Raw genomic sequence first — 115,343 nt, 5'->3', positions numbered from 1 at the left:
GTTATTTATGGATTTTGGTTTACAGGACAGTCAGATTCCACGTAACTATACCATTGCCTTGGGCACCCCACAGGTTCTTCCAATTCAGATGGCCACCGGTTATGCCACCTTTGCTAATGGCGGTTACCGAATTCAGCCGCACTTTATTACCCGTATTGAAGATGCCTATGGCAACACCATCTTTGAAGCCAAGCCTGAATATGCGTGCATTTCATGTATTAATGAAAAAGAAGAACCCGTTCAAGTCACTGACCCCATTACCGCCGATGATGAAGCAATTGCAATCAACAATACGACCTTGGGCCAGAAACCAGAGACTCCGAAAATTTCAGATGAAGACAGCAATTATCGTCAAGCAGAACGTATTTTAAAATCCAGCTCTGCCTATGACATGGCCAATATTTTGCGTGATGTCATTCAGCATGGTACCGGTCGTGCCGCATTAAGAATTGGTCGTAGTGATATTGGAGGTAAAACCGGTACCACCAATGATGCTAAAGATGCCTGGTTTGCCGGCTTCAATGGCAAGCTGGTAACGGTTACCTGGGTCGGTTTTGACCAGCCGACGACTTTAGGTCGCCGTGAATATGGTGGTGTAGCAGCTTTACCGATCTGGACCGATTTTATGGGCAAGGCATTAAAAGGCCAACCGGAAGCCTGGGTACGTTTAGACCGTAATGCCAAGGCACCTGTAAATCGCAACAAGGTGGTTCAAGGTGAGGAGCCGCAAAATCATCCGGCTTCTCCACCTCTGGCGACAGCACTTTACCGCCCTGCTCCAGTTGTCGTGCCAAAACGTCAGCAAAATGATTTTGAGGATTTACCGGATCAGCCAACGCGCTTACCAGATAATGAATCTGTACCGCCAGAACAGCCGCTACAGCCGAACCGGGTAGACTCCCTGGAAAACCTAATCGAAGAAGTCCAGTAATCTCCTGTTATATAAAAATAAAAGCCCTCAGTTGAGGGCTTTTATATATCCAATTTTTATTTCTTCTGGAACAGGAAAATCTGGAACTGGGCCATCAGTTCAAACCGGTCATGTTGCTCCAGAGCCAGACGCCGTTCCGGTTTGGCTTTATAGGCATAAGGGGTCATGGCAATCAGGTTTTTTAAATCAGCTTGGGGCAAAATCATTGGTGCGTCAATTACCTGCTCACGAACCAGATCAAATTCATCTTGCAGTTGCTCAACAAACTTTTGTGGCTCATGTGGTTTGACTTCTTCAAACAGTGCTTCACGCATAGCATATAAATGTTGTGGTGCCGGGGTCACCACCATCAGATAAGATTTTGGCTTTAATACCCGCAGGATTTCCTGTTTTGGAATCGGACTGAATAAACTGGTACAGAGATCAATCGACTCATCCAACACAGGTAAAGTCGCCCCGGTTCCCACCACCCAAGTAATGTCTTTATTCAGTCTGGCAGCCACCTGAACTGCATTCTTGGCAATATCGACTCCCACACATTGCAGCACTTCAGCCTGCATGGCATTGGTGTAATAGCCTTCGCCACAGCCGATATCCAGCAGGTTTTCAATCCGTAAGTCTCGGATTTTCTCGACCACAGCCTGCTGTAGGGGCGCATAATGACCTGCACTCAGGAATGCACGGCGTGCCTGAACCGATTCAGGTGTATCACCCGGATTTTTACTATGCTTATGCTGAACTACATGCAGATTCACATAACCTTGTTTGGCCACATCGTAGCTATGATGATTCTCACATCGCCATGTTCTTTCATTTAAGCTCAACTGCTGGCGACAGACTGGGCACATGAGTAAATTCATCATTTTCTCCAAAACAAAAAAGCCGGCATGCGCCGACTTTTTCTCATGCATTTCTTAACGCAATTTTAAGGTCATTAGGCCCAAAACTACCAGCATAATCGTAATAATCCAGAAACGGATCACCACCTGGGTTTCACGCCAGCCTTTCTTTTCATAATGATGATGTAGTGGCGCCATCAGAAATACGCGTTTATTACGCATTCTTAATGAACCGATTTGCAGGAATACTGAAATCGCCTCAACCAGAAATACACCCGCCATAATCGCAAACACGATTTCCTGACGAACCATGACAGCAATGGTACCCAGCATCGCACCGAGGGATAAGGCTCCAACATCTCCCATAAATACCTGGGCCGGATGGGCGTTATACCAGAGAAATGCCAGACCGGCACCGATCATCGCTGCACAGATCACCACCAGTTCAGACGAATATTTCACATAAGGAATATGCAGGTAATTGGCAAAACGCACATCACCCGCGAGGTAAGCGAATACGCCCAAACCTGCAGCCACCAGTACAATCGGCATGATCGCCAGACCATCCAGACCGTCGGTCAGGTTCACTGCATTGGATGCCCCATTAATCACGAAGTACGTGAAAATAATGAAGCCAATACCCAATGGAATGACCGACAAAGGAATGGTTAGATCCTTAAAGAATGGAATTAGCAAATCCAGCATATTCGCGGTATGTACCGGATTGGTTTGTTGCTGTGCAATCACATACAAGGCAATACCAGCACCCAACGAACCCACTGAAGTCCAGAAGAATTTTTTCTTCGCAGGCAAACCGGCATTGTCTTTATAACGGATCTTGATCCAGTCATCAGCCCAGCCCACGGCACCAAAAATTACCATCACCGCCAGCACAATCCAGACATAAGGATTAGACAGATCTGCCCAGAGCAAAGTCGAAATCCCGATGGATAATAGGATCAGCACCCCACCCATGGTCGGTGTGCCCATTTTCTTGGCATGATTTTCAGGAGCAAACGAACTGACCGCCTGACCATATTTCAGCGCCTGCAGTTTGCGGATCATGATCGGACCCAAGACCAAACCAATGGTCATTGCCGTCAAGACACTCAGCAGAGCACGTAAAGTTAAATAACGAACTACCTGAAACGTGCTATCAAAGCCCGCCAGATGGTCAAATAGCCATAACAGCATTTAGAGTTTCTCCATCAATGCAGCCATCAATGTTTCCATATGGGTATAACGCGACCCTTTGAACAGCAAAGATATCGGCTGGGGATGATGTGTTTCAATCAAATCAATTAAAAACGGTAAGGCCTGCTCCTGATTCAGGAAAGCCTGCATTTTCTTACCATATTGCGTACTACGGGCACCTTCTTGTGCGGCAGGAGCGAATTCACCCACAGCCACCACAAAATTAATACCTTTTACCGAGACCAGATCCCGACCGAGCTTGTAATGCTCGATTGCGGCAGATGAACCGAGTTCACCAATATCGCCGGTCACCATCACCCGGATGCCTTGCTGCTGTGCTAACACTTCAGCCGCCGCTCGCATTGAGCCCGGATTGGCATTGTAGGTGTCATCAATAAATAAAAATTCTTTGTGCGGAATAAAGTTCAGACGGCCTTTAGCACCGACTGCCTGTTCCAGGCCAGCCACGATATCATCAAGATTAATACCAATCGCCAAGGCAAATGCAGCGGCAGCTGTGGCATTCTCGACATTATGCTCGCCGGCAAATGGTAACTGAACTGTTTTCGAGCCTTGTGGCGTATTCAGTGTGAAGCTTGAAGATTGAGCTTCAAGCACCATATCGCTGGCATAGACTTCACCACCCGTACCAAAACTTAAGCTTTTTTCAGTTCTTACTGCGGCACGAATGGCTTCAGCAAAATCATCGGCAGCAGGAATAATCGAAGTCTCAGAGATATGCGCATAAATTTCGGATTTTGCACGGCAAATTCCGTCACGGCCGCCAAATTCACCCAAGTGTGCCGTGCCAATATTAATAATTCCGGCTACATGCGGCTGCACCATGTTTGAAGTGTAATCAATTTCACCCTGATGACTTGCACCGAGTTCCATCACCGCATATTGATGTTCAGAACGCAGCTCCAGCAACATTACTGGCACGCCAAGGTCATTATTCAAATTACCACGCGTCACCAAGGTCGGCGCAAGACGCGACAGGATGCTCCCCAGCATTTCTTTAGTCGTGGTTTTACCACTGCTGCCGGTCAAGGCAATCACTTTGAGCTGAGGATTCTGCTGACGGCGATAAGCCCCCAACAATCCCAATGCCAGACGGGTATCTTCTACCACCAGCTGGCAAATCTCAGCATCCACCGGCCGGCTGACAATGGCAATGTCACAACCTTGAGCCGCCACTTGCGCAATAAAGTCATGCGCGTCAAAACGCTCGCCTTTCAGCGCCAGAAAAGCATCACCTGCTTCTGCATCACGTGAATCAGTCAAAATCCGCTTGATCTGGCCTGCAGGCTTTTTATCATTCAGCCAGTAGCCTTGGGTGGCCTGCTGTAATTGTTCTATGCTCCACGGCTCCAGCGCCGCAGTACTTGTTGTTGAGGTATGCATATCTGAATCCTAATGCGCTGAATAGGCGGTATCTGTGTTGCAATGCTGGGCATCAATCGCAGCCTGCACTTCGACCACGTCATCAAACCAGTGACGTACGCCATCAATTTCCTGATAATTTTCGTGCCCCTTCCCTGCAATTACCACAATATCACCCGCCTGTGCCTGTTTAACGGCGAACTTGATCGCTTCACGACGGTCATGAATTTCATGATAGGTTTTGCCGGAAAAATCGATGCCATTTTTCATATCCGCAAAGATTTGTGCCGGATCTTCGGTCCGCGGATTATCAGAAGTGAGAACTGCGATATTGGAACCCTCTAATGCAGCCTGAGTCATCAGTGGACGTTTACCGCGATCACGGTCGCCACCACAGCCGAAAACTGCCCAGAGATTTTGCGAGACATGCCGTTTCAAGGTCACCAGAACCTGTGTCAGGGCATCCGGGGTATGGGCATAATCCACCACAAACAGGCGCTCGCCATCACGCAGTACCTGCATGCGACCGGGCGCACCTTTGAGCTGTGGCACAGTTGCAATCAAACTTTCCAAGTCAAATCCGGCCTGCTCCACCATGATCAGACTGGCCACCAGATTTTCAATATTGAAATGTCCCAGCAATGGACTATTAACACTATATTCAGCAGAAGCAGTTTCTAGTTTAAAGGTCGCACCTGAAATGCTGTACTGAATATCCTGAACCTGATAATCCGCTTTTTGCTTGGTGGAATAAGTCAAAATTTTAGGCTGTGCCGGATTATTTTTCGCAGCATCCAGCATGATCTGTGCATGTTCATCATCGATATTGATAACAGCCACTTTTAAAGATTCAAACCGGAATAAACCTGCCTTTGCTGCTGCATAAGCTTGCAGCGTTCCGTGATAATCCAGATGGTCACGACTCAAATTACTGTAGCCTGCAATCTCGATATCACAACCATTCAAGCGGCCTTGTTCCAGACCATGCGAACTGGCTTCAATCGAGGCAAACTCCGCACCGGCCTGCGCATAGTCATGCAAGGCATTTTGCAGTTGCATGGCATCCAGGGTGGTATGCGAAGATGCTTCCAGATTTGGTAAAATCCCGTTACCTGTGGTACCCATCACTGCACAGGCTTTACCTTGCAGCATGATTAACTCAGCCACCAAGCGAGAAATCGTGGTTTTACCATTGGTGCCGGTAACTGCCAGAATTCGAGCAGCTTGAACAGGTTGAGTCGCTTGCAAATACTGCTTTTGCCACTGCCCCATCAGATGACGTACATCTGCCACTACCAGATTTGGAGATACCTCCAGCTCATTTTCTGAAATCACGGCCAATGCACCCTGCTCTAAGGCTTTCTGGGCAAATTGAGCAGTTTTTTCCGGTTGAGACAGACTGGTCAGGGCAATAAAAATCTGTCCCGGTTTGACTTTACGACTATCCAGCTCGAAGCCCTGAAAGGATTGCTTCATCCAGTCAGTGACCTCATGAGAGGTGTAGATATCTTGAAATGTAATAGACATTGATCACCTATTTACTGGACTTTGGGAGTTTCTAAAGGTTTGTCCAAAGGGACATTCAGAAGACGCAGAGATTCCTGCATCACCCGGGCAAAGACTGGTGCAGATACGGTACCCCCATAGTAGGTACCCTGTGGGTTTTCTACCACTACCACCATGGCGATCCGTGGATCACTGACGGGTGCTACACCGGCAAATAAAGCCCGGTATTCATTGGTCGAATAACCTTTACGGTCAGCACGCAGCTTATGTGCAGTACCGGTTTTACCTGCCACGCGATAGCCTGGAATGGTCGCGCGAGTCGCCGTACCACCTGGCAAGGTTGCGGTTTCCATCATCATCAGCACCTGATCGGCAATATTGGCATCGATCATCTGTTCACCCTGCGGCTGTTCTTCCAGCTTATACAGACTTAGCGGCATTTTTACGCCTTTATTGGCCAGCATGGCATAGGCATCAGCCAGCTGAAGTACCGTTGCATTCAGACCATAACCATAGGACATGGTCGCCACTTCTGACACATTCCATTTGCTAGGAGGCAGAATCAGACCGGCACTTTCACCCGGGAATTTCACTGCTGACCGCTGACCAAAACCCAAACGTTTATAGAAGGTCGGCAAGGTTTCATACGGCAGCGACAAGGCCAGTTTGGCCACACCAACGTTAGATGATTTCTGGATAATACCACCCAGAGTCAACTGACCGTAATTATGGGTATCACGAATGGTATGATTACCTACCCGCATACTGCCCGGTGTGGTATTCACCACTGAATTCGCTGTATATTTGCCACTTTCCAGCGCCATTGCCACGGTTAACGGCTTCATGGTCGAACCCGGTTCGAAGGAATCGACCGCCCCGCGGTTACGCATGGCATCCTTGTTAAGCAGGCTGTTTTTGTCATTCGGGTTATACGATGGCCATGAAGACAGCGCCAGAATTTCACCGGTTTTGACATCTACAGCAATCGCAGTCGCCGAACGGGCATTGTTGGCAACTCCGGCCGCAGTCAGCTCACGGTACATGATATATTGCAGACGCGAGTCGATACTTAAGGTAATATTTTCGCCCGGTTCAACTTCTTTAATCACTTCCGGTTCTTTAATCCGGTTGCCTTTCTTATCGCGAATGATCTGCTGCTCGCCATCCTTGCCGGAAAGACGGGCATTCAGCTGCATTTCCAGACCTTCAATCCCTATGCCCTCACTATTGGTCAGGCCAATAATCTGAGAGTTTGGCTGCGGCTGCGGATAATAGCGCTTATAGTTTTTCTCGGTATATACGCCCTGAAAATTACGCTTCATGATCAGTTCGGCCTGTTGTGGCGGAACTTCTTTTTTCAGGATCAGATAACGTGAACGCGGACGTTCTTGCATTTTTTTGCGCAGTTCTGCCCGATCCATACCGACTGCATCAGCCAGCTCATCCAGATTCAGGTTTTTATCCGGCAACTGGCGTTTGAGTTTACGGCTATTCGGTTCTTTTTCCAGCGCCAGCATGGTTTCATCATAGAGCTTTTTATTGTCAAAATAATCACGTGGATCAATCACAATTTTCATGATCGGAGTACTGATCGCCAATGGAATCCCATTACGGTCATAAATCACGCCACGCATCGCCTTGATGGTATTGGTTCTTAAAATATTGGCATTGGCTTTATTCTGCAAAAAATCTTTATTAATAATCTGCACATAGAAGGCACGGCAAATCAGTGTCACGAAACACAGCAACACCACCGCCCACATGATGTAAAAACGATTGATATAAACATTTGAGGCATTTTTGTCGGTGACCGATTGTTTTTTACGTACCGGTTGCTTCTTTCTCTTGTCTACCATGTCCGAACGCTAGCCTTATTTTTTCTCATCTGAAGTTTGTGGTAAGGAAATCACCACACTCTGTGAAACCGGAGGGGAATACATACGCAACTGTGTCACTGCACGCGTACCGATCTGTGCCGTCGCGCCAAAAGTTTGCTGTTCAATCAGCAAACGGCCCCACTCCGCATTGAGATCATCGCGCTCACGCAGATAAGTACTTAGCTTTCTGTTGTCCTGACGGTATTCAAACACCTGAAATACCACAAATACCGCACTGACAAAGACCATCAGTATCAGCATGAGATAAATTGCAACTTTTTTCAGCCACAATTTTTCTGTTTTTTTATCAACCACTTCCGTTCTCATGATCTGCCTATTAAGCTAAACGTTCTGCTACCCGGAGCCATGCGCTACGTGAACGGGGATTGGCTTTAACCTCCTCCTCACTGGCTTTAACACGAGCAACTTTCTTCAAACGTCGCGTATCTTTCTGTTGTTGTGGCATTCCCCAGCCTGAATCCTCTTCAAGCGTTGACTCTTTTTGAATAAATTGTTTAATCAAGCGGTCTTCCAGTGAATGGAAACTAATCACCGCCAAACGCCCTTGCGGCTTCAAGATTTCTACCGCCTGAGGCAAGAAGATTTCAATATCTTCTAATTCCTTATTAATAGCAATACGAATCGCCTGGAAAGTACGGGTCGCAGCATGCTTGTTTTTTTCCCATTTCGGGTGCGCTACTTTTACAATCTCGGCCAGCTTGGCTGTGGTATCAATATATCCGGCAGCCTTAATGGCCTTGGCAATACGGCGACTATAACGCTCTTCACCATATTTAAAAATGATATTCGCCAGTGCTTCTTCTTCAATCTGGGTCAGCCATTCTGCTGCCGTTGGACCTTGCGAGTTGTCCATACGCATATCCAGCGGGCCATCTTTCATAAAACTGAAGCCACGTTCAGCCTGATCCAGCTGCGGTGAAGAAACACCCAGATCCGCCATTACCCCATCAACTTGTTCAATGCCCAACTCAGCCAATGCCTCTTTCAGATCAGCAAAGCTGGCATGGATAATTTTAAAACGTGAATCTTCTTGTTCGAGTTCGGCCGCCACCGCCAGTGCCTGTGGGTCTTTATCAAAGGCATAAACACGTGCATGTTCATCTAATTTAGACAATAATAAACGCGTATGTCCACCACGGCCAAAGGTTCCATCCACATAAGTTCCCGTATTGCGATCCGCCAACAAGGCATCAATCGTTTCGTGAAGTAATACAGAAATATGTGACATAAAAACTCAATCAGTAGGGGGAAAAATTTAACTGCACATTATCACCCTGTTTGAGCAAAGCTCCAAACGACTTTTTGTAGATAAATATTACTTTCCATAGAGAAAACCGTTTTAGCATTTTCTGCCACAAAAAAAGCCTCCAGTTCAGGAGGCTTTTTTTATCAGCAAGATGACTTCGCAGATCAATTAACGCTTGCTGTTATAAATCTGGTCGAAAATTGCACCATTGGCAAAATGGGTTTTCTGTGCATTGGCCCAACCACCAAAGACCTCATCAATCGTGAAGGTTTTGATTTTCGGGAACTGTGCCGAGTATTTCGCTAATACTTTTTCATTACGTGGACGATAGAAATGCTTAGCTGCCATTTCCTGACCCAATGGTGAATACAGGTAATTGATATAACCCGTTGCTAACCATTTATTGCCATTTTTGTCTACGGTACGATCTACAATGGCTACTGAGGGTTCAGTCAAAATGGTAATCGATGGATAAACGATATCAAACTTGTCTTTACCCAAGGTTTTCTGCGTGACCAAGGCTTCATTTTCCCAGGTCAGTAATACATCGCCAATACCACGCTCGGCAAAGGTGGTCATTGAAGCACGTGCAGCAGAATCCATTACTTTGACGTTCTTATAAAGCTTGCCGACAAAGTCCTGCGCCTTGGCTTTGTTACCACCCGGCTGTTTCTCGGCATAACCCCATGCAGACAGATACACCCAACGCGGCAAACCACCCGTTTTCGGGTTCGGGGTAATAATTTGCACCCCTGGCTTGGTCAAATCTTTCCAGTCCTTGATGCCTTTCGGGTTGCCCTTGCGGACCATGAATACAATCGTCGAGGTATAAGGTGCCGAGTTATGAGGAAATTCCTTTTGCCAGCCTGGCTGAATCTGACCAGATTTCACAATTTCTTCAATGTCATTGGCCAGCGCCAAAGTCACCACATCACCTTTCAAACCATCGACCACAGAACGTGCCTGTTTGCCCGAACCGCCATGTGACTGCTTGAAATTCACATCCAGACCAGTCCGGTTTTTCCAGTAAGCGCCGAATGATTTGTTAAATTCGTCGTAGAACTCGCGTGTGGCATCATAAGACACATTCAGAAATTGACGGTCTGCGGCTTGAGCGGCAGTTGCAGTCATGCCTAAACCGACCACCAATAAGGCAGCACTAAACAACGATTTGAATTGAGTTTTCATAGTAACAGGGAGTTTATCTTCATTGGTTATAACTATATGAAATAAAATCATTTATCGCAATTCACCCGCTACTGGTGCAACACGATAGAATGAAAGGTTTTTCTTGATTAGTATTTTGTTTTTAAAAGAAAAAGTTAATTATTATTCTACTTATCTCTAATATATAGAATTTTATGCATTAGATATAAAGAAAATGGATAATAACTTGACCATTTTCTTTATCTCATTCTAAACCGCTGTTTAGCTATCTTTTTTCATTATAAATCTGATCATAAATCGCCCCATTGATAAAATGCGTTTTTTGCGCTTTGGCCCAGCCGCCAAAGACTTTATCAATGGTGAAGGTCTGGATGTTCGGGAATTGGGCTGAATATTTAACAGCGACTTTGGCGTCCCGCGGACGGAAGAAATATTTCGCAGCCAGCTCCTGTCCTTTCGGTGAATATAAATAGTTTAAATAGCCTTTTGCCAGATGGGCCGTGCCATTTTTATTCACGTTTTTATCGACAATTGCCACCGATGGCTCGGCCAGAATTGAAATCGATGGATAGACGATGTCGTACTTGTCTTTACCCAAGCCTTGTGTTGCCAGCAAGGCTTCATTTTCCCAGGATAAAAGCACATCCCCGATACCGCGCTCGGCAAAAGTGGTCAGCGAACCACGCGCACCGGAGTCGAGTACTTTGACATTGCTATAGAGCTTTTTCACCAGCTCTTTGGCCTTAGCATCATTACCGCCAGGTTGTTTCAGTGCATAACCCCAAGCAGACAGGTAGATCCAGCGCGGTGCACCCCCGGTTTTGGGATTTGGGGTAATAATTTCTACGCCCGGTTTGGTTAGATCATTCCAGTCTTGAATTTGCTTTGGATTACTTTTACGTACTAGAAATACGATCGTAGAAGTATAAGGTGCCGAATTGCTCGGAAACTCTTTTTGCCAGCCTTTCTCGATTAAACCTGCTTTGACAATTTCTTCGATATCATTGGCCAATGCCAAGGTCACCACATCGGCCTGCAAACCGTCGACCACTGAACGTGCCTGCTTGCCTGAACCGCCATGTGATTGCTTAAAATTAACCGTCTGTCCGGTTTTCTGCTTCCAGAACTTGCCAAATTCTTCGTTATACTCCTGATAAAATTCCCGGGTCGGGTCATAAGACACATTCAGGAAATCTTTGGCGATGGAATTCTGTACTGCTGTTCCTGCTATAATTGTCAAGATTGCTGATGCTATTATTCTTTTCATCATATGTAACTCATTGTTTATATGATCTGCACTATACAAATCAAAAATAAACCTAACAATCATATGCTTATAATAATATTTATAATCTATTTCTGATTTTGAGATATCTCCTAACAATTAAATCCGGATACATATTTCGCCATAAAATTAATCTTCTGCTACAATATAAGACAGTTCTTCACGTTGTCTTCACAGTTTTCTGTTAAAAATAGGCCACTAAAACAGGAAATTACGTTTTTTTAGTAATTTTCCACAGAGTTATATAATTTCTTTTGTAAAAAATGTGACTTGGTTCTACTTCTTTATGAACAACTGTGATTAAATTGTAGACAGAGTATTAAAAAAACATTTTTAACAAAATAAAACCAACCAGAAGTAAGGAGGAAGTTTGGATATGAAATTTAAATTGTTCACAACCAGCATCCTAAGCCTGATTATGTTGTTTTCGATTCAGCTCGGTCATGCCGTGGTTGTGAAGTCAGACTTGCCTAAACCTAAAACAGTAGTAAGCACCGCTGAAAACAAGACATCGCCGATTGAAAAAGCGATTCAGCAACAAAAAAGCGAAAAAACACTTCATACAGAAGATAATTTAAAAGTCTTAACTGCTCTTAAAATTGCACCCTCGCAAAATTTCTTGGCAGCACAGAATTATCGTTTTACCCGCTTCGTACAAAGTATTTTTTCGAGCGATCACTCTTAATCAGTACCAAAAGAGCTGAATACGTACAGATTTAAAAGCCACATTACTCAATGTTGAATAAAGCATTAAGTGATGTGGCTTTTTCGCTATAATAGTTACAATTTTATATTCAAGATTAGATCCGGCTATGACTGTTCGTACTCGTATTGCACCTTCTCCTACTGGTTTTCCGCATGTAGGGACTGCCTATATCGCCCTGTTTAACTTATGTTTTGCTAAACAGCACAGTGGTGAATTCATTCTTCGTATCGAAGATACCGACCAACTCCGCTCAACGCCTGAATCTGAGAAAATGATCCTGGATTCATTGCGCTGGTTGGGCTTAAACTGGTCAGAAGGTCCTGATGTAGGTGGTCCACATGCGCCTTACCGTCAGTCCGAACGTATGGATATCTATAAGCAATATGCACTTGAACTGGTAGAAAAAGGACATGCTTTCTACTGTTTCGCAACTGCAGAAGAACTCGATCAGATGCGTTCAGAACAGCAGGCACGTGGTGAAACGCCTCGTTATGACGGTCGCGGTCTACAACTTTCACAAGAAGAAGTTGAGCGCCGTTTGGCCGCTGGCGAACCACATGTGATTCGCATGAAAGTCCCAACTGAAGGCGTATGTAAATTTAATGACATGCTGCGTGGCGAAGTGGAAATTCCATGGGCGCAAGTAGACATGCAGATTCTGCTGAAAACCGATGGCCTCCCAACCTACCACTTAGCAAATGTGGTGGATGACCATTTAATGCAAATCACCCACGTGATTCGTGGTGAAGAATGGATTCCATCTGCACCGAAACATCAGCTTCTTTACCAATATTTCGGCTGGGAAATGCCTGTGCTGTGCCACATGCCACTTTTACGTAACCCGGATAAATCTAAATTATCTAAACGTAAGAACCCAACATCAATCAACTACTACAAAGATATCGGCGTACTGCCTGAAGCCCTGTTGAACTACTTGGGTCGTATGGGTTGGTCAATGCCAGATGAACGTGAAAAATTCACTTTGGCAGAAATGATTGAGCATTTTGATATTAAACGTGTCTCTTTGGGCGGCCCAATCTTTGATGTAGAGAAATTGAACTGGTTAAATGGTCAATGGATCAAGGCACTCAGCCCGGCTGAATTACTTGACACCTTATTGGCCTGGAAAGCAGACCGCGCAAAACTGGAAGAAATTGCAGCTGCGATTCAACCGCGTATTAACCTGCTGTCTGAAGCGGTGAACTGGTCGGCACATTACTTCAACCACTTCCCGACCCTGAGCAAAGAACAGTTTGTAAGCAAAAAACTGTCTGAAGAGCAAGTGCGTCAGAGCCTGCAATTTGCGATCTGGCGTCTGGAAAGTCTGTTCACCTGGAACAATGACACAGTGAGCCAGACCATGATGGACTTGGCTGCACAAATGGAAATCAAGTTACGTGACTTCATGCCTGCGTTCTTTATTGCCATTGCCGGTTCGACAGCCTCTACCCCAGTCATGCAGACGATGGTCACCATTGGTCCGGATTTAACCTTTGCACGTTTACGTCATGCACTGGAAATTGTCGGCGGCCCGAGCAAAAAAGAGCTAAAAGTCTGGGAAAAGCTCAATGAAAGCTTAAAATTGCCGAAAAATGAAGCAGTTGATCAAGCTTAATTAATTTTTTTATTGACGTGTGAGTATGATATCCCTAATATAGCGCTCACACAGGCTGGGGTCATAGCTCAGTTGGTAGAGCGCTACAATGGCATTGTAGAGGTCAGGAGTTCGATCCTCCTTGACTCCACCAAATCAAGTCTTGCTTTAGCTGTGTAATTTGCCTCAATTGTCCCTATCGTCTAGAGGCCTAGGACATCGCCCTTTCACGGCGGTAACCGGGGTTCGAATCCCCGTAGGGACGCCATATTCAAGATGACCATAATATATTATGGTGATCTTATAAAAAACCCAAGCATTGCGACTTGGGTTTTTTATTGCCTGTATATTTTATGTTGGGCAATATTTCGGTTTCTTCGCATCTTCCGATAAAATAATCAGTAATTTAGAATTTTGGAGTTGTAATGCAATATCGTTGCCCTAAGTGTCAAAGCCCGAAAATCATGCCGGTGGCCCAGCCAGGTCAAGCAGCTCCACGCCCCGTGGTTCCTAAAAGCCTAATGTTTCTGGTACCCGCCCTGTTCCTTTTGTTATTGCTGGTGATTATTAGCATTGCGATGTGGATTTTTGGCGATGGTGCAGGTACGACTTTACAGACTGCAACTGTGATCGTCTTTATTCTTTCTTTGATCGCAGGCTTTATGTTCTATAAGGACTTACCTGATTTTAAAATTTCAATGCAGGCATTTATGCAAACACAAAAGAAATGGAAATGCCGTGAATGCAATCATGAGTGGGAAGTCTAATTTACCCTTCAGCATGCAATAAGTATAAAAAAAACCAGCCCTGAGGCTGGTTTTTTATTTACAAAATTTAGGGTTATTAAGCACCGATTTTGCGATATTTTTGACGCTTCGTTACTAAGTCATCACCATCACGTTTACGGCGATATGCTTCGAATTCAGCATAGTTACCGGTGAAGAATTCAGGTGTTTCACCTTCGAATGACAAGATATGTGTTGCAATACGGTCCAGGAACCAACGGTCATGCGAGATCACCATGACTGTACCCGGGAATACAAGAATTGCATCCTCAAGTGCACGTAAAGTTTCGATATCCAAGTCGTTTGATGGTTCATCCAGCAAGATCACGTTAGCGCCCATTTGCAGGATTTTCGCAAGTTGTAAACGGTTACGCTCACCACCAGACAATTGACCTACGCGTTTTTGCTGATCCTGACCTTTAAAGTTAAAACGACCGATATATGCACGTGATGCGATTTCGTATTCGCCAATCTTCAAGATATCCAAACCACCAGAAACTTCTTCCCAGACGGTTTTGTTGTTATCTAAGGTGTCACGGATCTGACCGACATACGCTACTTTCACTGATTCACCCAGTGTTACCGTACCGGTATCAGGTTGCAGTTCGCCCGTCATCATACGGAACAGTGTGGTTTTACCTGCACCGTTTTCACCCACGATACCCACAATTGCGGCAGGTGGTACCGTGAATGTTAAATCTTTGTACAGTAAACGATCACCAAACGATTTGCTGATGCCTTCAACTTCTACAACCTTGTTGCCCAGACGTGGACCAGGTGGAATGTAGATTTCAGAAGTTTCGTTACGCTGCTGGAATTCGCGTGAGTTAAGCTCTTCAAAACGCTCCATACGCGCTTTGTTTTTCTTTTGCTGGCCTTTGGCATTCGAACGAACCCATTCAAGTTCTTTTTTCAACGCCTTAGCAAAAGATTCTTCTTGCTTGTTCTCTTGCTCTAAACGGGCATTTTTCTGCTCAAGCCAAGAAGAATAGTTACCTTGATATGGAATACCCATACCACGGTCAAGCTCAAGAATCCATTCAGCCACGTTATCCAGGAAGTAACGGTCATGCGTAATGGCTACGATGGTACCCGGGAAGTCTTTCAGGAAACGTTCCAACCAAGCCACAGATGAAGCATCCAAATGGTTCGTCGGTTCGTCTAGAAGTAACATGTCCGGCTTAGACAGAAGTAAACGGCACAGTGCCACACGACGGCGTTCACCACCTGAAAGCTTAGATACATCTGCATCCCAAGCTGGCAGGTTCAATGCCGCAGCAGCCTGATCCATCTGGTTCGCAAGGTTATGCGCATCCCAGGTCTGGATAATTGCTTCAAGCTTTTCTTGTTCTTTCGCAAGTGCATCGAAATCCGCATCTTCTGCTGCATATTCAGCAAAGACTTCATCCAGACGCGCTAAAGCATCAAGCGGTTCACGTAAACCATCTTCGACATTTCCACGAACGTCTTTGGTTTCATCTAAAGGTGGTTCTTGCTCAAGATAACCGATTTTAATACCCGGCTGTGCACGCGCTTCACCAGAGAAATCTTTATCTACGCCCGCCATAATACGAAGCAAGGTAGATTTACCTGCACCGTTTAAACCAAGCACACCAATTTTAGCGCCTGGGAAAAATGATAAGGAGATGTCTTTCAGGATTTCGCGCTTAGGCGGAACCATCTTCGACACTCGGTTCATCGTGTAAATATATTGGGCCACGTAGGACTCCTCAACTGAAAAACCAAATAGGGTTAGAACAACGACCCCAGCTCAAAAATGAGCGAAAAAATAATCGGCTATTATACGCAGAAAGCAGCAAAAACATAAGCCATTGCCATGAACTTGCATGCATTGTTACAAGTTTATTGCTGATGTTTTTTTAAACAACCGTTTTCAGTAAAATAACCGGATTAAATCCAGACTGGTATATGAATATTTCATATATTCATTTCAATAAAATTGCACTTTTACTTATATGTAAAAATGCTACACTCAAGCCATAAGCTTAAACAAGAAGATCAAACAGAATGAGTTATAAAGCAGAAACTTTAGCGATTCACGCAGGCTATACCCCCGAAGCAACCACTAAAGCAGTGGCTGTACCAATTTATCAAACCACATCTTATGCCTTTGACAATACACAACATGGGGCCGATTTGTTTGATTTAAAGGTACAGGGAAATATCTATACCCGGATTATGAACCCGACCACTGCAGTACTTGAACAACGTGTAGCAGCGCTCGAGGGTGGAATTGGTGCACTAGCTTTGGCCTCTGGCATGGCTGCGATTACCTATGCAATTCAGACCATTGCTGAAGCTGGGGACAATATTGCTTCGGTATCGACGCTTTACGGAGGTACCTATAATCTTTTTGCCCACACCCTGCCCAAACAAGGTATTGAAGTCCGTTTCTTTGATTATGAAAAACCGGAAAGTCTGCATGACCTGATTGATGAAAAAACCAAACTGGTTTTTGTGGAATCGATTGGTAACCCGCTGGGTAATATTATTGATCTGGAAGAAATCTCTAAAATTGCGCACGAATATGGCGTGCCGGTCATTGTCGACAATACTGTTGCCACCCCAGTACTTCAAAAATCTTTCGATTTCGGTGCAGATATTATCGTGCATTCCCTGACCAAATATATCGGTGGTCATGGCAATTCCATTGGCGGCATCATTGTGGATAGCGGCAAATTCCCGTGGGGTAAATATCCTGAACGCTTCCCTGCCCTCAATACACCAGATCCAAGTTACCACGGCGTGAACTATGTTGAAGTTTTGGGGGAAGCAGCATATATCGCACGTGCGCGTGTAGTGCCGCTGCGTAATACCGGCGCTGCGATTAGTCCACAAAATGTGTTTCTGATTCTGCAAGGTCTGGAAACCTTAAGCCTGCGAATGGAACGTCATACCGAAAACGCACTGAAAGTCGCTGAATATCTGCAAAAACATCCTAAAGTGAAATGGGTCAATTACGCTGGCCTGAAAGATCATCCACAGCATGCCTTGGCACAGAAATATGTGAAAGGTAAACCGTCTGCCATTCTGACTTTCGGAGTGCAGCATGGCCTTGAAGGGGGCACACGTTTTATTGATGCCCTGCAACTGTTCACCCGTCTGGTCAATATCGGTGATGCCAAAAGTCTGGCCTGTCATCCTGCCACCACCACCCATCGTCAGCTGAATGCTGAAGAACTGAAATCTGCCGGTGTCAGTGAAGATATGGTACGACTTTCCATTGGAATTGAGCATATTGACGACCTGATTGCCGATCTGGAACAGGCATTGGCCGCCGTTTAAAGCAGTGCTTAGAACTGACCCGAAACCTCATCATTTCTGATGAGGTTTTTTATTTATTTTCTAAAACAGCCACTTGCTTTGCTTTTTATTTTCATGATAAAAGTTAAATGAAATAGCGAACACAAATAGAGCAATTACTCTAATTTTTATTTTAATTTCAATAATTTAATGTATAGATTTTCCTGAAGAATTAGTTATCATATCCATACTCACCTTCGCTCTCGTCTTCTGTTAGAGCGCCATAGACCTTTAATAAAAATAATTTGAACGCAGACTTCAAATTAGGGATAACAAACGTGAAAACTAGACTACTCAAACAACTGGAAAAGTGTGTTGCAGGTAAAACCGTGCTGATTACTGGTGCATCCAGCGGTATTGGCCTAACCACAGCACATCAATTGGCCGATGCAGGTGCCCATGTTTTACTGGTAGCCCGTACTCAAGAAACCCTAGAACAAGTAAAATCAGAAATTGAAGCAAAAGGCGGTAAAGCCTCGATATTTCCATGTGATTTAAACAATATGGAAGCGATTGACGAAGTCTCCAAGCAGATCATTGCTTCAGTCGACCATATTGATATCCTGATTAATAATGCGGGTCGTTCGATTCGCCGTGCCGTACATGAATCGGTAGATCGTTTCCATGATTTCGAACGTACCATGCAGCTGAATTATTTTGGTGCGGTGCGTCTGGTCATGAATATCCTGCCACAAATGATGATTCGCCGCGCGGGTCATATCATCAATATCAGTTCAATTGGCGTGTTGGCCAATGCGACCCGCTTTTCAGCCTATGTAGCATCAAAAGCTGCGCTGGATGCCTTTAGCCGCTGCCTGTCTGCTGAAGTACATGCGCATAAAATTGCAATCACCTCGGTTTATATGCCTTTAGTGCGTACCCCGATGATTGCACCGACCAAAATCTATAAATATGTTCCAACGCTTTCTCCAGAACAGGCAGCCGACCTGATTGCCTATGCAATCATGAAGCGCCCGAAGAAAGTCGCGACCGGTTTGGGCCGTCTGGCATCCATTACCTATTCCATTGCGCCAGATATCAACAATGTCTTGATGTCCATTGGTTTCAACCTGTTCCCAAGTTCAAGTGCATCTGTGGGCCAACCACAAAAATTGAACTTGGTGCAGAAAGCATATGCGCGTCTGTTCCCGGGCGAACACTGGTAATTTTTCATACGGATAATTGAATCGCAATACGAGCCGCCAACTAGGCGGCTTTTCTCTGTCTCATTTTTGCAAGATCTGAAATAAAGTGGACGGATTTAAAAAACCACGACACAGCCTGTCCTGATCAACACAGATTTTTGCCGCAAATGCTGCGAGATCACGTACACTATCAGCGGATATTTCCTATCCGTATTTTTATATTTTGATTGAAATGATGGAAACCCTTATGAACAATGTGCAATGGCTCGATGAAGTAAAATTTAACGAACAAGGATTAGTCCCTGCCATTGCCCAGCATCATCAAACTGGACGTGTGTTGATGGTGGCCTGGATGAACCGTGAAGCATTGGCTTTAACTGCCGAAAAAAATCAGGCAGTGTATTTCTCCCGTTCACGCAACAAATTATGGCATAAGGGTGAAGAATCAGGACATTTTCAAACTGTACATGAAATCCGTCTGGACTGTGATGCCGACGTGATTGTGCTGCAAATTGAACAGCATGGTGGCATTGCCTGCCATACTGGCCGTGAATCATGCTTCTATCGCAAGCTCACGCCAAATGGCTGGGAAACTGTCGATGCACAGCTGAAAGACCCGTCTGCAATTTATGGCGAAAAATCTACGAATCCGCATACGCTGGCGATGGAAGCATCAACCGCCCAATCTGAACAGGTCGAAGTCTTGTCTTATCTGGGACAAATGATGGCAGAACGCAAACAGGCCAATCCAGATTCCTCTTATGTAGCCAAGCTCTACCATAAAGGCCTGAACAAGATTCTGGAAAAAGTGGGTGAAGAAAGCTTTGAAACTGTGCTGGCAGCCAAAGACTTTGATCAGGATGCTTCGGCAGACCATAAAAATGATCTGATCTATGAAGTGGCAGATCTTTGGTTCCATACCATCGTCATGCTCGGTTATTTCGACCTAGATGTGCAATTGGTATTAAATGAACTGGCACGTCGCCAAGGCTTGTCTGGTCTGGTTGAAAAAGCCAACCGTCAGCATTAAGCCTTGAATTCATCTGTGTCTGATTTAAAAAAACCGACCGCGACCTATGAGCAGGCGACTGCTATTGATAACGCACGTCTGGGCAAATCCTTTAAGGTGATTGCCTATGCAGGTACAGGTAAAACGACTACCCTGCAAATGATCAGTGATGCCATGCCGCAAAGACGTGGCATGTATCTGGCCTTTAACAAAGCCATTGCCAGTGAAGCGCAGGCCAAGTTCCACCGGGGTGTGGATTGCCGGACTTTTCACTCGCTGGCATTTCGCAGTGTTCCACGTGGAGTGACCGACAAGCTGCGTCTGCCACGCTTGAGTCCGAGTTTTATTGCCAAAGAGTACCGGCTTGAACCGATGACCATGCGCCGCATGATGGGCGGACGCTATGAGAAATATGTCTTGATGCCATCAAGACTGGCAAGCTTGGTCGCCAATGCGGTCGGCTATTTCTGTTCGACCAGTTCGCAGTATCCTGCCCCGCGGCATATTCAGGCGCCAAGCTGGCTACATCCGGATGATATCGAGACCTTGCAGCAGAAGCTTTATCCGGCAGTCGAACGGCGCTGGCTAGAGTCGATTGATCCAAATCATCAGGCCGGCATTGGTCATGACATTTACCTGAAACTCTGGGCACTGTCTGAGCCGAATATTCCGGCCGATTATGTGCTATTCGATGAAGCTCAGGATGCCGATCCCTTAATGCTGGGAATTCTACTGAAACAGCGCAGCACCCAAGTGATTTATGTCGGAGATGCGCATCAGCAGATCTATGCCTGGCGCGGTGCAGTCAATGCCATGCAGCAACTGCCTCTGCCTGAATCACGTCTGACCACCTCATTTCGTTTTGGTCCTGAAATTGCCCTGAATGCCAATGCCATTTTAGGTGCCCTCAATGAGACTGTGCCTTTGCTGGGCAATCCGTTGTTAGATTCTAAAGTCGTGAATAAACCGCATACCAAAATGCGTGATGCAATTTTATGTCGGACCAATGCCCGGGCCATGGAATTGCTACTGGCCGGACTGGTACGCGGTGACAAAGTCAGCCTGCAGGCCGATCATGTCAAACTGAATCGCTTTGTCGATGCGGCTGCTATACTAAAACAGGGCAAGCGTGTGGTTGATGTGCCGGAACTGGCCTGGTTTAACTCCTGGCATGATGTCCATGAATACTGTGAAACCAATGAAGGCAGTGACATCAAGCCACTGGTCAAACTGGTGGACGAGCATGGCACCGATCCGCTGAAAAAAGCCCTGGCTAAAATTACCCCGATTGCCCAGGCTGACTATATTATTTCCACGGCGCACAAAGCCAAAGGTCTGGAGTGGGATCGGGTTCATATTGAAGATGACTATCAATTCAAGCTGAATGAAAAAGACCATAAAATTAGTGATGAAGAATTAAGATTACTTTATGTGGCCTGTACCCGTGCCAAAGTGAGTTTAAATATTCATCACATTTATGACCTGATTCAGCAACTGAAAATCAAAATGCCGCAGTCGCTCCGCCAGGCAGCCGGTTAAGATGTAAATATAGATGTGAACAACATGGGACTAAAGTAACGTCCATCGAAGTACTTTATTCATGATAATTACTCTGTTTAGCAAAAATAGCCTGGCCATTTTCCAGTCTGCTTAAGCTCATGAAACAGATTTAGGTAGGTATCTGGTAGCCATTAGAAAATGTTTATATAGATAAAACTCCCCGAAAACTCAAAAATAACCAAGTACATTTTGGGGACCTGATATAGAGAGGCTTGAAAAGAAAAATATCAAGTCAGGCAGTTTCCCCAGCATAAGAAACCCTGTTTTTATTTATATTTACAATCAATGGCTGAGATCTAATCTTAATTTTCGGTCACTTCTGGATGATCTGTTTAAGCATCCCTCTGCGGTTAAAACCAAGCTCACGTATAATTTATAAGTTCCACATAAAAACGTTGATGTTGTTGTTATCCTGTAATATGATCGGATTTATTTGCGAATTTCATTGTAAAATCGGAATTTGCTATCGTTCATAAGTTGCGCAATACAACTGTTTTATATTCTTTTTGAATATTCTTTTGGCTTTCAAGATTGAGAAGTTTGGATCGCTCCTTGTGATCCTGTAGTCCTTGGAAGATAAAGATTCACCCTAGGTTGGTCACAGCCTAAATCACGACAATGGATACGAGTGTGCTGCCGATTATTATATTGTTACCGTTAGTATTAGGCACAACCCTTGTCTCGTGGCTGAAGCAATTTTCGCGCGAGGTAACGGCTTTAGGGGCAATTGGTGTCAGCCTCAGCAGTTTCTTATTATTATTGAGTCAGGCGCCTGCCATATTTGATGGCGCAGTGATTACCCAGACCTGGTCCTGGCTGCCGCAGCTGGGTATTGATTTCAGTTTTCGTCTGGATTCCCTGGGACTGCTGTTTGCCCTGCTGATCAGCGGGATTGGTACGCTGATTTATATTTATGCCTATTATTATCTGAATCCCAAAAATTCGCTGAGCAAGCTGTATCTTCTGCTGATGCTGTTTATGGCAGCTATGCTCGGGATTTCATTGTCAAATAACCTGATTCTTTTATTGGTTTTCTGGGAATTGACCAGTATTTCATCTTTCCTGCTAGTGGGTTACTGGAGCAATTACGAAGCTGCGCAACGTGGCTCACGTATGGCTCTGACCATTACTGGACTGGGTGGTCTGGCCATGCTGGGTGGTTTTATCCTGCTTGGTCAAATCACTGGTACCTACCAGATTGATCAAATCCTTACGATGACCGAACAGATTCAGTCACATGCTTTATTTGTACCGGCTCTCTTGCTGATTTTACTCGGTGCTTTTACCAAAAGTGCGCAGTTTCCCTTCCATTTCTGGTTACCGAATGCCATGGCTGCGCCGACACCTGTCTCGGCCTATTTACACTCGGCCACTATGGTCAAAGCCGGTTTATTTCTGGTCGCACGCTTGCTACCGATCTTCGTCGGTGCTGCACTGTTTCATAATATTGTAACCTTTGTCGGTCTGTTTACCCTATGTATGGCCGCTTTTTTTGCCATTTTCAAGGAAGACCTGAAGGGCTTACTCGCCTATTCAACCATCAGCCATTTAGGCCTGATCATGTGTCTGCTTGGGATCGGTTCTCCTCTGGCGGTTGCAGCTGCAATTTTTCATATTATTAACCATGCCACCTTTAAAGCGGCCCTGTTTATGATTGCCGGAATTATCGACCATGAATCGGGCACACGTGACTTGCGCAAACTGTCAGGCTTATGGCAACTGCTACCCTATACCGCTACCCTGACCATGATTACGGCGGCGGCTATGGCAGGTGTGCCACTGACCAATGGCTTCCTGTCCAAGGAAATGTTCTTTACCGAACTGGTCGCGAACTTGAGTGGTCCGGTCATGGTCGTTTCAGCCATTGTCGCAACACTGGCCGGGATTTTTGCAGTCGCCTATTCTACTCGACTGGTGCATGGGGTATTTTTCGATGGTCCGCTAGGCAAGCAGGTTCCGAATAAAGATGCACATGAACCTCCGTTTGGCATGCGTGCACCCGCAACCTTATTGGCAATCTTGTGTATTTTGGTGGGTATATTCCCGGCACTTCTGGTTGAAAAAATTGTAAACAGCTCCACCCGGGCATCGACTCAGGATTTTGCTTTTGAAGGCACTCATCTGGCACTATGGCATGGCTTCAACCTGCCGCTGCTGATGAGCGTGATAGCCCTCGTTGGCGGAGTCATCTTCTATTTTTCTCTTGCCAAAGGTGGTACCTTACGCGAAATCGACCTGGATCCAAAACTGGGCCGCTTGCAGGGCCGGGTATTGTTCGAACTGTTTTTGAAAAATCTGCTGCTGAATTCACGCCGTTTCCGCCGTGCCACTGAAAATGGCAAATTACAAAGCTATTTATTGTGGATCGTGATTTTTACTGTCGCACTGGTCAGTTTCCCACTGGTGAACAATGCGGTGGGCACGGGTACACGTGAACTGACCCACGCCCCTGCTCTGGCGATTATCTTGTGGTTACTCCTGTTTTCTGCCTGCTGGATGCTGCTGTGGTTCCATCATGAGCGGATTAAAGCTGTACTGATTAGCGGTGCAGTCGGTCTGGTCGTCACCATGGTTTTTATCGGTTTCTCGGCACCCGATCTGGCATTGACCCAGATTACGGTCGATGTGGTCACCACGGTTCTGCTACTGATGAGTTTATCTTTACTGCCTCAGTTAACACCGTATGAATCGAGTCCGACCCGTCGCTGGCGTGATGCCATTATTGCAATAGGTGGCGGTCTTGGAATAGCAGCTATTGCCTGGCTGATCATGACCCGTGATCATAATTCCATTTCATGGTTCTTCCTGCAACAGTCGATTCCACTGGGCGGCGGCACCAATGTGGTGAATGTGATTCTGGTCGACTTCCGTGGTTTCGATACCTTTGGCGAAATTACCGTACTTGGAATTGCCGCGATTGGTGTACTTAGCCTGATGGATGGAATGCGTGCCCATGGCGCCACCATCACCCAGGGTCTGACCTATCGTTTTAATCCTTCACCCCTGATGTTACGTATTACTGCATCATGGATCTTGCCTGTAGCACTGGTGGTCAGCCTGTACATCTTTATGCGTGGCCATAATTTGCCAGGCGGTGGATTTATTGCAGGCTTGGTCACCTCACTGGCACTTATTATTCAATATATCGCAGTGGGGCAGGATAAAACCGAACAGTTGCTGGGGGCCAAATCTGGCCGTCTCTATGAAATCTGGATTGGAGTCGGCTTAACCATTGCCGGTTTGACCGGTGTCGCGGCCTGGTTCTGGTCACGTCCATTCCTGACCAGTGCACATATCTATGTCTCTCCGCCAATGATTGGAGAAATGCATTTGGCTTCGGCTGCGCTGTTTGATGTTGGCGTTTATGTCACTGTTGTGGGTGCAACGATGCTGATGATTTCAGTCTTAGGCGATTCACGTCACTCAAGCATGACTGGCCCTGTACCAAGAGGATAATAGAATGATCAGTTTAGAATTTTTATTAGCCTCTGCGATTGGCCTGCTGACGGCCACAGGCATTTATCTGATCCTGCGTGCCCGTACCTTCCCGGTAGTGTTGGGTCTCGCCATGATTGGTTATGCAGTCAACCTGTTTTTATTTGCCATGGGCCGAATTCAGATGAATTCGCCTGCAGTATTGACTGAAGCCTCGAAAGTGACCGATCCCCTTCCTCAGGCACTGGTGCTGACAGCCATCGTGATTGGCTTTGCCACCACTGCCTTTATTGTCCAACTGGCATTGCGTAGCCGCTACGAATCAGGAACAGACCACGTTGACTCCAAAGAAGAAATACCAAATCTTGACCCGCGCGAGGATGAGCCTTAATGACTGATCTTCTCAATTTCTGGAATCAACATACCCCTATTTTCAGTATTCTTTTACCGGCCTTTACCGCTTTTGTCCTGGTTCTTTTAGGCAACCCGGGTTCAGGCTCTCTGGTGACGGACTGGCGTCAGCCTTGGCGTCGGGGTATCAGCTATGTCTCGAGTATCTTGGGCCTGATCATTGCTGTCAGCTATTTAGTAGACAGTAGTCAGGGTCAGATCAATGTTTATACGCTGGGCGAATGGGTCGCACCTTTTGGTATTGTACTGGTTCTCGATCAGCTCTCTGCGATGATGCTGGTTTTGACCTATGCCCTTGCAGTGCCGGTGCTCTGGTATGCCAGTAAAGAATGGGATATGCGTGGGCGTTATTTCCATGCCATGGTGCATTTCCTGCTCATGGGTTTGACCGGTGCCTTCCTGACCGGTGACCTGTTTAACCTGTTCGTGTTTTTTGAAATCTTGTTGATGGCATCCTATGTACTACTGCTACATGGACAAGGCAAGGCCCGTTTCCAGCTGGGAATCCACTACGTCACCATTAATCTGTTTGCTTCTGCCCTATTCCTGATTGGACTCGGGATGATTTATGGCAGTGTCGGCAGTCTGAATATGGCAGATGTGGCCCGCTTGATGCCTACCCTCGCTGAAGATCAGCACAAGCTGGCGGTTGCTGGTGGATTAATGCTGTTTGTCGTGTTCGGAATTAAAGCGGCGATGCTACCGCTTGGCTTCTGGTTACCCAAAACCTATGCCGTAGCCACCACACCTGTGGCAGCACTCTTTACCATCATGACCAAAGTCGGGGTGTATGCAATTTTACGGATTAATGGAACTGTTTTTGATGATGAATACAGCCACCAGATCCTGATGAATTGCCTGCTGGTGATTGGTCTGATTACGTCGGTTTATGGCGTGATTTGCGCAATCGGCACAGAACGTCTGCGCCGTTTTATCGGCTTTATGGTGCTGTCTTCAGTCGGAACAATTCTGGTAGCAATCGGCATGAATACAACTGCAGCCTGGGCCGGTGCATTGTATTATATGGTGCACAGTACCCTGATTGGCGCAGCCTTTTATATCCTGTCAGGCTGGATTACCTCACAGCGCGGCGAATTTAAGGATCACTTTAAAATCGCGCCACTGATGAAACAGAACAAGCTGGTTTCGATTGTCTATTTCATCATTGCCTTGATGATGGCCGGCCTGCCACCGTTTAGTGGTTTCTTCGGTAAAGTCTTTATTTTGCAGGCTTCTGCCAATTCAGACTATCAGATGATTATTATCCTGACCATTTTATTGGTAAGCTTCCTCAGTATTCTGGCCTTTACCCGGGTTGGTTTCGTGCTGTTCTGGCGTTCGACCAGACCTGAGGATGACCTTAATTCTGAAGATTTTCACAAATACGAAGCCCTACCAAGTAAGGCACCCGCACGTAATGATCGTGTAATCTATCTATTGCTTGCTGGCCTGACTGCCTATGTGGTGTTTGCCGGACCGATCTATCAATATAATTATCAGACTGCGGAACAGATTAAAAATAATCCGGTTTATGAAGCTGCCTTGTTAAAACGCGATGCAGAAGGCCAGTTTATTAGTGTGCAACCTTTTGATCCAAGCTATTTACCTGAAACCAAGTACGGTGGTGAGACAGTCGATCCGAATGCACATCTGGTTCCTTATACAATTTCGGAAGCCACGCTGGAAGGTGAAAATATTTCTGAATTCAAGCAACGCCAGATTGATCAGCAGTATGTTGAACAAAACAGATATGATGATAATCAACTTAAACCGGTGGAGGGACCTTAATGGCTGTATCATTCCTGCAACGTTGGTTCCCGCATCCGCTGGTTTCTGTAATCGTTGGGCTAAGCTGGATTCTGCTGGCACATAATCTGGAAGCTGGAACATTGCTTTTCGCGCTGGTTCTGGCGATTGTCATTCCAAAAATGGTTGCACCTTTTATTGACTATACCCCGAATATCCAGTGGGCTCCTGCCCTGCGCCTGTTCTTTGTCGTGGTTTGGGATATTGTAGTAGCCAATATTAAAGTCGCAAAACTGGTACTTGGTCCAACCAAGAACCTGCATCCGAAATGGTTTCGCGTACCTTTGGAAACCGAGCATGAGGAAGTCAATGCCTTGCTGGCAATGATCATTACCACAACGCCCGGTACAGTATCTGCAGGCATTGATCAGGATCGTGGTGATATTCTGGTTCATGCCTTAAGCACAGAGGATGAAGCAGCAGAAATCGAAACGATCAAACAGCGCTACGAACAGCCTCTGATTGAAATTTTCAGCGCACAGACAGGAGAAAAAGCATGACTATTCTGCCTTATGCATTAATGATTTGCCTGGGTGCTATCACTGTCTCGATGTTACTCTGCCTGATCCGGCTCATCACTGGCCCTTCTATCGTTGACCGGCTCTTGGCACTCGACACCCTGTTCCTGAATGCCACCTGTCTGATTGTCATTTTAGGGATTTACTGGAGTAGCAGCTTCCTGTTTGAAGGGGCCTTACTGGTTGCGATGCTTGGCTTTGTTTCGACTGCAGCCTTGGCACGTTATTTCACCACTGGCCATGTGATCGACTAGGAGTTTTTAAATGTCCTTAATTTTAGAAATACTGGTGTCGATTTTTTTATTGATTGGTGCTTTCTTTATGTTGGTCGGCGGGATCGGTATGGTCCGTCTGCCCGATCTGTTTATGCGTCTGCACGCCCCGACCAAATCCAGTACTTTGGGCCTGGGCAGCTTTTTGATGGCCTCAATTCTGTTCTCGGCCATATATGGCCGTTTCGGTTTTGCTGAAGTGCTCATTACCCTGTTCGCCTTCATTACCGCACCGGTATCTGCCAATCTGATGGCACAGGCTGCATTGCATTTGCGTTTACGCTCTTTGAGTGGCGAGGTTCCGGAAACGCTGGAACGCCCTCTGCCTTGGCAGCGCTCACGTCGCCGTGCTTTTTATGAGAAAAAAATGAACCATAAAGATGATGATCTCACTTAATCCAGACTATTTTTAGATTGGTCTATCAGTAGCTCAATTTTTGATACAACCAGATATAAAAAAGCCACCCAAAGGTGGCTTTTTTATTGTCTTAAGACTTATTCATCGTCTTTTTTTGCTTCTGCTTCAGGCAAGTCCTTCACAGCTTCAGCGATCAAACCAAACATATAGTTACCATATGCATTGGTCTTATCATAATGGAAACGTAGACGAGGCGTAATACGGGTTTTAATACGACGACTCAGCTCATGGCGCAGGAAACCGGATGCTTTGTTTAATACATCCAAAGTTTCTTTATTTGCCGCTTCGCTCTGTTCGTCGCCAAGTTCACGTCCCATTACAGTGACATAAACTTCCGCATATCCCAGGTCTGGGCTCACCTTCACCGCAGAGATGGTCACCAAACCACCTAAGCGTGGATCTTTCAGCTCCTGACGGATCAGTTCTGACAACTCGCGTTGTACTGTATCCGCCATACGCTTCAGACGTTGACTACCCGCCATTAAAGACTCCGTTTAATCAGTTGAACATCATACACTTCGATCTTGTCGAGAGGTTTGATGTCTTTATAGCCTTTCACCGCAAGACCACATTCCATACCGGCACGAACTTCTTCAACCACTTCTTTGTAGCGACGAAGAGATTCAAGCTCACCCTGGAACACAACCACGTCATCACGTAATACGCGAATCGGTTTGTTACGATGTAATACGCCTTCAAGCACCATACAGCCTGCAGCCGCACCGAATTTACTTGAGTGGAATACTTCACGTACCTGTGCAACACCCAGAATCGTTTCACGATGTTCAGGTGCAAGCTTACCGCTCATTGCTGCTTTCACGTCATCGATCAATTGATAGATGATTGAGTAGTAACGAATGTCGATATTATCCGCATCGGCTTTTTGGCGTGCTGCATTATCCGCACGTACGTTAAAGCCAAGCAGAACTGCTTCTGAAGATTCAGCCAGTGTTACGTCAGACTCGGTGATTGCACCAACGCCTGAACCGATAATACGTACTTTCACTTCATCTGTTGCAAGTTCAGCAAGTGCTACATGCAAGGCTTCCAGCGTACCACGTACATCAGTTTTCAGTACCACATTGACGATAGGCACATCTTTCTTGCCCATAGACGCCATGATATTTTCAAGACGCATTGCAGATTGACGCTCAAGACGTTTTTGACGTTCACGGTCCATACGCGCATCAGCAACTTCACGTGCTTTCTTCTCATCGCTGACCACAAGAACTTCATCACCCGCCATTGGTGCTTCTGGAAGACCCAGAATTTCAACCGGAATTGAAGGACCAGCAGACTTGATACGTTTACCGTTTTCATCTGTCATCGCACGTACGCGACCATAAGACGAACCAGCAAGTACCAGGTCACCCACTTTCAGGGTACCGTTTTGAACAAGAATAGAAGTCACAGCACCACGGCTGTTATCTACACGTGCTTCAATAACCACGCCTTGCGCAGCACCTTCTTCAGATGCTTTCAACTCTAACATTTCTGCTTGAATCAAAATCAGGTCCAGCAGCTCATCAATACCTTGACCCGTGTGGGCTGAAACCATGGCAACCGGCACATCACCGCCCCATTGTTCAGGCACGATCTGTTTAGCAGTCAATTCATTCAGAACACGGTCTGGATCAGCAGACTCTTTATCCATCTTGTTGATCGCAACAATGATTGGCGTACCTGCAGCACGCGCATGATCGATTGCTTCTGCAGTTTGTGGCATGACACCGTCATCTGCTGCTACAACAAGTACCACAATATCTGTTGCTTTCGCACCACGTGAACGCATCGCAGTAAACGCTGCGTGTCCCGGAGTATCAAGGAAAGTAATGATACCTTTATCGGTAGTTACATGGTAAGCGCCGATATGCTGGGTAATACCGCCCGCTTCACCTTGAGCCACTTTGGCACGGCGAATACGGTCAAGCAGTGATGTTTTACCATGGTCAACGTGACCCATGATAGTCACAACAGGCGCACGAGTGGTTTGCGCACCACGTGCTTCTTCAGCTGCTTCCAGCAAGTTATCTTCAGCTTGTGTATCAGAAACCAGTACCGGATGATGGCCCATTTCTTCAACCACAAGTGCAGCAATTTCCTGATCAATCGCTTGGTTCTGAGTCACTAGCTCACCCATTTTCATGAGTGATTTAATCACTTCGCGAACCTTAACTGCCATTTTCGCAGCCAAGTCAGCAACTACAATCGTTTCACCGATTTCAACATCGTAAACCTGTTTTTTCACAGGTTTTTCGAAACCATGCTTGTTACCCTGGCTGGTTTTTAAACCACGTTTAGGCTGTTTGCTGAAGCTTTGCTCTTCCTGACCACGACGGCCACCTTTTTTCGGTGCACGCGCGCTCGGCGTATTGGTACCACGTTTGATTTCGCGGTCTTCTTTAGCAAAAGAGTCTTCATATGCCTGGCCAACAAGACCGGCTGCCAGAGGAGAATCATCAACAACACGAATGGTTGCAGTGGTATCTTCAGCAGAGTACTTGGTCGCCATTTGACGCATTTGTTCAAGCGTACGTTGCTGCGCTTCTTCAGCCGCTTTACGACGTGCTGCTTCTTCAACAGCTTTTAATTTTGCTGCTTCCGCTTCACGTAGTTTTTTCTGTTCAGCTGTTTCTACTTGCTTAACCGTTTGTTTTACAATCGGTTTATTGGTTGATTTGCGTTTTACCACAACTGCAGCTTTAGAAACTTCCTGCTTGTCGCTGGTTTGCTTTGCAGCAGCGCGCATCGCTTCTAGCGCTTTACTGGCATTATTGACGCCAGTTTTTGGAGCTTCAGCAGCAGCTTGCGCTGTATTCTGCTCAGGCGCAGCTTTGGCCTGTTGCTCAGCCTTGGCTTTCGCCAATGCTTCTGCTTTGATCTGTTCTGGATCTGGCTTAACAAATGTATGCTTCTTGCGAACTTCTACATTAATTGTTTTTGCCTTACCTGAAGTACTGGCTACTTTAGCCGTACTGGTCGTTTTACGTTTCAACGTGATTTGCCCTGCTTGGCTCTCTGAACCTTGTGATTTTTTCACATGGCTCATCAAGCTATCTTGTTGTTCGGTGGTAATAATATCGTCAGCTTTACGCTGTGGTAAACCTGCCTCACGAACCTGCTCTAGGAGCTTCTCAACTGGACGACCCACGCTGAGGGCTAACTCTTTAATTGACTTGTCCGTCATATACTACCTCCTAGTTAAACCATGATTCGCGCGCTTTCATAATGAGTTGACCCGCTTTCTCAGCACCCAAACCTTCAATATCTGCGATATCGTCGGTTGCCTGATCTGCTAAATCATCCACGGTTACCACACCACGAGCTGCTAGAGCTTGCGCGATCTCTGCTGTCATGCCTTCCATTGCAACAAGTTCTTCACTTGGCGCTTGGATATTCTCTTGCTGTTGTAATGCATCAGCAAGTGCAATTTCTTTCGCACGGCTTTGCAATAATTCAACTAGTTCAGCATCAAGTTCGATTTCATCGAATGTTTCTGCCGGGACGTAAGCAATTTCTTCAAGCGAGGTGAAGCCCATTTCTACTAATGCCATCGCCAAATCTTCAGCGATATCCAGACGTTGTACAAACATGTCCAGATATTGTTGCGCTTCGTTTTGTTGACGGGCGTAGTATTCCTCTTCCAGCATCATGTCCAGCTTATAGCCAGTCAGTTCTGATGCCAGACGAACGTTCTGACCTTGTGAACCAATCGCACGTGCCAACTGATCGCTGGCAGCGAAGATAATATCCGCAGTACGTGCATCTTCATCGATGACAATACTCGATACATCTGCTGGTTCCAATGCACTTGCGATATATTGCGCAGGATCATCCGACCAGACTACGACATCAATACGCTCACCATTGAGCTCTTGCTGTACAGCCTGAATTCGGGTACCACGCATACCAATACAAGCACCCACCGGGTCAATACGGTGGTCATTGGTTTTTACTGCAATCTTGGCACGCACGCCCGGTTGACGAGCTGCAGCTTTAATTTCAATAATTTCTTCAGAAATCTCAGGGATCTCTTTCTTCATCAATGCGATCAGCATTTCAGGCTTGGCACGCGACAATAACAATTGCGCACCGCGACCTTCACGGTTCACGCTATAAAGAATTGCACTTACGCGCTGCTTTGGACGAAGAATCTCTTTCGGAATCATTTCTTCCCGGGCAAGATAAGCTTCGGCATTGTCACCTAAGTCGATAATAAAGCCATCTTTGGTTTGTTTTTTCACTTCACCGTAGATCAGCTCGCCGACTTTAGATTCATAAGCATCTGCCACAAGTGCGCGTTCTGCTTCACGGATTTTCTGTACGATCACTTGCTTGGCAATTTGTGCCGCAATACGACCGAAATCAATCGATTCAACTTCCAGTTCACGAATGTCGCCAATTGACCATTTTGCAGGATCAACATCAGAAATCGCATCCTGACAAGCTGGCATTTCATGATCTTCATCTGCCACCACTTCCCACTGACGGAAAGTGCGATAGTCACCTGTCTTGCGATCGATTTCTACACGTAAACGTGCTTCTTCCGAATTTGTACCTTCGTAGAATTTTTTCTTTGTCGCTGCAACTAAAGCTTGCTCAAGCGCCTCAAAGATCGCTTCACGAGGTACACCTTTTTCGTTACTAACCGTTTCAACGACGGTCAGAATTTCACGTGCCATACGTCACCTATGCGTTCAAATTCTTATTTATTAAATTAATCTTGGAAGACCAAATTTGCTTTATCAATATTGTGACTGTCGATCTCCAATACCTGCTGCTTTTCCACTTCAACCTGAATCATTTCATTTTCCAGGTCGACAGCAACCAGTTTTGCCTGGAATTTACGACGGTTATCTACTGCGCTGATCAATCGTAGTGCTACGGTTTGACCAATATAACCTGACATCTGCTCAAGCTGAAAAAAAGGACGGTCCCAGCCTGGTGATGAAACTTCAAGTGAATACTCACCTGAAATTGGATCATGGACATCCAGCATTGCACCCACTTGCTGCGTGACACGCACACAATCCTGAACGCCAATACCACGCCCCTGTTCTTCTTCACCATCTTCATTAACGACTGGTGCAACGCTCTCATCGACTGGTTTGTCGATATAGATACGTAATAACGAACGTTTCCCTTGTGGCAGGAACTCAATCCCCCAAAGGTTTACATTACAGGCTTCAACTGCCGGTGCAATCAAGTCCTGAAGTGCTTGAGTTTTATTTGATAGCTTCATTTACTCTCGTCATCTGGTGCGATTTTATGATCTATTTGACCACTACAAACCAATACAAACTATAGTAGTAGTGAAACATGGAGATTTGATCAAATAATGTCGACACTACACGATAGCCAATAAAAAAGGGCGTAAATCGCCCCAATTACTGCACAATTTAAGACTTTTTTCAAATCCCACTGTGCAAAAAGGCCCACCTTGTTGTGAGCCTCTTTTAGAAACTTGGTAGCGGGAGCTGGATTTGAACCAACGACCTTCGGGTTATGAGCCCGACGAGCTACCAGACTGCTCCATCCCGCATCAACGTGCAAAAATTATATACAAAAAATGAGATCTTTTCAATCAAAACCGCATCATTCTGCATATTTGTGATCTGTCGCTGAAAAAATGGTAGCGGGAGCTGGATTTGAACCAACGACCTTCGGGTTATGAGCCCGACGAGCTACCAGACTGCTCCATCCCGCATCAGCGTACAAAAAACTTTCAGCTTAATATTCCAAGCTGCTTTTAAAGTTTGCATCTTTAAAAGATTGGTAGCGGGAGCTGGATTTGAACCAACGACCTTCGGGTTATGAGCCCGACGAGCTACCAGACTGCTCCATCCCGCAACAATATGCAAATTATATTTCTCAGCTTAATACTGGTTTAAGCTGCCTCTTGAAAGTTTGCGTCTTTAAAAAGGATTGATTGGTAGCGGGAGCTGGATTTGAACCAACGACCTTCGGGTTATGAGCCCGACGAGCTACCAGACTGCTCCATCCCGCATCAATAGAAGTTTTTCAGCTGCATACACCAACTTAAATTTCTGGATTATAAGTTGGTGCGGAAGGGGGGACTTGAACCCCCACGCCCGAAAGCACTACCACCTCAAGGTAGCGTGTCTACCAATTCCACCACCACCGCAGCTGTGACGCATTCTAGTCGCATCACTCAAAAAAAGAAAGGACTAATTAAAACTATTCGGCCGTTTTTGGTGCAGTTGGTGAAGTTTCAACCGGTTGTACCGGCGCAGTCGGTGCGGACTGGACTGATGACAAACTATACGCATTTGTTGTTTGCTTCTTGGCAAGAACCGCCAAAGTCAGACTGGTTACGAAAAACAGCGCAGTAAAAATCGCAGTCAAGCGGGTCATGAAATTACCCGAACCTGATGCTCCGAATACTGTTGCTGCACCGCCGCCGCCGAAAGAGGCACCAGCATCTGCACCTTTACCATGCTGAACCAAAATCAAGACAATCATCAAAACAGCTAAGATAATATGTACTACCAGCACAAAAGTTTGCATGCCGAACTCCTAATTATTGTGTATTTGCAAATGCCTGAGCAATTTTATGGAATGACTCAGCATTGAGTGATGCACCACCGACCAATGCCCCGTTGATATCCGGGCAGGCTGCTAACTCTACTGCATTTTCCGGCTTGACACTACCACCATATAAAATCGCCATAGTCTCGCCATAGCCCGTAATCTGGCTTAAGCCTTGACGGATTTGTGCATGCATGGCTTGCGCATCTTCAGGAGAAGCAGTTTTACCGGTTCCAATTGCCCAGATCGGTTCATAGGCAATCACGACATTTTTCCACTGATCAGCATCCACCACAGCTGCAATATCACAAATCTGCTGCAATACTACTGCTTCTGCCTGCCCGGCTTCACGTTGTTCCAAGCTTTCACCTACACAGTAAATCACGGTTAAACCGGCACTTAAAGCATGCTTGATTTTAGCATTTAAAATGTCAGTATTTTCCGCAAATATTTCTCGGCGCTCAGAATGACCTACCAATACATACTGGATTTGGCTGTCTGCAAGTAATTCAGCACTGACTTCACCGGTGTAGGCACCCATTCCTGAAATACGTGAAACATCTTGCGCTACTGTGTAAATAGGACGAGAAGCGGATGACAGTTCTGCCTGAATCTGGCTTAACGCAATAGCCATCGGCGCCACACCCAGATGACATTTACCCTCAGAGATTGGTGCTGTTTCCAGTAAACTCTTGATACCACGCACCAAGCTCAATGCCTCTGCCTGCACCGGATTCATTTTCCAGTTACCTATCACCCAAGGGGTAATCGTCGAAACCGACATAATTAACCTATTTCATTTACATATTTTCAATTGGGCACATTCTACACGGAATTGGAAAATTAAAAGAATAGTTTTCTTATCACTCATTCTAGGTTTAGACTATCCTAAATGGTTATTTTTTGTTATCACTTAAAAAAATAGGGACTTCTTCTAACCAGTTCATAGTTTTACTGGATATGAGGAAGGTGGCAGCACTCTTTGCTATGGCATTTTTACGTAACAAACGTATAATTTTAATATAGTAATTAAAAAAATTTGATGAGTAGGCATTTATAGCATGACAGCTTTACAGGGGTCGCCGAGATTTACCGGATTTATTCGTCGTTTGGTCGAGGAAGGCGTAATCTCGGCTGAAGATATGCGCAGTGCTTTGGCGCATGCCAAGCAGGAAAAAATAGATATTGTGGCCGAGCTGATTAACCAGCAACAGCTTTCTCCCACCGTCATTGCCGAAACGATTTCAGTCGAATTCGGAGAACCGCTATTTGATATCAGTGTTTATGACCCTGCTCAAATCCTGCGGGATATCATTGACGAGAAGCTGATTACCAAGCATCGCATCCTGCCAATTTTTAAAAATTCCAGTATTTTATATATTGCCATCAGTAACCCGACCAATATTGAAGCAATTGATGCGGTCCGTTTTTCCACCAAACTCAACATTGAAACCATTATTGTTGAACACAATAAACTTGAAAAACTGATCGAGCAGAATTTTACCGAAGAAAGCACTTTTGAATTCGATGAAGACTTTGATCTGGATGTTGATGTCGAATCTGCTGATCCGAATAAAGAAGAGGATGACAGTAACAAGGGTGAAGAAGCACCGATTGTCAAATATATTAATAAATTGCTGATTGATGCGATCCGTATGGGCGCTTCAGATCTACACTTTGAACCTTATGAAAAAATCTATCGGGTACGTTACCGGGTCGATGGCGTTCTACGTCAGATTGCAACCCCGCCCTTACAGCTGGCAAACCGCCTGTCTTCACGTCTTAAGGTTATGTCACAAATGGACATTTCAGAAAAACGGGTACCGCAAGACGGCCGAATCAAACTAAAATTATCCAAAAACAAAGCCATTGATTTCCGTGTCAACTCTCTCCCTACCCTGTTTGGCGAGAAGCTGGTACTGCGTATTCTGGATCCATCCAGCGCGATGCTGGGGATTGATGCTCTGGGTTATGAACCGGAACAAAAAGAACTGTTTATGCAGGCGCTGGACAAACCGCAAGGGATGCTGCTGATCACCGGCCCGACGGGTTCCGGTAAAACAGTTTCTCTTTATACTGGTCTGAATATCCTAAACCGTGAAGATACCAATATTTCGACAGCGGAAGATCCGGTCGAGATTAACCTGCAAGGGATTAATCAGGTCAACGTGAATAATAAAGTCGGCCTGACCTTCTCTGCCGCACTGAAGTCCTTCTTACGTCAAGACCCGGACATCGTAATGGTCGGTGAGATCCGGGATCTGGAAACTGCCGAGATTGCGATTAAAGCGGCGCAGACCGGTCATATGGTGATGTCAACGCTGCATACCAATAGTGCGCCTGAGACTTTAACCCGTTTACGCAATATGGGGGTGCCTTCTTTCAATATTGCCACTTCAGTCAACCTGGTTATTGCACAACGGTTGGCGCGTCGTTTATGTTCACAATGTAAAAAACCTGCCGATATTCCGAAACAAAGCTTACTGGAGATGGGTTTTACCGAAATCGACTTGCAGCAACCTGAGTTCCAAATTTATGAACCGGTGGGCTGCAATGAATGTCGCGAAGGCTATAAGGGTCGTGTGGGTATTTATGAAGTTATGAAAGTAACACCCGAAATTTCCAGAATTATTATGGAGGACGGCAATGCACTTGAAATTGCCGATGCTTCCGCACGTGCAGGTTTTAACAATTTACGCCGGTCAGGTTTAGTCAAGGTGATGCAGGGGGTGACTTCTTTACAGGAAGTCAATCGTGTCACCAGCGAATGATCAGGCGCTGATCTAAAATAAGGATAAAGGTATGGCAGCAGTAAAGAAAGGCCAGATGATGCCAATCTTCAGCTATGAAGGAATTGATCGTAAAGGGGCAAAGATCAAGGGGGAATTGCCAGCAAAAAATATGGCTCTGGCCAAGGTCACCCTTCGGAAACAAGGCATCAGCATAAAAACCATTCGGGAAAAGAAAAAAAATATCCTTGAAGGCTTGATGAAGAAAAAAGTCTCGACACTGGATATTACAATTTTTACCCGACAGTTGGCGACCATGATGAAAGCCGGGGTGCCGCTGGTACAAGGCTTTGAAATTGTCGCAGAAGGTCTGGAAAATCCATCCATGCGCGAAGTTGTACTGGGAATTAAAGGGGAAGTCGAAGGGGGTAACACTTTCGCTGGAGCACTACGTAAATATCCTCAATACTTCGATAAATTATTCTGTTCGCTGGTGGAATCAGGCGAGCAGTCGGGTGCTCTTGAAACCATGCTTGATCGTGTTGCGATTTACAAAGAAAAAAGCGAACTGCTCAAGCAAAAAATCAAAAAAGCGATGAAGTATCCGGCTTCGGTAGTCGTGGTTGCGTTGATCGTTACCATTATTCTGATGGTCAAAGTGGTCCCGGTTTTCCAGGAATTATTTTCTTCATTTGGTGCTGATCTGCCCGCTTTTACCAAGATGGTGGTCAATATGTCGGACTGGATGCAAAAATATTGGTTCCTGCTGATTATTGCCATTGGAGCCATCATTACTGCTTTTCTTGAAGCCAAAAAACGTAGCAAGAAATTCCGCGATTTTCTGGATAAAGCGGCGCTCAAGGCACCGATTTTTGGTGATCTGGTATATAAAGCGATTATTGCCCGTTATAGTCGTACTTTGGCCACCACTTTTGCAGCTGGTGTGCCCTTGATTGATGCACTGGAATCTACTGCGGGCGCAACCAATAACGTCGTATATGAAGATGCTGTGATGAAAATTCGTGAAGATGTTGCCACAGGCCAACAGCTGCAGTTTGCTATGCGGGTCACCAACAAGTTTCCTTCCATGGCCATCCAAATGGTCGCAATTGGTGAAGAGTCAGGTGCGCTAGATGCCATGCTGGACAAAGTAGCTACGCATTATGAAAATGAAGTCGACAATGCAGTGGACGGCTTAACTTCGATGATGGAGCCGTTAATTATGGCTGTTCTCGGTGTGCTTGTCGGTGGTCTGGTGATTGCCATGTACCTTCCAATTTTCCAAATGGGTTCTGTGGTTTAATGCAAGATCTTATTCAATATTTTATTCAAAACCCAACGGCGTTGTATATCGCAGTTGGGCTTTTTAGTTTATGTATCGGCAGTTTTCTGAATGTAGTGATTTACCGCACGCCCAAGATGATGGAACAGGAATGGCGTACTGATTGCCAGATGTTCCTGCATCCGGAACAGCCGGTGATTGATGAAGTGAAATTAAGTTTAAGCAAACCCGCTTCGACTTGTCCTAAATGTCATCAGCCAATCCGCTGGTACCAGAATATCCCCGTTATCAGCTGGCTGGTCCTGCGCGGAAAATGTAGCAACTGCCAGAATCCCATTAGTATCCGCTATCCATTTGTTGAAATTCTGACGGCAGTTTGTGCACTGCTTGTCGTAGCAGTATTTGGCCCTACCCTACAAATGCTGTTTGGTCTGATCCTGACTTATGTACTGATTGCGCTAACCTTTATTGATTTTGACACCCAGCTATTACCTGACCGTTATACCCTGCCCTTGGCTGCACTAGGTCTGGGGTTAAATAGTTATGCACTCTATACCTCCCCAAGCTCTGCCATCTGGGGCTATATCATTGGTTTTCTGTGTCTATGGATAGTGTATTACCTGTTTAAAATCATCACCGGTAAAGAAGGCATGGGTTATGGCGATTTTAAATTACTAGCGGCTTTGGGTGCCTGGATGGGTCCATTATTACTGCCTTTAATTGTGTTGCTGTCTTCCCTAGTAGGTGCGATTATCGGTATCATTCTGCTAAAAGTCCGCAAGGAAAATCAGCCTTTTGCTTTTGGTCCCTATATTGCGATTGCCGGCTGGATTGCTTTTCTTTGGGGTGAACAAATTATGAAAGTGTATTTAGGTCAATAAATTGAAATTTGTACTCGGTTTAACTGGTGGGATTGGCAGTGGCAAGTCTGCTGCCAGTCAGTGGTTTGAAGCACAAGGGATCACGGTAGTCGATGCCGATGTGGTAGCACGTGAAGTGGTTGAAATCGGGCAGCCTGCACTTACCCAGATTCAGCAGGCTTTTGGCGATTGGGTACTGCTTGCCGATGGCTCACTGAATCGGCGTGCCTTGCGTGAATATATCTTCCAGTCTCCTGAAGCACGCAAGACCCTGGAAAGTATTACCCATCCAGCAATTCGCACTTCCATTATCCAGCAACTACATGCTGCGCAAAGTCCCTATGCCATTCTGGTTTCACCACTACTATTTGAGACCAATCAGCACGAACTCACCCAGCATACCTTGCTGATTGATGCCACCATCGAACTGCAAATTGAGCGAGCCTCACAACGTGATGGCCAGAATATCGAACAAATTCGCAATATCATTGCCGCACAAATGTCCCGCGAACAAAAGCAGACCATGGCCGATGATATTGTCCTAAATGATGGTCATCTGGATCATCTCTATGCTCATCTCAGACTATTACATCAAAAATATTTAAACATGGCAGCCAGCTGAAGCATAAAAAAAGCAGTCTGATTAAGACTGCTTTTTTTGTTCTGCCAATTTTCGGCTCAGACTGTCCTGATGCTGTAACCAGCGCCACGGCTGTAAGGCCCCAACTGCCATACCCATCAGGCCACAGACCATGGCCAGACTTAAAGTTTCATTTAATAAAGGTACAGCCAGAATTGCCGCAATAAAAGGTGCAAGATTGGTAATACTGCCTGCCTTAAATGCACCAAGACGCTTGATGGCTTCTACATAGCTTAAAGTGGCAATAATCACCACAAATATGCCGTGAAAAATGGTCTGAAACAGTAAATGCTTGGGTTCAGGCACACTCAAATTTTTCGGTAAAAATAGCAGATAAATCGGCACATATATCACTGCCGACCAGATCGCGACCCCACACATTGCCTGCCATGCAGTTAGCTGATATTTACGCAATAAAACGGTAAAAATCGCCCAAAGTATGGCACTGATAAAAAACAGCCCGTCCCCTGCCCCAAAGGCCACACCAGTTTCCCGATACATCAGCATACTCATGAGGCATAGTACTACGATCATAATGATCAGGCTGGCCCAGGTATGTTTATCAAAAGCCTGCCCCATCAGAAAAAAAGCCATAATCGCGGTACAGATCGGAATACAGCCATTCAAGAAAATTGCAGCATGGGCGGTAGGTGCGTAGTGAAAAGCACTATAGGCAAACAGGCAATAAATCACCCCGCCAATCATCGCTAAAATAAAAGGCTCTTTTTTCAGTAAAAAAGCGGCCTCTTTACGATAAAGCAAGATCGGCATCAGAATCAGGAATGCCAGAGAAAAACGCAAGGCCACGATATCCCAGGCACTGATCTGCCAAAGCGCATTCAGGCGGGCCGTTAAGGTAAAACCGCCCCAGATGCACATGGTAACAACTAAAAAAACATAGCCTTGCGTACGGTCTGACAATGTCATCATCAATTAAAGGTTACGCTGACGGCAGGCTTCATACAGCGCCATACCTGTAGCCACACTGACATTCAGACTTTGCAGATTGCCTGCCATCGGAATATACACGGTCTGATCACATTGGCTTTGCGTGATTGGACGCAGGCCAGTATCTTCCGCACCCATCACCACACAGACGCCGGTACCGGTGAAATCAAAATTCTGGATCGGTAGTGCTTTTTCATCCAGCATGGTACCGACCACACGAACATTAAAATCTTCTTTGATTTGACCCAAAGTACGCGCCAGATTGGTCACCTGAATGAATTTGACTTTGTCCGCACCACCTGCAGCCACTTTACGTGCTGTCGGAGTTAGGGTGGCTGAACGATCACGTGGCGCAATCACTGCCTCAACGCCCATTGCAGCGGCCGTACGGATACAGGCACCGAGATTATGCGGATCGGTAATATGATCAAGAGCCAATAACAACGCTTGAGGATTTGCGCTCAACAGTGATTCAAGATCTTTTTCATTCAGTGTCGGATGTGCACGTACCGCAGCGACCACGCCTTGGTGAAACGGCTGGCCGGCCAATTTTTCCAGTTTGTCACGGCTGGCTTGCTGCACACTGATCCCAAACGGTTCAGCCAGTTCCAGTACACGCTTTAAACGCTGATCATCGCGTCCTTTGAGAGTGAATAATGTCAAGACACGTTCAGGCTCAAGCTCTAACAATGACTCCACTGAATGTACGCCATAAAAATATTCAGGTTTTGCCATGAACGACCTCTAGATTAGTTATATACAAAAGAAAAATCCCGTAAAGCTGACTTCACAGGATTTCTGTAGCTGATTAGTTTAACCGATTCGCACTGAAATTTCTTGCCCGGTTTACACTGATCTTGAATCTGGACTTAACCTTCAAAATGGCAGACATAGTCCAGCACATCATCGGTTTCGATTTTAAAACGGCTATTGCCCGGTACATAGAAAGACTGACCGGCACGGAACAGCTCACTTTCTTCGCTATCGCCAATCTGAACACGGCATTCACCTGAAACAATTTCCATGCGCTCAGGAACATGTGTTTCAAAGGTCAAGGCATTTTCTGATGGCAGAATGACACCCAACGTTTTCTTGGTCCCGTCTTCAAATTGTACAATGTGACTAATACACAACCCGCCGAAATATACATTAGATTTTTTAAGTACCGATACATGATCAAACTGAGCTGACATGCGATTTCTCCAGATAAAGCATTTTGTAATATTTTGATTGCTGTAGTTTAAATGTGCACCCTCAACTAATCAATCGAAGTTTATCGACGTCGATAAAATATTCTGTATCGCTGAATCCCTTTTAGTTGCAGCATGTTTTGGCCTGTATTTTGCTGGCATATCGGCTTCAGTTTCGACTTAACCACCTTCTGCTGAAATAATTTTATTTCAACTATTAGCTTAGAGAATATTGATGGCAAAAATATGAAAATCAGCAATGAATTAACATACTTCTGAGTCAGCTTGTTGCGAAAATACAGTGAAATAAGCATATATGAATCTTTAAAATTTAAGATAGAATGAAATTGATTCGTCCTGATTTATAATAATCCCAGCCATGTTGCGACCCCCAATCCGACATCAGGCTATTTCAATCAAACTTTTCGCAGCCCGGATGCGTTTATGCTGACACATTTAACTCTGATCAATTTTGCTTTAGCTGAGCATCTTGCTATTGATATTGATAAAGGTTTTAACGTTTTAACCGGTGAAACCGGTGCAGGTAAATCCCTGTTACTAGATGCATTGTCTGCCTGTCTGGGTGAGCGAACCGATACCAATTATGTGCGTTATGGTACGGAAAAGGCGGATGTCACCGCCAGCTTCAGCTACCAAGAGCACAGTCCTGAAGCAGCCTGGTTGAAAGAGCATGAACTGGATGATGAATCAGGTGAAATTCATTTGCGTCGGGTAATTTTTGCTACCGGCCGCAGCAAGGCCTGGATCAATGGACGTCCGAGCAGCCTGTCAGAGTTGAAAGAAATTGGGCGTCTGCTGGTTCAACTTTATAGCCAGCATAGCCAGCAGCAACTTCTGGAACCACCTTATCCAAAACACTGGCTGGATCGCTATAGCAATTTTTATGCACCAGCCCAGGAAGTGCGGGACGCTTATAGCACCTGGCAGAAAAATATTCGTCAGCATCAGGCAGCGCTAGATGCACAAGCGACCCGTAAGCAGCGCATGGAAACCCTGGAACTGCAGCTAGAAGAACTGGAAGAAATTGTTCAGACGGATTATCAAGAGATTGAACAGGAATTTGACCGGCTTTCCCATCATGAAGCGATCATGCAGGACTGTGTCTATAGCCTGAATAGTCTGGATGAAGGCGAACAGAATATTTCCCAAGAACTGGCTTCCATTCTACGTCGCATGGAATCACATGCCGGTCGTAGCGAACAGCTTTCCCAGATTCATACTTCTTTACTAAATGCCCAGAGTGAACTCGAAGATGCAACGGCAACATTACGCCAGTTTATGGATCGGCAGAGTTTTGATCCGGAACGTATGGAAGAACTGAATTCAACGCTGGAAATTTTTCATCGTTTGGCGCGAAAATATCGCACCCAGCCGGAATTACTAAAAGAAGAATATGAGGCCTGGCAGCTTGAACTTGAACAGCTACAGCAACTCGAAGATCCGGAAACCTTGGCCGAGCAGGTCGAAGTCTCTTATCAGGAGTTTATGCACAAAGCCCAGCATCTGGACCAGATCCGTCGTGATGCAGCTGAGCCACTCGCTAAAAAACTGACTGAACAGGTTAAACAGCTGGCGCTGCCTGAAGCACATTTTGAGTTTAAATTTGAGCCTCTGGAGCATCCATCCAGTGAAGGTCTGAGCTTTATCCAGCTACTTTTCACGGCCAATAAAGGCATTCCGGCTCAGCCGCTGGCCCGCGTTGCATCAGGCGGTGAATTGTCGCGTATTGCGCTGGTGATGCAAGTCATGAATGCGGAAAAAACCGAAGCCGAAGTTCTGGTCTTTGACGAAATTGATGTCGGGATCAGTGGCGGTACTGCAGAAATTGTCGGACGTTTACTGGCCGGTCTGGGCCAGCATGTACAGATTTTGTGTATCACCCATCAGGCACAGGTGGCAGCACAGTCTGATCATCATTTGCTGGTGAAAAAACAGCAGACCGATCCTGCCAGCAGCATCATTATCAATCTTGAAGAAAATAATATTATTCAGGAACTTGCAAGAATGACAGGGGGTATGGAAATTAGTGAAACGACTTTACAGCATGCCCGTCAGTTACGTCAGTTGAAATTTCAGCAGGCTTAAAACTTTACAATCCGGACAAATAAAATTTGGTGAATCCAAAAAGCTCGAGTAACGTAGCAATTAGGATCATTGGATTTCTCTGCGAAGAAATTAATTTTAAGGAGAACTGCTCAGGTGACCAAACAGTTTCTGACACATCGTTGTCTGATTGCACCGCCGCATGCGAATAATGATTTTTTTGCCCGGACGGTCATTTATCTCGCGCGTCATGATGAAGATGGTGCTCAAGGCATTATTATCAATCGACCTGCCGGCATTCAAATTAAAGAATTGCTGAATGATCTTGATATTGAGGCAGACAACGTCAATCCGCATGAAGTATTGCAAGGTGGCCCTTTACGTCCCGAGGCCGGCTTTGTCTTGCATACTGGCCAGCCAACCTGGCATTCCTCCATTGCAGTCGGAGAAAATGTCTGCATCACGACATCCAAAGATATTCTGGATGCGATTGCACATAATGAAGGGGTCGGTCGCTATCAGATTGCCCTTGGGTATGCCAGCTGGGGCAAGCATCAGCTGGAAGAAGAAATTGCTCGTGGTGACTGGCTGATATGTGATTCCGATATGGATCTGATTTTTAACTTACCTTATAACGACCGTTGGGATGCTGCCTATAAAAAAATGGGCGTAGACCGCAACTGGTTATCTTCCGAGATTGGACATGCCTGATGTAAACGCGCCACAAACGATTATGGCGTTTGATTTTGGTACACAAAAAATGGGAATGGCTGTCGGTCAATCCCTGATTGCAAGTACCAATCCCTTAGCTTTATTCCCCATGAAAGATGGGATCCCCAACTGGGATGAACTGCTTAAAATCATAAAAAGCCATCAACCAGGCTTATTTCTGGTGGGTTTGCCACTAAACATGGATGATAGCGAATCTGAACTGTCGACACGGGCGAGAAAATTTGCCCGCCGTTTGCGTCATCAGACCAATATTGAAACCTGGATGGTGGATGAACGTTTGACCACCCGTGAAGCACGCGATGAACTGGATCATTATCAGGCGCAAGGTCGTGGCAAAAAACTGTCTGCGGACAGTATTGCGGCTGCCCTATTGATTGAAAGCTGGTATCGACATCCTGCCGGAATCACACCTTAATTTACTTTGAAAGTTTTAAAAAAGTATCCTTTTGGGTACTTTTTTATGTCTGAATGCCGCCTAAGGATAAAAATAACGAAAAGTCAGATTAATTCTAGGTTGCAGCACTTTAGTGGTTTTACGGATACAGTGCTTCCAGTATTGCTGAGTCTGTCCACGCATTACAATCAATTGACCACTCTGCAACAGCAGATCGACTGTTGCCTGCTCGGTTGTTTTATGTTTAAAGCTCATCTTGCGGGTAGCACCCAGACTGAGCGAAGCAATAACATTTTCCCGGGATGTTCCCACATATAACGCAGCTTCATCATCACTGTGCCAGCCCAGACCTTGCGAACCATCTTCATATAAATTGGCCAGACAGGAATTAAACGAATGACCGACCAGCTTTTCAATATGCTGTTTTAAACGGAACAGACCCGGTGTCCAGATCTGAGCCTGCTTGAAACTTCCAGAGTAGTGATACTGATAGTGTTCATCGCCATACCACACCACTTTGCGTCCCGTAATATAATGCTTGCCAAATAAATTCACTTCGTCCGGCTGCCAGACCAGATGAGCTAAAAAATGCTGTAAATATTGCTGGCTCTGCTTTTCATCCAAAATCTGGCCATAATCTTCCACGACCCCATCAAAGGGTAATAGATTGGCTTGAGCTTCAGGCGCAAAAAGATCCAAAGTCATTTTAACAGATGGCCTAAAAGTACGATATTTGCTAAAAATCTTGGGACTTAAGCTGAAAAATTACAATCCGGTTTCACAAATAAATACAACATTTGCTCTTGTCGCCATTTTTATTCCTGCCTAGACTGAGCTCAACTTTGACAATAAAAATAATTGCTTATGAACTTATGGCAGCTGTTTTTAAAACTTCGTCCCTTTGTACGTCCTTATCGGCTGCTGGTAATTGCCACCCTGATTTTAACCCTGATCGGCTCCTTTACTGCACAGGTCAATGCGCTGACCCTGCAATACGCTGTCGACAGCATCAATGCCCTACTGGAAAAGGGCCAAGGACTGGAGCAAGGCTGGCATATTTTGATTACCATCTCTGCCATTTTGCTAGGCAAAGAAGTAGTTAATGCACTGGTCCAGTTTGGACAGAAGTTTTATGGCGAAAAGCTGCGGATTTTTGTGTCTCAGGATCTGGCTCAAGGCATCATTGAAAAGTTTTTAAAATACCGGCTGGCTTTTTTTAATCAGGACAATAATCAGGCTGGAAAACTACAAACCCGGATTGACCGTGGCATCAGCTCCCTCACCCGGCTGGTACAGATTTTCTTTATTGATATTTTACCGTTGTTTACCAGTGCAATTGTGGCGCTGGGCCTGATGTATTACGCCAATGTCTATGTGGGTCTGGTGGCCACTGCCATTGTCCCGATCTATTTCTGGCTGACCTACAAACAGGCGCAGAAACTGGGGGGCTGGCGTCGTAGTCTGCGAGATGGCCGGGAGAAAAAGAGTCAGGGCATTCTCAGCATCATCAACTCGATTACGGTCATTAAATCTTTTAACCGGGAATCGATTGAATCTGAAAAGCAGCTCAACTTGCAGCGCGAACTGACCGACAACCAGATGAAAACCCGTCAAACCAGCTTCCTGTTCGATGGCCTAAAAACCTTTATTGAACAGATCGGCATTGTACTGATTATTATTTTGACCTCCTATTTTGTACTGGATGGCCAGATGAGTATTGGCATGATTATGTACCATGTACTGCTCTTTAATAACGTCTCTGCCCCGATTCGCTCTCTGCACCGGATTTATGATGAAGTAAATGATGCCATGATCTATTCGGAGAGCTTTTTCAAGATTCTGGAAGCCGATGATGAAATTGAACCAAGTGGCCAGCAAACACCACCCGTAAAAGGCCGGTTTGAGCTGTGTGGGGTGAATTTTTATTATCCAAATGGCTATCATGCCCTGAAAGATATCAATATGGAAATCCGGCCCAATACGATTACAGCATTGGTCGGCTTATCTGGTGCCGGAAAATCAACCTTGATCAGCCTGCTGGATAAATTTTATGAACCGCAGCAAGGCCAGATCAAACTGGATGGCATTGATTTAAAAGACTATGACACCCAGTATCTGCGTGATCATATCGGGCTGGTACTGCAGAAAAACCATATTTTCCAAGGCACGGTTTTTGACAATATCCGTTATGGAAAAACCAATGCCAGCAGGGAGGAAGTCATCGCTGCGGCCAAAAAAGCCTCGATTCACGAACAGATTTTGCAGTTGCCGGATGGCTATGATTCCGATGCTCTGCAACTTTCTGGCGGACAGCAACAGCGGATCGCCATTGCGCGGATGTTCCTGAAAAACCCGCCCATTATTTTTCTGGATGAACCGACCGCGAGTCTGGATGCGATTGCAACAGAACAGATCAAACAGAGTCTGGACCAGATCAAGCAAGGTCGTACCGTGATCATCATTTCACATAGCCTGTCGCAAATCATTGATGCGGACTATACCTATGTCATGAAAGAAGGTTGTATTGCCGAACACGGTGAACATGATGCACTTTATCATCAGGATGGCGTGTATAAGGAAATTTTTGATGCGATGGCCAAAAGTCTGAATATTGAAAAAATAGCCAAGACTTTTGAAGATGATGCAGAAGAAGAAACCCATAGCTAGCTTTTCTATCCTCATCAAAAAAACCTCCAGTACGGAGGTTTTTTATTTGAATTGGGGAGATTTAACGCTGCACTCTCTGTTCAATTTCTTCAACGCTGGTATGGCGCACATCAAAACCTTTGACCATATAAATGACCTGTTCCGAAATATTCCGGGCATGATCACCAATTCTTTCTAGCGAACGCAGTACCCATAAGACATTGATGACACGAGTGATATGCCGCGGGTCTTCAATCATATAAGTCATGAGCGTACGTGTCGCCGACTGATATTCACGGTCAATATCTGCATCTGCCAACATGACTTTCAGCGCCTGATCTACATCCAGACGCGCAAAAGCATCCAGTGCATCATGAATCATCACCCGCACCTGGTTGCCGATATGCCGGGTTTCCATATAACCGCGCGGTGAACCACCCTCTTCACACAGACTTTGTGCAATCCGACCTATTTTTGAAGCTTCATCTCCGATCCGCTCCAGATCGGTATTGGCTTTAGACATGGCAATTACCATGCGCAGGTCAATCGCAGCAGGATGACGGCGCGCCAGAATCAGGGTCAGCGCTTCATCGATTTCACGCTCCATCTGATTTACGACATTGTCCTGGAACTGCACGTCTATTGCCATTGAAACATCTGTATCCAATAAGGCATGAATGGCGTTGGCTACCTGCTGTTCTACCAGTCCGCCCATTGTCATAAATTTGGTATTGACGTCCTGCAATTCATCATTAAATTGCGAAGAAATGTGATGAGTTAATACAGGATTATTTGGACACAAGGAAAGCTACTCCTGAACGGCAGAGAAAAAATGATTAATAATAAGTCATATTAAAGCATATCTATGATGAAAGTTTGATGACAATCGTGATGCTATAGAGGCTGCGATGGATCATATTCAATCAGCCAGGCATTCAGCGCTGCCAGTTCCTTTTCAGTCAACTGCCCGACCGAGGCCTGCAATTGCAGGACATGTAGCAGATAATCATATTTGGCATTCAGATAATCGGTCTTGGCAGAAAAGGCATTGCGCTGGGCCAGCAACACATCAACCATGGTCTTTAACCCTTCGTCATATTGTGCTCTGGATGCCCGCGAGACAACTTCCGATGATTCCATCGCAGCTTGACGTGCATTCAGCTTGGCCTGATCGGTTTCTACCTGCATGAAGGACTGCTTTACATCAGCATTGGCTTTACGGATCGCAGCCTCCAGCTGGGCTTCACTTTTTTGTACATTTATGCCTGCCTGACGAATACTTTTTTGCGTGCGTCCCCCGGTATATAGATTCCAGTTCACTTCAACGCCAATCTGGTCAAAATCGCCGTTGCTGGACATAATCGTTTCCGGTGACTGTTTGAGATAGCCATAGGTGCCTACGGCTTCGACCTGAGGATATAACGCAGCCTGTTCGACGCGTTTGGCATCTTCAGAATATCGTCTTTGCAGACGTGCCTGCAGAATTTCCAGATTCTGATTTTGCGCCAAATCTATCCAGAACTGCATATTACTCGGAACCGGTTTCTGGAACTGAAAGTCGTTGCGTAATACTGCCAGATTTTCCCGATAAGGCCCAATTAACCGAGCCAGCTGCTCTTGAGCCAGAACCAGCTGGACCTGAGTTGAAATCCGGTTGGCCTGGGCACTTTGATACTGGGCATTGGCCTCACTCACATCACTACGGGCTACCAGACCTTCTTTCAGTTTGGCATTCATCATTCGTAGCTGTTCAGATAAAGCCTGTTCTTCCTGCAAATATGCTGTGGTCAAAGACTGCTGCCGTAAGACATTAAAATAAGCTTCAGCCACCTGTAAAATATGCTGCTGTTTTTGCAGCTGTAAATTTACTTCACTCAGTTCGACCGAGGTTTTGACCTGTTTATAGCCTTGCCAGGCATCCCAGCGGAATAAAGGCTGGCGTGCAGTGAGTGCGAGCTGACGAGTCGTGGTGCTGGAAGTCACCAAGCTGGAAAATTGGGGATCGGCAGGCGCATCCGTGGACTGGTTTTTACGGGTCACATTTCCTGAAAGGGTAATAGTCGGCAGCAAGTTGCCGCTAGCAACCCCCAGATTGAGCTGATCTGCCTGATACTGCAATACATTCGCCTGCCAGGTTGGATCATTTTGCTGGGCACGTGCATAGGCTTCTTGCAAATCCAAAGCAAAAACCGACGGGCTGCTCATCAATAAACTAGCCACGACAACGAGTTTTAGTTTCATTTTATAGTATTAATCCCCAACCGCGATTCAAAGCAAAAAATTGCTGGCGCTTTAAGCCAAATTATACTAAAGATATCTTTTGAATTTTTACGTATGATTTTTATTAATTTTTTAATATAAAGATCAATTTTTATCCATCATTCATTCAATTTCTGCCCAGCCCTATCGGCAATGTAACAAAGCAATTCACAATACTAAACATAGTATTTTAATTTGATCTATACAATATCTTCCTACAAGGCCGTTATTTTCTGAATTCACCTATACAGAGTCCTGAAGCATAGTGTTAATGCCATTCAAGTCGATATTCAAAGCCTGTTTAGTTGCTGGCGGTGTGCTGTTTCTAGGAGGTTGCCAACAGCCCTCTGACCCACAGATCCAGATTGAACAGACTGAAGCCAAACAAAAGCAAAGTCCAGTCAATGACTTTAGCCTCATGTGCCAGAATATTGAAAAAAATATGTCCCAGATTAATGACCAGCGCACCACGTTCGCATTGGAACAGATTAATCAGGATCTTAAAGTGTGCCTGCCGTTGATGGATCTGGCGGAGCAAAAGCACCTGATGCTGCGTTCTACCGAAATGTATCAGCGCTTTTTAAAGGTAGACCGTACCGAGTTCCAGCAACGTGCTTTCGAGCAGTATGCACTGGAAATGGCACAGCATCCGACCATTCAGCAAGCTCATTTTCAACAGCTTACTCCACGGGACCAGTATCTGTTAAAGCATAAAAATCAGGCTTATGTAGAACTGCTGGACTTAGGCAATGGCAATTTGCAATATCGCCGTAGTCCGGAATATCTGGCCCGTATTTTTGCTCCGTATCTACCGGCTGCCGAAAAAGCCTTTATTGAAAATCTGGCAGAACAGAATAAGGACCCGGTACTGGTTGAAAAACGCCTGCAGATTGAAGCACCTGAAATTGCAGCTCGTAGTCTTTTCTGGGAAGACTATCTCAAGACTTATCCCAACAGCAGCTATAAACGCGATGCCGAATATCTGCTCAAGCAATATACCTATTTCCTGTTTAGAGGTACCGAACAGTCACCAGTTTCGGAAGACTATCGCGACCGTTATGCTGTGGATACCAGCCACCTGGAAACGATCATCGGGCTGGCAAACGGCCAGAAATCGAAGCTGTCTACACAGGCACGTCTATTCTTAGAGTTTCTGGACATGAATCCGGAACAGCGTCAGCAAGCCTTGCCTGCAGACTATAGAAACCGTTCAGCAACAGAACAGATTCTGTACTATGCCCAGATCAGTCCGCCCTCACAAAAATACGATAAAGACTGTTTTACCGATGCCATCTGCATCTAGTTCATCAGTGATAGATTCAGTTCATTTGACAAGGTCTGAATCAATCCTTGCTTAAAGTTGAGAGATTTAAACCTGTTTATTCTGCCTAAACTGAGCTAAGCTTTAGCCTCGCTTGACGGAGCGCGAGTAAATCCTCGCTGAGATCATGTGATTCCTTTTATCGTTATCAGGAATTGAGCATGAGTACCGTTGAACCTGATCAGGTTAATACCTGCGTAGGAATCAAGCCAGCTAAAAACCCAGCCCTTGCTTTATCTGTTCAGGATAAATCTGCCTACGTTTTTGGTCGTGCTTGATTCGTTGATGTCATTCATAAGGATCATAGCCATGAACCAGTTAACGAATCTTTCTTCTGAAACTACCCTCTCCGCTCATGAACAGGAAGCCCGGGATCTAACGCGGATTCTGCCCGCTTCACGTAAAGTCTATCTGCAAGGTTCCCGTCCTGATATTCAGGTACCCATGCGGGAAATTTCCTTAAGTGAAACCCCGACCAGTCTGGGTGGCGAACATAATCCGCCCTTAATGGTGTATGACACCTCTGGTGTGTATACCGATCCCAATGTGACGATTGACCTGAACAAAGGTCTGCCGAATGTTCGTGAAAACTGGATTGAACAGCGCAATGATAGCGAAATTCTGGATCAGCTCAGTTCTGAATTTGGCCGCCGGCGTTTACGCGATATCCGTACCGCCGCAATCCGTTTCGCGCATATCCAGAAACCACGCAAAGCCAAACGAGGCTGTAACATCACCCAGATGCATTATGCCAGGCAAGGCATCATCACACCGGAAATGGAATACATCGCCATTCGTGAAAACCTGCGTCAACTCGATGGTGTCGATATGCGCCAGCATCCGGGCCAGAATTTTGGTGCGCAGAATTTACGTGAAATCACCCCGGAATTTGTGCGTCAGGAAGTCGCTGCAGGACGTGCAATTATTCCGGCCAATATCAATCATCCGGAACTGGAACCGATGATCATCGGGCGTAATTTTCTGTTGAAAATCAATGCCAATATTGGTAATTCTGCACTCGGTTCAAGTATCGAAGAAGAAGTCTCGAAAATGACCTGGGCGACACGCTGGGGTGCAGATACCATTATGGATCTTTCGACCGGCCAGAATATTCATGAAACCCGGGAATGGATTATCCGCAACTCTCCTGTACCGATCGGAACCGTACCGATTTATCAGGCACTGGAAAAAGTCAATGGTGTGGCCGAAGACCTGACTTGGGAGATCTTTAAAGACACCCTGATTGAACAGGCTGAACAAGGTGTGGATTACTTTACCATTCATGCCGGCGTGCTTTTAAGATATGTACCGCTGACTGCCAACCGTTTGACCGGTATCGTCTCGCGTGGCGGTTCGATCATGGCGCAGTGGTGTCTGGCACATCATCAGGAAAATTTCCTGTATACCCATTTCGATGAAATTTGCGAAATCATGAAAGCCTATGATGTGTCTTTCAGTCTTGGCGATGGCTTACGTCCCGGCTGTGTGCAGGATGCCAATGACGAAGCACAGTTTGCAGAACTTCGAACCTTGGGTGAACTGACCCATCGTGCCTGGGAGCATGATGTACAGGTGATGATTGAAGGTCCGGGCCATGTCCCGATGCATATGATCAAGGAAAATATGGCCCTGCAACTGGAGGTCTGTAAAGAAGCTCCATTTTATACCTTGGGACCACTCACCACCGATATCGCACCGGGTTATGACCATATTACTTCGGCAATAGGAGCCGCGATGATTGGCTGGTATGGTACCGCGATGCTGTGTTATGTCACCCCTAAGGAGCATTTAGGTTTACCCAATAAAAAGGATGTCAAAGACGGCATTATTACCTACAAGATTGCCGCGCATGCAGCCGATCTGGCCAAAGGTCATCCGGGTGCGCAAGCTCGGGACAACGCCCTGTCCAAGGCCCGTTTTGAATTCCGCTGGGAAGACCAGTTCAACTTGAGTCTGGATCCGGACACAGCACGCAGCATGCACGATGAAACCATGCCGAAAGCCGCACATAAATCGGCACATTTCTGCTCCATGTGCGGACCGAAGTTCTGTTCAATGAAGATTAGCCAAAATGTTCGGGATTATGTCAGTCAACAGGCTACTCCTGATCAGCAGGCCACCTCTCAGGCCGAAATAGAAGCAGGTATGGACCAGATGAAAGCCAGCTTCCATAATTCCGGCCAAAATTTATATCACAAACTTTAAAACTTAAAAAAAACAGTTGTCTTCAAAAAAAACTCAGATAGGATGAAAATAAATCAATTCCTTCATTCTATCTGAGCATATGAATATTATTAAACAGGCCTCTTATAATAAAAAAGACTTTCACATAGAGGCACGTGAGTTCTTGTACCGGGGATTTATCCAGGTGGAAAAAGTCAGCCTGAAACATCGTTTATTTAATCAGGAAACATCGACTCCTGTTTTGCAACGCGAGCTGATTCACCGGCCAGAAGCCGCAGGGGTGCTGATGTATAATCACCAACAGCAGAAATTCGGCCTGATTGAACAGTTCCGGATTGGTGGACTGGACGATGTTGACTCTCCATGGCAACTCGAAGTGATTGCGGGTGTTCTGGATGGAGATGAAGCACCTGAAGCGTGTATCCGCCGCGAGGCACTCGAAGAATCAGGCTGTACACTGGATGAGTTACAGCATATTTTCAGCTTCTATCCTTCAGCAGGTGCCTGTTCCGAGCTGTTCCATTTATATGTGGCCCAGACCGAATTGCCTGAACAGGGCGGTACTTTTGGCATGCCGGATGAGGGGGAAAATATTCAGCTGCATATTCTGGATTATGCCGATATTCCCGTCTTACTCACCAATGGCCGCTTAAAAAATGCACCTGTCATTATGGCCTTGCAATGGTTACAGCAAGATATTCATACTGCAGGAATCTGTCTAAGGGGAAAGACATGAGTTTCGAGCAGTCGAGCATCAACACACAGCCAGATTGGACCATTATCCAGATTTCTGATACCCATCTGATGGATCGGGAAGGACTGGAATTTGCCCGGATGAATCCCGAGCAGAGTTTTCATGAAGTGATGCAGCATATTCAGCAGCGCTTTCCCCAAATGGATGCATTGATTCATACCGGTGATCTGGCACAGGTTCCGGTCGAAAGCACTTATCAGCGATATCTGGAATATATCCGGTCTTTAAACGTGCCGCATTACCAGATTCCGGGCAATCATGATGACACTCGGGTCTTCCCTTTTTACCAGAATACCAATCAGGCGCATGCAATTCATTTTGGTACCTGGACCATGATCCTGTTAAATAGTGCCGTTCAAGGCAAGGTTGATGGCTGGGTGGAACAGGACCAGCTCGACCAGTTAGACCAATTATTGCTTGAATTCAAGCATCAGCATGTCATCGTTGCTTGCCATCATCATCCTTTTGCGATGAAATCACACTGGATTGATCAGCACCGGCTCAAAAATGCTGAAGATTTGAAAGATGTACTGGCTCGACATCAGAATATCAAACTGGTTCTGTTTGGTCATGTGCATCAGGATTCCTGCAATGAATGGCAGGGAATCTACTTTTTATCTACACCATCCACCAGTGTGCAGTTCAAACCTGAGAGTCAAGATTTTGCGCTGGATCAGGCGGCACCGGGGTATCGTGTATTACATTTGCAACAAAATGGCGAGTTTGATACTTATATAGAACGGGTGGCAATGAGCCAGCAAAATATTAATACCGAAATTTCAGGTTATTAACTTTCCAATTTGTTTTTTTTGCATTACTTTATTGCAACCCAAGGAAATGTGATATGCATAGTCCATACATCAAAGACTATCAATAAGCATAAAAAGTCTATATGATGACGGCCCCCACAGGAGGATAATCCTTCTACAGGGTGGATAAAAATTGCATATCACCATATTTTTTGCGTAGCAATCATACGCATATGATGAGGAATGCCCTAAATGGCGAATGACAACCAAAATCAAGTCTTAGACAATCAAACTGAAGTTGTAGAAGAGAAAGCTGCAAAGCGCGTACGTAAATCTAAACCTAAAACGACTGATGGTGGTTCTACTGCTAGCTTATTTGGTATTGAACCTTATCAACCTAAAAAAAATGAAGAATATATGTCTGAAGGTCAGCTTCAGCATTTCCGCGAAATCTTGCTGGCCTGGAAAGCTGAACTGATGTCAGAAGTGGATCGTACTTTAAATACGATGCAAGACGAAAATACCGCTCTTCCAGATGTCAACGACCGTGCGACTCAGGAAGAAGAGTTTGCTATTGAGTTACGTACCCGTGACCGTGAGCGTAAACTGATTCGTAAAATTGAACAGTCGATCGAAGCGATCCAGAATGATGACTATGGTTTCTGTGAAACCTGTGGTATCGAGATTGGTCTGCGTCGTTTAGAAGCACGTCCAACGGCTACTTTATGTATTGACTGCAAAACCCTTGCAGAGATCAAAGAGAAGCAAAATAACGGTTAAGTATGTCTTTAAGTAATCCCTCCCTGCCCCTCCCTTTAATAAAGGGAGGGAAAGCTGAAGTGAATTACGTGGGTCGGTTCGCGCCATCGCCAACCGGCCCTTTGCATTTTGGTTCCCTCATTACTGCTATTGCCAGTTACTGCGATGCCAAAGCCAATCATGGTAAATGGCTGGTCCGGATTGAAGACACCGATATTCCTCGTATTTATCCCGGCAGCGAAGAGCATATCCTGCGTGCCATGGATGCCTTTCAGCTTGAACCTGATGCCGAAATCATTTTTCAGAAAGACCGTTTAGATATTTACGAAGACGTCATTCAGCAATTACGTCAGCAAGGTCTAGTCTATGCCTGTCAATGCACCCGTAAAATGCTCGGTTCCAACCATATCTATCAGGATACCTGCCGCGACTTGGGTCTGGCTTTTGAGCATCAGGCCATCCGTTTAAAAGTTGAAGATGTGGAAATCTGTTTTGAAGACCGGCTGCAAGGTCGGCACTGTTCAGAACTGAAAAAAGATCTGGGCGATTTTGTCTTAAAACGTCGTGATGGCATTATCAATTACCAGCTGGCTGTAGTGGTCGATGACCATCTGCAAGGTATGACCCATGTGGTACGTGGGGCTGACCTTTTAGATAATACTGAACGGCAAATTTATCTGGGGCAGCTACTCGGTTATCCGCGTCTGAACTATATGCATCTGCCGCTGGCAATGAATGATCAGGGGCAAAAACTGTCAAAACAGAATCTGGCCCAAGCACTGGATTTGACTCAGGCGCCACAATTATTAAAACAGGCACTTCAGGCTTTGCATCAGGCTGAAGTTGATTTAGATGCTCCACACCGGATGCTGCAACAGGCAGTGGCGCAATGGGATATCGAGCGGATTCCACATACAACTGAGCTACAAGGTCACTATTTATAAAAACAGCTTTTCACTTAAGCTAAAAATAACAACGAAAGCGAGAGAGGATTAAAAATGTTTTTTATTTTTGGTGTCGGCCCTAAAAGCAAAACAATTGAAAAAAGCCAGTTTCTGTGTCCAGTCTGCCGGACCCGTTCTGCTTACGAGCTTAAACAGCAACGTAATTATTTTTCTTTATTTTTTATACCTTTGATTCCACTTTCCAAGCCTAAAACTGCTTTTGTGACTTGTTCTAATTGTGGAACCACAATGCCGAGCACAGTGCTTGACCATGCTCAACCAGAGCCGGGACGAAATTCTAATCTAGAAGCTTGACTCTTCCCGGCTTGGATTGACCTGGCGTGTGGTTGAATCAATCTTCAGGATCAGACTGATCATGACTGCACAGATAATCAGGGATGAACCACCATAACTGATAAATGGCAGCGTCAAACCCTTGGTCGGTAACATGCCCATATTCATGCCTGCATTTACCAGAATCTGTAACAGGAAAATGATACTGATGCCATAGGCCAGATATCCGGCACGCAGATATTGATGCTGCAAGGCGCGATGTCCAATGCGGATACAGCAAACCAGCATGGTGAAGGACAGGATCAGGATGGTCGAAATGCCTAAAAAGCCAAATTCCTCACCCAAAATTGCCAGCATGAAATCGGTATGCGCCTCGGGTAAATAAGACATTTTCTGGATACTATGTCCCAAGCCTACCCCTGCCCATTCGCCACGACCAAAGGCCATCAAAGCATTGGAGAGCTGATAACCAGTGCCTAAGGGATCTTCCCAAGGATTTGAAAAAGACAGCAGACGTTGCAGACGATACGGTTCCAACAGAATCGCGGCAGCAAAAGCTCCGACCAGGGTCATGAAGGCCACACCGAACTGAATCCAAGGTGCGCCTGCCAGAAAGAACACGCCAAGCATGGTTAAAGTAATTACCACAGTTGCACCCAGGTCAGGCTCGAGGATAATCAAACCAACGGTAGCCCCCATGATGGCACTTAAACGGACCAGACCCTTGATATTATTGCGTACTTCCTCGGCACGGCGTACCACGTAGTCTGCGGTAAAAATCGCCATCATCACTTTAGCGACTTCCGAAGCCTGCAAGGTAAAACCAGCGACCCGGATCCAGCGCTTGGAACCATTGACTTCCGTCCCAACAAATAGCACGGCCACCAAAAGTACGATGGTAATAATCCACAAAAAGAAAGTGTTATTAAACCAGACTTTTAAGGGGATTTTATAAGCCAGAAAAGCTGCTACGGCAGCGACAAAAATCGAAATACCGTGCCGGCTAATATAGTGAAACGGATTTTCATGCATACGTTCTGCATAGGGCATCGAGGCCGATGCCACCATGATCGAACCGATACAGAGCAAAGCCAATACACAGAAAATCAGCACATTTCGTGGATTCAGCTCAGCAGGTAATCGAGGCACCCACTGCGTATAAAATTGATTTAATTTATTGATCGTAGTCTGAGCAAACCCAGCCATATCACGAATCCTTGTTATTCTTAATTGAGTTCATTCACATATGCAACAAACTTGCGACCACGCTCAGGATAACCCGAGAACATATCAAAACTTGCGCATGCAGGAGACAATAGCACGACATCATGTGCCTGGGTGTGCTTTTGGCAGATTTCTACCGCCTGCTGCAGGCTGTCCGCATGGATCAGTTCAGTCGTGCCCGCAATTGCCGCTTCAATGACAGGACGATCTTCACCGATCAATACCGCTACTTTGGCATATTTGCTTAATGATTCACGCAAGGCCTTAAAGTCCTGCCCTTTGCCCTGCCCACCGAGAATAATCGCGACCTTACCGCCTTGAGCTTCAAACGCCATGCCCAGACCATCTAGCGCAGCTAAAGTTGCACCGATATTGGTACCTTTGGAGTCGTTATAATAGCGTACGCCCTGTACTTCCTTGACGAATTCACAGCGATGTTCCAGACCTTTAAAAGTCTTTAAAGTGTTCAGCATACTTTCTAGTGGCAAACCAATCGCTTCACCCAGTGCCAGACAGGCCAAGGCATTGGCAACATTATGCGTGCCCTGCATATACATCTCGCTACTTTTCAGCAGACGCTCACGACCACGCGCCAACCAGATGCTGCCATCGGTATCCTTGAGGATACCGTACTGGTTCATATCTGGCGCATTCAGACCGAAACTTTGCATCGGGGTCACATCTGGGACCAAAGGACGGGTCAAAGAGTCATCACGGTTATAGACGACTTTTTTCACACCCTGGAAAATCCGGTGTTTCGCCGTGTGATAACCCATCATATCGCCATGACGATCCAGATGATCTTCACTCATGTTCAACACCACCGCGACTTCAGCCGCCAGATTTGAGGTGGTTTCTAACTGAAAACTGGACAGCTCGAGTATATACAGCTCAGGATCATCTTTGGTCAGATCTAGCGCAGGACGGCCCAAGTTGCCACCGACAGCAACTTTTTTGCCTGCATCCGCTGCCATCAGGCCAATCAAGGTAGTCACGGTACTTTTGGCATTAGAACCGGTAATCGCCACAATAGGCTTATCCGTAGCACGGCGTAAAATCTGGATTTCACTGACTACCGGAATGCCCTTGTTAATCGCTGCCTGAATTTCAGGAAGTTTAGGATCAAGCCCGGGGCTGATCACGATTTCTTCTGCAGACAGCAATAACTCTGCATCAAACTGACCGAAACTGGTTTGAACCTCAGCGGGTATCTGATCATGTCCTGGCGGGTTAGCTCTAGAATCTGTTACTGCAACGCGGTAGCCCTGACTATGCAAGAAATTGACTGCTGCAACACCTGATATTCCGAGTCCTGCAACGACTTTTAACCCACCACGCTGTATTAACATTTTCGCCCCATATTTTGGTCTATTTTGAAACTGACGAAATGGTAGCACTTTGCTGTTTTGAATGCCTTTTCTGATTGGCCTTTCTGCACATTTTTTTTGTGTCCATGCGTAAAAAAACCGTCATGATCATGACGGTTTTTAAAATTCAGCCAGAACAGGAAATTATTTCCATTTTACTGCTTGTTGAGCCGGCTTTACGTCTGAACCTTTTTCTGAAACCGGACAGGCACAGTTGCCACCGCAGCCTGCCGCCACACCCGGTTGCAGCCATTTAGCCAGACGCTGCCAACCCTTGGCCGCACAGACATCTGACAGCTTCTGGAAGACTGAGCTAGAGGTGTTCGGAAACACCTTTTTGAATACGACCAGCATGCTCCAAAGCACCAGTGCTGTCACAATTAGAATTTCAATCATCTCAATCTCCCATACATATACAATGCAGCAAATTCAATTGGCCAAGGCCAAACTGAGATTTAGCCCAAATAATATGAAGCAATTTGATAAGTCAGGAATGACATGAAATATGCCAGACCAAACAGGTAAACAGTCATGATACTGACAGTTTTCCAGGAACCGGTTTCACGTTTAACCGTTGCCAGGGTCGCCAGACAGTGTGGTGCATAAATAAACCACACCAGCAAAGATAAACCTGTCGCAACTGACCATCCCAGATCACCTCCACCGCTGATCAATGCAGCCAGACCTTCAGACATTGCATCTTCATCAACTGCCGACATCGCATAGACTGTGCCCAGTGCTGCAACCACCACTTCACGCGCTGCCATCGCCGGAATCAGGGCAATACAGATCTGCCAGTTAAAACCGAGCGGTGCAAAGATCGGCTGCATCAGATGACCGAGCATCCCTGCCAATGAATAATCAATGGCCGGCAAGGTTGCCCCTTCTGGGGGCTGTGGGAAAGTACACAAGAACCACAGTACAATCGATAATGCGAAGATGATGCCACCGACACGTTTCAAGAAGATTTTGCCGCGATCCAATAAGCCGATCCAAACGTTCTTCAAGTCCGGAAAACGGTAGCTTGGCAGTTCCATCAGCAGCATGTGCTGTGATTTATCTTTGTGGAAGAATTTCAACACAAAAGACACCAGCAAGGCACTCACGATACCCGCCATATAAAGACCAAACAGCACCAGACCTTGCAGATTGAGGAAACCCCACACAGTTTGTGCCGGTATAAATGCTGCAATCAGCAAGGCATAAACTGGCAAGCGCGCCGAACAGGTCATTAAGGGGGCAACGAAAATCGTGGTTAAACGATCTCGTGGATCACTAATGGTACGCGAAGCCATAATTCCGGGAATGGCACAGGCAAAGCTGGACAATAACGGAATAAAGGCACGTCCTGATAAACCGGCTTTAAACATCAGCTTGTCTAACAGAAAAGCAGCACGCGGTAAATAACCTGATTCTTCCAGTACCAGAATAAAGAAGAACAGAATCAGAATCTGCGGCAGGAACACCACCACGCCACCGGCACCGGCAATAATCCCGTCCACCACCAAGCTATTCAGCAATGGATGCGAAATATATTCACCAAGGAATTCACCTAGCCAGCCGAAGAAAGTTTCAATCCCATCCATAAACGGCGCAGCCCAGGCAAATACGGCCTGAAAAATCACGAACATCATTACGGCCAAACTAATTAAGCCCAGCACCGGATGCAGAAAAATCCTGTCAAGAAAATCAGTACGTTTATCCTCCTGATCGACGAAATTGACCACGTCATTCAGAATGTTTTCCACGCGCTGGTGACTGTTACCTTTCAAGCCACTAAGTTCAGTCTGCGGTACAGAATATTTGCCCTGATCTAGCGCATTTTTCAGGTTTTCAATGCCTGAATTACGTACAGCCACCGTTTCTACCACAGGTACGCCCAGTCGTTCGGACAGCTTCTGGGTATTGATCTGCATGCCACGCCGGCGTGCTTCATCCATCATGTTCAGCACAACCAGCACCGGACGGCCCAGCTCAATCATTTCCAGTACCAGACCCAGATGCAATTTTAGATTGGTGGCATCCACCACACATAAAAATGCATTCTGTTCCTGCTCTTCAGCAATTTTACCTTGTACGACATTGCGGGTAATCTCTTCATCCGGACTGGTCGCATCCAGACTATAAGTCCCGGGCAAATCCAGTACCCTTACCGCTTTGCCTGAAGCAAGCTGAAATGTACCGACTTTACGTTCAACCGTGACACCCGCATAGTTGCCGACTTTCTGGCGAGTTCCGGTTAAATGGTTGAATAATGAAGTTTTACCGCAGTTAGGGTTACCGACAAGGGCAATACGTAATGTATCACTCATGCCGACACCGCCTGTTCGATTTCAATTTTGGCTGCTTCTGATTTACGCAAAGCAAAACGTGTAAATCCAACTTGAATCAAAATGGGATCTCCACCAAAAATACCTTTAGTAATCACCTGTACCTTCGTACCGGGCACAAAGCCTAGAGTTTCCAGGCGACTCGCTACAACATCGTTGAGAGCACCTTCACCATCAGCCGTTCGACTTACTTTTCGGATGATGGCTGTTTGTTTTGCTTTTAAATCAGACAAACGCACCGTGAAAATTCCTGAACTATTTTGTACAGTATACAAACAAATGAGAATAATTAACAAATAAGATTGATTACATGCTGAATTAGTTTCATATCACATCGACAGTTTGGTGAAATTAAACTACAGTGGAGAATATCTATTAAATTCATCGCTTTTTCAGATCAGATCTTTTCACTCTATGCTGAATAAAAAACCTCGTATTCCCGCCCCTGTCCAAATTCCTGAAGTATTCAGCTATTTACAGGGTTTTCGTGACTATCTGATTGCGCAAACGGTCAGCCCGCATACCCGCAACGCCTATCTGTCCGATCTGATGCAATGTGCAGAATGCCTGAGCAAACCCTTGCCACAATGGAGTCATGATGATATTTCCGATGTGCTGATTGCACTGACCAAACAGCAAAAAAGTCCGCGTTCGATTGCCCGCTGCCTGTCTGCTTTGCGTTCATTTTATAAATTTCTGCGTGAGCAAAAACTGCGTAGTGACAATCCGGTTGCTGCACATAAAACCCCGAAACTGGGCCGGGCCTTACCCAAAGATCTCTCCGAAACAGATGTAGAAGCCCTGATTCATGCCCCGAATATCAACACGGCATTAGGACTGCGTGATCGCGCCATGTTTGAAGTACTGTATGCCTGCGGACTCCGGGTGACCGAACTGATTAACTTGCGTCTGGAACTGATCAACTTAAAACAGGGATATTTACGCATTGTCGGTAAGGGCAGTAAAGAACGTCTGGTACCGATGGGCCAAATGGCCTGTGAATGGGTAGAAAAATATTTAACCGAAGCCCGTCCACAATTATATAAAACTTCGACCGATTATCTGTTTCTGACCCAGCATGGCGGCATCATGAGCCGACAGAATTTCTGGTATGCCATTAAGCGTTATGCACTGCAGGCCGGAATCCAGGCCGAACTGTCCCCACATACCTTGCGCCATGCCTTTGCCACTCATTTACTCAACCATGGCGCAGACTTACGCGTGGTACAGATGTTGCTTGGACACAGTGACCTGTCTACCACCCAGATTTATACCCATGTGGCACAGGTCCGAATGCAGCAGCTGCATGCAACCCATCATCCACGTGCTTAAATCGAAACCAGACCGAATAAACTGAGAAGTTTGACGTGTTTGCATTTTTTTTTGTTATGCTAATGCTCTGTTTTCAGTCCAAGAAGAAAAGGGTTATTTATGACATTTGCCCGCTCAAAAAATTTTATGGCTTGCACACTTGCTGCTGGTTTGGGTCTTGCTGCATGTTCCAACTCCAATAACGAAGCTAAAAAGCAAGATACACTGACTGCAAGCGCACCCGCAACGGGCGAAGCGTCTACCCTCACCGAACGTAATGCACAACAGCGTTTGGTTTCTACTCTGGAAAAGCATTTCAAAACTGCCGGTATCAATGCCAAGATCACCGATATTAAAGCGACCGAGGTGCCGAACCTGTACTGGGTCAGCCTGGAAGGCATGTCTGCGGTCTATGTGACCAGTGATGGCAAATATCTGATTCAGGGTGATGTGATCCGCCTTGGAGACAAACAGCTACATAACGTCAGTGAGAGTCTGCAAGCCGGGATCAACAAAAAACTGTTTGATGGACTGAAAGCTGAAGATCTATTGATTTATCCAGCCAAAGGCAAAGCCAAGCATGTGGTCTATGTATTTACCGATGTCAGCTGTCCGTATTGCCATAAATTTCATGAGCAAATGGATGAGATGAATGCCAAAGGTATTGAAGTGCGTTATATCGCCTGGCCGCGTGGTGAACAGCATATGCCGGCCATGGAAGCGATCTGGTGCAGTGCCGACCGCCGTAGTGCATTTGGCCAGGCGATTGCGGGTGCACAGATCAGTGCAGCCAAATGTAAAAATCCTGTTCAGGATCAATATCAAATGGGTCTGAATATAGGTGTAAATGGTACCCCTGCAATTTATAGTTCAGAAGGAATTTATCTGGGGGGTTACCTGTCTGCCGCTGAGTTATTGAACCGGCTTAAATAACTCATTTTAATACGTTATTTAACTTTAATTTATAAATAAAGATATTCTGAAATGACCCTAGAGTCAGGCAGTTTTTTTAGCTATGATCTAGGTTCTTGTAAAAAACTGTGTAATTTGGAGTGTGACGTGAAACCAGTTCGTCTGGCAATCCTCGGTCTTGGTACTGTAGGTGGTGGTGCCTTGAAACTATTAAAAGAAAATGCTGCTGAGATTAAACGTCGCACCGGTCGTGAAATTGAAATTACCTATGTAGGCACCCGTCGCCCACGTCCTGATCTGAATCTACCGGCATCGGTCAAACAGAGTGCAGACTTGATGGACATCGTACGTCAACCTGATGTGGATGTGGTGGTTGAAGTCATGGGTGGAATTCATCCTGCTTTCGAAATTATTATGGAAGCCATGAAACATGGCAAACATATCGTGACAGCCAATAAAGCACTCTTGGCTGAACATGGTAATGAACTGTTTAAGGCGGCTGAAGACAATGCCGTACAAATTGCCTATGAAGCGGCAGTCGCAGGTGGCATTCCCATTATTAAAGTGATTCGTGAAGGTCTGGCAGCCAACAAGATTGAATGGCTGGCGGGCATCATCAACGGTACTGGTAACTTCATTCTCAGTGAAATGCGTGAAAAAGGTCGTGCTTTTGACGATGTGCTGAAAGAAGCACAGGAACTCGGTTATGCTGAAGCCGATCCAACCTTTGATGTTGAAGGCATTGATGCTGCGCATAAACTGACTATTCTAGCTTCATGTGCATTTGGTATACCGCTCCAGTTCGATAAAGTATTTACTGAAGGCATCAGCAAAGTGACTGCGCAAGACGTGAAATATGCAGAAGACTTGGGCTTCCGTATCAAACACTTGGGTATTGCACGCCGCACAGATGCCGGAATCGAATTACGCGTTCATCCTACTTTAATTCCAGATGACCAGCTAATTGCCAATGTGAATGGCGTGAAAAATGCCGTGCTTGTTCAAGCCAACGCGGTCGGTCCAACACTGTATTACGGGGCTGGCGCAGGTGCTGGTCCAACAGCTTCTGCAGTAGTCGCAGACGTTGTGGATATTGTCCGTGATATTATTTACACCGAAGACGGTGCAGGAACCATTCCACAACTGGCCTTTGAAGCCCTGACCGATTTACCGATCTTAACTCGTGAACAAATGACGACCGGCTATTACATTCGTATTAATGCCGAAGATCAAATGGGCGTGCTTGCCGATGTCACCACGATTTTAAGCCGTGCCGGGATCAGTATCGATGCCATCATGCAGCAACCACGCTTAAAAGACCTTATTCCTATCGTGATTCTGACTGATCCAGTCAAGGAATCAAAAATGGATGAAGCCCTTCAACAAATTCAAGCATTACCCGTCATTCATGGCGAAATTGTACGAATTCGTTTAGAATCGCTTGATAATTAATCGGGTCGAGGGGACACTCTTCCCTCGCCAAGCTCTACACACAATTGGAACATCATCATGTCGAATGCCAATCGTTATACTGGTTTAGTTGACCGCTATCGCGACCGTTTACCAGTGTCTGCAACTACTCGTGCGATCTCTTTGGGTGAAGGTAATACTCCACTGATCAAGCTTGAGAATATTCCACGCATCATTGGTAAAGACGTTGAAATCTATGTGAAGTACGAAGGCTTAAACCCGACTGGTTCATTTAAAGACCGTGGTATGACCATGGCAGTAACCAAGGCGGTTGAAGATGGTTCTAAAGCCATCATCTGTGCTTCTACCGGGAATACCTCAGCTGCTGCTGCTGCCTATGCGGCACGTGCAGGCATCAAGGCGTTCGTTTTAATCCCGGAAGGTAAAATTGCCATGGGTAAAATGGCGCAGGCGATGATGTATGGTGCGATCACCATGCAAATTCGCGGTAACTTCGATGACGGTATGCGTCTGGTTAAAGAAGTTGCAGATCAGGCACCGGTGACGATTGTAAACTCAATTAACCCTTACCGTCTGCAAGGTCAAAAAACCATTGCTTACGAGATCGTTGAAGCTTTAGGTCGTGCTCCGGATTACCACTGCTTGCCAGTCGGTAACGCGGGTAACATCACTGCACACTGGATGGGCTATACCGAAGCGGTTGCCAACCAGTCGAAAGAAGAATTTGAGCAAGTCGTTTACGATGCTGAAACTGATGCTTTTACGGGTCCTAAACCGGCAGGTTTGCCAATCATGGCAGGTTACCAAGCATCTGGTGCTGCCCCGTTCCTTCGTGGCGGTCCAGTAGAAAATCCGGAAACTGTTGCAACTGCGATTCGTATCGGTAATCCACAAAGCTTCAATCATGCTAAAGCGGTTGTTCGTGATTCAAACGGCTGGTTTGATGAACTGACTGATGCGGAAATTCTTGAAGCTCAACGTCTGCTTTCTATGTATGAAGGTGTATTCGTAGAGCCGGCATCTGCTGCATCTGTGGGCGGTGCCATCCGTGATATTAAAGCGGGTAAAATTGCAGAAGGCTCAGTGATCGTATGTACCGTAACGGGTAATGGTCTGAAAGATCCTGACACCGCAATTAAACAATGTGCTGATGCCGTAATGTTGTCGATTGATGCAACTATGACTCAGGTAAAAGACTCTATTCTGTCGAATATGTAATTTCTGTCAGCATTAACAAAACCCTGCGATTGCAGGGTTTTTTTATAGGTAGATCAATTAGATTCGTTTTGGTTGCTGAGTTACCCAAGTCATTAAACGGGTGGCATCATTGGTGCGTGCCTGCGAGCTGTTAGCCCCCAATAATACCACCGCCACCGGACGGTTATTCAGGGTCGTGTGCATTACAACACAGCGACCTGCTTCATTAATAAAACCGGTTTTAGAAATATTGATATTCCAGCCGCCATTGCGTACCAGTGCATTTGTATTATTAGATTTCAGCACGCGGTAGCCCAAGTTAAAGTCATAGCTTGGTGTCGTTGAGAACTGGCGAATCAGACCATATTGAGAAGCAGTATTCACCAAAATCCCCAAGTCACGGGCGGAGGCCACATTACCTGGATGCAAACCTGTTGATTCCATAAAGTGAGTAGAATTCATCCCGAGTTCTTTGGCTTTTGCATTCATTTTGGCAATAAACGCTGAGCGACCACCAGGATAAGTACGTGCTAAAGCTGCGGCAGCCGGATTTTCAGATTTCATCAGGGCAAATAACAATGCTTCAGCACGGTTCATACTATCCCCTGCTCTTAAGGTCGAGCTTGAGCTCTTGCACCCTGAGCAGGAAAAATCAGCCTGTTGCAAGGTGATTTTTTCTGACATGTTCAAACGTGCATCTGAAATGACCACGGCTGTCATTAATTTGGTAATGGATGCAATCGGATAGGCCGTATTGGTATTTTTACTAAACAGCACTTCACCGGTTTGTGCATCCATGACCAGCGCAGCCCGTGCATTTACAGAAGGTTGATTACTAAAATGATTGGTATCAATAATCTGTGGTGCGGTATAGGCTGGCTTGACTGCTGCTGGCGCTACTGTTCCGGCCGGACGCAAAGTAGTCATCACTGTAGCTGAACCAGGTGGCGAAGGTTCGTTGGCAGATGCATTAAAATCATCGCTCATTAACTGGTTAACTTCTTCAGAAGACCAGCTGATACTGGATCCGCCCTCTGCTGTGCCAGAATTCATAATGATCTCGGCAAAACTTGTCGTGCTCATGCTGATTAACACGGACAGGCCGAGTAGATGCCTTAGAGACTTGTTTATTTTCTTCATTATTCCTTCACTCAACTAACAGAGGTAAGATTGATTTGCGTATTACCTCTAATATGCCTTACATTTAAACACAATCCTGAACATTTTTTGTTCTTGACACTGTGTGCTAGGTTTCAGATTTAATCTTGCGAATAGGATTGCTAATTTTGTACTTTCATTGCAAGCTTATTTTGCTTTATGTAACAAAAAAATGATTTTTTTAATAGAGGGAGAGTATAGGTGATCACAGTTTTAGTTGTGGACGACCATGAATTAGTACGTACTGGAATTTGCAGAATGCTGGAAGACCATGCGGAGGTTCAGGTAATTGGCCAGGCTGAATCTGGTGAAGAAGCAATCTCTCTGGTTCGTCAACATCATCCGAATGTAGTGCTATTAGATGTCAACATGCCGGGTATTGGCGGCGTAGAAACTACGCGCCGCCTGCTACAGACGGCGCCTGAAACCAAAGTACTAGCGGTCAGTGGCCTGGCAGAAGAACCTTATCCCTCTTTACTTCTTAAAGCAGGTGCCAAAGGCTATATCACCAAGGGAGCACCCATTACGGAAATGGTACGGGCGATTAATAAAGTCATGCAAGGCGGCAAATATTTTAGTGCCGACATTGCCGAGCAGCTCGCCAGTTCTTACCTTTCCGATACACAGCAGTCGCCTTTTGATGCACTTTCAGAACGGGAAATGCAAGTGGCCATGATGGTGGTGAACTGTATCAGCGCCCAGGAAATTGCCGACAAACTCTTTGTCAGCGTTAAAACCGTGAATACCTATCGTTACCGTATTTTTGAAAAACTGAATATTGACAGTGATGTCAAACTGACTCATCTGGCCATGCGCTATGGGCTGATTAAACCTTAGCCTTTGGTGAATCATGGTGCATATGGCACAACAAAAAAACTATGCTGAACTGAATCAATATCATCTAGGTATCTGGTATAGCGCTTATCGCCTGCTGATCAGTACCGGTCTGCTGCTGATTTTTCTGCTGACCTATCCCGAAGTAAATATAGATTACCAATATCCTCAGCTGTATTATTATGCGCTGGGAATCGGGGTAGCGATCAATACTGTACAGCTGTTTGCATTGAAATGGATCAGACATCTGATCCAGCCGCAGCTGATCATGATTTTCTTTAGCGATGTCTGCATTTTAAGTTTGCTGACCTTGGCCAGTGATGGTCCTAATTTGCAGATCGGACTGCTGTTTGTAATCACCATCTTTTCTGCATCCTTATTGTTGGATGCAAAAAAAGCCTTGGTGGTCACGCTGGTTGCGGTTATCAGCGTAATTTACCAGCATTTTATCGGCAGCATTTTTGCATTTTCTTCGCTGAGTAATATCAGTAATAGTGCCTTACTGGCTTTTTTATTCTTTATGGTTTATGGCACCGGACAAATTGCCGTACGCCGTTTTCAGATTCTGGAAAATCTAAACTTTTCTCAATCTCTAGAACTGTATCGCTTACAGAATATCAACCGCTATATTCTGGAACAGATCGAAACCGGCTATCTGGTACTGGATGAAAACTATCATGTGGTACTCAGCAATCCTGCCGCCTGCAATCTTCTGGGAATTGAATCGAAATATGGCCATGAAAAGTTCACCTTATACCACTCACAACCTGATTTATTTGAACTGATCCAGTTTGAAACGCTGGAAAATGGTGAGCGTTTTCAGTTTGATTCCCAGCAAAGTCGCTATAACATTCATGTGCAGGTACAAAAGCTGATTGTACCGCACCAGACCCTCATGCTGCTTGTGTTGCAGGATGCCAAAAAGCTGAATCAGCAAGTGCAACAGCTCAAACTTGCTGCTTTAGGTCAGCTCTCTGCCAGTATTGCGCATGAAATTCGCAATCCCCTGGCAGCCATTGTGCAGGCCAATGATTTATATCTGGACTCGGAAACTGAACAGCAACAGCTACTCCAGCAGATGATTGGCCGACAGGCCACCCGGATTGACCGGATTATTCAGGACACACTGAATATGGTCAAAAATAAAGAAACCCATCCGGTGCCGATTCATCTTAATGAATTTATCCCGTTATTTATCCAGGAAGATCTGGCTGATATTCGCGATCAGATTCAATTTAATATTGATATCCCCCTCATGATTCAGTTTGATGAAGCACAGTTCCGGCAAATCCTGATTAACCTGATTCGTAATGCCATTCGCCACAATGCAGCAGATGCAGCCTATATTCAGCTGAATGTGCATCCCTATGAACATCGGGTCTGGATTGACATACGGGATTTTGGCTCGGGCGTGGCTGTACATGACCAGGCCTTACTGTTTAAACCCTTTTTTAGCACTTCAATTAGCGGTACCGGATTAGGACTGTATTTATCACATAGTTTTTGTGAAGCAAATCAGGCACAATTAAACTATATACAACAAGAACAGGGCGCATGCTTTCGCATCAGCTGTCAACGTATCACGCTATAAAGGGGTCAAGGAAGATGAATGGGGAACAACAACCACTAGTACTCTTGGTGGATGATGAGGAGGATTTATGTACCCTCATGCAAATGTCACTACTGCGTATGGGAATTCGTACCCACATTACCCATCGACTAGAAGATGCTAAAAAATATCTTGCCAATCATCAATATGATGCCTGTCTGACTGACCTGAACCTGCCCGATGGCAATGGCCTGGAATTAGTGGACTGGATTGGTAAGCTCTATCCCGCAGTTCCGGTTGCGGTCCTGACTGCCTATGGCAACATGGAAATCGCCATTGCTGCACTTAAAGCAGGGGCTTTTGATTTTGTCAGTAAACCGGTTAACCAGAAACACCTGGAACAGCTACTCCAAAAGGCCCTGAATAAACCGGTAGATTATTCGCATAATAATCCGAATGAAGCGCTCGAACATAAAATGCTGATTGGACAATCCCTGCCGATTCAGCAATTACGTATTACCTTACAAAAAATTGCCCGATCCCAGGCGCCGGTTTTTATCACAGGTGAATCCGGCACTGGCAAGGAAGTGGTAGCCAATCTGGTCCACCGCCTGAGCAACCGTAATGAAGGGCCTTTTATTGCAATCAACTGTGGTGCCATTCCGACTGAACTGATGGAAAGCGAACTGTTTGGACATAAAAAAGGCAGCTTTACCGGCGCTGCGCAGGACAAACAGGGCCTGATTCAATCTGCACATGGTGGCAGCCTGTTTCTGGATGAAATTGCAGAACTGCCACTTTCCATGCAGGTCAAACTGTTACGTGCCGTACAGGAAAAACGTATTCGTCCACTCGGTTCAGATACCGAAATTGATGTGGATTTCCGCGTGATCAGTGCCACCCATCAGGATCTGGAAGCCTTAGTGCAACAAGGGAAATTCCGTCAGGATTTATATTTCCGTATTCATGTCATGGATCTGACTTTACCGCCGCTGCGTGAACGCGGCCAAGATATTCTGTTACTGGCTGAACACTTTATTCAGAAAATTTGCCAGGAATGGGGAATTCCCAATAAAAAACTGACTGAACGCAGTAAAGAGTTTTTATTGGGGCAATATTACCCCGGTAATGTACGTGAATTGCGTAATATTATGGAACGTGCAATTACCTTGAGTGATGAAGAACGGATTGATCTTCAGCATCTGCAGAGTGCACCCCTACGTCAGGCACTAAACAGCTCTCAGGAGATAAATACACTTACGAGCGAGATCATTGCGACCGAAACCCTGATTGCCCCTAGAAAGCTGCCTGAAGAAGGATTGGAGCTATATCTGGAAAAGGTAGAAAAAGAAATTTTACTGAATGCGCTGAATATGACCCACTGGAATCGGACACTGGCCGCCAAGAAACTCGGCATGTCGTTCCGTTCCCTGCGCTATCGTTTAAAAAAGTTCGGACTCGATACTGAAGAAGACGAATAATTATTTTTGCTGGAGCAGCAAGTCTGTGACATGGTCCAGATAGCTCTCCTCACGCATCTCCTGCTTGAATGGATAATTGAAATGCGGCTGTATTCCCCGTCCTTCAATCATCTGCCCGCTCGGGCTAAAGTATTGCGATACGGTCATCTGTAGAGCCGAACCGTTGCTTAAAGGAAAGAGTTTTTGTACCACCCCTTTGCCATAGCTTTTTTCACCCACTACCCAGGCACGGTTATGCTCTTTTAAGGCGGCAGTAAAGACTTCTGCTGCAGAAGCCGAGCGGTTATTAATCAGCACCCCAACTTTTAGATTCTGAAACTCAAAACTCGGCAAGGCCTGAAATTGCTGGTTACCTTCAGCCCGGCTTTTGGTCGATACAATCACGCCCTGATTCAAAAATAAATCGGCAGATTCCACTGCTGCAGAGAGTAAGCCCCCCGGGTTATTGCGCAGATCAAATAATACGGCTTTTAAGCGTTTATCCGAATAACTTTCAATCAGTCGTTTGATTTCATTGGCAGTATCTTGCTGAAAAACTTTAACCTGTAAAACCAGGACCTGATTATTGTGCAAGCTCGATTTAATTTCGGTATCCAGCTTGGTATTGCGTACCAGACGAAAGGCCGGACTTTGGGGAGAAAGCTGAACCGTGAGCGTAGAGCCAACTGCTCCACTGAGTAATTGCCGGACCTGCACCTGATTCAGGCTGCTTAATACCTGATCGTCAATTTTATAAACGGTGACACCATTTCGCAGACCCTGTTTGGCTGAATCGGCGTCGTCACTCAGACCTCGAATCACCCATTGCTTCAGTCGTGGATCAAACTGCAGGTCGAAATCAATGCTGGCCAGCTCTCCTTCGGTATATTCACGCAGCTGTTTATAATCTTCAGGAGACAAATAACGGGAATAGCGGTCCAGGCCACTGACCAGGCCCTGAATGGCTTGCTGAAACAAGGCATCGTCATTTTTATCTTGAATATAATTGTCTTTTACAATGCCATAAATTTGCACGAATTCCTGAATGGAAGCCACAGGAATTTCAGAATACACCTGTCCATCCATTTCCATATCATCGAATGCCGGCTCGTCGGAGCCAGCACTCCAGGCCGAATGACTCAAACACATCAGTAAGCATGGTATTACGACAGACTTCCAGCGTGTTCTTGTCATTCTTTTACCTTTTCAGAATTTTATTAAAGATTATGCATCAAGCTGAATCAGGTTACGGCCCTGCATTTCAGCCGGTACCGGAACTTGCATCAGGCTTAATAAAGTCGGTGCGACATCTGCCAGCACCCCACCTTCCACGATTGTGGCCTGAGTTGGGCCGACATAAATAAATGGAACCAATTCAGTCGTATGCTGGGTATGTACCTGACCACTGTGGTAGTCCTGCATCTGCTCAACGTTACCATGATCGGCAGTCACAATCATATGACCTTTTTGCGCCATCACGGCTTCGTAAACCCGACCCAAACAGGTATCAACCGCTTCAACTGCTTTTACCGCAGCATCGAATACGCCAGTATGGCCGACCATATCCCCATTGGCATAGTTCACCACCAGCAGGTCAAATTCACCTGAATTGATCGCAGCAACCAGTTCATCAGTCACTTCATAAGCACTCATTTCCGGTTTAAGGTCATAAGTGGCTACGTTTGGCGATGGAATCAGGATACGTTTCTCACCCGGATATTCGTCTTCACGACCGCCACTGAAGAAGAAAGTCACATGGGCATACTTTTCTGTTTCCGCAATACGCAGCTGGGTTTTGCCCAGGTTTGACAGGTATTCGCCAATCGAGTTGACCAATGCTTCAGGCATATACGCCACAGGTGCATCAATCGTGGCTTGATAACGCGTCAGCATGACAAACTTCGCCAGATTTGGCACCACTTTACGTTCAAAACCGGCAAAGTTTTTTTCCACAAATGCGCGGGTCAATTCACGGGCACGGTCAGCACGGAAGTTCATGAACACCACGCTATCGCCATCCTGAATTTTTGCCAGCTCGCCAATACGGGTCGCTTTGACAAACTCATCCGACTCACCAGCTGCATAGGCCTGTTCCAGACCTTCGACTGCAGTTGCTGTGTTACGAACCGCTTCACCTTCAGTCAGCAGACGATAGGCCTGTTCAACACGATCCCAGCGATTGTCACGGTCCATGGCAAAATAACGGCCGATCATGGTCGCAATACGACCTTGACCTGGATATTGCGCAAATAGTGCATCGAGTTTTTCTAATGAAGGCTGTGCGCTTTTAGGCGGTGTATCACGACCATCTAAAAATGCATGTAAATAGACTTTGGCACCACGTTTCAGTGCGAGCTCTGCCATCGCCACGATATGATCTTCATGTGAGTGCACACCGCCTTCAGACAAAAGGCCAAGCAAATGTACTGCCCCACCTGCAGCTTTGGCTTTCTCTACTGCATCGACCAGCACTTCATGTTCAAAGAAGTCACCTGTACGAATGTCTTTGGTAATTCGGGTAAAGTCCTGATACAGCACACGGCCTGCACCGAGGTTCATATGTCCGACTTCCGAGTTACCCATCTGGCCATCCGGCAGGCCAACATCTTCACCTGAACCCGAGATCAAACCATGTGGATGCTTGTTCTGCATTGCAGTTAAATTTGGTCGTTTAGCTGCTAAAAACGCATTGTCTTCGACCGCTTCGCGATGACCCACACCATCCATAATCACCAAAACGTGAGGGATTTTGCCAGCAGTTGCATCCGTCATAATGAAATACTCTGTTCGTCTACGAATTAATCGCTCTATTTTAGCGAAGTTTATAAAAAGAGGCCATGACCCGGGTATGGTTTAGGCCTCTCATGATGATTGATTTGTTCTATTTCCCTGTGATTTAGCGTGCCCGATGCAGCAGATATCCTCCGATACCAAACATGATCAGAATGGGAATAAATACGAACCAGGCTGGTGAGGGTGCATAAATCAGACTGGCATAACCGAGGAAATCCTGCAGATAGAAGAAACCCAGTCCGGCAAATAAGGCGATCACCAGACGGAAACCCATAGATTGCTGACGCAACGGCCCGAAAATAAACGAACAGGCAATCACTACCAAAGCGATCAGGGCAAATGGGGAACCGACTTTCTGCCAGAAGGCCAACTGATAGGTTTTAGGCACTTGGCTGTATTCATGCATATAGCTCATAAAGCTCACTAGCTGGCTTGGCGATAAATCTTCTGGATCAATCGTCACCATATGCACATATTTCGGTTGCAAGGCTAGAGCCAGTGGCTGTTCAGCATGTTGCACCAGAGTCGCATTGCCATCTTTTAAAATATCAAACTGTTCGGTACTGTTTAATTTCCAGGCTCCATCTTTGACAAACTCACCCTCTTTAGCCTCTAAAGTGCCACGTAAACGGTAATTGTCATCGAAATCCAGCATCTGCACATTTTTCAGCTGACCTTTGGAGTTGGCATAATCGATATAAATAAAGCGCTGACCTTCGCGGGTCCAGTAACCACGGACTTCACCGAGTTGAGCGGCTTTACTGGCACTCTTGACGCTTTTAGCCTGTTCAGTGGTATACGGAATCACCCACTCACTTAAGGCAAAAGACAACACCACCAGCAACAGGGCTGAACGGATGACCCAGCCGACTATACGCCATAAGCTTACACCCACCGAACGCATCACGATCAGCTCACTATTCGAAGCTAATGTGCCCAATCCCAATACTGCACCAATCAGTGCAGAAATCGGCAGGATTTCATACAAATATTTCGGCGCTTCCCAGAGTACATATTTCAAGGCATCCCAGGCGCCATAGCCTTCTTTGAGTGAGCCCAGCTCACCCAGATAAGTGAATAAAACCTGTAAACCCGCCAATACCGCGGTTGCACCCAGCATGGCCAGCGCAGTGGTTTGGGTCACATGTTTTGCAACTATACGACGTGCCAACATTGTTAAGACCTCACTCGCTGAATCTGTTTCTTGATTTTCGGACCCAATTTCTGTTTACGTGAGAACAAGGCACCTGCAATTGCATAGGCAATCAGGATCAATGGATAGGCCCAGATTCCCATTTCCTGTTTACTGATCCGGGTCTTTACTGCCATCAGGGCCACAATCAGACTGGCAAAGATCATGAGGGCAGGAAATAACTTAAGATAACGACCCTGTCGTGGACTTACCTCAGACAAGGCTACAGCCAGGATCAGGGCAATCAGAATGGCAAAAGGCACAAACACCCGCCAGCCCAGTTCACTAGCCACCACAGGATCCTGACGGTTCTTCCATAATTGCGAAGTCGGCAAGGCTTCAACATCAGTACTGGCAAACTCTACTTCTTCATTACTTTCCAGGCGCAGACGATAACTTTCAAATTCAGCTTGAGTATACTGCGGCGTACCCGGATAAATCTCATAACGGCGCCCTTGGACCAGATCTACCACATTGGCAGCATCATTTGGTATTTCGATTCGGGTCGCTTCCTGTGCCAGAATCATCACATCCGGCTTGCCTTCTTTTTGCGCGCGCTGATAGAAGAATATATCTTTTAAGTTTTTACGGTCTTCAGACAGGTCACCCGCATAAATGGTATAGGGTCCGGAAGAGATAAATTCTTTGGGTCGTACCAGATCAAAACCGGTACGTACCGCCTGACTGGTGGTCAGGGCTTCAAACTGGCGTATTCCCCAAGGTGCAGCCCAGAGCATGAGTCCCGCCTGAGCAATCAAAAATACCAGGGTCATCGGCACTAGCAAGCGCGCCAGTTGATGCCGGCTGACACCACTACCATTCAGGACGGCCATTTCATGATCGACATATAAACGGCCAAAAACCAGCATCAGTCCAATAAAGAAACCGAGTGGAAGAATCAGGGTCAAGAATTCAGGCAGCCGGTAGCCAATAATGCTAAATAGAATGCCTGCATCCAGACGGCCTTGTGCAGCGACCCCAAAATACTTGATCAGTCGACCACCCATCATGATCAAAGTCAATAAGGCAATCACCACCAAGGATGTCGAGATAACTTGCTTGACCAGATAACGCCGAATAATCAAATTAATTCTTCCAAAATAAGGTCTATAAAACGAGTGCTAGTTTACCCGAATAGCAAAAATATAAAACCTAAGCCGCTCAGCCCATTGAAAATCTATTCAGATAAATGTTTCAATGACTGAATGATTTACCAATCTAGACAGGCGTGAAAACAGAATATGAAACTTACAATTAATACGTCATTCCCAGAGAATGGATCAAGTCAATCTTTGTTGATTTTAGTTGACTCAGAACAGCTTCAGAATACAACAGCAACCTATCAAATCAATAATTTAGACACATTAATTGAAGCCTCTCAATTCAAGGCAGCATTGGCCGAAAGCCTGAGCCTAATTGGTCAGGTAAGTCAGTCTAGCCATGCCGCACTGATCGGCTTGGGCAAAGTTGCTGAACTGCAACCGGCCAAACTTGCAAAAATCGCACAGACTATTATTCAGGCCACTCAAAAAAAATTCAAACAGATTTCTGTAGACCTGAACCAGCTTCCACAAGAATTCCATTATCTGTTTGCCCTGTTTCTAACTCAGGCCAGCTATGGTTATGATGAATACAAATCCAAGAAAAATGAATTTGTACTTGAGCAGATCGACCTGATTGCCACCCATAGCGTATTAACTACCGAACAGTTGCAACTGGTACAAGCAGTGCAGAACGGACAAAACTTGGCACGTGACCTAGGTAACCGTCCAGGCAATATCTGTTTCCCTGAATATCTTGCAGAACAGGCGGTGGCTTTGGCCGCTGAATATCCAGACCTGCTTAAAGTCACGGTGCTGGACGAACAGCAGATGGCAGATTTAGGCATGGGTGCCTTCCTTGCAGTAAGTAAGGGTTCAGAGCGTCCGGGCCGTATTATCAGCATAGAGTATCAGTCAGAGCGTAGCGAAGCACCGGTCGTGCTGGTAGGTAAAGGCATTACGTTTGATACCGGCGGTATTTCTCTCAAACCAGGCGCAGGCATGGACGAAATGAAATACGACATGTGCGGTGCAGCCTCTGTGCTCGGCACGATGCGTGCATTGTGTGAGTCCCGCTTACCATTGCATGTCATAGGTACCATTGCTGCAGCAGAGAATATGCCTTCAGGCAAAGCCACCCGTCCTGGCGATATCGTGACCACAATGAGTGGTCAGACCGTCGAAATCCTGAATACCGATGCCGAAGGCCGTCTGGTGCTATGCGACACCCTGACTTATGTAAAACGTTTCAATCCTGCTTTAGTGATTGATATTGCAACTTTAACTGGTGCTTGTGTGGTCGCTTTAGGTTCAGTGCTAACCGGTATGTTCACACCAGATGATAAACTGGCAGCAGAGCTGGAAACTGCCGGCCAAGATTCGTTTGACCGAGTATGGCGTATGCCGGTACTGGACGACTATCAGGAACAGCTTGACTCACCATTTGCAGATATTGGCAATATCGGTGGTCCAAAAGCCGGTTCTGTGACTGCTGCCTGCTTCTTACAACGTTTTACCCGTGAATATCGCTGGGCACATCTGGATGTTGCAGGCACGGCATGGAACTCAGGTACCAATAAAGGCGCAACCGGCCGTCCTGTCCCATTATTAATGCAATTCCTGGCCAACCGCGTTCAATCGAATGGCTAAGGTCAGCTTTTATTTATTTGAGAAAAGCCCTGAACGGCAAGTGGATAGCGCTTGCCGTTTATGCCGCAAGATTCTGCGCCAGCCGGCGCGGATCTGGTTACTGTGTGCTAATGCCGAATTGCAGCAACAGCTGGATGAACGCCTGTGGAGCTTTGATCCAGGCAGTTTTATTCCCCATGGCATTGACCAGCCTCAGGCCACTGTCTGTATTTCGGCAAGGCTACCTGAAGAGTCTGACTGGATTATTTTCAATTTTAATCCGGAAGCACTTGAACCTTACGCGAAATTTAGTCACATTATTGAGATTATTGAAAACCAAGAAACGGCTAAACAGCAGGGCCGTGAAAAATTCAAACAGTATCGTCGTTTAGGCATTGAGCCAAACACCCATAAGCTTTAACCGATATTATTCATAAGGAGAGGCACGTGGCATTAAATGTAGGTCCCGATTTTAAACAGCGCTGGTTAAATGTGCCGGAAGCTGTACGTCAGACCTTTATCGATGACCTCTCTCGTATCTGCGATATTTTAAAACCTGAAACGTCTTTGGAAGAATGGCAGAGTCGTGAGCAGCGCTTGCAGCAGGAATCTGAACGCAAGATTGAAGCAGCCTATGCGCAGCGCAAGGCCGAATTGATTGAAGAAGCCCGTATTCGCAAACAGCTTGCACTCGAAAAAGCTTTGGCCGAAAAGCGTGCCGAGGAACAGGCCTATCAAGAACAGTTACGTCTTGAAGAACAGCGAAAATTGAGCGAACAGACCCAAATGCTTGCTGAAATTAATATGCAGCTAAAGACTGAAGTGCAGCACTATGTTGACCGCTTTCAGAAAAACCCTGAGCATACTTTTGACTTTGCCAAAGGCCGCATCCAGATTGAGGATCAGAACATTTTATCCGAATTAGAAAGTGTGCGTTTACGCCTGGAACTTGAGGCAGAAGCGGTGATTGAACAAACAGTCAATGCACTTAGAGAGAAAATGCGTGCTGCAGCCAAAGAAGAAATTGAGTATATCATTCAAAACTCTGAATTTTCTGATTAACCAAGCAATAGTTAGATCATCCTTTCACATAAAAAGCCCGAACATTCGGGCTTTTTTAGTTTTATCCTAGAAAAAGTCGGCCAGCATAAAAGCGGCATTTCCGAGCAGATAACCAATACTTAATAAAGTGCCAATCCAGAGTATACCCCCCACAATATTATAGAAGCTGAATGTGGCAAAACTCATATGGGCGGATCCTGCAGCAAAAGGGCCAAATGAGCGAACAAAGGGAATAAAACGCGCAATAACGATAGTTTTACCACCATGTTTCATAAAATAGTGATTGGTTTTCACCATATATTCTGGCTTAAAAAAACGTGAATGCTGATTGAAATATTTTAAACCAAGAACTTTCCCAGTGTAATAATTCACGCTATAACCCAGCACTGTAGCAGTAAATAGCAACAGCCCCATGGAATGCAAGGTCACGATATCACTGCTGGCGCATAACGCTCCCACAGCCAGTAACAAGCTGTCACCCGGCAGAAAAAAGAAGAATACAGAACCGGTTTCTGCAAAAATCACCAGAAACAGAATTGCATAAATCCATACCCCGTATTGATCGAGCAATAGCGGCAATGACTGTTCCAAGTTAAGTAAAAAATCGAGCATTCGACCCGTCCACCCAGGCAATATTTGCAAGTTGAACTGCTGATTATCCCGAAAAATAAAAAAACAGTCTAATTTTTCAATCAGACTGTTCAGTAAATCAACATTTTTCTTATTTTAAGAAACCGTTTTCAGCCAGAAAATCCATGCTGATTTTCGATTGTTCAGTGGTTTCAGCTGCTTTATCACCCAGCAATAAACGTTCGATATAACGTGCCAGTACATCAACTTCCAGGTTGACCTTGGTTCCCACCTTCCAGGTACCGATATTGGTCCGCTCCGCTGTATGCGGAATCAGGTTGAGACTAATGACACTGCCACGCAAATGATTAATCGTCAGACTGATGCCATCGACTGTAACCGAGCCTTTTTCTGCCAGGTATTTGGCAATTTCGGCCGGTGCCGTCACTTCATAATAAATCGAGCGGGCGTCTTCACGAACCAGCGTGATTTCGCCGACTGCATCCACATGACCTGACACAATATGACCGCCAAAACGCGTAGTCGGCAACATGGCTTTTTCGACATTGACAGGCTGGCCTGCTTTCCAGTTACCCAGTGTAGTCCGGTTCAGGCTTTCACGCGAAACATCAGCCGCATACCAGTTCTTGCCCCAGTCAATGACTGTAAGGCAAATACCGTTGGTCGCAATAGAATCACCCAGATGTACATCGGACATGTCCAGATCGGTCTGGATCCGCAAACGTACATCACCGCCAACGCTTTGCAGACTTTCGACTTTGCCGAGGCTTTCGATAATACCTGTAAACATTTTTATTTCCTTTAAATTTCTTTTACCAGAGAGCCAGCTGGGTACTAACGCCGGTCGTATCCACACCGCCCAATTCTGCATAATGATGCAACTGGCTGAGTAACTGGCGGATTGGCGGACCGGACTTGGCATGCGTATCCGTAATCACAATAAATTCCAGTACCCGGGCACGTTCGGACTGACGCTGTTTACTAACACGATAACGCGGTACATCTTGGGTCAGCAAGCTGACCCGGCCACGTTTCAGGTTGGCCTGTAATAAATCGGTGGCGCTGATATTCCCGTCGGTTGAATAACTGGTCAGAATAAAGCGCGCGTTGATGGTGTCCAGCAGGCTCTCGTAGGCTTCTTTGGCATATTTAGAAGAGTTGTACTGGCTCGGTCGCTCTTTACGCCATGCCCGGTCAATTCCGCTCTTAAAGCCTTTGGTGTCCGGGGTTGGCAAATCGACCTGATCCCATAAGGTCAATGCATTCAACACATGATAATTACTGCTATACGCATGCTGATTATACGGTGGATCCAGATAAGCCACGTCTACTTCAAAGCCGCTCATCTGGTTGGCCAGATGCTGGGCATCGACACACCACATTTCTGCGGCCATTCCCTTTTTCTGATCCGACTCGCAAAAACGGCTTGGGGTCAGCCACAGCAATGATTCAATCCGTTCCAGCGCAGTTTGGGTTTTCCCGCCCCAGCCATGGTGGAAGCTTTTGAAAACACCAGACGTATTGCTGACAAAACTGGCTGAATACAGCAAAGGGGCCAGCAAGGCAGACATTTCCACATCATCAATTGCACCTTGGGCCTGCCAGGCGGCAATCTGCTGGCGAATCGCATCAATACGCATGCCGTTACGGCGTTTGAAGAACAAACGGTCACGGGCTGGATCATAGATTTCATCATTACGTGGACAGAGGTTGTGCGTGACCCAGCCTTTGACTTCAGGCAGACGGTTCAGGTAGTCAATGGCTTTCTGATAGCCACCCAACTCTTTAAATGCCGGTGCTTCCGTACAGGCCAGTACCGCATGATTCAGTGCATGGCTATACGGTTCCCAGTCATTGGCAATCACGCGATAACCATTCTGGCGGGCCAAACGTGAAACCACACCTGAACCGGCAAAAAAATCAGCAAAGATTGGCGCACGACCATCGCTACGTTTCAGGGTTCCTGTACTCTCCAGAGCTTCCAGAATCAAATGCAGTAAACGGCGCTTATTGCCCAGATAAGGAACCAGTTGATGGAAAAGATATTCATCGGTGGTACGCGCCGCATGGCGACGTTTATGATAAACCGTAGGCTCTGAACTCATAGTGTCTCTTGAAAAGGAATTAGCCTGAAGCGCACGTCATCACCCAAGAGAGTCACATCGCGCAGCTTAAATCGGAGTTGTTCGGCCATACGGCTGAATTCTGCATTAAACATGGTACGCGCAGACTGGCCTAATAGGGTTGGTGCAACGTAACTGATCAGTTCATCAACCAATTTTTGTTGTAAAAATGCCGTAGATAAAGTGGCTCCTGCTTCCACCAACACATCGTAAATCTGATGTTGCTGAACCAGTTGCTTTAATAATTCTGCTAAAGGCTGTACCGGCAAGTGTAGCACACCCAGTTCTGCAAGCTCCTGACGAAATGGCCCCATCACCATCACGGTGTCGGCTTGCGCTAAAATTTTTGCGTTGAGTGGTAAACGCCCCTGACGGTCCAGAATAATCCGTTTTGGTTGCACCACGGTCTTGATATCTTCAATCCCGTCCAGTTGACGCACATTCAGTTCACAGTCATCCGCAAGAACCGTATCAATCCCGGTGATCACCGCGCCTGAAATCGCACGCCAGTGCTGTACATCCTGACGTGCTTCCACACCGGTAATCCATTTTGATTCACCCGATGCCATCGCGGTACGGCCATCCAGGCTTGAGGCAATTTTTAAACGCACATAAGGTTGGCCGGTTGCCATAGCCTTCAGGAAACCTTGATTCAGCTGATGCGCTTCATCTTCACAAATACCAACCTTGACTTCGATCCCGGCATCTTTCAGGATCTGTACACCCTTGCCGGCCACCAGCGGATTGGGATCAGGACAGGCAACAATAACTTTTGCCACGCCTGCCTCAACCAAGCCTTTGGCACAAGGCGGTGTCCGGCCATAATGCGCACAAGGTTCTAAAGTCACATAAGCGGTTGCACCACGTGCCTGTTCACCGGCCTGACGCAGCGCAAAGACTTCAGCATGTGGCTGACCGGCTTGGGGATGAAAGCCTTCACCAATCACGATGCCATCCTTAACAATGACACAGCCGACATTCGGATTCGGTTTGGTGGAATATTGCCCCTGACGAGCCAATTCAATGGCACGCTGCATCCAGATTCGATCTTGATTCAATTCAGCCATGTTTATTCGTGTAATTCTCGTTGTTGCATCTGTTCAATCTGATGACGAAAAGCTTCGACATCCTGAAAATCCTGATAAACCGAAGCGAAACGTACATAGGCAACATGATCCAGAGCAAATAAAGACTGCATCACGATTTCACCGATGGTACGTGATTTCACGTCACGCTCCCCTAGACGGCGAATCTGTAGCTGGATATCACTTAGCACGGTTTCAATCTGTTCCTGGGTCACCGGGCGTTTTTGCAAGGCATGCATCAGGGAGCGACGTAGTTTGGCTTCATCAAAAGGCTCATTCTTGCCATCTGACTTGATGACACGTGGCATCACCACTTCATAACTTTCAAAGGTAGTGAAGCGTTCATTACAACTGACACATTCACGACGACGACGAATCTGACAGCCTTCAGCTGCCAGGCGTGAATCAATCACTTTACTGTCTGCAGTATTGCAAAATGGGCAATGCATAGCGGTTTAATTGAGCAAATCCAGATGATTTCCGAGTGTAGCAAAAATTACAAACTTTGTAGAGCTTTACGCAACATATAGAAAAAAAACAGCCCATTCGGGCTGTTTTACACTATATATTGATTATGAGATAGTTATTATTATTCGACACGTTCGCCATGTTGGCTCAAATCCAGTCCCATACGCTCATCATCAGATGTCACACGGATTCCAATGATCAAGTCAATGACTTTGAGGATAATGAAGGTCATGATTGCAGAATAAGCGATTGTTGCAAGAACCCCTTCAACCTGAACCCACAGCTGATGCATAACATTGGCAGGGGCATTGTCACCCATGATGAATTCGCTGGCAAAGAAGGCTGTTAAAATCGCACCTACAATCCCACCTACGCCATGCAGGCCAAAAGCATCCAAAGAGTCATCGGCTTTCAATGCGCGTTTCAGTGCTGTAATCCCCCAGAAACACACCACACCACCGATCAGACCCATCGCCAGCGCACCGCCTACGGTCACAAAACCTGCAGCAGGAGTAATCACGACCAGACCTGCAACTGCACCTGATACGCCACCCAGTACAGAAGCTTTACCACGCACCAGTTTTTCAGTGATTAACCAAGAGATAGCTGCTGCTGCTGCTGCCACTTGAGTCACGATCAAGGCATAGCCTGCAGAACCGTTTGCACCTAATGCAGAACCACCATTGAAACCGAACCAGCCCACCCAGAGCAAAGATGCTCCGATCACTGTAAGGGTCAGGTTATGTGGTGCCATAGATTCACGGCCCAAGCCCATACGTTTGCCCAGCATATATGCCGCTACCAGACCAGCAACACCCGAGTTGATATGTACGACTGTACCACCAGCAAAATCAAGCGCGCCATCGTTACCTAACCAGCCGCCACCCCACACCCAGTGGGTAATTGGGGCATAGACAATCACCACCCAAAGTGCGATGAAAGCAACGAAAGCACCAAATTTCATACGTTCTGCAATCGAACCGCTGATGATGGCAACCGTAATAATGGCAAAAGTCATTTGGAAAATCACGAATAGGATTTCAGGAATCGTGCCCGAAAGTGCTTCTGTGGTGATTCCCGCTAACATGAATTTATCCAGGCTACCTATAAAGGCGTTACCTTCCCCGAAAGCGAGGGTATAACCAATAATGACCCAGGCAATACTGACCACTACAGCAGCAACAAAGCTATGTGCCATGGTCGCCAGGACATTTTTCTTGCGGACCATACCGCCATAAAATAGCGCCAAACCAGGAATGGTCATCAATAAAACCAGAGCGGTCGAGGTTAAAATCCAGGCGGTATCACCAGTATCTAGCGTTGGTTCTTCTTCTGCAGGTATTACGGCTTCGACTGGCGCTGCTTCAGCAATGACTGCTGTAGTCTCTGTTGTATTTAGTGTTGTATCGCCTGCTTCTTCAACAAGCACAATTTCTTCTGTTGGTGTTGTTGCTGTTGCAGCTTCTTCAGCCCATGCAACAGAACCACCAAAAAGAGCGCCGGCCATGCCGAACGCGAGTAGCATTTTTTTCATCGTATCCCCCAACCAAGTTTTTGTGAGTTATTAGGTACCCAGCAAACTTCGTGCCAAGTTAGACAGCGTCTGCCCCTGTTTCACCTGTACGAATACGGATGACTTGTTCCAAGTTAGTTACGAAAATTTTTCCGTCACCGATTTTTCCAGTGCTAGCCACACGGGTAATAGATTCAATTACTGAGTCAACCATGTCATCGCTGATGGCAATTTCAATTTTGACTTTCGGTAGGAAATCTACAACGTATTCAGCACCACGATAGAGTTCAGTATGGCCTTTTTGACGACCAAAGCCTTTCACTTCAGTTACAGTGATGCCTTGAACACCAATTTCAGACAATGCTTCGCGCACATCATCTAATTTAAAAGGTTTTACAATTGCAGTTACGAGCTTCATGTTTGTTTTCCTTCGGCTTATTTCACCAGTAAGGTTTTACGTTCAAATTTCATGCCAAGATCCCTAAGGTCGGGGGAAATTAGAAAGCTCGGCATGTGGTCTATTTATACCTTATTTTATACTTATAAAGTCCTTGAATCTTCAAAAAATAGACATTTTTTATGTGGATTTTTACAATATCTCTGCCCGAATAAGTCTATATTTTATCTGAAATACTATAGTCTGCATTTTAGCAATGCTAAACTGTGCGCTCCTTTCTATGGCAATGGATCAGACGATGATTGAAACCTTATTACAAGCAATTATGCAGCAAGTCGAACAACCTAAGAAAGATTTGGAACATAATCTCCGTGCCCTGTTAAATGAAGCTGTGGCTAAAATGGATCTGGTGTCTAAAGAAGAAATTGAACGTCAACGCACTGCCCTAAATAAAGCCAATTATCGTCTGGATGAATTGCTCAAACAGGTTGAGGCACTAGAAGAAAAGATTTCGAACAAAAAATAAGCACAAGTACAGTGCACAAAAGACACCAGACTTATAAAAATAACGCACCAAATTGGAACAACAATAATGTCTTTTGCCAAAATTTATACGCGAGGCTTGCTTGGCCTGCATGCACCTTTAATAGAAGTCGAGGTTCATGTCAGTTCGGGCATGCCTTCACTCACTATTGTGGGACTTCCAGAAGCAGCAGTACGGGAAAGTAAAGACCGGGTACGGTCGGCTATTTTAAATAGCGGCTTTCAATTCCCCACCAAACGTCTCACCATTAATCTGGCGCCAGCAGATCTGCCAAAAGATGGCTCACGTCTGGACTTACCGATTGCTTTAGGCATTTTAGTGGCTTCAGGCCAGCTCCCAGAAGATTGCACCGAGCATCTTGAATTTATTGGAGAATTGGCCCTTGATGGTCAATTACGTCCGGTCAGTGGAACCCTGAGTATTGCGATTGCCTGTCAGAGTGATCAGCATCAACTGATCCTGCCTGGCCCAAATGCCCAGGAAGCCTGTCAGCTCCCTGATTTTAAAGTCTTCGCAGCCAATCATCTGAAAGAGGTGTGTGAACATCTTTCCCAGACACAGTCCTTGCAGCAGATAGAATCCGGTTCACTTGCTACAGACCATTTTTATAAGTTTGATCTTGCGGATGTAAAAGGACAATTACGACCACGACGTGCTTTAGAAATTGCTGCAGCAGGTGGTCATTCCCTGCTGTTTCGTGGTCCGCCTGGAACAGGCAAGACTTTGCTGGCCTCCCGATTGGCCAGTATTTTACCGCCTTTAAAGAGCCAGGAAAATCTGGAAGTCGCCAGTATCTATTCAGTGGCGAATGCCAATCATCCTTTTGGGCAACGCCCGTTTCGGGCTCCGCATCATACTGCTTCTGCAGTGGCACTGGTCGGTGGTGGTTCACATCCCAAGCCAGGAGAAATTACCCTGGCGCATTTAGGGGTTTTATTTCTGGACGAACTGCCTGAATTCGACCGCAAAGTTCTGGAAGTCTTACGGCAGCCTTTGGAGGCAAAGGAAATTGTCATTTCCCGGGCATCACGCCAGATTACTTTTCCCGCCAATTTCCAGTTGGTGGCTGCTATGAATCCATGCCCATGTGGCTATGCCTTTAATCAGGATATCCGCTGTCAATGTTCGCCTGAAAGTATTAAGCGTTATCAGAACCGGATCTCAGGCCCCCTGCTGGACCGGATTGATTTGCATATTGATGTACCTCCATTACAGGCGCATGAGTTACAGGACAATAGACCTACAGAAAACTCGGAAACGGTCAGACAACGCGTCATTGCCGCTTATGAAATTCAGATGCAACGGCAAAACACCTTGAATATGAGTCTGAGTCCGAAGCAGCTAGAGCAGTATGCCGCATTAGATCAGTCTGCTCAGAATATGCTTGAACTGGCGCAGCAAAAATTAAATTTGTCAGCCCGAGGTTATCATCGGGTCTTGCGTGTCGCACGTACCATTGCCGATTTGCATCAAAGTCCCGATATCCAAAGCCAGCATCTGTCTGAGGCTTTATCTTATCGCGGGCAGCAGCAGATTTAGAACATTAAAAAAGGCGACCTGAGATCGCCTTTTTTAAACACCAAAGATTAGAAGCTGTAGCCTAGTCCTAATACCACTTTATTTTTCTGTTTATCTTCAAAACGGTTATAACCACCAAAAATATAATTCATGCTGGCGGTGATGCCTGTATCAGCAAGTGGCTTGCTTAGACCGATATCGAAATGACGGAAACCGAAACTGTTTTCTGTTCCTTTTATGTCGCCATCTTTGGCATAAATATATAGGCCAAGTGCAGTATCCAGACTAAAATCTTTTGGCAGTGCATAGCTATAGGTGCCTTTTAGATAGGTATCCCCTGCATTACCCCAATCAAGATCTTCCAGTAATGTTTGAGCAGTCATACCAAAATCTTTGTACGTCAGACCCAGCATGGTTTCAAAACCATTTGATCCTGTATTGCCAATATCATAATAATAATAATAAGTTAAACCCGCTGTATAATCCCAGTCTTCATTGATTGAACCGTTATAGCCCGCATAAAAATCATTTTCAAAGGCATTGGGCAAATCATCACCATAGTCTAATGTCGAACCCCACCACCCTGCATAGAAACCAGAAGCATGATTGTAGTCCAGCCCCCCCTGTAAAGTAGCGCCCTTATTTTCTGGCGTATTGGTAATACCACGCAGGTTATAGCTTGAAAGTACGCTGATATTTCCAGATACCGTATGTTCAGCAGCCGGTTCCTCAGCAAAAGTAAAAGAAGATGCAGCGCCCAATAAAGCAAGAGATAATACTTTTAATGTTGATTTCATTGTGTGACTCCCCCAGATCGTCTGAGACGTTTTTTATGGTCATTGATTAAACTCAAGCTCGAAACTGCAAGAGCTATGCCAATCTGGATAAAGGACACTCGAAACAATGAAACCTACAAAATGATTAATACATAAGTTTCTGTTTTTAAATTAAAATTTAAATTATTCTAAAAAGTATGTGCTAGGTGATTTCTTGACTCAAAAGATTTAAGCACCATTCCTTTGTTTTTTAAGGCTTATACATAATTATTTACAACTTGCCCTATTTTGATTCTGTTTTTAAAAGGATCAAAATTTATGCCAAAAAATCGTGCATATTTTTTGATCATATTTTTTTACACATTATTCAGTATAAAAGCCATTTCTTCTTATTTTGCATTCTTAAAAAGATAAGTTTTACCTTCTAACAGGTTTTTGTTTATATTAATTTTTTACCAAATGGTTATAAATCCATTTTCGTTAAGTTTCGCTATTTTTTAATTTGAGTTAAAAAAATTAGACTTTAATAGAAGATCTGCAATAAAAAATGACATTTTTTCCATCAATTCTTATACAATTCTTAAAAATTCTCTACTAGTTTGTATAAGGTCATCTCCCAATGCAAAATATAAAAAAATTAACATTGATCGTTATGATTCAAGCTGCTTTGGTGTCATCTGTGTATGCCAATGAACAAGCTGAAGCTAAAGGTTTTGTTGAAGGTGCTGACGGTACGGTTTTATTCCGCACCGGTTTTCTAAGCCGTGACAAAAAGAATGGTGTAGCGGATACACGCTCATCTGCTCAAACGGCGATAGTTAAACTGGACTCTGGCTTTACTAAAGGTGTAGTTGGTTTTGGTGCAGGTATTATCGGTGATGCATCTTTCAAGATAGGCAAAAATGCACACGCGGGGAATAACATGATTCCCCTGCATAATAATGGTGCCAAAGATGCCCAAGGCCGGGTGGATCCTTATAGTACCTGGGCACGTGGTGGGGCATATGTGAAAGCTCGTGTTTCTAGTACGACAGCTACTTATGGTACTCAGGTTCTTGATATTCCTGTACTCGCAAGTAATACCGCACGTCTGGTTCCCGAGTATTTTACCGGGGTACTGGTCACAAGTAACGAAATAGACAAGCTGAAGCTTACAGCAGGTAAATTCACCAAAGACCAATATTCAGATCAACTTAGTACTGATGGCCGTCATCTGAAAAGTGCAGTAGTTTGGGGTGCAAAATACGACTTCAATGACCACCTTAACTCCTCTTATTATGGAGTTGATGTTAAAGATAAACTGGAACGTCATTATGCGAGTGTCAACTCTACCCATGACCTGAAAGATGATTCATCTTTAACTTTAGATTTGAGTGGATATCATACTAAGTTTGACAAGGATGCCAATACCTACTCTCAGACCACGACTGATCTGGCAGACCGTCATAATACAATCTGGGCGGTTTCAAGTGCCTATAACAAAGATGTGCACAATATCATGCTGGCTTACCAACAAAACTCAGGCAATGTTGGTTACGATTATGGTGAAAATGCTGATGGCGGTCAGAGCATGTACCTTCCAAACTCTTACCTTTCTGACTTTATTGGCAATAAGGAAAAATCTGCTCAGCTACAGTACAGCTATAACTTCAAAAATCATGGCATTCCAGGTTTAAACTGGACCACGGCTTTTGTTTATGGCTGGGATATCCATGTTGCGAATCCGAATAACCGCGCTGAATTAATCACCAGCAATGCTCAGGAACATGAATTTTTTAACCAGGTTAAATATACCGTTCAATCCGGTCACCTGAAAGATGCAAGCTTACGCTTACGTCACTCTTATTACCGGGCGAGTGATGACTATCAATCTAGCTATATTGGTGACACCAACGAATGGCGTATCTGGCTAGACATTCCTGTGAAATTATTCTAATTCACGCGAAATTCAAGCCATAAAAAAACCTGCAGCATGTGCAGGTTTTTTTATACCGGGCTTTAAAAATTTAAAGCCCAATCAACAAAAAGCAATTATTTATTTGCTTCTGCATAAGCTTCAATTGAACTCATAACTTCCTGTTTTGCAACATCAGCCCCGTCCCAACCACTAAGCTTAACCCATTTACCTGGTTCAAGGTCTTTGTAATGCTGGAAGAAATGTTCGATCTGGCTGATCAGTAATGGAGGAAGATCCGTATATTCCTGAACATCTTTGTAGATCGGCGTCAGTTTATCATGTGGAACTGCAACCAGTTTCGCATCAATACCACCGTCATCTTCCATGTTCAACTTACCCACAGGACGGCAACGAATCACAGAACCTGGTTCGACCGGATGCGGAGTTACCACCAGTACGTCTAATGGGTCACCGTCAAGTGATAGGGTGTTTGGTACATAACCGTAGTTTGCTGGGTAGAACATTGCTGTACCCATAAAACGGTCTACAAATAACGCATCAGAATCTTTATCGATTTCGTATTTGATTGGTGCTGCATTTGCAGGAATTTCGATGATCACATAGATATCGTTTGGCGCATCTTTACCCGCTGGGATATTGCTGTAGCTCATAGCATCACTCTTTAACAAGTTATATCTTTTAAAAAACCGCGACAATTATAACGGGTTTTAAAGAAATTTTTAGACTTTAAATCTCGAACTGTAAATATGTCCGTTGACTTGCTGACTTAAACGATCTTGATGATCAGCAGCAATAAAGCCACCGGGCATAACATCGAGAGCAACCATACAATAGAACGTAGAGTTGCCCAGTTGGCCAGATAGCAAATTCCGTATAAGATACGGAAAACCAGATAGGCAATACCGAACGTCATGACCAACTCTTGGGGCACCACCATATATTCTGCCATCAAGATCGCAGCAATAAAGAGTGGTAAACTTTCAAAACTGTTCTGCTGGACAGCATTGGCACGACTGGCTAGTCCTGAAGACTTTTGTAAAAATTCCCGTGGATGCTGATTGTCTTTGGCGCTAAAGCCTGCAGTTTTTTTTGCAATCAATGTGAATACATAGGGCAAAAGACAAGCGGCTAAAATGAGATAGATAATCCCACTAATGCTGTGCATCTGTTTTTTCTCATAAAATTTTATCCCTATCATAGCATGGCATTTCGTGAATAAATTTTGTTAAATAGAGTGCTTTTTATTACTTGTTAAGGATTCACTATGGTCACACCTGATCAAAATGAAATGTTCGATGTCCTCGAGAAACAACGCCAGCATCAACGTCAAGTGGATCGCGTATTAAAAATTGTGCTGCCGATTGTGGCGTTTCTGATCGCCGTCATTTGTGCCAATATGAACATCTGGTCACCGATCTTCACCTTTGCTCTTCTATGGATTTCTTTTTATGCTGTAGGGATCAAGCGCCTGCCTCTCTGGCACTGGTTGATCGCAATCCTAGTTTATTGCTTGCTAGATAATATTCTAAGTTATGGCAGCTTTAATCAAACCGGATTTACCCGCCAGTTCGGTACCATGTTTATTTTCTTGGGAGTAGTCGGAGTAGGCCGCCCTTATTTTGACCGCTGGTTAATGAAAAAATAAAAAGTCCAAATTAAAAAAAGCGCCTGACGGCGCTTTTTTTTTACAGAATTTAGGCAGATTTACGTAAATCTTTGCGCAGGATTTTACCTACATTCGATTTTGGTAATTCATCCATAAACTCGACATAACGTGGACGTTTATAACCGGTGAGATTTTCTTTAGCAAATGCCAAAACCTCTTCTGTGGTTAGAGATGGATCTTTTTTCACCACAAACAGTTTCGGCACTTCACCTGATTTTTCATCTGGTACGCCAATCGCAGCCACTTCCAGTACTTTTGGATGGGTTGCCAGTACTTCTTCAATCTCAGATGGATAAACGTTAAAACCAGACACTAGAATCATGTCTTTCTTACGGTCTACGATTTTTACATAACCACGTGAATCCATCACACCGATATCACCGGTACGGAAGAAGCCATTAACCATCACTTTGTCAGTTTCATCTGGTCGGTTCCAGTAGCCTTTCATGACCTGAGGACCACGGATTGAAATTTCACCTTGCTCGCCCAATGGAACTTCATTGCCTTCATCATCCAGAATAGCAACTTCGGTTGATGGTAACGGGATACCAATGGTGCCACTAAATTCTTCAGATGCAGGTGGGTTTGCCGTAGCGACTGGAGAGGTTTCAGACAAGCCATAACCTTCAACAATATTGGTTCCGGTGACTTTCTTCCATGCTGCTGCAGTAGAAGGAAGTACCGCCATACCACCGCCCATTGCCATTTTTAACTTGCTATGATCAAGCTGTTTGAACTCTTCATTGTTTACCAGCGCATTGAATAGTGTATTCACTGCCGGGAAGAAAGTCGGCTGGTATTTACGTAATTCTTTCATCACTGCCGGCAGATCACGCGGGTTCGGAATCAGGACATTCGCTTGGCCTTTGTACATGCCATACAGTGCGCACACCATAAACGCAAAGATATGATAAAGCGGCAAGGCACAGAAAATACGGTCATCTGGCTGACCATCTTGCGCACCAAATTTACTCTGGAAAATACCGTCACACTGTAACAGGTTCGCGACCAGGTTACGGTGCGTCAGTTCAGCACCTTTAGATACGCCTGTGGTACCGCCCGTATATTGCAGTACAGCCGTATCGCTTAGGCCTAGTTCAGGACGCTTGTAATTGTTCGGGCTAACTTTATTTAAAGCGGTATTGAACTTGACGTGGCCTGGAATATCCCATGCTGGAATCTGCTTGCGCACAGAACGCAGTACAAAATTTACCAGTGTTCCTTTCAAGGCACCCAGCATGTCACCGACAGAAGCTACTACAACATGCTTCACTGGTGTTTTACCGATAATCGCCTGGTAAACAGATGCAAAGTTCTCAATGATCACCAGAACTTCAGCACCTGAGTCATTCAATTGATGCTCAAGTTCACGTGATGTATAGAGTGGATTCACGTTGACCAGTACCAAACCTGCGCGGAACACCCCAAGTGCCACGACCGGATACTGAAGCACGTTTGGCATCATCACTGCAACACGTGAACCTTTTGCCAACCCCAAGCTTTGTAAATAAGTTGCAAATTTGCGACTCGCCTCTTCCAATTCATTGAAAGTCATGGCCTTATCCATAAAGATAAAGGCATCACGCGAGCCGAATTTTTGGAAATTACGTTCAAAAATATCTACTAGAGAAGTATTTTCTGGTGGTAATTCTACTGTTTCTGGAATCCCTGTTTTTTGGTATTCAGCAAACCAAATTTTTTCCATAATGGCCATCTCTCCAATCATAATCCTTAGTATTTCAACTGTTTTTTTCAATATCACACGCCGTTTTTAGACTTGTATATGTGCAATATTGCATCCATCTTGTCGAATCGTTGTTCATATATAACGTATTTTACAGGATGGATGCTAGTCTTATCTTTGAATCAACAGTTTATTTGCTTTTTGGTATCCGCGTGGTAAAAGCTGACCTTTTGCACCACGTTTGCCGAGATATTTTTGCAAATCATCCCCTTTTAATTTTAACTGCTGCTGTCCTGCAAGCACTTGAATTGTTTCATCAAGCTTCAATAGTGTCATGGACAAAATTTGATCACTAGCCTCAAGTTGTATCAATTTATTTCCTTTGCCTTTATTCAACACCGGCAACTCTGCTAAATCGACAATTAACAGGCGCCCTGCCGAACTGAGCAGTGCAACATGCGTGGCATCTTCGAGTAGCTGCAGGTTCATCACTTCAGCTCCTTCAGATAAATTCAGGAAAGCTTTCCCGGCTTTGGCACTGGTATCCAGCTGCTTGGCCTGGGTTTTAAAGCCATACCCTTTACTACTGATGGCCAGAATTTCAGCTTCGTCATCAGCCACCAGAACCTGTTTAAAACCCACTCCGCTGGCAGGAGAAAGTTTTGAACTGAGTGGTTCACCGAGACCACGTGCCGATGGCAGGCTATTGATTGGTAAGGCATAGCTACGGCCGGTATCATCAATCACATAGACCCGCTGGTTGGACTTGCCTTGAGCATGACTCAAGTACTGGTCACCGGCACGGAAATTCAGATTTTCAGCCTCCACTTCATGACCTTTGGCACAGCGAATCCAGCCAGCTTCAGATAACACTACCGTCACCGGATCGGCAGGCAACATTTCAGTTTCATTGATCGCAGCAGCTTCGGCACGCTGTACGATTGGCGAACGGCGATCATCACCAAATTTCTTGGCATCTTCTTTTAGTTCAGAAATGATCAGGGTCTTCAAGGATTCCGGATTGGCCAGCTGTTCACGAATCACCGCAGCTTTCGCTTCAAGTTCTTCCTGTTCACGGCGCAGTTGCATTTCCTCAAGCTTGGCCAGATGACGTAACTTGAGTTCCAAAATGGCTTCAGCCTGAATCTCGTCAATGCCAAAACGCGCCATCAATACCGATTTTGGCTGATCTTCTTCACGAATAATCCGAATCACTTCATCAATATTCAAATATGCAATAATCAGACCACCCAAGATATGCAGGCGTTTTTCGATCTTGTTCAGATGGTATTGCAGACGACGTGTTACCGTGGTTTTACGGATTTCAATCCATTCCAGCAGAATACGACGAATCGATTTTACCTGTGGACGGCCATCGGCACCAATCATGTTCATATTGACACGATAGCTGGATTCCAGATCTGTGGTCGCAAACAGATGGCTCATGACTGCTTCTGCATCAATGCGGTTGGAACGCAGAACAATCACTAAACGGGTTGGATTGACATGATCCGATTCATCCCGTACATCGCTGACTAAAGGCAGTTTCTTGGCCTGCATCTGGTCGGCAATCTGGGTAATGATTTTGGAGCCTGACACCTGATATGGAAGTTCAGTGATAATAATTTCGTTTTTATCTATGGTATATACCGCACGCATGCGATAACTGCCACGACCTGTAGTCTGAATTTTTAACAGTTCAGCAGGAGGAGTAATAATTTCGGCTTTGGTCGGCAAATCCGGTGCAGGAATATAGTCTGCGATTTTTTCATCGGTCAGGTTCGGATTACGAATCAGGGCAATGGTGCCCTTGACTACTTCACGCAGGTTATGCGGTGGAATGTCAGTGGCCATCCCGACTGCGATGCCAGTGGTACCATTCAGCAGGATATTCGGTACACGTGCTGGCAAGTTCACCGGTTCTTTCATCGAACCGTCAAAGTTGTCCTGCCATTCACAGGTGCCCTGACCCAGTTCAGATAACAACAGTTCGCTGTATTGAGACAGTTTGGCTTCGGTATAACGCATGGCTGCGAAAGACTTCGGATCATCCGGAGAACCCCAGTTGCCCTGTCCCTCAATAAACGGATAGCGGTAACTAAAGGGCTGTGCCATCAGTACCATGGCTTCATAACAGGCCGAGTCACCATGCGGATGGTATTTGCCCAGTACGTCACCCACAGTACGTGCCGATTTCTTTGGTTTGCTGGTCCATTTCAGGCCCAGCTCACTCATGGCATAGACAATCCGGCGCTGTACCGGTTTCAGGCCATCGCTGATATGAGGGAGTGCCCGATCCATAATCACGTACATGGCGTAATTCAGATAAGCTTGTTCGGTAAATTCTGCTACGGAGCGGTTTTCTGTCGCATGATGCGCAAGGCTTGTCATAACAACCTATAGTCCTAAATAATTCGTTTTTGTATCAATGTTTCTTATGCTATGTCGCGGCTGTGGATGACACAAGGGCATCAAATAGCTCAGCGCGACAATTTGTGTCTTATGGCCTAAAAATATCCACTTTATAGGCCTCAAGCAACTAAAAAATCATTCACTTTATAAGCCCATCGATTCCAGGGTCTTGCCTTTGGTTTCTTCACCCAAAATCAGAATCACAATCGCGACAGCGACCAGAACCGCCGTAAACATGGTGAAGACATAGCTGAAACCATTGGGCATACCCATCAGATGGGTTACGGCAAAAGGCGCTGCAATACCGCCAATCCGGCCAACCGCACCAGCCCAGCCTGAACCAAAGGCACGGATATTGGTCGGATATTGTTCCGGCGTATAAGTATAGAGCACACCCCAAGCACCCAGATTGAAGAAGGACATCAGACAGCCCCAAATCACGATTTCAGTAACACTACCCGACTGGCCAAAGAAATAGGCCGAGATCGCACACATGCCAATAAAACCGGCCAGAGTAGGCTTACGACCCAGCTTTTCGACCAGCCAGGCTGCCACCAGATAACCGGGCAACTGCGCCAGAATCATAATCAGTACATATTCAAATGACTGTACGATGCTATAGCCTTCTTTGACCAGTAAGCTTGGCAACCAGGTAAAGATGCCATAATAGGAAAAAATAATACCGAACCAGATCAGCCAGAGCATAAGCGTACGGCGTGCAAATATACCTGACCATAACTGGGAAAATGAAATATTCTGCTTCTCTGCGACCGGTTTCACTTCAAAAATTTCATAGACTTGAACGCCACATTGACGCTCAATCTTTTTGACCAGTGCCGAGGCTTCGTCTATACGGCCACGGTTAATCAGGAAAGGAATAGATTCCGGTATCATTTTCCAGATCACAATTGCATACAGCGCAGGCAGGCCACCAATCAGAAAAGCGGTTTGCCAGCCAAAATCAGGAATGACAAAGCGCGATACTAAAGCTGCAACTAACCAGCCCAGCCCCCAAAAGCTTTCCAGCAGGACAATAAAGCGGCCTCGCACATGCGCAGGAATATATTCACTGACCAGCGTCACAGCCACGGGTAACTGACCACCCAAGCCCAAACCGACAATAAAACGGAAGACCAGCAGCCAGGTCAGATTCGGTGCAAAAGCGCAGGCTGCCGTGGCCAGGCTATAAATGACCAGCGTTGCAGCAAAGACTGTTTTACGCCCAAACCGGTCGGCCAGTCCCCCGGAACAAATCGCCCCAATCGCCATGCCAACAAAACCGATCGACACCACCCAGCTTTTCTGATCTGCAGTCATCTGCCAGTCTTCAGCCATTTTTGCCAGAATAAAGGAAATTAATCCGGTATCCATCGCATCAAACATCCAGCCCAGTCCAATCACCACCAGCAAGGTGTAATGAAACTTACCAATTGGTAAGCGTTGTATGCGAGAAACTAGATCCATAACAAAAATCTCTGATCAGGTGGAACGGGAGATGCTGCTTTCTCAACAGGTGGGCTGCTTTATATTTTTTATACTACGAATTAAGCACAATGCGGTGATTTTATTACTGCATTCATGTCAATGAAAAATCAAGATTCGTCTTTGGAGGATGCCGATTGCTCATCATCATCTTTATAAATAAATTTTGGCATTTCCAGACCAAAATAAATGGCGATCAGACGTAAGCTAAAACCAAAGATCAGGGTAGAAAGAATGGTGACGTCTTGTGACAAACCATAATAACTACATAACCAGTAAAAGATTACTGACACAAAAGCAATACTGGCATACAGTTCACGACGGAATACCAGCGGCACATCATTACATAAAATGTCACGCAAAATCCCGCCAGATACGCCAGTCAAAACCCCGGCAACTGAACTGACCACAAAGCCATGTCCCATTTCCAGAGAAATCTGACAGCCAATAATGGTAAAGCCGATAAGGCCTAAGGCATCCAGCACTAGGAAGATATTGCGCAAATGCCGCATCCATTTGGCAATCAGAATTGTCACAAAAGCTGCACAACAGGTCAGTATCAAATATTCAGGATGCTTGACCCAGGTCAAGGGATAATGCCCAAGCAGGACATCGCGAACCGAACCCCCACCCAGTGCCGTGACACAGGCAATAATCATGACGCCAAACCAGTCCATACTGCGCCGGCCAGCAGACAGTGCCCCGGTCATGGCTTCAGCGGTAATCGCAACAATATAGATAACGGTCAGTAACATCGCCCTGCTTCCACCTGAGGCTTTGAGATGGCGGCTATTCTAAGCTAAATCTATGTGAAAGTTATAAGAATCCGGCACAACATTGCTTAAATTTTTTACCTGAACCACAAATACAGGGCTGTTTCATGCCAAGAGTCTGATCCGTGGTCGGATCCAGAAAATACCAGCGACCTTCCAGCTTCACAAAATGTGAAACTTCATGATGCATCTGTGCCTGCTTGCCATCATGATAATGAGCCTTGAACTCAACCAATGCATGATTTTTATCCAATTTTTCATCGGCTTGAACAATCTCAAGCTTTAACCACTGATTGGCTTTGCTCCAATCACTAATTGCCTGCAAGTCCAGTGCCTGTTGCTGACCCAGCGCGGTGGTGGTTTTGATGTAATCGATTTCATGCTTCGCGAAGGCACTGTAACGGGAACGCATGAGTTGCTCCGCAGTCTCTGCGACCCGTTGTCCTGCATGTAAGGGCTGACAACAGCTGTGATATTCACCTTGTCCACATGGACATGCTTCTGACATTTCAGTTCCATAAAAATAGCCCGACAATGCGAGCTATTTTAGCAAATTTTTGCGTCCGAACCTTCGCTATAGTCTATTCCTGCGCAGGAAGCGGAATGATATGCACTTTATCGATCTTATGGCCGTCCATGGTGACCACTTCAAAGATATGTCCATCTGCTTCAAATTTTTCACCACTATGCGGTAAACGTGCCATATGGAATAACACATAACCGGACAGGGTGGAATATTCTTCAGTTTCATTGACCAGATCACGATCCAGCAATAAGGAAACATGACGGATATCGGTAGAACCATCCAGAATCAGGCTGCCATCTTCCAGACTTTCTGCAGCAGCTTGCAGCTCATCTTCATCTGGGAATTCACCGGCAATTGCTTCAAGGATATCAATTGGCGTGACAATCCCTTCAATCGAACCATATTCATTCAGGACAATCGCCATTTGCAATGGAGCCTGACGCAATTGCTCCATCACCATCAGGACTTGGGCATTTTCATGCACGATCACCGGTTCACGTAAGTGCTTTTCAAAATCCAGCACCCCGGTTTCAATGTATTCGTTCAGAACTTTATGGGTCAGTACCACCCCGGCAATATTATCCAGTTCACCACGCGCCACGATCAGACGTGAATGGCTCATTTGCAATAACTGTTCTTTGATACTGTCGGGCTCATTGTCCAGATCAATCCATTCCAGTTCAGGACGTGGCGTCATCACCGACTTGACCGGCCGTTCCGACAGACCCAGTACCCCCTGCACCATGACACTGTGATAAATACCATTTTCATCATTAAAGACTTCATCAGCAAAGGCACGTGTCGCCAGAACATCTTCCGGCTCAGAAGAATCATTGTCCTGAGCAGGTTTGCCACCGAGCATGCGCATCACTGCTGAAGCAGTACGGTAGCGCATGTCGGTGGTGGTCACCATTTTTTCCTGATTGCGTTTCATGGTCTGGTTAATAAATTCGACAATCACCGAGAAGCCAATTGCAGCATACAGATAACCTTTCGGAATATGGAAACCGAAGCCTTCGACTACCAGCGAGAACCCGATCATCATCAGGAAGCCCAGACACAGAATCACCACGGTCGGATGTCTATTGACGAAATCCATCAGGGCTTTGGATGCCCAGAGCATAATCCCGATAGCAATAATCACGGCAATCATCATGACTGACAGGTCCTTGACCATGCCAACCGCAGTAATCACGCTGTCCAATGAGAAAACGGCATCCAGCACCACGATCTGCACAATCACCATCCAGAATACAGCATGGACCGGATTTTCTTCTTTGATGACCGGTTTGGCTTCCAGACGCTCATGCAGTTCCATGGTGCCTTTAAACAGCAGGAACACCCCACCAAACAATAGAATCAGATCTCGGCCTGAGAAAGCATGATCAAAAATGTGGAACAGTGGATCAGTCAGAGTGACCACCCAGGCAATCGAAGCCAGCAAAATCAAACGCATCACCAAGGCCAGCATTAAGCCCACAATCCGCGCGGCATTACGCTGTTCTGGCGGCAATTTCTCCGCCAAAATGGCAATAAAAACCAGATTATCGATCCCGAGTACAATCTCAAGAACAACTAATGTGAGTAAACCGACCCAGGCTGAAGGATCCGACATCCATTCAAAGATCATACGCTTGGCTCCTGACACTCAGGACTGCTGCATTGAATGAACCGAGACTGTAAAGAAACAGCATAATATTTTTGATATTGAACAATACCAATTATTTGACGGCGATTTATAGAGTTACACGGCCAACTACCACTACCCATTTTCGTTCTATTGTTGTGAAACCAATTTTTAGTATAACAAGATCAAATCGAAATTCACCTTTTTTCATGGCTGTTTATCGATGAATTTTGCCTGGCTGGAATGCAGTAAAAATACAGCTGCTCACAGAATTGTCATATTTATTAATTAAGCTAGAGTCACCAGAAAGAAAAATGATAAGGTGAAGAAAATAAATGCAAAGCGTAATTCAAATGACAGATTATTTTAAAGACAACTCCCCAAAAACAACTCGCCCTTTAGTGGCACTCTATTGTGGTTCACGTGCAGGCAACAAGCCGATTTATTTAGAAAAAGCCCTTCAAATCTCGCAAGGACTGGCAGAACATGGTTTCGGGCTGGTTTATGGTGGCGCCAGTATTGGCCTGATGGGACAAGTCGCGGATGCCATGATCCAGCATGGTGGTGAAGTAGTGGGAGTCATTCCCGAATTTATGCTGGACTATGAAATTGCCCATAACCAGCTGACCGAGTTACATGTGGTGACCAGTATGCATCAACGTAAAGCCATGATGGCTGAGCGAGCCTGTGCCTTTGTAGCCTTGCCAGGTGGACTAGGTACTTTTGAGGAAATTCTGGAAATTGCTACTTGGGGCCAGTTGAACCAGCACCAGAAACCGATGATGCTATATAACGTCAACGGGTTCTATGATGCCTTGATTGCACAGCTGGACCGTGCCGTTGAAGATGGTTTTTTACCGCCGCAACATCGCGCCAAACTGATCATTTGCGAACACGAAGAAGAAATTTATACAACTTTAACCAATTTAGGCCATCCACAAAGATTTGTGGTTTAAACCGTTCCAATTAAGAAAAAAGCGAGCACCTGGCTCGCTTTTTTATGGATTTTCAGTGCTCGGACTTATTGACCATAATTCGTCACAAACTCATAAAACATCGGCAAAGTTGTTGCCAGAATGACCGACATGGCCAAACCGAACATCAGTTTCATGGCATCTGCACTGACATTACGTGAAGTACGATGTTTGTTGACTTCATCCAGAATCATCGACATGGCAAATTCACGACCTGCGAGTAAGCCCAGGAATACCCAGGTGGTACTCATTGGAATGTTGCTCCACTCTTTGAAAACTAACAGGATAATGGCATACATGAAGTCGATAATCGTTGCAGCACGAATGTCGGTTACACCGGTTTTGGTGTCGACAATGTTCTGGATAGCCCCACCACGTTGATACAGAATCACGCCCAGCAACACCACGAATACCGTAATCGCAAACATCAGGAATTCAAACGGCACCTGACGTGGTACATACACGAAGATGTTAGCCAGATCCTGAATCAGCCATTGGCTCCACAGAAAACCGGTAGAGACCCACTGCAAGCCCATCCAGACCTTGGAGTGCTCCTGATGACGTGTCTTGGCAAAATGGCGTGCCAGCTGCTTGGCCACAAAACGATAGATGACAATCGCCACGATAAAGGCGACGGCATAGCCCATCATCGATTTAACCATCATCGAGCCCAGGCTGGCAGGAGAGAAGATCGTAAGCACCAGGAAGGTAGTACTGACTGGAATCCCGTATCTGGTCAGTATTAACAGGAGAATAGGCGGCACAATATACAGCCAGGTAATGCCACCTTCAGGGAAAGGAATGGTTTCTAGACGACCGTATGAGGCATCACCTACCCCGGATGCATACCAACCATAGATCAATACGACAATTAAAATTGAGCTGATATAAATCCACAATACCCACCATGGGCGATGGGAATTTGATGAAATAAATGTCCCTAAGGTTTGAGGCACATCATTTCCGACAATAGAATAGGCGGCTAAACAGAAGCCGATCACCATCAAAATCTCGATTGTCATAAAAACAAACCTATACGCGAGGAGATTTCAGCACTGCTGAAAAGTTGGCCCAAGATTATGACGGTTTTATTTCATTTTAATGACAACACTGTCATATATATGCCGGTCTTACAAAAAAGAGCAGCGAAGTGCTCTGAATCTAGCAGCTTTTAGCGGCTCTAGATCGACTTGATAAATCATAGGGCGACTCCCTGATGTCATTGCTCCCTTATGACCAGAACATGACTTTACCATGACAGATTTCTTGCAGTTCATTGACACACGACGCTATAAAAGTTGACACGCTTTATATAGGACAGACCCGGCTGTTTCCTTTAAACTATTAAAAATTTTAAGCTTTCCATAATTATGAATGCCACGCCTACGCATCAAGCCCTAGATCCTGAATTCAGACTGCTGGTCTTGTTGGTGTCGATCGGCTTTTTTATGCAGGGGCTGGACAGTACCATTATCAACACGGCCCTGCCCGCAATTGCTAAGAATTTACAGGAAGATCCGCTGCGGATGCACGGTGTAGTCGTGGCTTATGTCCTGTCAGTGGCAGCCTGTATTCCCTTGAGTGGCTGGCTGGCAGACCGTTTTGGGGTCAGAAACATCTATTTTTCTGCCATTATCATTTTTTCTCTGGCATCGCTGGGCTGCGCTTGGGCTGAAAGTCTGAATGAATTACTCATCTATCGGGTATTTCAGGGCATAGGGGGTGCCTTTTTACTCCCGGTTGGCCGGCTGGCGATGCTGAAGATTATTCCGCGAACCCAGTTCTTGGCTGCCATGAGCCTAATGAGCCTGGCCGGACTGATCGGTCCGCTGATTGGACCGACCTTAGGCGGATGGATGGTCGAATATATGTCTGTGCGCTGGATTTTCCTGATTAATTTACCGATTGGCATTCTGGGTGCCCTGATTACCCTTAAAGCCATGCCCAATGTGCTTGAACCTACGGTAGCACGTTTCGATTTTGGCGGTTTTATCCTGCTCATCATCGCCATGGTATCGCTATGTCTTGGTATTGAAAATTTTGCCAGTCCACAACATCCGCTCTGGTGGAGTCTGGCCCTGATTCTGACTGGATTGGTAACTTCGCTTATCTATGCCTATCATTCGCACACCCATCAGAATGCATTATTCCGTAGCAAACTGTTTAAGAATAAAGTTTATTCGATCGGAATTCTGGGTAATTTTTTTGCGCGTCTGGGCGGTAACTCGATTCCATTTTTATTGCCTTTAATGCTGCAGGTGGCATTTGGTTTTGAACCCTTTGTGACCGGCTTGCTGATGATTCCAACTGTACTCGGTTCCTTGGCCTCCAAACCGATTATCCGCAGTATTGTGCAGCGCTTCGGCTATCGTCGTGTCTTGTTGGTCAACACCTTGTTGGTCGGCCTGTGTATTGCCAGTTTTTCCCTGACTACAGCAGACACCCCGCTCTGGTTAAGAACCATGCATTTCTTTATTTTCGGGGTTCTGAATTCACTCCAATTCGTTTCCATGAACACCCTGACTTTAAAGGATTTAAACCAGCAGGATGCCAGTAGTGGCAACAGCTTTCTATCAATGATCATGATGCTGTCGATGAGTATCGGGGTGGCACTGGCCAGTACACTGGTCAACATGCTGGGTGCCTATTACGGCGCTGACAATCTGGTGGCTGCTTTTCATATGGCACTGATCTGTTTGGGCTGCATCAATATTATTGCGGCCTATATTTTCTGGCATATTCCGAAAAACACCCCTGTCTAATGCGATAATAAACTTCAGACTGATACAGTTTTTAGACCAGCTCAGATACAGGTAAGGACTGAAGATGCAAAAACATCAGACTTGGAGCAGATATAGCAAGCCGCTTTTAGTAGGGTTTGGCTTTCTGGTCATATTGGTTACGATCGCCATGGTTTATCTCTATCTGATGAAAACCCCGTCTTCCCATGCGGCCGATTATCCAATTCAAGGATTTGATGTATCGCATCATCAAAAAGAGATCCAGTGGCAGCAGATTCCGCCTGAAAAGTACCGTTTTGTTTATCTGAAAGCCACTGAAGGCGGCGACTTTAAAGATACCCGTTTTCAGGAAAACTGGCTCAAGGCCCGGGAACGCGGCTTTCTGGTCGGCGCCTATCATTTTTACCGGCTCTGCCGCGATGGCAGCATTCAAGCCCAGAATTTTATTGACTCCGTACCCAATAAACCGGATACCTTACCGCCAGTGATTGATCTGGAATATGACAGCAAATGTATCAATACCTATTCTAAAGAGCAGCTTTTAAACGAAATTCAGGTGATGCACGATGCCCTGAAAAAGCATTACGGCAAGCAGCCGATTTTCTATATTTCTAAAGCTTTTTATAATATTGTACTGGCAGGAAATTTCCCCGACGTACCGCTCTGGGTACGTGAATACAAGGGTCTGCCTGATTTAAAAGGTCAGCCAGCGTGGCTATTTTGGCAACATACCAGTCAGGGGAAAATTCCCGGTATTACCACACCGGTAGATCTGAATGTATTTTATGGCTCAGAACAGCAATGGCTGGATTTTCTCAAGAAGAATGCAATTGCAGCACCTTCATCTGAAGAGCAGGCGAAATAAAGCTGATCACCTGAAAACAAGTTCTTTATAAAAACAACAAGGAAATAAAAAGATTGAAATGGATAAAAGGCGTTTTACTCGGTCTGCTAATTCTTCTCCTGCTCATCGCGGGTACACTGGCTTATCTGTTGCAAGCTTCAGGAAAACTCAGGGACTTTCAAGCGTGGCAGCCGAAAACCGGTACCTCCTTTCACGGTCTCACCGTTAAATTTTTTGGTGTGTCCACCCTGTTACTCGATGATGGCCACGATCAGATCCTGATCGACGGTTTCTTTAGCCGGCCATCTTTGTGGCAGGTACTTAGCCGCCCTATTCAAAGTGACAGGTTACTCCTTGAACAACTGGTGCAACGCCATGAATTGAGTCGAACCCAAGCCATTCTGGTCACTCACTCGCATTATGATCATGTTCTGGATGTACCGGCCTTACTGGAAATACTTCCGAAAACTGCTGTCGTCGGTTCGCCGAGCACCCTGAATATCGCCCGGGCAAACCCTAAAGTTATTCCACAGCAATTACAGCCGGTTAAGCTTGGGCAAGTACAGCAATGGGGAAACTTCCAGATCACTGCCATTCCCTCACAACATACCCCGCCCACAGCGGTAAATGATGATTTAGGCGAAGAGTTGCTGCAGCCTTTTACCCTTCCGGCCAAATTTTCCGAATTTAAAGAAGGTGGCAGTTTCGATTACCTGATTGAGCATGTGGGATATAAAATTCTGGTCAAGGCCAGTACCGGATTTATTCCAGAGCAATTACAACATCTGGAAGTCGACACCCTGTTTTTAGGCATTGCCCAGCTCTCCAGACAATCTGCTGCCTATCAGCAGCAATATCTGGCTGAAACCCTGAACCTGCTCAAGCCCAAAGTGGTGATCCCGGTACATTGGGATGATTTTTTTCAGCCTTTAAACCAGCCGCTGCAATTTTTACCCCGTCTTGCCGATGACTCCCCAAAAAGTTTACAACTTCTGATTCAGGCTGCCGAGAGACAAGGGACCAAAGTTGTCCTGCTAAGCGGACCACAGCCCTATTTACTCAACGCAGCCGTCGCTTCCCAATCCGATTAAAGCCCCTTAAGATAGCGAACATGCGCAAAATTATTCATATCGATATGGATGCGTTTTATGCCTCGGTAGAGCTGCGTGAACGTCCAGAACTGAAAAACTTACCTATGGTGATTGCTTCGCATCATCCTCGGGCGGTGGTCGCGGCTGCCTCATACCCGGCACGGGTTTATGGCCTGCGTTCTGCCATGTCCATGGGGCAGGCGCGCAAACTGTGTCCTCAGGTCATCGTGATTGAGCCGGATTTTGCCAAATACCGGCAGGTATCGGCACAGATTCATCACATCTTCCAGCAATATACTTCCCTGATTGAGCCACTGTCTCTGGATGAAGCCTTTCTGGATGTCACAGAGAATCTAAAACAAATTCCAAGTGCTACCGAAGTCGCCATGCGGATTCGCGAGGATATTTTTCAAGCCACCGGATTAACCGCGTCTGCTGGTGTAGCGCCCAACAAGTTTCTCGCTAAAATTGCTTCGGACTGGCACAAACCGAATGGCATCTGTGTGATTAAGCCATCACAAGTTCAGGGATTTATCCAGAATCTGCCCCTAAAAAAAATTCCCGGTGTGGGAAAAGTTACCCAGGAAAAACTGAGCAGCCTGAACCTGAACACCTTGGGAGATTTACAGCAGATTGATGAAGCCTTACTGATTCAGCATTTTGGCAAATATGGACGACGGCTGTTTTTATATGCTCAAGGTATTGATGAACGACCGGTCGAAGTGGAACGAGAACGCCAGCAAATCTCTAAAGAAACTACTTTTGATGATGACCTGTATCTGAGTGAATGTCGTCCCTACTGGGAGCCCTTACTGGTACAGGTTTGGCAAAGTCTGCAAAAGAAACAGCTTTCGGCTCGCGGCGTTACGGTCAAATTAAAACTCAAGAACTTTCAGGTGATGCAACACAGTAAAAGTTTTAAACAGATACTGCGTAGTCCACAGGAATTAGCCCAAGCCTTGGACTTACTGCTCGACGATCTGCATATTGCCCCGCAGATGCAATTCCGGCTGATCGGTGTAGGCGTATATCAGCTCAGCGTCCCCGAGATTGAAACCCAATTGTCACTGCTCTAAGCAGTTTCTGTTCATGTTTTAAGCATCGGTTTAAAAAGACGGCAACTTTGTTTTTACATTTTGATTTTTTAGAGTAATCTATCTGCGCAATGCATTATCCATGTATGTGCTGAGATGCTGAAAATCACCTTTACTTTCAGCATGCTGTCCTGTAATTGGCGTGACGATCAAATCCGAATATTACAGGGCAACTCTGATGTAACTCATGGAATTCCCTCCTGCATGTCTTCTGTAAATTCTTCTGTTGTTCAAGAACAACGCGCACGTAAAGCTGCGCTATCTAGTTTTGTTGGTGCTGTTGTCGATTGGTATGATTTTCTCCTTTACGGCATTGTTGCAGCCTTAATTTTTAAAGATCAGTTTTTTCCCAGTATTGGCGAGAACATGGGTACCCTGGCAGCGCTGGCCACCTTTGGGGTCGGCTTCCTGTTTCGTCCTTTAGGTGGTGTAGTATTTGGTCACTTTGGTGACAAACTCGGCCGTAAAAAAATGCTGGTACTTACGGTAATCCTGATGGGAATTTCCACGGTAGGGATTGGCCTGCTGCCAAATTTCGAGGCAATTGGCTGGTGGGCACCGGTACTACTGGTGTTTTGTCGTGCCTTGCAAGGCTTTGCCGTCGGTGGTGAATGGGGCGGTGCAGCCCTCATGGCCGTAGAAAATGCACCAAAAGGAAAAAAGGCCTTTTATAGCAGTGGTGTTCAGGTCGGTTACGGCGTCGGTCTGGTTCTGGCCACCGGTGCAGTATCGCTTATACTCGCGACACTGGGTGAAGACGCCTTTGCTGAGTGGGCATGGCGTATTCCCTTTTTAGCCAGTATCGTGTTGATCGGCATTGCCATGTGGATTCGCCGTGATCAGGATGAATCTCAGGAATTTGTAGAAAAGGTGGTGAAAGCAGACCATCAGCCAGAAAAGCTGCCAATCTTGCAGGCCATCAGTAAACATCCTAAAGCTTTTTTCTATATCATTGCTTTACGTTTGACCGAATTGCTGACCATGTATCTGGTCACCAATTTCGCCCTGAACTATTCCACCAGTAATCTGGGCATGGACAAACAGTTCTTCCTGAATATTACCTTGATGGTCGGGGCCATTAGCTGCTTCAGTATTCCCTTCTTTGCCTGGCTGGCAGATAGATTCAATCATCAGAAAATGTGTGTCTGGGGTGGTTTGATTGGTGCACTCTCAGCCTTTCCATTTTTTATGGCGCTCGATGCACAAAATACCTGGATGATTATCATCGGGGCAATTTTACTGGCAAACGTTGCCCATGATATGGTGGTCAGTGTCCATCAACCGATTTTCACCTCACTGTTTGGCACCGAATACCGCTACAGCGGTGCCGGAGTTGGCTATCAGGTGGCGAGTATCATTGGTGGTGGATTTACCCCATTTATTGCAGCTGCACTGGTGATTTGGGCAGACGGTTCATGGCATTATGTAGCGATCTATCTGGCGGTGGGTTGTCTGCTGACTGCACTGGTCGCAGCCCTGATGCCCAAAACTCAGGATGAACAACATGACAGTTGAACGTTTACACGTATCGAAACGCTTTTCGGAAATTGCCATTGCCGGTAATCTGGTACATCTTGCAGGCCAGCTGGCTACAGATGTCGAACTGGATATTAAAGGGCAAACCCAACAGACTTTAGATATTATTGACCAGTTTCTGGCAGATGCCGGTACTGATAAAAGTCACATCATGTCAGTCACAATTTATCTCAAGGATATTGAGCATGACTATGCGGCTTTTAATGAAGTCTGGGATGCCTGGGTGGCGGATATCGAAGCGCTGCCTCGTACCTGTGTCGAAGCAAAACTGTATGATCCACGGGTATTGGTCGAACTGACCGTCGTGGCGGTTAAACCGGAATAATTTTCCTAGATCGATTCATAAAAAAGCATGCTTCTGGCATGCTTTTTTGTTTTAACCGACTGCTTTAATTTTACTGCGCTCTAAATCTGAATATAGATAGTATTTTTTCAGATCATTGCTAACTGTATATTTGGGCATTTTCTGCATTTGCGCTTGCTCCTGCAAAAAGTCTTGGCGCAACTGATAATATTCCGGCACATCGTCGTAACGGATCACCCGATAACCAGCCATGGTCAGTAATGCATCCTGGAACCCTGTCTGTTGTGGACGCTTAAGGATTAAAGGGTCATCTACCGCTACAACTGCCAGAATCTGATATTGCTGATCCAGAATTACAAAATCGGCAGTCAGGTTACGGTACTTGTGTCGAGTCCGGTTAAATTTGGTGGTCATTAAGGCATCATAGGAAACATGAGCCAGAATGATGCATTCTGGTAAAACTTCTCTCAGGCGAGTGAAGGTCAATTGCTCATTCAGATTGAAAATTGCACGCTGCTTCAACGCGCTGTCTTGTGGTTTGGAATTATTTCCGAGCTTTTTCCATGCCATGAGCACGACACAGAAGAGCAGGAAACTCCCAATCATAATATAGGTGGTCATGCCTAAATCCTTGCATTCTTATAATCATTTTTGTTTTATTGTTGTGCAGTATAAACCCACGCTTTATTTTAAATAGAGCTAACAACCAATCTGCTTAAATACCCATACAACCGGTATCAAAACTCGATTTTGTGTTACCTAAAATGACATCTTTTTGAATGCCAATGAAAGTGGATTTAAAGTACTGATAACGCACTCTAAAACATCCATAGAATTGATCGCAATACAAATCTGCTTAACTGTAGGACAATTCCGACAAAGTGTTATTTTTATACCACTTTTTAGCAATACATAATGCAAATAATACATCCCTTTACATTTTTTAATCATAGTCCTTAGCTACGTTACTTTACCTCAGCGCTAAAAAAAGACACCGAAGTGTCTTTTTATTAACTTAATTATGCACGTGATTTTGATTTAGCTTTAGGCTTCTGCCCACCAAAGGGTTTCTTGGCATCGCCTGTTTCACGTGGTGGCAAACCGGTGTGCTGGGTCAGAATTTGACCACGCTCAGGACGCTTCTTGGTATTTGAAGGACGTGACTGAGCTTGTGCAGCCTTGCTACGGTTCCCCTGCTCGCCGGTACGTTTTTGCGAATCACCGGCAACCGTCGAATTTTTCTTACGTGCCGATTGATACTGACCGTCTGCGCTGCCTGCAGGTTGATAAGTCGGAATCAGATGCTGTTTCGAGTTACCAATTAAATCCTGACGACCCATTTCTTTCAGGGCTTCACGCAGTAAAGGCCAGTTATTTGAATCATGATAACGCAAGAAAGCTTTGTGCAGACGACGACGCTTCTCACCTTTCACAATGTCGACATTTTCAGTGTAACGCGCTACTTTCGCCAGTGGGTTTTTACCGGTGTAGTACATGGTGGTTGCAGTCGCCATGGGTGATGGATAGAAGGTCTGTACCTGATCGGCACGGAAGCCATTCTTCTTCAACCAAATCGCCAAGTTCATCATGTCGTAATCGGTGGTGCCCGGATGCGCCGCGATGAAATAAGGAATCAAGTATTGTTCCTTGCCTGCTTCCTTACTATAACGATCAAACATTTGCTTGAATCGGTCATAAGTTCCAATGCCCGGCTTCATCATTTTATTGAGCGGACCTTTTTCGGTATGTTCGGGCGCAATCTTGAGGTAACCACCCACGTGGTGAGTGACCAATTCTTTAACATATTCAGGGTTTAAGACTGCAAGGTCATAACGTAAACCAGAACCAATCAGAATTTTTTTAATACCCGGCAACGAACGCGCTTTACGATAAAGCTGTGTCAAAGGTGCATGGTCAGTATGCAAGTTTTGACATACGCCCGGGAATACACACGATGGCTTACGACAGTTCTTTTCAATTTCAGGATCTTTACATGCCAAACGGTACATGTTTGCTGTTGGACCACCTAAGTCCGAAATAATGCCTGTGAAGCCAGGCGCTGTATCACGAATCTTTTCTACTTCACGCAAAATCGATTCTTCAGAACGGTTCTGAATGATACGACCTTCATGCTCTGTGATTGAACAGAAAGTACAACCACCGAAACAACCACGCATGATGTTCACAGAGAACTTAATCATGTCAAATGCCGGGAAACGTGCTTTACCATACGATGGATGTGGCAGACGTGCATAAGGCAGATCAAACACATAATCCATTTCTTCCGTGGTTAATGGAATTGGCGGTGGATTTAACCATACGTCACGCTCACCATGCTTTTGAACTAATGCACGTGCATTACCTGGATTGGTTTCAAGATGCAAAATACGATTGGCATGTGCATATAAAACTGGATCATTCGATACTTCTTCAAACGCAGGCAAACGGATTACGGCCAATTCACGCGATGGTAGTTTATGTTTAATTGCTTTAGATGCCGGTTGTAACTGCACAATTTGCGTGTCTTCGCCCAAGTTGTCGCCTTCACGTACAATTGGATTTGCCACATGTTCTTTTTGGAAACCTTGATATTGGCTTAAGTCTTTGCCCTGCTCAATTTCACAGCCTTCCAAATCTTCCGTCATCACATATGGGTTGATGATTGGATCAACACGACCAATGGTATCGACATCATTTGATGCGATTTCAACGAATTTGGCTTTTGATGGGCGGTTGTGTTTATTGACGATAAATGCAGTACCACGAACATCGGTAATATCTTGGATTTTTTCACCACGCGCCAAACGGTGCATGATTTCAGTGATTGAACGCTCACCATTACCGTACATCAATAGATCGGCTTTAGAATCCATCAACACTGAACGACGTACTTTATCTGACCAATAGTCATAATGAGCAATACGACGTAAAGAGGCTTCAATACCACCTAATAAGACAGGTACATCAGGATAAGCTTCACGTACACGTTGGCAATATACCGTTGCCGCACGGTCTGGACGTTTATTTGGTTGATTATCCGGTGAGTATGCATCATCAGAACGGATCTTACGGTCAGCCGTATAACGGTTGATCATCGAGTCCATGTTACCTGCGGTCACACCCCATGCAATATTTGGCTTACCCAATACACGGAATGCTTCAACATCGGTCCAATCGGGCTGTGCAATAATACCAACACGGAAACCTTGTGCTTCTAAAGTACGGCCAATAATGCCTGAACAGAATGATGGGTGGTCTATATAAGCATCGCCACAGACCAAAATAAAGTCACAACTGTCCCAACCGAGTTGATCCATTTCTTCGCGTGACATCGGCAAAAATGGCGCTGGGTCGAAACATGACGCCCAATATTTGTCGTAATCAAACAACGCTGTAGGCGCAGTCTGCATGGTATAAGCAGTAGACATGGCTAGCAATTCTCGGCTGGCAGATGGAAGATCAAAAAATAGATCAAAGATGAAAGCCGAGCATTTTAGCATGAATTCGGCTTGGGTTGCTTGATTATAATTTATACAACATAGGCTTTAGGACCTTAATCAGGAATATATACTCATTTTATTTCTAGCTTGCTTATTTTAGGTTTTAACTGTTGAGCTACCAATAAACCGATTGCCAAAATAATGCCGATGAACACACTGAGGCCGAGCCATCCCGCCTTTTCCCAGACCAGACCACTCGAGCTGCCGAGTACACTGGACCCAAGATAATAGCAGAATAAATAGAGTGATGATCCTACAGCACGATACTGTAAAGATTGCACAGATACCCAACTGCTGGCCGTGGAATGTGCAGCAAAAAATGCAAAGGTAAAAATGAGCAGACCAATAAAGATCAGCACCAAGCTGTTGACTAGCATCAATACCACTCCTAGCAGCATGCTGGCAAGCATGGCCACCAATACCTGGAAACGTCCAAATTTCTGGCTCCATGCCGCCGCACGAGGCGAACTATAAATTCCTGCCAGATAGGTAATAGAAATCACGCCAATCCAGACATGCGACAGCTCAAAAGGTGACTGAATCAGGCGATAGCTGAGATAATTAAAGACTGAAACAAAACAGCCCATCAGGATGAAACCTTGCAAGAACAAGATTCGCAGTTTGGGATCACTCAGATTATGCTGAAATGCGGTAAGGAAACGGCTCAATTTAATAGGATAAGCTTGAAAATTCCTGGATTTAGGTAATAAGAAATAGAAGGTTGTCGCAATACAGAGGTTAATTAGTCCAATGATTAAAGTCGCTGACTGCCAGGAAATAAAGTCTACCAATACCCCGGCAATCAAACGGCCACTCATACCGCCAATCGCAGTTCCAGAAATATAGAGTCCCATGGCCAAACCGATATCTTTCGCGGCCACCTCTTCCCCAATATAGGTCATCGCCACTGCGGCCACGCCACTCACGGTTAAACCAATTAATATTCGGGTAGCCAGAAATACTGACCAAACTGGCAATACAGCACTCAGTAACAACAATACTGAAACTGAAAATAAAGACCAGACCATAATCGGCTTACGGCCAAAACGGTCCGAGATCAGTCCAGTAAAAATAAGTCCAACAGCTAATGCAATGGTAGAAAATGAAAGTGGAAAACTGCTTTGCGTAGGAGAGATATGAAAATAGTCTGCCAGAATCGGCATCATCGGCTGGACACAATACAATGATGAAAAAATTGCAAATCCAGCCAAAAACAAGGAAAACAAAACCGCTTTAAAGGCAGAGGACCCATATTCAATATGGCTTGAAGATAAATTTGAAGACATATCCACTCCAGAAACCTGTTCCAGTATACGCCTACCCTACGGATTTTTTGCTGTGGTTTTATGTGAAAAATAATATTTGGAAGCTTTCGACTAAATTCCCCGCATAAAAAAACACCCCCGGCCTGATGACCGGGGGTGTTTCGAATAATGAGCTGGCGATGACTTACTCTCACATGGGTAATCCCACACTACCATCAGCGCTAAGAGGTTTCACTTCTGAGTTCGGGAAGGGATCAGGTGGTTCACTCTTGCTATGGTCGCCAGCACAACTGTTTATGGATACTCGCTTGGTCTTACATTTGCCAAGGTTTTTTCCAAATAGTGATTAACAGAAGTACTTGAGTTAAATTAGACTGTTCATTTTATCTAGCTTTTCAACTAAATCAAGTTTGATCGTTTGATTTCGAATCAATTGAGCGTTATACAACAACTGTTTGGGTGTTGTATAGTCAAGCCTCACGAGCAATTAGTATTGGTCAGCTTCATGCATCACTGCACTTCCACATCCAACCTATCAACGTCGTAGTCTTCAACGGCTCTTTAGGAGACATAAAGTCTCGGGGAAATCTTATCTTGAGGTAGGCTTCCCGCTTAGATGCTTTCAGCGGTTATCCCTTCCGAACATAGCTACCCGGCGATGCGACTGGCGTC

General features: G+C 45.6%; 102 protein-coding genes, 7 tRNA genes, 2 rRNA genes and 1 riboswitch (1 of these 112 running past the window's edge). Of the genes, 52 read left to right on the top strand and 59 right to left on the bottom strand.

The genetic code is table 11. The features are described from left to right. Positions 1 to 931: the 3' end of a penicillin-binding protein PBP1a gene (gene ponA / locus AY607_RS08970; protein WP_064102374.1), read on the top strand. It extends 1,592 nt beyond the left edge of the window; 931 of the gene's 2,523 nt are visible here — the last part of the coding sequence; its start codon lies off the left edge, out of view; its stop codon occupies positions 929 to 931. 56 nt (positions 932 to 987) lie between these two features. Here ponA and AY607_RS08965 read toward each other — a convergent pair whose 3' ends face one another. The 9 genes from AY607_RS08965 to AY607_RS08925 form a co-directional block, all read right to left on the bottom strand. Next, positions 988 to 1,791 carry a putative RNA methyltransferase gene (locus AY607_RS08965; protein WP_005101392.1) on the bottom strand — a complete coding sequence of 268 codons (804 nt, stop codon included), beginning with the start codon at positions 1,789 to 1,791 and terminating at the stop codon, positions 988 to 990. Positions 1,792 to 1,845: 54 nt separating this feature from the next. Then, positions 1,846 to 2,964 carry a phospho-N-acetylmuramoyl-pentapeptide-transferase gene (gene mraY / locus AY607_RS08960; RefSeq protein ID WP_064102373.1) on the bottom strand — a complete coding sequence of 373 codons (1,119 nt, stop codon included), beginning with the start codon at positions 2,962 to 2,964 and terminating at the stop codon, positions 1,846 to 1,848. Next, positions 2,965 to 4,368: a UDP-N-acetylmuramoyl-tripeptide--D-alanyl-D-alanine ligase gene (locus AY607_RS08955; protein ID WP_064094607.1), complete on the bottom strand. Its 1,404-nt coding sequence runs from the start codon at positions 4,366 to 4,368 to the stop codon at positions 2,965 to 2,967. Positions 4,369 to 4,377: 9 nt separating this feature from the next. Continuing rightward, positions 4,378 to 5,874 (bottom strand): UDP-N-acetylmuramoyl-L-alanyl-D-glutamate--2,6-diaminopimelate ligase, encoded by a 1,497-nt coding sequence (locus AY607_RS08950; protein WP_064102372.1) that lies wholly within the window; start codon positions 5,872 to 5,874, stop codon positions 4,378 to 4,380. Positions 5,875 to 5,885: 11 nt separating this feature from the next. Then, the gene (gene ftsI / locus AY607_RS08945) at positions 5,886 to 7,709 is read right to left on the bottom strand and encodes a penicillin-binding protein PBP3 (RefSeq protein ID WP_064102371.1); all 1,824 of its coding nucleotides are present in this window, start codon (positions 7,707 to 7,709) and stop codon (positions 5,886 to 5,888) included. A gap of 15 nt (positions 7,710 to 7,724) precedes the next feature. Continuing rightward, positions 7,725 to 8,057 (bottom strand): cell division protein FtsL, encoded by a 333-nt coding sequence (ftsL, locus tag AY607_RS08940; RefSeq protein ID WP_064094610.1) that lies wholly within the window; start codon positions 8,055 to 8,057, stop codon positions 7,725 to 7,727. Between the two features lie 10 nt (positions 8,058 to 8,067). Next, positions 8,068 to 8,979 (bottom strand): 16S rRNA (cytosine(1402)-N(4))-methyltransferase RsmH, encoded by a 912-nt coding sequence (gene rsmH / locus AY607_RS08935; RefSeq protein ID WP_064094611.1) that lies wholly within the window; start codon positions 8,977 to 8,979, stop codon positions 8,068 to 8,070. Positions 8,980 to 9,165: 186 nt separating this feature from the next. Then, the gene (locus AY607_RS08930) at positions 9,166 to 10,185 is read right to left on the bottom strand and encodes a sulfate ABC transporter substrate-binding protein (RefSeq protein ID WP_064094612.1); all 1,020 of its coding nucleotides are present in this window, start codon (positions 10,183 to 10,185) and stop codon (positions 9,166 to 9,168) included. A 244-nt stretch (positions 10,186 to 10,429) separates the two neighbouring features. After that, positions 10,430 to 11,431: a sulfate ABC transporter substrate-binding protein gene (locus tag AY607_RS08925; protein WP_064095167.1), complete on the bottom strand. Its 1,002-nt coding sequence runs from the start codon at positions 11,429 to 11,431 to the stop codon at positions 10,430 to 10,432. Between the two features lie 394 nt (positions 11,432 to 11,825). On the opposite strand from AY607_RS08925, the gene AY607_RS08920 reads away from it, so the two are divergent. The 5 genes from AY607_RS08920 to AY607_RS08900 all read left to right on the top strand — a co-directional run bounded on the left by AY607_RS08920 (position 11,826) and on the right by AY607_RS08900 (position 14,516). Continuing rightward, on the top strand, positions 11,826 to 12,134 hold the full coding sequence (locus AY607_RS08920) for a hypothetical protein (RefSeq protein WP_064094613.1): 309 nt from the start codon (positions 11,826 to 11,828) through the stop codon (positions 12,132 to 12,134). A gap of 127 nt (positions 12,135 to 12,261) precedes the next feature. After that, complete coding sequence (gltX, locus tag AY607_RS08915) at positions 12,262 to 13,770, top strand: glutamate--tRNA ligase (protein ID WP_064102370.1); 1,509 nt, start codon at positions 12,262 to 12,264, stop codon at positions 13,768 to 13,770. A 57-nt stretch (positions 13,771 to 13,827) separates the two neighbouring features. Then, positions 13,828 to 13,903: transfer RNA gene (locus AY607_RS08910), tRNA-Ala, on the top strand. 38 nt (positions 13,904 to 13,941) lie between these two features. Then, positions 13,942 to 14,017 (top strand) — tRNA-Glu (locus AY607_RS08905). Positions 14,018 to 14,174: 157 nt separating this feature from the next. Next, positions 14,175 to 14,516, top strand: a complete 342-nt coding sequence (locus AY607_RS08900; protein WP_064102369.1) for a hypothetical protein — start codon at positions 14,175 to 14,177, stop codon at positions 14,514 to 14,516. A 76-nt stretch (positions 14,517 to 14,592) separates the two neighbouring features. On the opposite strand, the gene ettA is transcribed toward AY607_RS08900, so the two are convergent. Beyond that, the gene (gene ettA / locus AY607_RS08895; protein WP_064094616.1) at positions 14,593 to 16,254 is read right to left on the bottom strand and encodes an energy-dependent translational throttle protein EttA; all 1,662 of its coding nucleotides are present in this window, start codon (positions 16,252 to 16,254) and stop codon (positions 14,593 to 14,595) included. A gap of 308 nt (positions 16,255 to 16,562) precedes the next feature. Between ettA and AY607_RS08890 the strand changes: the two genes are divergently transcribed. The 10 genes from AY607_RS08890 to AY607_RS08845 all read left to right on the top strand — a co-directional run bounded on the left by AY607_RS08890 (position 16,563) and on the right by AY607_RS08845 (position 28,411). Further along, positions 16,563 to 17,840, top strand: a complete 1,278-nt coding sequence (locus AY607_RS08890) for an O-acetylhomoserine aminocarboxypropyltransferase/cysteine synthase family protein (RefSeq protein ID WP_064102368.1) — start codon at positions 16,563 to 16,565, stop codon at positions 17,838 to 17,840. A gap of 296 nt (positions 17,841 to 18,136) precedes the next feature. After that, positions 18,137 to 19,024 carry an SDR family NAD(P)-dependent oxidoreductase gene (locus tag AY607_RS08885; RefSeq protein ID WP_064094618.1) on the top strand — a complete coding sequence of 296 codons (888 nt, stop codon included), beginning with the start codon at positions 18,137 to 18,139 and terminating at the stop codon, positions 19,022 to 19,024. Between the two features lie 226 nt (positions 19,025 to 19,250). Next, complete coding sequence (gene hisIE / locus AY607_RS08880) at positions 19,251 to 20,033, top strand: bifunctional phosphoribosyl-AMP cyclohydrolase/phosphoribosyl-ATP diphosphatase HisIE (RefSeq protein WP_064102367.1); 783 nt, start codon at positions 19,251 to 19,253, stop codon at positions 20,031 to 20,033. A gap of 15 nt (positions 20,034 to 20,048) precedes the next feature. After that, on the top strand, positions 20,049 to 21,551 hold the full coding sequence (locus tag AY607_RS08875; RefSeq protein WP_064102425.1) for a UvrD-helicase domain-containing protein: 1,503 nt from the start codon (positions 20,049 to 20,051) through the stop codon (positions 21,549 to 21,551). Positions 21,552 to 22,190: 639 nt separating this feature from the next. Further along, the gene (locus AY607_RS08870) at positions 22,191 to 25,028 is read left to right on the top strand and encodes a monovalent cation/H+ antiporter subunit A (protein ID WP_064094621.1); all 2,838 of its coding nucleotides are present in this window, start codon (positions 22,191 to 22,193) and stop codon (positions 25,026 to 25,028) included. Positions 25,029 to 25,032: 4 nt separating this feature from the next. Next, the gene (locus tag AY607_RS08865) at positions 25,033 to 25,398 is read left to right on the top strand and encodes a Na+/H+ antiporter subunit C (protein WP_004281114.1); all 366 of its coding nucleotides are present in this window, start codon (positions 25,033 to 25,035) and stop codon (positions 25,396 to 25,398) included. Then, on the top strand, positions 25,398 to 27,206 hold the full coding sequence (locus tag AY607_RS08860; protein WP_064094622.1) for a monovalent cation/H+ antiporter subunit D: 1,809 nt from the start codon (positions 25,398 to 25,400) through the stop codon (positions 27,204 to 27,206). The genes AY607_RS08865 and AY607_RS08860 overlap by 1 nt, the downstream gene beginning before the upstream one ends. Further along, positions 27,206 to 27,724, top strand: coding sequence for a Na+/H+ antiporter subunit E (locus AY607_RS08855; RefSeq protein WP_064094623.1), 519 nt, complete (start codon positions 27,206 to 27,208; stop codon positions 27,722 to 27,724). The genes AY607_RS08860 and AY607_RS08855 overlap by 1 nt, the downstream gene beginning before the upstream one ends. Continuing rightward, complete coding sequence (locus AY607_RS08850; RefSeq protein WP_064094624.1) at positions 27,721 to 27,996, top strand: monovalent cation/H+ antiporter subunit F; 276 nt, start codon at positions 27,721 to 27,723, stop codon at positions 27,994 to 27,996. Before AY607_RS08855 ends, AY607_RS08850 begins: the two co-directional genes overlap by 4 nt. 10 nt (positions 27,997 to 28,006) lie before the next feature. Beyond that, positions 28,007 to 28,411: a Na+/H+ antiporter subunit G gene (locus tag AY607_RS08845; RefSeq protein ID WP_064094625.1), complete on the top strand. Its 405-nt coding sequence runs from the start codon at positions 28,007 to 28,009 to the stop codon at positions 28,409 to 28,411. 98 nt (positions 28,412 to 28,509) lie between these two features. Here AY607_RS08845 and AY607_RS08840 read toward each other — a convergent pair whose 3' ends face one another. The 11 genes from AY607_RS08840 to tpiA form a co-directional block, all read right to left on the bottom strand. Then, the gene (locus tag AY607_RS08840) at positions 28,510 to 28,914 is read right to left on the bottom strand and encodes a ribosome-binding factor A (protein WP_064102366.1); all 405 of its coding nucleotides are present in this window, start codon (positions 28,912 to 28,914) and stop codon (positions 28,510 to 28,512) included. Beyond that, the gene (gene infB, locus AY607_RS08835; RefSeq protein ID WP_064102365.1) at positions 28,914 to 31,619 is read right to left on the bottom strand and encodes a translation initiation factor IF-2; all 2,706 of its coding nucleotides are present in this window, start codon (positions 31,617 to 31,619) and stop codon (positions 28,914 to 28,916) included. The genes AY607_RS08840 and infB overlap by 1 nt, the downstream gene beginning before the upstream one ends. Before the next feature lie 10 nt (positions 31,620 to 31,629). Continuing rightward, complete coding sequence (gene nusA / locus AY607_RS08830; RefSeq protein WP_064094628.1) at positions 31,630 to 33,114, bottom strand: transcription termination factor NusA; 1,485 nt, start codon at positions 33,112 to 33,114, stop codon at positions 31,630 to 31,632. A 35-nt stretch (positions 33,115 to 33,149) separates the two neighbouring features. Then, entirely contained in the window at positions 33,150 to 33,674 is a 525-nt protein-coding gene (gene rimP / locus AY607_RS08825) for a ribosome maturation factor RimP (RefSeq protein ID WP_064094629.1), read from the bottom strand. A gap of 223 nt (positions 33,675 to 33,897) precedes the next feature. Continuing rightward, a tRNA-Met gene (locus AY607_RS08820) sits at positions 33,898 to 33,974 on the bottom strand. Positions 33,975 to 34,062: 88 nt separating this feature from the next. Next, positions 34,063 to 34,139: transfer RNA gene (locus tag AY607_RS08815), tRNA-Met, on the bottom strand. Between the two features lie 66 nt (positions 34,140 to 34,205). Then, a tRNA-Met gene (locus AY607_RS08810) sits at positions 34,206 to 34,282 on the bottom strand. A gap of 80 nt (positions 34,283 to 34,362) precedes the next feature. Next, positions 34,363 to 34,439 (bottom strand) — tRNA-Met (locus tag AY607_RS08805). A 53-nt stretch (positions 34,440 to 34,492) separates the two neighbouring features. Then, positions 34,493 to 34,577, bottom strand: a tRNA-Leu gene (locus AY607_RS08800). A 53-nt stretch (positions 34,578 to 34,630) separates the two neighbouring features. Further along, complete coding sequence (secG, locus tag AY607_RS08795) at positions 34,631 to 34,960, bottom strand: preprotein translocase subunit SecG (RefSeq protein ID WP_064094630.1); 330 nt, start codon at positions 34,958 to 34,960, stop codon at positions 34,631 to 34,633. A 13-nt stretch (positions 34,961 to 34,973) separates the two neighbouring features. Then, on the bottom strand, positions 34,974 to 35,765 hold the full coding sequence (gene tpiA, locus AY607_RS08790; protein WP_064094631.1) for a triose-phosphate isomerase: 792 nt from the start codon (positions 35,763 to 35,765) through the stop codon (positions 34,974 to 34,976). 277 nt (positions 35,766 to 36,042) lie between these two features. Here tpiA and pilB point away from each other — a divergent pair, with 277 nt between their 5' ends. Genes pilB through coaE form a run of 4 tightly spaced genes read left to right on the top strand, consistent with a single transcriptional unit; the run spans position 36,043 to position 40,474 of the window. Further along, positions 36,043 to 37,752, top strand: coding sequence for a type IV-A pilus assembly ATPase PilB (gene pilB / locus AY607_RS08785; RefSeq protein WP_064094632.1), 1,710 nt, complete (start codon positions 36,043 to 36,045; stop codon positions 37,750 to 37,752). Positions 37,753 to 37,783: 31 nt separating this feature from the next. Then, on the top strand, positions 37,784 to 39,013 hold the full coding sequence (locus tag AY607_RS08780; protein ID WP_064094633.1) for a type II secretion system F family protein: 1,230 nt from the start codon (positions 37,784 to 37,786) through the stop codon (positions 39,011 to 39,013). After that, on the top strand, positions 39,013 to 39,873 hold the full coding sequence (locus tag AY607_RS15320; RefSeq protein WP_064094634.1) for a prepilin peptidase: 861 nt from the start codon (positions 39,013 to 39,015) through the stop codon (positions 39,871 to 39,873). Before AY607_RS08780 ends, AY607_RS15320 begins: the two co-directional genes overlap by 1 nt. Position 39,874: 1 nt before the next feature. After that, positions 39,875 to 40,474 carry a dephospho-CoA kinase gene (gene coaE, locus AY607_RS08770; RefSeq protein WP_064102364.1) on the top strand — a complete coding sequence of 200 codons (600 nt, stop codon included), beginning with the start codon at positions 39,875 to 39,877 and terminating at the stop codon, positions 40,472 to 40,474. A gap of 21 nt (positions 40,475 to 40,495) precedes the next feature. Here coaE and AY607_RS08765 read toward each other — a convergent pair whose 3' ends face one another. The 3 genes from AY607_RS08765 to AY607_RS08755 form a co-directional block, all read right to left on the bottom strand. Continuing rightward, entirely contained in the window at positions 40,496 to 41,419 is a 924-nt protein-coding gene (locus AY607_RS08765) for a DMT family transporter (protein ID WP_413772523.1), read from the bottom strand. Between the two features lie 6 nt (positions 41,420 to 41,425). Continuing rightward, positions 41,426 to 42,175: a 23S rRNA (guanosine(2251)-2'-O)-methyltransferase RlmB gene (gene rlmB / locus AY607_RS08760; protein WP_005101440.1), complete on the bottom strand. Its 750-nt coding sequence runs from the start codon at positions 42,173 to 42,175 to the stop codon at positions 41,426 to 41,428. A 134-nt stretch (positions 42,176 to 42,309) separates the two neighbouring features. Further along, positions 42,310 to 42,633 carry a pyrimidine/purine nucleoside phosphorylase gene (locus tag AY607_RS08755; RefSeq protein WP_004281089.1) on the bottom strand — a complete coding sequence of 108 codons (324 nt, stop codon included), beginning with the start codon at positions 42,631 to 42,633 and terminating at the stop codon, positions 42,310 to 42,312. Positions 42,634 to 43,074: 441 nt separating this feature from the next. Between AY607_RS08755 and recN the strand changes: the two genes are divergently transcribed. The 3 genes from recN (at position 43,075) to ruvX (ending at position 45,841) form a co-directional block, all read left to right on the top strand. Further along, entirely contained in the window at positions 43,075 to 44,736 is a 1,662-nt protein-coding gene (recN, locus tag AY607_RS08750; RefSeq protein ID WP_064102363.1) for a DNA repair protein RecN, read from the top strand. A 114-nt stretch (positions 44,737 to 44,850) separates the two neighbouring features. Further along, on the top strand, positions 44,851 to 45,405 hold the full coding sequence (locus AY607_RS08745) for a YqgE/AlgH family protein (RefSeq protein WP_064094638.1): 555 nt from the start codon (positions 44,851 to 44,853) through the stop codon (positions 45,403 to 45,405). Then, a complete protein-coding gene (ruvX, locus tag AY607_RS08740; RefSeq protein WP_064102362.1) occupies positions 45,398 to 45,841 on the top strand; it encodes a Holliday junction resolvase RuvX in 444 nt (147 codons plus the stop codon). The genes AY607_RS08745 and ruvX overlap by 8 nt, the downstream gene beginning before the upstream one ends. Positions 45,842 to 45,901: 60 nt before the next feature. Here the strand turns inward: ruvX and AY607_RS08735 are convergent, their stop codons facing one another. Continuing rightward, complete coding sequence (locus AY607_RS08735; RefSeq protein WP_064102361.1) at positions 45,902 to 46,525, bottom strand: alpha-ketoglutarate-dependent dioxygenase AlkB family protein; 624 nt, start codon at positions 46,523 to 46,525, stop codon at positions 45,902 to 45,904. Positions 46,526 to 46,684: 159 nt separating this feature from the next. Here AY607_RS08735 and AY607_RS08730 point away from each other — a divergent pair, with 159 nt between their 5' ends. After that, positions 46,685 to 48,487, top strand: coding sequence for an ABC transporter ATP-binding protein (locus tag AY607_RS08730; protein ID WP_064102360.1), 1,803 nt, complete (start codon positions 46,685 to 46,687; stop codon positions 48,485 to 48,487). Between the two features lie 61 nt (positions 48,488 to 48,548). On the opposite strand, the gene phoU is transcribed toward AY607_RS08730, so the two are convergent. Then, positions 48,549 to 49,268, bottom strand: coding sequence for a phosphate signaling complex protein PhoU (phoU, locus tag AY607_RS08725; protein WP_064094642.1), 720 nt, complete (start codon positions 49,266 to 49,268; stop codon positions 48,549 to 48,551). Between the two features lie 92 nt (positions 49,269 to 49,360). Beyond that, a complete protein-coding gene (locus tag AY607_RS08720; protein ID WP_064102359.1) occupies positions 49,361 to 50,707 on the bottom strand; it encodes a TolC family outer membrane protein in 1,347 nt (448 codons plus the stop codon). 289 nt (positions 50,708 to 50,996) lie between these two features. Here AY607_RS08720 and AY607_RS08715 point away from each other — a divergent pair, with 289 nt between their 5' ends. The 7 genes from AY607_RS08715 to AY607_RS08685 all read left to right on the top strand — a co-directional run bounded on the left by AY607_RS08715 (position 50,997) and on the right by AY607_RS08685 (position 57,751). Then, positions 50,997 to 52,028: a hypothetical protein gene (locus tag AY607_RS08715; protein ID WP_064102358.1), complete on the top strand. Its 1,032-nt coding sequence runs from the start codon at positions 50,997 to 50,999 to the stop codon at positions 52,026 to 52,028. A gap of 106 nt (positions 52,029 to 52,134) precedes the next feature. Further along, positions 52,135 to 52,267: riboswitch (TPP riboswitch) on the top strand. Between the two features lie 88 nt (positions 52,268 to 52,355). Then, the gene (thiC, locus tag AY607_RS08710; RefSeq protein ID WP_064102357.1) at positions 52,356 to 54,251 is read left to right on the top strand and encodes a phosphomethylpyrimidine synthase ThiC; all 1,896 of its coding nucleotides are present in this window, start codon (positions 52,356 to 52,358) and stop codon (positions 54,249 to 54,251) included. Between the two features lie 79 nt (positions 54,252 to 54,330). Continuing rightward, the gene (locus AY607_RS08705) at positions 54,331 to 54,966 is read left to right on the top strand and encodes an NUDIX domain-containing protein (protein WP_064094646.1); all 636 of its coding nucleotides are present in this window, start codon (positions 54,331 to 54,333) and stop codon (positions 54,964 to 54,966) included. Continuing rightward, positions 54,963 to 55,775, top strand: a complete 813-nt coding sequence (cpdA, locus tag AY607_RS08700; RefSeq protein WP_064094647.1) for a 3',5'-cyclic-AMP phosphodiesterase — start codon at positions 54,963 to 54,965, stop codon at positions 55,773 to 55,775. The genes AY607_RS08705 and cpdA overlap by 4 nt, the downstream gene beginning before the upstream one ends. 210 nt (positions 55,776 to 55,985) lie before the next feature. Beyond that, a complete protein-coding gene (gene dksA / locus AY607_RS08695) occupies positions 55,986 to 56,513 on the top strand; it encodes an RNA polymerase-binding protein DksA (protein WP_064094648.1) in 528 nt (175 codons plus the stop codon). Between the two features lie 2 nt (positions 56,514 to 56,515). Continuing rightward, positions 56,516 to 57,436: a tRNA glutamyl-Q(34) synthetase GluQRS gene (gene gluQRS, locus AY607_RS08690; RefSeq protein WP_064102356.1), complete on the top strand. Its 921-nt coding sequence runs from the start codon at positions 56,516 to 56,518 to the stop codon at positions 57,434 to 57,436. Between the two features lie 54 nt (positions 57,437 to 57,490). After that, entirely contained in the window at positions 57,491 to 57,751 is a 261-nt protein-coding gene (locus AY607_RS08685) for a zinc ribbon domain-containing protein (protein ID WP_064094650.1), read from the top strand. Here AY607_RS08685 and ftsW read toward each other — a convergent pair. The 5 genes from ftsW to AY607_RS08660 form a co-directional block, all read right to left on the bottom strand. Continuing rightward, positions 57,740 to 58,936 carry a putative lipid II flippase FtsW gene (gene ftsW / locus AY607_RS08680; RefSeq protein ID WP_064102355.1) on the bottom strand — a complete coding sequence of 399 codons (1,197 nt, stop codon included), beginning with the start codon at positions 58,934 to 58,936 and terminating at the stop codon, positions 57,740 to 57,742. The two genes, AY607_RS08685 and ftsW, sit on opposite strands and share 12 nt — an antisense overlap. A gap of 20 nt (positions 58,937 to 58,956) precedes the next feature. Then, positions 58,957 to 60,303 carry a UDP-N-acetylmuramoyl-L-alanine--D-glutamate ligase gene (murD, locus tag AY607_RS08675; RefSeq protein ID WP_064102354.1) on the bottom strand — a complete coding sequence of 449 codons (1,347 nt, stop codon included), beginning with the start codon at positions 60,301 to 60,303 and terminating at the stop codon, positions 58,957 to 58,959. A gap of 162 nt (positions 60,304 to 60,465) precedes the next feature. Then, a complete protein-coding gene (locus tag AY607_RS08670; RefSeq protein WP_064102353.1) occupies positions 60,466 to 60,717 on the bottom strand; it encodes a DUF6587 family protein in 252 nt (83 codons plus the stop codon). Positions 60,718 to 60,776: 59 nt separating this feature from the next. Continuing rightward, positions 60,777 to 62,633 (bottom strand): ferrous iron transporter B, encoded by a 1,857-nt coding sequence (feoB, locus tag AY607_RS08665; RefSeq protein ID WP_064094653.1) that lies wholly within the window; start codon positions 62,631 to 62,633, stop codon positions 60,777 to 60,779. After that, complete coding sequence (locus AY607_RS08660) at positions 62,630 to 62,890, bottom strand: FeoA family protein (protein WP_064094654.1); 261 nt, start codon at positions 62,888 to 62,890, stop codon at positions 62,630 to 62,632. Before AY607_RS08660 ends, feoB begins: the two co-directional genes overlap by 4 nt. 175 nt (positions 62,891 to 63,065) lie before the next feature. Here AY607_RS08660 and xerD point away from each other — a divergent pair, with 175 nt between their 5' ends. From xerD to thrC, 4 genes are all read left to right on the top strand, one after another. Then, complete coding sequence (xerD, locus tag AY607_RS08655) at positions 63,066 to 63,983, top strand: site-specific tyrosine recombinase XerD (protein ID WP_064102352.1); 918 nt, start codon at positions 63,066 to 63,068, stop codon at positions 63,981 to 63,983. Positions 63,984 to 64,082: 99 nt separating this feature from the next. Beyond that, entirely contained in the window at positions 64,083 to 64,895 is an 813-nt protein-coding gene (locus AY607_RS08650; protein WP_064102351.1) for a DsbC family protein, read from the top strand. Positions 64,896 to 65,021: 126 nt separating this feature from the next. Beyond that, complete coding sequence (locus tag AY607_RS08645) at positions 65,022 to 66,326, top strand: homoserine dehydrogenase (RefSeq protein WP_064094657.1); 1,305 nt, start codon at positions 65,022 to 65,024, stop codon at positions 66,324 to 66,326. A gap of 57 nt (positions 66,327 to 66,383) precedes the next feature. Then, positions 66,384 to 67,523 carry a threonine synthase gene (thrC, locus tag AY607_RS08640; protein WP_064094658.1) on the top strand — a complete coding sequence of 380 codons (1,140 nt, stop codon included), beginning with the start codon at positions 66,384 to 66,386 and terminating at the stop codon, positions 67,521 to 67,523. A 57-nt stretch (positions 67,524 to 67,580) separates the two neighbouring features. On the opposite strand, the gene AY607_RS08635 is transcribed toward thrC, so the two are convergent. Next, complete coding sequence (locus AY607_RS08635) at positions 67,581 to 68,642, bottom strand: serine hydrolase (protein WP_064094659.1); 1,062 nt, start codon at positions 68,640 to 68,642, stop codon at positions 67,581 to 67,583. Between the two features lie 219 nt (positions 68,643 to 68,861). On the opposite strand from AY607_RS08635, the gene AY607_RS08630 reads away from it, so the two are divergent. The 3 genes from AY607_RS08630 to AY607_RS08620 are packed head-to-tail and all read left to right on the top strand — an operon-like array spanning position 68,862 to position 72,524. Beyond that, positions 68,862 to 69,497: a response regulator gene (locus AY607_RS08630; RefSeq protein ID WP_064094660.1), complete on the top strand. Its 636-nt coding sequence runs from the start codon at positions 68,862 to 68,864 to the stop codon at positions 69,495 to 69,497. A 22-nt stretch (positions 69,498 to 69,519) separates the two neighbouring features. Continuing rightward, entirely contained in the window at positions 69,520 to 71,085 is a 1,566-nt protein-coding gene (locus AY607_RS08625) for a sensor histidine kinase (RefSeq protein WP_064095168.1), read from the top strand. A 14-nt stretch (positions 71,086 to 71,099) separates the two neighbouring features. Next, the gene (locus tag AY607_RS08620; protein WP_064094661.1) at positions 71,100 to 72,524 is read left to right on the top strand and encodes a sigma-54-dependent transcriptional regulator; all 1,425 of its coding nucleotides are present in this window, start codon (positions 71,100 to 71,102) and stop codon (positions 72,522 to 72,524) included. Here AY607_RS08620 and AY607_RS08615 read toward each other — a convergent pair whose 3' ends face one another. The 4 genes from AY607_RS08615 to lptF form a co-directional block, all read right to left on the bottom strand. Further along, entirely contained in the window at positions 72,525 to 73,697 is a 1,173-nt protein-coding gene (locus AY607_RS08615; protein ID WP_064102350.1) for a S41 family peptidase, read from the bottom strand. 30 nt (positions 73,698 to 73,727) lie between these two features. Then, complete coding sequence (gene gpmI, locus AY607_RS08610; RefSeq protein ID WP_064102349.1) at positions 73,728 to 75,275, bottom strand: 2,3-bisphosphoglycerate-independent phosphoglycerate mutase; 1,548 nt, start codon at positions 75,273 to 75,275, stop codon at positions 73,728 to 73,730. Positions 75,276 to 75,399: 124 nt separating this feature from the next. Further along, on the bottom strand, positions 75,400 to 76,470 hold the full coding sequence (gene lptG / locus AY607_RS08605) for an LPS export ABC transporter permease LptG (RefSeq protein WP_064094664.1): 1,071 nt from the start codon (positions 76,468 to 76,470) through the stop codon (positions 75,400 to 75,402). A 2-nt stretch (positions 76,471 to 76,472) separates the two neighbouring features. Beyond that, positions 76,473 to 77,573: an LPS export ABC transporter permease LptF gene (gene lptF / locus AY607_RS08600; RefSeq protein ID WP_064094665.1), complete on the bottom strand. Its 1,101-nt coding sequence runs from the start codon at positions 77,571 to 77,573 to the stop codon at positions 76,473 to 76,475. A gap of 156 nt (positions 77,574 to 77,729) precedes the next feature. Between lptF and AY607_RS08595 the strand changes: the two genes are divergently transcribed. Genes AY607_RS08595 through AY607_RS08585 form a run of 3 tightly spaced genes read left to right on the top strand, consistent with a single transcriptional unit; the run spans position 77,730 to position 80,219 of the window. Continuing rightward, entirely contained in the window at positions 77,730 to 79,178 is a 1,449-nt protein-coding gene (locus tag AY607_RS08595) for a leucyl aminopeptidase (protein ID WP_064102348.1), read from the top strand. Next, positions 79,171 to 79,578 carry a DNA polymerase III subunit chi gene (locus AY607_RS08590; protein ID WP_064094667.1) on the top strand — a complete coding sequence of 136 codons (408 nt, stop codon included), beginning with the start codon at positions 79,171 to 79,173 and terminating at the stop codon, positions 79,576 to 79,578. Before AY607_RS08595 ends, AY607_RS08590 begins: the two co-directional genes overlap by 8 nt. Before the next feature lie 26 nt (positions 79,579 to 79,604). Then, a complete protein-coding gene (locus AY607_RS08585; protein WP_064102347.1) occupies positions 79,605 to 80,219 on the top strand; it encodes a hypothetical protein in 615 nt (204 codons plus the stop codon). Between the two features lie 66 nt (positions 80,220 to 80,285). Here the strand turns inward: AY607_RS08585 and AY607_RS08580 are convergent, their stop codons facing one another. The 7 genes from AY607_RS08580 to glnK all read right to left on the bottom strand — a co-directional run bounded on the left by AY607_RS08580 (position 80,286) and on the right by glnK (position 86,417). Next, a complete protein-coding gene (locus tag AY607_RS08580; RefSeq protein WP_064094669.1) occupies positions 80,286 to 80,831 on the bottom strand; it encodes a VTT domain-containing protein in 546 nt (181 codons plus the stop codon). 109 nt (positions 80,832 to 80,940) lie between these two features. Further along, entirely contained in the window at positions 80,941 to 81,600 is a 660-nt protein-coding gene (locus tag AY607_RS08575; protein ID WP_064094670.1) for a riboflavin synthase, read from the bottom strand. Between the two features lie 22 nt (positions 81,601 to 81,622). Further along, positions 81,623 to 82,915 (bottom strand): DNA adenine methylase, encoded by a 1,293-nt coding sequence (locus AY607_RS08570; RefSeq protein ID WP_064094671.1) that lies wholly within the window; start codon positions 82,913 to 82,915, stop codon positions 81,623 to 81,625. Further along, entirely contained in the window at positions 82,912 to 84,000 is a 1,089-nt protein-coding gene (gene ribD / locus AY607_RS08565; RefSeq protein ID WP_064102346.1) for a bifunctional diaminohydroxyphosphoribosylaminopyrimidine deaminase/5-amino-6-(5-phosphoribosylamino)uracil reductase RibD, read from the bottom strand. The genes AY607_RS08570 and ribD overlap by 4 nt, the downstream gene beginning before the upstream one ends. 2 nt (positions 84,001 to 84,002) lie before the next feature. Continuing rightward, complete coding sequence (gene nrdR / locus AY607_RS08560) at positions 84,003 to 84,467, bottom strand: transcriptional regulator NrdR (RefSeq protein ID WP_064094673.1); 465 nt, start codon at positions 84,465 to 84,467, stop codon at positions 84,003 to 84,005. Positions 84,468 to 84,607: 140 nt separating this feature from the next. Then, a complete protein-coding gene (locus AY607_RS08555; protein WP_064102345.1) occupies positions 84,608 to 86,020 on the bottom strand; it encodes an ammonium transporter in 1,413 nt (470 codons plus the stop codon). Between the two features lie 58 nt (positions 86,021 to 86,078). Beyond that, positions 86,079 to 86,417 (bottom strand): P-II family nitrogen regulator, encoded by a 339-nt coding sequence (gene glnK, locus AY607_RS08550; RefSeq protein WP_005094485.1) that lies wholly within the window; start codon positions 86,415 to 86,417, stop codon positions 86,079 to 86,081. Between the two features lie 277 nt (positions 86,418 to 86,694). Here glnK and AY607_RS08545 point away from each other — a divergent pair, with 277 nt between their 5' ends. After that, positions 86,695 to 86,922: an accessory factor UbiK family protein gene (locus AY607_RS08545; protein ID WP_064095169.1), complete on the top strand. Its 228-nt coding sequence runs from the start codon at positions 86,695 to 86,697 to the stop codon at positions 86,920 to 86,922. 66 nt (positions 86,923 to 86,988) lie between these two features. Next, positions 86,989 to 88,479, top strand: a complete 1,491-nt coding sequence (locus tag AY607_RS08540) for a YifB family Mg chelatase-like AAA ATPase (protein WP_064102344.1) — start codon at positions 86,989 to 86,991, stop codon at positions 88,477 to 88,479. A gap of 47 nt (positions 88,480 to 88,526) precedes the next feature. Here AY607_RS08540 and AY607_RS08535 read toward each other — a convergent pair whose 3' ends face one another. Then, a complete protein-coding gene (locus tag AY607_RS08535; RefSeq protein WP_064094676.1) occupies positions 88,527 to 89,255 on the bottom strand; it encodes a TorF family putative porin in 729 nt (242 codons plus the stop codon). Between the two features lie 598 nt (positions 89,256 to 89,853). Between AY607_RS08535 and AY607_RS08530 the strand changes: the two genes are divergently transcribed. After that, complete coding sequence (locus AY607_RS08530) at positions 89,854 to 91,170, top strand: OprD family outer membrane porin (protein WP_064102343.1); 1,317 nt, start codon at positions 89,854 to 89,856, stop codon at positions 91,168 to 91,170. A 95-nt stretch (positions 91,171 to 91,265) separates the two neighbouring features. Here AY607_RS08530 and ppa read toward each other — a convergent pair whose 3' ends face one another. Continuing rightward, entirely contained in the window at positions 91,266 to 91,802 is a 537-nt protein-coding gene (gene ppa / locus AY607_RS08525; protein WP_064094678.1) for an inorganic diphosphatase, read from the bottom strand. Between the two features lie 116 nt (positions 91,803 to 91,918). After that, positions 91,919 to 92,317 carry an MAPEG family protein gene (locus AY607_RS08520; protein ID WP_064102342.1) on the bottom strand — a complete coding sequence of 133 codons (399 nt, stop codon included), beginning with the start codon at positions 92,315 to 92,317 and terminating at the stop codon, positions 91,919 to 91,921. Positions 92,318 to 92,416: 99 nt separating this feature from the next. Here AY607_RS08520 and AY607_RS08515 point away from each other — a divergent pair, with 99 nt between their 5' ends. Beyond that, positions 92,417 to 92,797: a hypothetical protein gene (locus AY607_RS08515; RefSeq protein ID WP_064102341.1), complete on the top strand. Its 381-nt coding sequence runs from the start codon at positions 92,417 to 92,419 to the stop codon at positions 92,795 to 92,797. A 49-nt stretch (positions 92,798 to 92,846) separates the two neighbouring features. On the opposite strand, the gene AY607_RS08510 is transcribed toward AY607_RS08515, so the two are convergent. From AY607_RS08510 to AY607_RS08485, 6 genes are all read right to left on the bottom strand, one after another. After that, the gene (locus tag AY607_RS08510) at positions 92,847 to 94,523 is read right to left on the bottom strand and encodes an AMP-binding protein (protein WP_064095170.1); all 1,677 of its coding nucleotides are present in this window, start codon (positions 94,521 to 94,523) and stop codon (positions 92,847 to 92,849) included. 150 nt (positions 94,524 to 94,673) lie between these two features. Next, positions 94,674 to 96,893, bottom strand: coding sequence for a DNA topoisomerase IV subunit A (parC, locus tag AY607_RS08505; RefSeq protein WP_064102340.1), 2,220 nt, complete (start codon positions 96,891 to 96,893; stop codon positions 94,674 to 94,676). Positions 96,894 to 97,058: 165 nt separating this feature from the next. Next, the gene (locus tag AY607_RS08500; RefSeq protein ID WP_064102339.1) at positions 97,059 to 98,378 is read right to left on the bottom strand and encodes an MFS transporter; all 1,320 of its coding nucleotides are present in this window, start codon (positions 98,376 to 98,378) and stop codon (positions 97,059 to 97,061) included. 128 nt (positions 98,379 to 98,506) lie between these two features. Then, on the bottom strand, positions 98,507 to 99,151 hold the full coding sequence (locus AY607_RS08495; RefSeq protein ID WP_064094683.1) for a trimeric intracellular cation channel family protein: 645 nt from the start codon (positions 99,149 to 99,151) through the stop codon (positions 98,507 to 98,509). Positions 99,152 to 99,212: 61 nt separating this feature from the next. Next, entirely contained in the window at positions 99,213 to 99,677 is a 465-nt protein-coding gene (locus AY607_RS08490; RefSeq protein WP_064102338.1) for a YchJ family protein, read from the bottom strand. A 73-nt stretch (positions 99,678 to 99,750) separates the two neighbouring features. Further along, complete coding sequence (locus AY607_RS08485; RefSeq protein WP_064102337.1) at positions 99,751 to 101,325, bottom strand: TerC family protein; 1,575 nt, start codon at positions 101,323 to 101,325, stop codon at positions 99,751 to 99,753. Positions 101,326 to 101,657: 332 nt separating this feature from the next. Between AY607_RS08485 and AY607_RS08480 the strand changes: the two genes are divergently transcribed. Then, the gene (locus AY607_RS08480) at positions 101,658 to 102,278 is read left to right on the top strand and encodes a TIGR00730 family Rossman fold protein (protein WP_064094686.1); all 621 of its coding nucleotides are present in this window, start codon (positions 101,658 to 101,660) and stop codon (positions 102,276 to 102,278) included. A gap of 65 nt (positions 102,279 to 102,343) precedes the next feature. Here the strand turns inward: AY607_RS08480 and AY607_RS08475 are convergent, their stop codons facing one another. Beyond that, entirely contained in the window at positions 102,344 to 103,318 is a 975-nt protein-coding gene (locus AY607_RS08475) for a hypothetical protein (RefSeq protein ID WP_064094687.1), read from the bottom strand. 348 nt (positions 103,319 to 103,666) lie between these two features. On the opposite strand from AY607_RS08475, the gene mdtD reads away from it, so the two are divergent. The 6 genes from mdtD (at position 103,667) to AY607_RS08445 (ending at position 109,927) form a co-directional block, all read left to right on the top strand. Then, positions 103,667 to 105,058 carry a multidrug transporter subunit MdtD gene (mdtD, locus tag AY607_RS08470; RefSeq protein ID WP_064102336.1) on the top strand — a complete coding sequence of 464 codons (1,392 nt, stop codon included), beginning with the start codon at positions 103,667 to 103,669 and terminating at the stop codon, positions 105,056 to 105,058. Positions 105,059 to 105,122: 64 nt separating this feature from the next. After that, entirely contained in the window at positions 105,123 to 105,902 is a 780-nt protein-coding gene (locus tag AY607_RS08465) for a GH25 family lysozyme (protein ID WP_064102335.1), read from the top strand. Between the two features lie 53 nt (positions 105,903 to 105,955). Beyond that, complete coding sequence (locus AY607_RS08460) at positions 105,956 to 106,972, top strand: MBL fold metallo-hydrolase (protein WP_064102334.1); 1,017 nt, start codon at positions 105,956 to 105,958, stop codon at positions 106,970 to 106,972. Between the two features lie 20 nt (positions 106,973 to 106,992). After that, complete coding sequence (dinB, locus tag AY607_RS08455) at positions 106,993 to 108,048, top strand: DNA polymerase IV (protein ID WP_064102333.1); 1,056 nt, start codon at positions 106,993 to 106,995, stop codon at positions 108,046 to 108,048. A gap of 222 nt (positions 108,049 to 108,270) precedes the next feature. Further along, positions 108,271 to 109,581, top strand: coding sequence for a shikimate transporter (gene shiA / locus AY607_RS08450; RefSeq protein ID WP_064102332.1), 1,311 nt, complete (start codon positions 108,271 to 108,273; stop codon positions 109,579 to 109,581). Then, on the top strand, positions 109,571 to 109,927 hold the full coding sequence (locus tag AY607_RS08445) for a RidA family protein (protein WP_064094693.1): 357 nt from the start codon (positions 109,571 to 109,573) through the stop codon (positions 109,925 to 109,927). Before shiA ends, AY607_RS08445 begins: the two co-directional genes overlap by 11 nt. 51 nt (positions 109,928 to 109,978) lie before the next feature. Here AY607_RS08445 and AY607_RS08440 read toward each other — a convergent pair whose 3' ends face one another. From AY607_RS08440 to AY607_RS08420, 5 genes are all read right to left on the bottom strand, one after another. Beyond that, on the bottom strand, positions 109,979 to 110,527 hold the full coding sequence (locus AY607_RS08440) for a hypothetical protein (protein ID WP_064102331.1): 549 nt from the start codon (positions 110,525 to 110,527) through the stop codon (positions 109,979 to 109,981). A 398-nt stretch (positions 110,528 to 110,925) separates the two neighbouring features. After that, positions 110,926 to 113,334 carry a YgiQ family radical SAM protein gene (locus AY607_RS08435; protein ID WP_064102424.1) on the bottom strand — a complete coding sequence of 803 codons (2,409 nt, stop codon included), beginning with the start codon at positions 113,332 to 113,334 and terminating at the stop codon, positions 110,926 to 110,928. 143 nt (positions 113,335 to 113,477) lie between these two features. Next, on the bottom strand, positions 113,478 to 114,692 hold the full coding sequence (locus AY607_RS08430; RefSeq protein WP_064102330.1) for an MFS transporter: 1,215 nt from the start codon (positions 114,690 to 114,692) through the stop codon (positions 113,478 to 113,480). Between the two features lie 150 nt (positions 114,693 to 114,842). Further along, positions 114,843 to 114,957: ribosomal RNA gene (rrf, locus tag AY607_RS08425) — 5S ribosomal RNA — on the bottom strand. Positions 114,958 to 115,137: 180 nt separating this feature from the next. After that, a 23S ribosomal RNA gene (locus AY607_RS08420) occupies positions 115,138 to 115,343 on the bottom strand; the annotation flags it as partial.

It is taken from the genome of Acinetobacter sp. SFA (assembly GCF_001647535.1).
GTDB lineage: Bacteria > Pseudomonadota > Gammaproteobacteria > Pseudomonadales > Moraxellaceae > Acinetobacter > Acinetobacter pecorum.
The sequence above is the reverse complement of the archived record's forward strand: the minus strand, read 5'-3'. Positions and strand labels throughout refer to the sequence as shown.

Coding starts and splice junctions, on each gene's coding strand:
- AY607_RS08965 (WP_005101392.1), bottom strand. CDS start 1,791: ATGAATTTACTCATGTGCCCAGTCTGTCGCCAGCAGTTGAGCTTAAAT.
- mraY (WP_064102373.1), bottom strand. CDS start 2,964: ATGCTGTTATGGCTATTTGACCATCTGGCGGGCTTTGATAGCACGTTT.
- AY607_RS08955 (WP_064094607.1), bottom strand. CDS start 4,368: ATGCATACCTCAACAACAAGTACTGCGGCGCTGGAGCCGTGGAGCATA.
- AY607_RS08950 (WP_064102372.1), bottom strand. CDS start 5,874: ATGTCTATTACATTTCAAGATATCTACACCTCTCATGAGGTCACTGAC.
- ftsI (WP_064102371.1), bottom strand. CDS start 7,709: ATGGTAGACAAGAGAAAGAAGCAACCGGTACGTAAAAAACAATCGGTC.
- ftsL (WP_064094610.1), bottom strand. CDS start 8,057: ATGAGAACGGAAGTGGTTGATAAAAAAACAGAAAAATTGTGGCTGAAA.
- rsmH (WP_064094611.1), bottom strand. CDS start 8,979: ATGTCACATATTTCTGTATTACTTCACGAAACGATTGATGCCTTGTTG.
- AY607_RS08930 (WP_064094612.1), bottom strand. CDS start 10,185: ATGAAAACTCAATTCAAATCGTTGTTTAGTGCTGCCTTATTGGTGGTC.
- AY607_RS08925 (WP_064095167.1), bottom strand. CDS start 11,431: ATGAAAAGAATAATAGCATCAGCAATCTTGACAATTATAGCAGGAACA.
- AY607_RS08920 (WP_064094613.1), top strand. CDS start 11,826: ATGAAATTTAAATTGTTCACAACCAGCATCCTAAGCCTGATTATGTTG.
- gltX (WP_064102370.1), top strand. CDS start 12,262: ATGACTGTTCGTACTCGTATTGCACCTTCTCCTACTGGTTTTCCGCAT.
- AY607_RS08900 (WP_064102369.1), top strand. CDS start 14,175: ATGCAATATCGTTGCCCTAAGTGTCAAAGCCCGAAAATCATGCCGGTG.
- AY607_RS08890 (WP_064102368.1), top strand. CDS start 16,563: ATGAGTTATAAAGCAGAAACTTTAGCGATTCACGCAGGCTATACCCCC.
- hisIE (WP_064102367.1), top strand. CDS start 19,251: ATGAACAATGTGCAATGGCTCGATGAAGTAAAATTTAACGAACAAGGA.
- AY607_RS08870 (WP_064094621.1), top strand. CDS start 22,191: ATGGATACGAGTGTGCTGCCGATTATTATATTGTTACCGTTAGTATTA.
- AY607_RS08865 (WP_004281114.1), top strand. CDS start 25,033: ATGATCAGTTTAGAATTTTTATTAGCCTCTGCGATTGGCCTGCTGACG.
- AY607_RS08860 (WP_064094622.1), top strand. CDS start 25,398: ATGACTGATCTTCTCAATTTCTGGAATCAACATACCCCTATTTTCAGT.
- AY607_RS08855 (WP_064094623.1), top strand. CDS start 27,206: ATGGCTGTATCATTCCTGCAACGTTGGTTCCCGCATCCGCTGGTTTCT.
- AY607_RS08850 (WP_064094624.1), top strand. CDS start 27,721: ATGACTATTCTGCCTTATGCATTAATGATTTGCCTGGGTGCTATCACT.
- AY607_RS08845 (WP_064094625.1), top strand. CDS start 28,007: ATGTCCTTAATTTTAGAAATACTGGTGTCGATTTTTTTATTGATTGGT.
- AY607_RS08840 (WP_064102366.1), bottom strand. CDS start 28,914: ATGGCGGGTAGTCAACGTCTGAAGCGTATGGCGGATACAGTACAACGC.
- infB (WP_064102365.1), bottom strand. CDS start 31,619: ATGACGGACAAGTCAATTAAAGAGTTAGCCCTCAGCGTGGGTCGTCCA.
- nusA (WP_064094628.1), bottom strand. CDS start 33,114: ATGGCACGTGAAATTCTGACCGTCGTTGAAACGGTTAGTAACGAAAAA.
- rimP (WP_064094629.1), bottom strand. CDS start 33,674: ATGAAGCTATCAAATAAAACTCAAGCACTTCAGGACTTGATTGCACCG.
- secG (WP_064094630.1), bottom strand. CDS start 34,960: ATGCAAACTTTTGTGCTGGTAGTACATATTATCTTAGCTGTTTTGATG.
- tpiA (WP_064094631.1), bottom strand. CDS start 35,765: ATGTCGGTTTCGACGATTACCCCTTGGGTGATAGGTAACTGGAAAATG.
- pilB (WP_064094632.1), top strand. CDS start 36,043: ATGACAGCTTTACAGGGGTCGCCGAGATTTACCGGATTTATTCGTCGT.
- AY607_RS08780 (WP_064094633.1), top strand. CDS start 37,784: ATGGCAGCAGTAAAGAAAGGCCAGATGATGCCAATCTTCAGCTATGAA.
- AY607_RS15320 (WP_064094634.1), top strand. CDS start 39,013: ATGCAAGATCTTATTCAATATTTTATTCAAAACCCAACGGCGTTGTAT.
- AY607_RS08765 (WP_413772523.1), bottom strand. CDS start 41,419: ATGACATTGTCAGACCGTACGCAAGGCTATGTTTTTTTAGTTGTTACC.
- rlmB (WP_005101440.1), bottom strand. CDS start 42,175: ATGGCAAAACCTGAATATTTTTATGGCGTACATTCAGTGGAGTCATTG.
- AY607_RS08755 (WP_004281089.1), bottom strand. CDS start 42,633: ATGTCAGCTCAGTTTGATCATGTATCGGTACTTAAAAAATCTAATGTA.
- recN (WP_064102363.1), top strand. CDS start 43,075: ATGCTGACACATTTAACTCTGATCAATTTTGCTTTAGCTGAGCATCTT.
- ruvX (WP_064102362.1), top strand. CDS start 45,398: ATGCCTGATGTAAACGCGCCACAAACGATTATGGCGTTTGATTTTGGT.
- AY607_RS08735 (WP_064102361.1), bottom strand. CDS start 46,525: ATGACTTTGGATCTTTTTGCGCCTGAAGCTCAAGCCAATCTATTACCC.
- AY607_RS08730 (WP_064102360.1), top strand. CDS start 46,685: ATGAACTTATGGCAGCTGTTTTTAAAACTTCGTCCCTTTGTACGTCCT.
- AY607_RS08720 (WP_064102359.1), bottom strand. CDS start 50,707: ATGAAACTAAAACTCGTTGTCGTGGCTAGTTTATTGATGAGCAGCCCG.
- AY607_RS08715 (WP_064102358.1), top strand. CDS start 50,997: ATGCCATTCAAGTCGATATTCAAAGCCTGTTTAGTTGCTGGCGGTGTG.
- thiC (WP_064102357.1), top strand. CDS start 52,356: ATGAACCAGTTAACGAATCTTTCTTCTGAAACTACCCTCTCCGCTCAT.
- AY607_RS08705 (WP_064094646.1), top strand. CDS start 54,331: ATGAATATTATTAAACAGGCCTCTTATAATAAAAAAGACTTTCACATA.
- cpdA (WP_064094647.1), top strand. CDS start 54,963: ATGAGTTTCGAGCAGTCGAGCATCAACACACAGCCAGATTGGACCATT.
- dksA (WP_064094648.1), top strand. CDS start 55,986: ATGGCGAATGACAACCAAAATCAAGTCTTAGACAATCAAACTGAAGTT.
- gluQRS (WP_064102356.1), top strand. CDS start 56,516: ATGTCTTTAAGTAATCCCTCCCTGCCCCTCCCTTTAATAAAGGGAGGG.
- AY607_RS08685 (WP_064094650.1), top strand. CDS start 57,491: ATGTTTTTTATTTTTGGTGTCGGCCCTAAAAGCAAAACAATTGAAAAA.
- ftsW (WP_064102355.1), bottom strand. CDS start 58,936: ATGGCTGGGTTTGCTCAGACTACGATCAATAAATTAAATCAATTTTAT.
- murD (WP_064102354.1), bottom strand. CDS start 60,303: ATGTTAATACAGCGTGGTGGGTTAAAAGTCGTTGCAGGACTCGGAATA.
- AY607_RS08670 (WP_064102353.1), bottom strand. CDS start 60,717: ATGATTGAAATTCTAATTGTGACAGCACTGGTGCTTTGGAGCATGCTG.
- feoB (WP_064094653.1), bottom strand. CDS start 62,633: ATGAGTGATACATTACGTATTGCCCTTGTCGGTAACCCTAACTGCGGT.
- xerD (WP_064102352.1), top strand. CDS start 63,066: ATGCTGAATAAAAAACCTCGTATTCCCGCCCCTGTCCAAATTCCTGAA.
- AY607_RS08650 (WP_064102351.1), top strand. CDS start 64,083: ATGACATTTGCCCGCTCAAAAAATTTTATGGCTTGCACACTTGCTGCT.
- thrC (WP_064094658.1), top strand. CDS start 66,384: ATGTCGAATGCCAATCGTTATACTGGTTTAGTTGACCGCTATCGCGAC.
- AY607_RS08635 (WP_064094659.1), bottom strand. CDS start 68,642: ATGAAGAAAATAAACAAGTCTCTAAGGCATCTACTCGGCCTGTCCGTG.
- AY607_RS08625 (WP_064095168.1), top strand. CDS start 69,520: ATGGCACAACAAAAAAACTATGCTGAACTGAATCAATATCATCTAGGT.
- AY607_RS08620 (WP_064094661.1), top strand. CDS start 71,100: ATGAATGGGGAACAACAACCACTAGTACTCTTGGTGGATGATGAGGAG.
- AY607_RS08615 (WP_064102350.1), bottom strand. CDS start 73,697: ATGACAAGAACACGCTGGAAGTCTGTCGTAATACCATGCTTACTGATG.
- gpmI (WP_064102349.1), bottom strand. CDS start 75,275: ATGACGGATGCAACTGCTGGCAAAATCCCTCACGTTTTGGTGATTATG.
- lptG (WP_064094664.1), bottom strand. CDS start 76,470: ATGTTGGCACGTCGTATAGTTGCAAAACATGTGACCCAAACCACTGCG.
- AY607_RS08595 (WP_064102348.1), top strand. CDS start 77,730: ATGAAACTTACAATTAATACGTCATTCCCAGAGAATGGATCAAGTCAA.
- AY607_RS08590 (WP_064094667.1), top strand. CDS start 79,171: ATGGCTAAGGTCAGCTTTTATTTATTTGAGAAAAGCCCTGAACGGCAA.
- AY607_RS08580 (WP_064094669.1), bottom strand. CDS start 80,831: ATGCTCGATTTTTTACTTAACTTGGAACAGTCATTGCCGCTATTGCTC.
- AY607_RS08575 (WP_064094670.1), bottom strand. CDS start 81,600: ATGTTTACAGGTATTATCGAAAGCCTCGGCAAAGTCGAAAGTCTGCAA.
- AY607_RS08570 (WP_064094671.1), bottom strand. CDS start 82,915: ATGAGTTCAGAGCCTACGGTTTATCATAAACGTCGCCATGCGGCGCGT.
- ribD (WP_064102346.1), bottom strand. CDS start 84,000: ATGGCTGAATTGAATCAAGATCGAATCTGGATGCAGCGTGCCATTGAA.
- nrdR (WP_064094673.1), bottom strand. CDS start 84,467: ATGCATTGCCCATTTTGCAATACTGCAGACAGTAAAGTGATTGATTCA.
- AY607_RS08555 (WP_064102345.1), bottom strand. CDS start 86,020: ATGAAAAAAATGCTACTCGCGTTCGGCATGGCCGGCGCTCTTTTTGGT.
- glnK (WP_005094485.1), bottom strand. CDS start 86,417: ATGAAGCTCGTAACTGCAATTGTAAAACCTTTTAAATTAGATGATGTG.
- AY607_RS08545 (WP_064095169.1), top strand. CDS start 86,695: ATGATTGAAACCTTATTACAAGCAATTATGCAGCAAGTCGAACAACCT.
- AY607_RS08540 (WP_064102344.1), top strand. CDS start 86,989: ATGTCTTTTGCCAAAATTTATACGCGAGGCTTGCTTGGCCTGCATGCA.
- AY607_RS08535 (WP_064094676.1), bottom strand. CDS start 89,255: ATGAAATCAACATTAAAAGTATTATCTCTTGCTTTATTGGGCGCTGCA.
- AY607_RS08530 (WP_064102343.1), top strand. CDS start 89,854: ATGCAAAATATAAAAAAATTAACATTGATCGTTATGATTCAAGCTGCT.
- ppa (WP_064094678.1), bottom strand. CDS start 91,802: ATGAGCTACAGCAATATCCCAGCGGGTAAAGATGCGCCAAACGATATC.
- AY607_RS08520 (WP_064102342.1), bottom strand. CDS start 92,317: ATGCACAGCATTAGTGGGATTATCTATCTCATTTTAGCCGCTTGTCTT.
- AY607_RS08515 (WP_064102341.1), top strand. CDS start 92,417: ATGGTCACACCTGATCAAAATGAAATGTTCGATGTCCTCGAGAAACAA.
- AY607_RS08510 (WP_064095170.1), bottom strand. CDS start 94,523: ATGGAAAAAATTTGGTTTGCTGAATACCAAAAAACAGGGATTCCAGAA.
- parC (WP_064102340.1), bottom strand. CDS start 96,893: ATGACAAGCCTTGCGCATCATGCGACAGAAAACCGCTCCGTAGCAGAA.
- AY607_RS08500 (WP_064102339.1), bottom strand. CDS start 98,378: ATGGATCTAGTTTCTCGCATACAACGCTTACCAATTGGTAAGTTTCAT.
- AY607_RS08495 (WP_064094683.1), bottom strand. CDS start 99,151: ATGTTACTGACCGTTATCTATATTGTTGCGATTACCGCTGAAGCCATG.
- AY607_RS08490 (WP_064102338.1), bottom strand. CDS start 99,677: ATGTCAGAAGCATGTCCATGTGGACAAGGTGAATATCACAGCTGTTGT.
- AY607_RS08485 (WP_064102337.1), bottom strand. CDS start 101,325: ATGATCTTTGAATGGATGTCGGATCCTTCAGCCTGGGTCGGTTTACTC.
- AY607_RS08480 (WP_064094686.1), top strand. CDS start 101,658: ATGCAAAGCGTAATTCAAATGACAGATTATTTTAAAGACAACTCCCCA.
- AY607_RS08475 (WP_064094687.1), bottom strand. CDS start 103,318: ATGACAATCGAGATTTTGATGGTGATCGGCTTCTGTTTAGCCGCCTAT.
- mdtD (WP_064102336.1), top strand. CDS start 103,667: ATGAATGCCACGCCTACGCATCAAGCCCTAGATCCTGAATTCAGACTG.
- AY607_RS08465 (WP_064102335.1), top strand. CDS start 105,123: ATGCAAAAACATCAGACTTGGAGCAGATATAGCAAGCCGCTTTTAGTA.
- dinB (WP_064102333.1), top strand. CDS start 106,993: ATGCGCAAAATTATTCATATCGATATGGATGCGTTTTATGCCTCGGTA.
- shiA (WP_064102332.1), top strand. CDS start 108,271: ATGTCTTCTGTAAATTCTTCTGTTGTTCAAGAACAACGCGCACGTAAA.
- AY607_RS08445 (WP_064094693.1), top strand. CDS start 109,571: ATGACAGTTGAACGTTTACACGTATCGAAACGCTTTTCGGAAATTGCC.
- AY607_RS08440 (WP_064102331.1), bottom strand. CDS start 110,527: ATGACCACCTATATTATGATTGGGAGTTTCCTGCTCTTCTGTGTCGTG.
- AY607_RS08435 (WP_064102424.1), bottom strand. CDS start 113,334: ATGTCTACTGCTTATACCATGCAGACTGCGCCTACAGCGTTGTTTGAT.
- AY607_RS08430 (WP_064102330.1), bottom strand. CDS start 114,692: ATGTCTTCAAATTTATCTTCAAGCCATATTGAATATGGGTCCTCTGCC.